Source organism: Pseudomonas sp. GW821-FHT07F05, assembly GCF_059418765.1.
The window spans coordinates 1-90,608 of record NZ_JBWKQL010000006.1; the positions used below are offsets into that span (position 1 = coordinate 1).

The following is a 90,608-nucleotide window of genomic DNA, read 5'->3' on the forward strand; positions in this document are numbered from 1 at the left end:
TATTCCGACGAAGGAGGAACCCAACCAGGAGCACGGCCTTTTTGGTTACTTTTTTCTGGGCCGGCAATCCGGGCTGTAGGAAAAAGTGAACCGCCGTAAGGGCGGAACCATAACAACAGCGCACACAAATATTGGATATGCACAGAGGACTCAATCACTAACCCTTCTTGCGATACGCCATCGAATCATCAATCCGCTTGAGTATGTAATCCCCCGCCGCCACCGCCGGATAAAGGCTGGCAGCCGCCTCGATTCCCAAATCGCACGGATCTACAACCGCCCCATAGGTCGGGTCATAAAACGTCGCGATCGAATACCGCTCATGCCCCGACTGATTGATCACCCGATGCAAGGTCGACCGAAACCGATCGTTCGACCAACGCGCCAGCAAATCCCCCACGTTCACCACCAGACTGCCCTCGATCGGCGTTGCGTCAATCCACGCCCCGCTGCCCAACTCACGCACCTGCAGACCGCCGCTGTTGTCCTGATGCAACAACGTGATGCAGCCATAATCCGTGTGCGGCGCCACGCCGAACTGATCGGCTTCGGCCCGGGGTGGATGGGGCGGGTAATAGACCATCTGCGTACGCTGCAAACGCTTGCCGTATTTCGGCGTGAAGAAATCGGGTTCGATGCCCAAGCCCACGGCCACAGCCCTCAACAGATCAGCGCCGGCCTTGCCCATCTCCTCGTAATACGCCTCCAGCGCCACCCGCAATGCCGGCATGAAATCCGGCCACTGGTTCGGCCCGCGCAACGCCTCCCCCGCCAGCACACTCGGGTCATCCTCTGGCAGCTCCAGGCCGATGCTGAAAAACTCCTTGAAATCCGGTTTGGTCGCCTCGTACATCAGCGCCCCACCCAATGCGTGCCAACCGCGGTGGCGCTTGTTCACCGCCACCTGGCGCTTTATTTCCGGCGCGAAGGCGAAGAAGGTTTTCGCGGCCGCCATGGTGCTGTCGATCACGTGTCGGGGCACACCGTGGTTGATGATGTAGAAGAAGCCGCTCTCGCTGCAGGCAATGCGGATGGCTTCGCCGGCGCGACGGATCGCGGCCTCGTCGCCTTCACGGACGCCGGCCATGTCGATGATAGGAAGGTTGGCGGTGACGGTCATGGCAGGCTCCGGGCGCAGGAAATGGACTGGGCGGTATAGACCGGATCAAGCATTTACTGTGCCGCGCCGCTTCTTTGAGTGGGACTGGCTTAAGCCGGGAATGCGCGAGTGCGTGCACCCTCAATTCTGCGGTGTGACATACGACGCCTTCCCGGCTAAAGCCAGTCCTACAGTCATCTCACGATCACTGGGTAGGACCGGCTTCAGCCGGGAAGCTTTTAGCGGCCCTGACCTACCGGCGTCGATCAACTGGCCTGCATCTTGCCTCAGCTGTCTATACAGCCTCCCCGCTTTCAGGCACGCCCCACCCCTGACGCGAATTGATCGAGTGGATTCCATGAGCGACCTGCAACAGACCATCAGCCAGTTGCGCCAGGCCCTGGGCGATGCTCAGGTGCTGACCGGCGAGGCCATCAGCCCGCGTCATTACAGCGACTGGACCCGCCACGCGCCGGCCTGCCCCGCTGCGCTTGTCCTGCCGACCAGTACCGAACAGGTTTCCCTCGCCCTGCGCATCTGTAACGCGGCGGGGCAAAGCGTGGTGCCTCAGGGCGGCATGACCGGCCTCGCGGGCGGCGCCGTTCCGCGCACCACCGACATCGCGCTGTCGCTGGATCGCCTGCGCGGCATCGAGGAGATCGACACGGCCGCCGCCACCGTCAGCGTGCGCGCGGGCACAACGCTGGAGGACATCCAGCACGCCGTGGCCGAGGCCGGTTTTTTGTTTCCGCTGGATCTGGGCGCCCGGGGCTCGTGCCAGATCGGCGGTAACATCGCTACCAATGCCGGCGGCAATGCGGTGATTCGTTACGGGATGACCCGCGACCTGGTGCTCGGTCTGGAGGTGGTGCTGGCGGACGGGCGTGTGCTCGACCTGATGAACAAGATGATCAAGAACAACTGCGGTTATGACCTAAAACAGTGCTTCATCGGCAGCGAAGGCACCCTTGGGGTGATTACCCGAGCAGTATTGAAAATGGCGCCGCCACCCGGTCCGACCACCACGCTGCTCTGCGCCCTGCCCGATTACCCCAGCGCGGTCGCCCTGCTGCGGCGGATTCAATCGAGCGTCGGCACGCCCCAGGCGTATGAACTGATGTGGCAGGATTTCTTCCGCCTCGGTGTGTCGTGGCTAGAGAAGCCCGTCGCGCCGATGCCCGATCATCATCCGCTGTACGTGCTGCTGGAGTCGTCCGGCCCAAGCGATGCGCTGGAGGAAACCCTTGAAGCGGCGATTGAGGCCGGTGAAGTGGTCGATGCCATCCTCGCGACCTCCCAGGCCCAGGCCCGCGGGCTGTGGAAGATTCGCGAGGCGACCGGCGAGTTTCCCCAGCGCATGGCGCCGCTGAATTTCGACATCAGCCTGCCCATCGGCCGCATCGGTGAGTTTGCCGAACGCTGCCGTGAGCGCATCGACGCGCGCTGGCCGGGTAACCGAAGCGTGTATTTCGGCCACATCGGTGACAGCAATCTGCACCTGACCGTGGACTGCAACTCGCTGCCGCAGCCCGCGCCGGTGCTGGAAATCGAGGAGCTGGTGTACAGCGCCGTCGGCGAGCTGGGCGGCGCGGTGTCGGCCGAACATGGCATCGGCCTGCTCAAGCGCGAGTTTCTCCATCACTCGGCGAGCGCAGAAGCGTTGCAAGTAATGGCCGAGCTCAAGCGCAGTTTCGACCCCAACGGCATTCTCAATCCGGGGAAGATCCTCAGCTGATAGCCCCATGCCGGTTGTCTATACCGGTATGGCACGCTAACTGCAGTTGCAGAATCATTCACCCGCTCACCCAACATCCCACAGCCTTCGACGAAACACACCGCATCCACCCAGGAGCCATCCCATGTCACTCGACTCTGTGTTCCGCAGGACGTTTCAAAGCTTGAGTATCGCTGCCACGTTGACGCTGCTGCCATTCGCGGTTCAGGCCGACCAACTGGCCGATGTGAAGAAGGCCGGTGAGCTGGTGGTCGGCACCGAAATGCAGTTTGCGCCCTTCGATTTCCTCGAAGCGGGCAAACAGAAAGGCTTGAACGCCGAGTTGTTCGAGGCGCTGGGTCAAGAACTGGGGGTCAAGATCAAGTTCCTCGACCTGCCGTGGCCGAGTGTGCTGCCCGGCCTTGAGGCGAAGAAATTCGACGTGGTAGCCGGTCCGATCATCGTGACCAAGGCGCGCAAGGAGCGTTACCACTTCGTGTCGCCGATTGCCGAAGCGACCGTGGCGCTGCTGGCCGGGGCCAAGGACGACAGCATCGGCAAGCCTGAAGACATCGCCGGTAAAACAGTCGGTGCCGGCAAGGGCTCGGCGCAGCTGGAAGAGCTGAAAGCCTTCGCCGCGACCCTGCCGCAGAAGGTCACCATTCGTGAATACGTCGACAACAACCAGGCCTACGCCGACCTGGCCGCCAAGCGCATCGTCGCCGTGGCCAACTCGCTGCCGAACATCTCCTTCGTCGCCGCGCAGAAAAGCAATCTGTACAAAGTGGTGCAGCCGCCGTTCGGCAAGAAATCCTACTTCGCCTACCTGGGCCGCAAGGACGCCGATGCCGACAGCCTGATCGCTGCGCTGGATGCCGCCCTGATCAAGATGCATGACGACGGCCGCCTGGCCGCCCTGCAGAAGAAATGGCTGGGGGCGGAAATGGACGTGCCGAAGGGTGATTTCGAGCCGACGTGGTAAGGCGCGTTTGATCCCTGTGTGTCGACTCGGGATTTCCGGGGCGACACCTAACGTGTAGGAGTGAGCTTGCTCGCGAATGCATGCTTGCAGCGAAAGAGGTGTCGCCTGACACACCGCTTTCGTGAGCAAGCTCACTCCCACATTATCCGCGCGCCGACTCCGGATTTGCGGGGCGACACCTATCGTGTAGGAGTGAGCTTGCTCGCGATTGCGGTATGCCAGACACCCCATACGTAGCAAGCAAACCGCATTCGTGAGCAAGCTCACTCCCACAAGGTCGGCGCCTGAAGATCTACCCAGTGATGACTCATACAGTGATCATCCACAGTGTGACGATTCACTCAGTGACAATTCACCGGCTGGAGTACCACCGTGTTCGATTGGCCCTTGCTGCAGCAAAACGCGCCGCTCTTGCTTGGCGCCCTGTGGGTGACGCTACAGGTGTCGATGGCCGCGCTGGTGTTCGGCTTTGTCATCGGCATCGTCGTCGGCAGCCTGCGCCTGTCGCCGATCCCCTTGCTGCGCCGCCTCGGTGGCGCCTACATTTTCGTGTTCCGCGGCATTCCGCTGCTGGTGCAATTGCTGTTCATCTACTACTTCCTGCCCCGGGTAGGCCTGCCCAATGTCTCGCCCACGGTGGCGGCGATCATAGGCCTGTCCCTGGCCGCCGGCGCCTATATCGCCGAGATCATGCGTGGCGGGTTTCTTGCGATTCCCGGCGGTCAGCTGGAGGCCGCAGGGCTGTTGGGCATGAGCGACGCGCAAATGCTCATGCGCATCCGCGTCCCCCAGGCCGTGCGCCTGACGCTGCCGGCGCTGGTCAACGAAATGATTCTGCTGATCAAAGCCTCGTCGCTGGTTTCGGTGGTCGGGCTGGCCGACCTCACCCGCACGGCGCAGAACCTCGCCGCCAGCGATTACATGTTCGTCCAGGACTACCTGATGCTGGCCGGCTTCTACTGCCTGATCAACGTGCCGCTGGCCTACGCGGCGAGCCTGCTCGAACGACGAATGAAGGAGCGCACGGCATGACCTTCGACCCGAGCATTTTCACCGACCACCTGGGCGACATCGGCTCGGGGTTTCTGGTCACCCTCGGCACCTGGAGCAGCGGCGTCGTGCTCGGCCTGGCGCTGGGCATGCTGATCGCGGTCGCCCAGGTGTTCGGCAACCACTTCGTCCGTGCGCCGCTCCGGGTGTTCATCGAGCTGATCCGCAGCACGCCGTTTCTGGTGCAGCTGTTTCTGGTGTATTACGGCGGGCCGTCGTTCGGCATCAGCCTCGACCCGATCCCCGCCGGCATTCTCGGCCTGGGGGTTTACGGCGGCGTGTACTTCGCCGAGATCTTCCGCACCGGCTTCGAGTCGGTCGCCCGGGGTCAGCTGGAAGCCGCCGATTGCCTGGGCATCACCCGCCTGCAATGCATCTGGCGCATCCAGTTGCCGCAGATGCTGGTGATGATTCTGCCGGCGCTGGTGAACATGGTCACGGTGATGTGCAAGGAAACCGCCGTGCTGTCGATCATCACTATCCCCGAGCTGACGATGGTCCTCACCGGCATCGGTTCGGAGACCTTTGCCTTCGTCGAAACCCTGCTGATGCTGTGTATCGGCTACCTGATTCTGGTGGAGCTGTGCTCGCGGCTGGGCATGCTGCTGGAAACCCGCGTCGGCCGCTTCATGAGCAGGCAAACCCGATGAACAGTCTTCTGATCCCCGGCGGCAACGTGCCCGCCCCGACCGGCGAAACGACCGGCCAATCCCTGGATGAATCTATGAAAACCAACGGCGAGCCCTCGACCGTCCTGGCCCTGAGCCAGGTGGGCAAAAGCTTCGGCACCCTGCGCGTGCTCAAGGGCATCGACTTGCAGGTGCGGCGCTCGGAAGTGGTGTGCCTGATCGGCCCGTCGGGCTCGGGCAAAAGCACCCTGCTGCGCAGCATGGCGTTTCTGGAGGAGTACGACGAAGGCGAGATCCGCATCGAAGGCCAGTTGCTCGGCTGGCAGGACACCGACAAGGGCCGTCGCCGCGCGCCGCAATCACAGATCAACCAGGTGCGGCGCAACGTCGGCATGGTCTTTCAGCAGTTCAACCTGTGGCCGCACATGACCGCCCTCGGCAACGTCTGCGAAGCCTTGCGGCGGGTGCGCAAACTCTCGGCCGACGACGCGAAGAAGCGCGGCATGGCGATGCTCGACAAGGTGGGCCTGGCGCACAAGGCCGAGGCGTACCCCGCGCAATTGTCCGGTGGTCAGCAGCAGCGGGTGGCGATTGCCCGGGCGCTGGCGATGGAACCGCACATCATGCTATTCGACGAGCCCACCTCGGCCCTCGACCCGGAGCTGGTGGGTGAAGTGCTGCAGGTGATGAAGACCCTTGCGAAGGAAGGCATGACAATGGTCGTGGTCACCCACGAGATGGGCTTTGCCGCCCAGGTCGCCGATTCGGTGATCTTTCTCGATCAGGGCGAAATCGTCGCACGCGGCACGCCGCAACAGATTTTCCACAACGCCGAACAACCCCGGCTGCAGCAGTTCTTGCAGAACTACCTGGACCGCAACGCGTTCTGGCAGGACGCCAAAGCGTGATGCGCTTTTTTTAGGGCCGTCGACGCACGCCTGTTCGGAAAGGGAGAGAAACGATGGACAAGCCGGCACCCCAGGCCCTTTATCGGCGGGCGAAATCCTTCGTTCACGGCAAGCTGTTGTCCGGCGAATGGAAACCCGGCGACCTGATTCCGTCGGAGAACCGCCTGGTGGTCGAGCTGGGCATGTCGAGGATGACCGTCAACCGGGCGCTGCGCGAGCTGACCGAAGAAGGCCGCTTGCTGCGGGTGTCCGGGGTCGGCACCTTCGTCGCCGCGAGCAAGCCGCAATCGAACCTGTTGCGCATCACCAACATCGCCGACGAAATCCTCGCCCGGGGCCATCGCTATCGTTGCCAGGTGCTGCATCTGGCACGGGAATCGGCGTCCATGCCCATCGCCTCGGCCCTCTCGCTGGCCACTGGCGCGTCGGTGTTTCACCTGTTGTGCGTGCATTACGAGGATGACGTGGCGGTGCAGTTGGAAGACCGTTACGTGAACCCGCACGCCGCGCCGGACTTTCTGAACCAGCCCTTTGGCGACGCATTGCAGTCGGCGCGCTATCTGTTGCAGATCATTCAACCCGATGAGATGGAGCACATCGTCGAGGCCAGCCACCCGAGCGCCGAGGAGCTCAAGCATCTGCAGATCGAGCCGGGCGAGCCGTGTCTGGTGCTGATGCGCCGCACCTGGAACAGCGGCAACGTGGTGACCTACGTGCGGTTGGTGCATCCGTCCTCGCGCTATCGACTGGGCAGTCGCATGCCGGTGACGGGTGCGTATCGCGACAGCTGAAGCCTGCCGGTCAGCACATGGATCGAACCCTTGCGCGCCGTTGCCCTCGATATCTGTACGTCCTGTGAACGGGACATGACAGAAGAGGTGCGTATGGCTACCCAGAACAACGATCAAACCGTCAACCGCAACGACCCGGCGATTAACCCTGCCGTTGAGAAAGTCAGGCCAGACAGCAGCCTGGCGCAGAACGATGCGCTGAAGAACCAAAGTGGATCACAGAGCCAGTCCGGTGGCGGCGCGCAGAGTCAGGAGAACAACGGCAACCTGACGGGTGAGAACAGCTTCACCCCTGATTTCAAGCCTGAAGAGCATGAGTCGCCGGATACCACCAAAGAGGAACGGCAGACGGGTGAGCTGGACAAGGACATTGATACAGCGGGGGGTTGAGGGCGGCCTTCTGGACCGGAGATTCAAAGCAGGTTAGTGAGCTTGCTCAGAAGGAGGACGGTACAGCCGCTGAATTTCTAGCGGCTGGGCCTGAGGCTTCGCGAGCAAGCTCACTCCTACAGGATCTTCATTGGCTGCGAAGCCTCAGCTCCGCACCTTTGTACGCCGCCATCTGCTTATCCCGCGTATCTTTAATTGCGTAGCACCCTAACAAAACGGCACCATCACGCTTTCGTCTGCGACTGCAGACCCGCCTGAAGTTCATCCCCCGGAGCGTTGTCGATAATGGTCCAGCCCGCCACTCAGGATGCCCCGCGCGTCGGTAATAAACTTACACCCCGCGAGTTTCGCGGCATGGCGGCGATTCTGATGTCTATCGCCCTCGCCACCCTCGACACCGCCATCGCCAACACCGCCCTCCCCGCCATCGCGGCTGATCTCAACGCCTCGCCGGCCGCATCGGTGTGGATCATCAACGCCTACCAGCTCGCCGCCGTCGCCACACTGTTGCCGTTCGCGGCGCTGGGCGGTGTGCTCGGTCATCGCAAGGTCTATCTGGGCGGGCTGATTCTGTTCGTGGTGTCGTCGGCGCTGTGTGCGCTGTCCTGGTCATTGCCGACGCTGACCATCGCCCGCGTTCTTCAGGGCATCGGCGCCAGCGCGATCATGAGCGTCAACGCCGCGCTGATCGGCTCGATTTTCCCCCACGAACGGCTGGGCCGCGGCCTGGGCATGAACGCGCTGGTGGTCGGCACTTCGTTTTCCATCGGCCCGACCGTGGCCTCGCTGGTGTTGTCGGTAGCAAGTTGGCCGTGGCTGTTCGCGATCAACCTGCCCATCGGCCTGTTCGCCCTGGCGTTCGCCTGGAATTCGCTGCCCGCCACACGGCTCGGCAGCCCGACCTTCGACCGCATGACGGCCGTGCTCAATGTCATCACCTTCGGCGCGCTGATCTTTGCCCTGAGTCAGGCGGCGCAACTGGGTTCCATGGCCAGCGTGCTCATCGCCCTGGCGATCTTTCTGGTGGGCGGCGCGCTGATGCTAAAACGCGAGGCCGGGCACCCTGCGCCGATGTTTCCCCTGGATTTGCTCAAGCGACCGCTGTTTGCGTTGTCGGCGCTGACAGCGTTCTGCTCGTTCGCCACCCAAGGGCTGGCCTTTGTCTCGCTGCCGTTCTTCTTTGAAAGCACCCTGGGCCGCGACCCGATCCAGACCGGGTTTCTGATGACGCCGTGGTCTGTGGTGGTGGCGATGATCGCGCCGTTCGCCGGGCGCCTGTCGGACCGTTATGCGCCGGGGCTGCTGGGCGGGATTGGCTTGGCGATGCTCTGCCTGGGAATGATTTCCCTGGCGATCATGCCCGCCGACGCCAGCGTGATGTCGATCATTGCGCGGATGATGCTGTGCGGCATCGGCTTCGGTTTCTTTCAGGCGCCGAATCAGAAAGCCCTGATGACCAGCGCGCCAAAGGAACGCTCCAGCGGCGCCAGCGGCACGATTGCGACGGCACGTTTGATCGGTCAGGCCACGGGCGCGGCGTTGGTGGCACTGAGCTTCGGGATTTCCAATACCCACGGCCCGGTGCTGGCGTTGAGCATCGGCGCGGGCTTTGCGGCGGTGGGCAGTGTGGCGAGCGGCTTGCGGTTGGTGACCAAGAACACGGCCAATCCGCGGGCTTGATACGCCCACGATCTTGTAGGAGTGAGCTTGCTCGCGATTGCGGCGTGTCAGTTGCAGGTGAGTTGACTGACACACCGTGATCGCGAGCAAGCTCACTCCTACAGGGATCGGCAGCAGCCATCGTGGCATCCAGCCAGAACAGGATCAGGCAATCATCGCGTAGAACTGGGTCATCGGTTTTGGGCGAAGGGTTCCTACCATGGGGGCCTGCCATCAACGGCTTAGGCCACATGAGGAAACGCACAATGAGCAAAACCAAAACCCTGTTCGTCACCGGTGTCAGCAGCGGCTTCGGCCAGGCATTGGCGCAACGGGCGCTGGCGGCGGGTCATACCGTGATCGGCACGCTGCGCAACGAAGACGCCGTGCAGGCATTCGAAGCCCAGGCACCCGGTCGCGCCCACGGCGTGTTGCTGGACGTCACCGACTTCGACGCCATCGACCGCGTGGTCGCCGAGGCCGACAACGCGTTCGGGCCCATCGACGTGCTGGTTAACAACGCCGGCTATGGCCACGAAGGCATTCTGGAAGAGTCACCGCTGGAAGATTTGCGTCGGCAGTTCGACGTCAACGTGTTCGGCGCGGTGGCGATCATCAAGGCCTTCGTGCCGCTGTTCCGTCAGCGCCGCAGCGGGCACATCCTCAACGTCACCTCCATGGGCGGCTTCATCACGATGCCGGGGATTTCCTACTACCACGGCAGCAAGTTCGCCCTGGAAGGCATTTCTGAATCCCTGGGCAAGGAGCTGAAGCCGTTCAATGTGTTCGTCACCGCGGTGGCACCGGGTTCGTTCCGCACGGATTGGGCCGGCCGTTCGATGCAGCGTACCGCGCGGCAGATTACCGACTACGACGCCAGCTTCGACCCGATCCGCAAGGCCCGCGAAGAACGCAGCGGCAAGCAGCCAGGGGATCCGGTCAAGGCTGCCGATGCGATGCTCAAGCTGATTGATAGCCCCAACCCGCCGGCGCATCTGCTGCTGGGCAGCGATGCGTTGAAGCTGGTGCGGGAAAAGCTGGCCCAGCTGGAAGCCGAGTTTGCGGAATGGGAAGAGGTGTCGCGTTCGACGGATGGGTGAGACGTCATGGAAAGGTGGGCCATGCCGAGGACCTGTGGGAGTGAGCTTGCTCACGAAAGCGCCGGTCCAGCCACTGCATATTTAGCGGCTGGAAGTCAGCATTCGCGAGCAAGCTCGCTCCCACAAGTTCTCCGTTAACAGCGACATCTGCTGTGTTCCCGCTTTACGAGCTAAACCCCGCCGCGGCTGAATATCCGGATGACTTCATCCAGATGCCCCGCCATCGCCTGCCTCGCAGCGTCTGCATCTCGATTTTGCAGGGCGTCGAGGATCAGGCGGTGTTCGTGTTCGGAGCGGAACGGCATGTCGTCGGAGGTGTAGTGCGCCTGCAAACGCTGGAACATGCTGCCGTACTGATGCCCGAGCAGGTGTTTGATCATCAGCCCATAAGCCGGATTGCCGGAGGCCTGGGCGATGCGAATGTGGAACAGGCGATCGCCGGGGTGGGTGTGGGAATGCTCGCGGTTGTCGCGGGCGTTACGTTCGAAGGCCTCGCGGATGGCTTCAAGCTCTTCATCGCTGGCGTTTTGTGCCGCCAGCGCCGCCGCTTCCGGTTCGATCAACCGCCGCGCCTGGAGCAAGGCAAACGGCGGGATCTCCGCACTGAAATCCACCTCGATGCCCAGCTCGGGGTCGACGTCTTTCCACTGATCGCGGGTGACCTGGGTCATCACCGGTTCATCGGACAGCTTCTGCACGGGCGGCTCACAGACCAGCACGCCATTGCCCACGCGCACATCCACCAGCCCGATCACCTCAAGGGCAATCATCGCTTCGCGCACCGACGCCCTGCTTACGCCCAACATCTTCGCCAATTCACGTTCGGCCGGCAGGCGGCTGCCCGGTGGAAATTCGCCGCTGTCGATCAGCGCGCGGAGCTGATCGGCGATCTGGCGATAAAGTCTCTGGTTATCAATTACTTGGATTGGCATCGGGAATCGGCTCGGAATTTTACAGCGCACTGGATCGAAAAATGGCCTTGTTGCAGTCCATGACTAGTGCTAAAAACAGGACCAATGGCCTGACCATTGGAGCGCTGCAGTGAGCGGAGCATAGCAAAACCCGTCGGGGTTCGGCGTGCTTCAAATCTCATGACGCGCTGCCCGGTTCGATCAGCAGACCTCCACGGCAGCATGGCCAGTCAGGTCGTCTCAACAATAAAAACAAGGGATCAACATGGACCTCACCGGTAAGCGAGTGCTCATCACGGCCGCCGCCCAGGGCATCGGTCAAGCCAGCGTCGAGGCTTATCTGAAGGCCGGCGCGGAAGTCTTCGCCGTGGATATCAACGGCGCAGCGCTGGATCACCTGCAGGGCGTGCACAAACGCGTGCTCGATGTCACCGATCACGCCGCCATCGAACGACTGGCCGCCGAAGTGGGCGCGCTGGACGTGCTGTTCAACTGCGCGGGCGTGGTGCACAGCGGCAACATCCTCGAATGCTCCGACGACGACTGGCGCTTCGCCTTCGACCTCAACGTCACCGCCATGTACAAGATGATCCGCGCATTCCTGCCGGCCATGCTGGCCAACGGTGGCGGCTCGATCATCAATATGTCGTCGGTGGCCTCGGCCATCAAGGGCGTGCCCAACCGCTTCGCCTACTGCGCCAGCAAGGCCGCCGTGATCGGCATCACCCGTTCGGTCGCTGCCGACTTCGTCGGGCAGAACATCCGCTGCAACTGCATATGCCCCGGCACCGTGGAATCCCCTTCCCTGCGTCAGCGGGTGGCCGATCAGGCGGCGCGCGAGGGCCGCGAAGAGGCCGAGGTGTACGCCGCGTTCGAAGCGCGCCAGCCCATGGGACGCCTGGGCACCCCCGAGGAAATCGCCCAACTGGCGCTGTACCTCGGCTCGTCCGCCAGCGGCTTTACCACCGGCACGGCGCAGATCATCGATGGCGGCTGGAGTAACTGAGCCTGTTCACGACCTTCACCAATACCCACACCGAATTCTGATCAATCACCATTAGAGGACACCCCATGAAATTGCTGCGTTACGGCGAACCCGGTCAAGAACGCCCTGGCCTGCTGGACAGCGACGGCCGCATTCGTGATCTGACCGATCTCATCGGTGACCTGTCGGGCACCGCCCTGAGCCCGGAAAGCATTGCCCATTTGCAGTCCCAGGACGTCAACAGCCTGCCGCTGGTTGAGGGCAATCCGCGCCTCGGCCCATGCGTGGGCAAGATCGGCAAATTCATCTGCATCGGCCTGAACTACGCCGACCACGCCGCTGAAACCGGCGCGGATATTCCGAAAGAGCCGATCATCTTCAACAAGTGGACCAGCGCCATCGTCGGCCCCAACGACAACGTGGAAATCCCGCGCAACTCGAAGAAGACCGACTGGGAAGTCGAGCTGGGCGTGGTCATCGGCAAGGGCGGTCGGTACATCGACGAAGCCGATGCCCTGGAGCACGTGGCGGGTTATTGCGTGATCAACGACGTCTCCGAGCGTGAATTCCAGATCGAGCGCGGCGGCACCTGGGACAAGGGCAAGGGCTGCGACACCTTCGGCCCGATCGGCCCGTGGCTGGTGACCCGCGATGAAATCGCCGACCCGCACCAGCTCAACCTGTGGCTGGAAGTCGACGGCAAGCGCTACCAGAACGGCAACACGCGCACGATGATTTTCCAGATCCCCAGGCTGGTGAGCTACCTGAGCCAGTTCATGAGCCTGCAACCGGGCGACGTGATTTCCACCGGTACACCGCCGGGTGTGGGCCTGGGCATCAAGCCGGAGCCAGTCTTCCTGCGCGCCGGCCAGACCATGCGTTTGGGTATTGAAGGGCTGGGTGAACAGCAGCAACTGACAGTCGACGCCTGAAGCAGCAAACACCGTCGCTGTGGGAGCGAGCTTGCTCGCGAAGAGGCCAGTGCATTCCCTGCATATTCATCAGGAGTAAAGGCTTCGCGAGCAAGCTCGCTCCCACAGTTTCTGCATGCACTTGAGATCAGTGTTTTCCTCAGTTTTTCCAATACGCCGCGCTGCCCATAACAATGCCAAAGGGACCCGCCATGACCACCATCACCGCCTTGCGCGTTGAAGACATCCGTTTCCCCACGTCGCAATTCCTCGACGGCTCGGACGCGATGAACCCGGACCCCGATTACTCGGCGGCCTACGTCATTCTCGAAACCGATCACCCCACCCTGCAGGGCCACGGCCTGACCTTCACCATCGGCCGCGGCAACGAGGTCTGTTGCGCCGCGATCAAGGCGCTGGCGGGCGTGATGGTCGGGCTGAAGCTGGAATGGATCGCCGAAGACATGGGCCGTTTCTGGCGTCACGTCACCAGTGACAGCCAGTTGCGCTGGATCGGCCCTGACAAGGGCGCGATTCACCTGGCGACTGGCGCCGTGGTCAATGCGACGTGGGATTTGTGGGCCAAGTCCGAGGGCAAGCCGGTGTGGCAACTGGTCGCGGAAATGACCCCGGCGCAACTGGTGCGCTGCATCGATTTTCGCTACATCACCGACTGCCTCACCCCGGACGAAGCCCTGACCCTGCTGACCGAGCGCGCCGAGGGCAAAGCACAACGGTTGCGGACGCTGCTTGCCGACGGTTACCCCTGCTACACCACCTCGGCGGGCTGGCTCGGCTACCCTGACGACAAGCTACGCCGGCTGTGTCAGGAAGCGGTCGACGGCGGTTTTTCCCACATCAAACTCAAGGTTGGCCGCGACCTGCAGGACGACATCCGCCGGGTGCGCATCGCCCGGGAAGTGCTGGGGCCGGATCGTCATCTGATGATCGACGCCAATCAGGTCTGGGAGGTCGGCGAGGCCATCGACTGGATCCGCGAGCTGGCGTTCGCCAAACCGTGGTTCATTGAAGAACCGACCAGCCCGGACGACGTCGAAGGCCATCGCACGATTCGTCTTGGCGTGCACCCGGTGAAGGTGGCGACGGGCGAGATGTGCCAGAACCGCATCGTCTTCAAGCAACTGATCATGCGTGGCGCCATCGACGTGGTGCAGATCGACGCCTGCCGCCTCGGCGGGGTCAACGAGGTGCTGGCGGTGATGCTCATGGCCGCCAAATACCGGCTGCCGGTCTGCCCCCATGCCGGCGGCGTCGGGTTGTGCGAGTACGTGCAGCACCTGTCGATGATCGACTTTCTGTGCATCGCCGGCACCCATGAAGGTCGGGTGGTGGAATACGTTGATCACCTGCATGAGCACTTTGAAGACCCGTGTGTGATTCGTGATGCGGCGTATTTGCCACCGGCCGCACCGGGGTTTTCGATTCAGATGAAAGCCGCCTCGCGGGCGCGGTATGCATACAAGGGCTGAGCACACTGCCGAACCCTTGTAGGAGCGCGCTTGGTCTGTGCGGCAACCGGACGAAATGGCCGGGACACCCGATGCAGGTGTGTCGTTTGTACCTAAGCCTTCGCGAGCAAGCTCACTCCTACAGTAATTGCGTGAGGCCATGAAACGGACGGAGTACAACAACAATGTCGTCCCGACACTCAAGCGTTCCGGCACCGCCCTTGCGGGTGGATGCCCATCAGCATTTCTGGACCTATGACGCCAGGGATTACCCCTGGATTGACCAGCGCCATGCTGCGTTGCAACGGGATTTTCTGCCGGGCGATTTCAAACCTCTGCTCGATCGGCATGGCATCGATGGCTGCGTCGCGGTGCAGGCGCGGCACAGTGTCGACGAGACGGACGCACTTCTAACCCATGCGGCCGAGCATCCGTGGATCTTCGGCGTCGTCGGCTGGGCGGACCTGCGGGCGGATGGTGTCGACGAGCAATTGGCACGCTGGGCGGACGCGGAAAAACTGGTCGGCCTGCGTCACCTGGTCCAGGACGAACCGGCGCCGTCGCTGTTCCTCCAGGACCCGGCCTTCGCCCGGGGTATGCGGCAGCTGCAAACCCTCGGGCTGACTTACGACGTGCTGATAAAAGACAAAGACCTCCACGCCGCCACCGACTTCTGCCAACGCCACGACCGGCATCACCTGATCCTTGATCACCTCGGCAAACCGGATCTGTCCCTGGAAGACCCCATCGCCTGGGCCGATCGCCTTGCCCCGCTGGCCGCCCTGCCCCACGTGGCGTGCAAACTGTCGGGGCTGATTACCGAAGCAGACTGGCAACGCTGGCGACCGGTGGAACTGCTGCCGTATTTCTATCTGGCGCTGGAATTGTTCGGGCCGCAGCGACTGATGTTCGGCTCCGACTGGCCGGTCTGTCTGGTGGCGGGCAATTACAGCGACGTCCACCAATTGTTCGAAACCGCCATCAGCTCGCTCTCCGTCGATGAGCAAAACGCGCTGCGCGGCGGCACCGCCATTCGCCTGTACGGCCTGCAAGGAAACTGCCCATGAATCTGCACCTGCAAGACAAGGTCATCATCGTCACCGGCGGCGGCTCGGGGATTGGCGCCGCGATCTCACTGGGGCTGGCCGAAGAAGGCGCGGTCCCGGTGATCTTCGCCAATCAGCCGCTGCCTGCTGAATTGGCCGCCGAGCTGGACAGACGCCAGCCGCAGACCCTGTTCGTCCAGGTCGAGCTGCGTGACGAGGCCGAATGTGCGGCGGCGGTGAGCAAGGTGCTGGAGCGCTTTGGCCGCATCGACGGGCTGGTCAACAACGCCGGGGTCAACGACAACGTCGGGCTGGAGGCCGGTCGCAGCGCGTTCATCGAGTCGCTGGAGAAGAACCTCATTCACTACTACGTCATGGCCCATCTGTGCGTCGACGCGCTGAAAGCCAGCAAGGGCGCCATCGTCAACATCGGTTCGAAGACTGCACTCACCGGCCAGGGCGGCACCAGCGGCTACACCGCCTCGAAAGGCGCGCAACTGTCGCTGACCCGGGAATGGGCGGCGTCGTTGCTGAGCGATGGCGTAAGGGTGAACGCGGTGATTCCGGCCGAAGTGATGACGCCGCTGTACGAGCGCTGGATTGCCAGCTTCGACGACCCTGACGCGAAGCTGGCGAAGATCGTCGAGAAAGTCCCCCTCGGCCAGCGCATGACCACGCCGACGGAGATTGCCGACAGCGTGCTGTTTCTGCTGTCCCCGCGGGCGTCCCACACCACCGGGCAGTGGCTGGTGGTGGACGGCGGCTATACGCATCTGGATCGGGCACTGACATGAGCGCGCAGCGTTTTTGTCTGGCCCTGGACATGGCTGATGACGAGGCGTTGATCGCCGAGTATGAGCAACTGCACCGGCGCATCTGGCCGGAGATTGCCGAACACCTGCGCAGTCAGGGCATCTTGGACATGCAGATCTGGCGACTGGGCACGCGGCTGTTCATGGTCATGGACACCGCCCAGGGCTTCAGCGCCGACGCGATGGACCAGGCGTCGGCGGCCAACCCCAAGGTGCTGGAATGGGAGGCGTTGATGTGGCGGTTTCAGAGACCGACGCCGTGGACGGATCCGGGGAATAAGTGGCAGCCCATGGCGCAGATTTTCAGCCTGTCGGATCAGCCGCCTTAAAGCCCTTCAATGGTGGGAGCGAGCTTGCTCGCGAAGGCGCCGAAACACCCCCTACATCTTTAGCGCCTGAAACGCCGTCTTCGTGAGCAAGCTCACTCCCACAGGTACGAGTGCAAGGCGTCGATCTCTGCTCAACCGAACATCCGCTTCGTCACGCTTCACGCTTGAACAACAACAAAAAAGGAGAGCGTTATGTTGACCAAACACAGCAAAGTCCAGACCCCGGTGTACCGGCACGCAGCGCCGTCGGTGCGGGTGGCGTTGATGCTGGTGACCAGCCTGTTTTTCCTCTGGGGCCTGTCGTACGGGCTGCTCGATGTGCTGAACAAGCACTTTCAGGAGACGCTGCACGTCAGCAAGGCCCAGTCGGGTTTGCTGCAGGCGGCGTACTTCGGCGCGTATTTCATCATCGCCCTGCCCGCCGGCTTTCTGATGGACCGCTTCGGCTACAAGGCCGGGATTCTGCTGGGCCTGTGCCTGTACGCCGCCGGCGCGTTGCTGTTCATGCCAGCGGCCAATGCGGCGAGCTTCCCGTTCTTCCTGTTTGCGCTGTTCGTCATCGCCCTGGGGCTGGGTTGTCTGGAGACGGCGGCGAATCCTTACGCCACCGTGCTGGGCGATCCGAACGGTGCGGAGCGTCGGCTCAACCTGGCGCAGTCGTTCAACGGCCTCGGCCAGTTCGTCGGGCCGCTGCTGGGAGGCGCGCTGTTCTTCGGCGGCAGCAACGCCGGCAGTGACAACAGCTCGCTGCAAACCACCTACGTGGTCATCGCGGTCATCGTCCTGCTGGTGGCGGCGCTGTTCGCCCGCACGCCGATGCCGGATCTGCGCGAGCAGGAGTCGAGCATCCAGCGCCATGACAACAAGACCCTCTGGCAGCACCGGGAATTCGTCGGCGGCGTGGTCACGCAGTTTTTCTACGTGGCGGCGCAGGTGGGCGTGGGCGCGTTCTTCATCAATTACGTGACCGAACACTGGGCGAGCATGACCAGCCAGAGCGCCGCGTACCTGCTGTCGGTGGCGATGATCTGCTTCATGTGCGGACGTTTCTTCAGCACCTGGTTGATGGGGCGTATCCCGGCGCAGCGGCTGCTGATGGTCTACGCGTGGATCAACGTCGCGCTGTGCGCGGTGGTGGTCAGCGGCGTGGAAAGCGTGTCGGTGGTGGCGCTGGTGGCGGTGTTCTTCTTCATGTCGATCATGTTCCCGACCATCTTCGCCATGGGCGTGAAAAACCTCGGCCCCCACACCAAACGCGGCAGCTCGTTCCTGATCATGGCCATCGTCGGCGGCGCGCTGATGCCGTATTTCATGGGGCTGGTGGCGGATCATTTCTCAACAGCGCTGGCATACCTGCTGCCGCTGGGTTGCTTTGTGGTGGTGGCGTTTTATGGGCGCAGCGGGTTGCGTGGGCGGGAGTTATGATCTCGTTTTTGCGCCGTGGCGAGTGACGCCTTCCCGGCTGAAGCCGGTCCCACAGTTTGTAGGCGGTCAGTCAGGACAGCGGGCAGTTGGCGCAGTAGTCGAGGCCGTTTACACGGTAACGGATGCAGCACACCCGGCGTTGGCGCTTGGGTTCGTCCTGGCCGTCGACCTTGATGTAGCGCACGGGCTGGTAGAGCGGATTGCGGCTTCCGTCGGGGAGAAGTTGCACGTTGAGCAACTGGTGACCATGGGTCAGATCGCCGTGGGGCATGGCATTTGCGAGCACACCCAACAGCCACTCGAAATAGTTGCCGGCGTTGCTCCACAGCACTTTTGGCGAAAGTCGAAAATGCCGCGCGAGGGCATCAATGAACGGTCTGAGGTGCTGCTCCAGCAAGTCATCGAAACGCTCGAAAGCATCGGCCGGGGTTGGCGTCCAGCGCTGTCCCGAGTGAGGCAGCTTGAACGCGGCAGGCAGGCCATCGTCGTTGAGGATCAGTTGTACTTGATCGAGGTGCAGCGGCAATTGCTGGTCGAGGATCAACGACGCCGCGACCACCGGCGGAATCAGTTTGATGAAGCAATACTTGCTCCAGATCGACGCCAGCCCGCGAGGGTCGCTGTCGGGGTAGGCGCTGGCGAATCGCGTGAGGACATCGTTCAGGTAGTCGCCGGTGAGAAAGGTGCGCATAGGCACGCCGACGCGGGGATCGTCCGGCAGCACGAGCGCGTCGCGGTAATGCTCGAAATCGGCGATGAACAGCGGCGCCAGCGCAGGAATCATGTGCTGACTCGCTGCGCTGACCGCCCGTTCAACGGAGCGCGGTCAATGAGACCGCTGCCGCGCCAGTACCCACAACCCCTGCTCCAGCGCGGGAAACAGGCTGTTGTTGAAGTTGTTCCAGCGCAGTTCGAGGATGGTGTCGTCCGGCGCGATGGGGGTGTCGAGCACGTCGAACACCACCTCACCGGAATCGATGCCGGTGTCGACGTAATGGAACGACGCGCCGGTCATGTTCACCACCGGCGTGTCGACCATCTCCCGCGTGGTCCAGTCGACCACTTTCTTGCCCCGGGCGCCGTACAGCGCGTCGAGGGTGGCGTAGGCGCCGCGCCGCTCGTAAGGCGATTCCAGACGCGTGATGCCCGGGTGCACGTTGAAGATGCGCCGATGGAAATCAGCCCCTTCGCGCACCAGTTCATCGAGGATCACCAGCAGCCCGTCGAGCACCACGACATCGGCTTGCAGTGCGTGCAGCCGCTCGCCCAGACGTCGCTCGAAATCCGACTTGCCGGCCGGCCGCGCGCTGTCGCCCAGGGGCAAGGCGCGGTAAGTTGACGGCACGTTTTCCAGCAGGTCATCGACCTTGCGCCCCTGCACCGTCAGGCCCGCCGGGTAGAACCAGTGAGCGCCCTGCCCCGGCTTGAAACCGTAGTCCTTGATGCTCTCGCGGTCCCGTGCGAACTCGGGGTTTTCGTCGTAAATGATCGCTTCCAGGGAGTAATGGTCGCCGAGGGCGGTGTCGTTGAGCGCCTTGACCAGGTACTCCAGCGGCGAGGTCATGTAGCGCTGCTCGCCGTGGTAATCGACGTATTGACCGGCCTTGTCCGCCGCGGCGTTACGCAGCGACCAGACGTAAACAAGCTTGGTTTTCTGCATGAATATCGGACTCAGGAAAGGGTGTGCAGGGTGTTGCCGCTGACGCCTTCAGCCATGGCGACCACGACTTTTCGTTCGCCGCTGAACGGCTTGCGCGAGTGCGCCGTGAGCATGTTGTCGAGCATCAGCACGTCGCCGGTCTGCCACGGGAAGACCACTTCGCACTCGCTCAGCACGCCGCGAATTTCCGCCAGCGCATCGGCCTCCAGCGGGCTGCCGTCGCCGTAGTAGACGTTGCGCGGCAGGCCTTCTTCGCCGACGGTGTCGAGGAGGATTTCCTGCATCTCCTCGTCCAGGTTCGACAGGTGAAACAGGTGCGCCTGATTGAACCAGACCCAATCCTTGGTGCGCGGATGCTGGGCGACGCCTTGCACCAGTTGTCGTGTGCGCAGGTCGCCGTCCTCGTTCCAGTCGCACTGGATGCCACGGGGGCGACAGTAATCTTCGACGTCGCTGTGGCGCTCGGTGTTGAAAACCTGTTGCCAGGTCAGGTCCAGGCCGTTGCCGTAGTTGCGCACGTACATAAGGCGCTTTTCTTCAAAGCGTTTGCGCAGCGCCGGACTGATGCGCTGGAACACCCGGCGGCTGTCGGCAATCGGCGTCTCGCCTCCGCTGACGGCGGCTTTGGCGCAGTAGAAAAAGATGCGCATGGGCCATTCGGTGGTGTAGGCCTGTTCGTTGTGCAGCGGAATCGAGCGGTGCGCCGGGTATTCGGTGGAGGTGTAGACGCCTTTGCCATCCACCTGGCTGCGCGGGGTGGAGCCGAATTCGTAGTTGAGCAGCGGGTGGCCGAAGGAGGCGGCAAACTGCTGGAAGCCTTCGACGCCTTCGCTGGAGAAGCCGCTGAAGAGGATGGCGCCGTCGCGCTCAAGCGAGTGGTCGACGACGCTGCGCAGGGCGTCGATTTCGGCGGCCAGGGAGACGCCGGTCTGGCCGGGCTGGACGCGCAGGGGGAAGCCGGCTTCAAGGCGCAGGCGTTCGGGGGTGAGCATGCGCATGTTCATGGGCGATACGCTCCTGATGCGGCGGAAGTTGGTGGGTCAGGCCATGGCCTTGCGCAGGCTGAGGGGGCGCATGTCGGTCCAGACGCTTTCGATGTGGTTGAGGCAGGTCTGTTTGTCGCCTTCGACGCCGACGCTTTTCCAGCCGTCCGGGATGGCTTTGTAGTCGGGCCAGATGGAGTACTGCTCTTCGTGGTTGATGACGACCCGGAACTGTGTGTTTTCGCTGTCGAAGCTCATGTGTAATCCCTCGTGGTGTTGGAACGGCGCAGGTAAGCGCGCCTTACCTGAAAGACGAACGAGGCGGCGAAGTGGTTAGTCTTTTTTGGTGAAAAATGTAAAAGCGGATCAAGGGCAGATCGAGGGCAGAGCAAATGCTGAGGACCTGTGGGAGTGAGCTTGCTCACGAAGGGGTCGATACATCCACCGACTATCCGGTGTTTGAAATACAGCATTCGCGAGCAAGCTCGCTCCCACAGGATGGGGTGCAATCAGCAAAAATTGCTGGCGCTTGGGCTGGCCTCTTCCCGGCTGAAGCCGGTCCTACCAAGGCATCGCATGCGTCCAGTGGGATCGGCAGTGACATCGACTGTAGGACCGGCTTCAGCCGGGAAGCCTTTCCATCAATACAGGGAGGGGGTGCGATCAGCAAAAATTGCTGGCGCCTGGGCTGGCCTCTTTCCGGCTGAAGCCGGTCCCACCAATCAGACCGCGCGCGCCTTTAGGACTGGCTTCAGCCGGGAAGCCGTTGCTATTGCCGTTGCCGTTGCCGTTGCCGTTGCCGTTGCCGTTGCCGTTGCCGTTGCTTTTGATCTTCGTACACAGGAAGTCCAGACGACACCCATCGCGACTTGGGTGCAGGCTGAATGGAGGTTTCGCGGAGTGGGCCGAGCGGCATGGATGCGGCGAGAGCTGCCCCCCCGCCATGGATGGCGGATGGCAGCGGGCCCACGGAGCGAGACCGGAGTGAAGGAACCCTGACGAAGGAAGGGCCAAACCAGGAGCAAGCACCCTTGGTTACTTGGGGTGCTTTTCCAAGTAACTCGCCGAAGGCGAAACGTCTGCCCCCAGGCAGACGCTCTTGATCTTCTCGAGCCTGGCGCGTTACCAGCGGAACGCCACAGTCCCGAGCACGGTCCGCTCTTCGCCCCAATAACACCGACCCGCGTTATTGCAACCGCTCACATACTCCTTGTCGAACAGATTCTTCGCATTCACATCCACCGACCAATGCTTATCGATGTCATACCCCACCAACGCATCCACCAGCGTCACATCACCCGTCTTCAACTTCCCGTACAGCGTCGGCGCGGTATACGCGAACGTATTATCGAAATAACGCACCCCGCCACCCACACGGAAACCGCTCATCGGACCGTCGAGGAAGCGATACGTCGCCCACGTACTCGCCTGATTACGCGGTATGCCGGTCAACTGATGATCCTCGTACAACGAACCCGGACTGTCCTTCGTCACCCGCGCATCGGTGTAGGTGTACGACGCCGTCAGGCTCAGGTTCTTCGTCACATCACTGTTGACCTCAAGCTCCACGCCCTTGGACTCGCTCTTGCCGATCTGACGGCTGAACCCATTCGAACCGGCAATCACGTCATGGGTCTTGGTCAGGTCAAACACCGCCGCGCTGAACGTCGTGTTCCAGCCAGCCGGCTCGTACTTAAGACCCATCTCGTACTGTTCGCTGAGAATCGGATCGAGCAACTCGCCGTTCGGTTGCGACGACTGCTGCACCGGCGTGAACGCCGTCGAGTAACTCACGTACGGCGAAATGCCGTTCTCGAACTGGTACATCAAACCCGTCTGCCAGCTGAAACGATGGTCCCAGCCGTCCAGGTCCGATACGCCACTGATGGTCCCGGCGCGGTTGCGGTACTGGCTGTTGACGAAGTCCTGACGCCCGCCCAACAGGTAGATCCAGTTGTCGTACTTGCTCTGCAACTGGCCGTAAACGCCGTACATCTGCTGATCCAGCTGCGAGTTCTGAACCGTCGCGAGCATGCGCGGCTTGGCCGACGGGAACACCGGATTGAAGGCGTTGTACGTGCCGCCGTTGCCGGCTGCCCAGTCCTGGTTATACGAAGTGCGGTCGTAACTGGCGCCCAGCAGCACGGTGTTGTCCAGGGCGCCTGAGGTGAAGTGGCCTTCGAACTGGTTGTCCAGCGAGTAGGTGATCGACTTGTTGTCGCGATCGTACGCGGTGCTGGTCAGGGTGCTGCCGAAACCGGCGTTGTTCAGGTTGTTCGGCCAGGTCTCGTGACGGTCCAGGCGCGATTCCATGAAGCGCGAGTTCTGGCGGAACTGCCAGGTGTCGTTGAGCTGGTGCTTGAACTCGTAACCCAGGGTCCAGGTTTCGCGCTCGAAGTCGTCCCAGTTCGGGTTGCCGTTGAACTGGTCCTTGCCGATCTTGCCGTTGACGTTGTTCAGCAAGGTGCCCGCAGCGGGGTAGCCGAGCAGCAGCTTGGTGCGGTCGCGCTGGTAGGACGACAGCAGGGTCAGCGCGGTGTCTTCGTCGAAGTTGAAGGTCATCGACGGCGCGATGTAAATGCGGTCATCCGGTACCGAATCGACCTGGGTGTCGGCGTTGCGACCGAGCATGACCACGCGGCCGAGGATGCGGTTGTCATCGGTCAGCGGGCCGGAGACGTCGAGGGACAGCTGGCGGCGGTTATTGCTGCCGTAGGTGAATTTGGCTTCGCCCTGAGCGGTTTCGGTCGGGCGCTTGCTGACCAGGTTGACCAGCCCGCCCGGCGCGTTTTCGCCGTAGAGGATCGAGCTCGGGCCACGGAACACTTCGGTGCGTTCCAGGCCATAGGGTTCGGTGGTGGTGTCGTAGCGGTTGCCTTGCAGACGCAGGCCGTCTTTGAGCAGGCCGTAACCGTAGTCGGTGGCGTTGTAGCCGCGAATGGAGAACAGGTCGCCCGCGAGGCCGTCGCCGACGGCAAAGGGCGGGGCGAAGATGCCGGGCACATAACCGAGAATGTCGGTCAGGCTTTGCGAGCCCTGATCCTGAATGCGCTGGCGTGTCACCACTGACACCGAGCGCGGGGTTTCCGACAGCGGTGTGCTGGTCTTGGTGCCCGCCGTGCTGTTTTTCACCTGATAGCCAACGGTTTCCTGCCCTTCGGGCGCTTCACCGGTGACCACCGAATTCTGCAGTTCGATAGTGGCGCCCTGCTCGGCCTTGGCCGGGGCATCCGCCGCCCATGCCGCGCCGTGACAGGCGACCGTTGCGACCAGCGCTGCCAAGGCATTGACCTTGAATTGACCCTTGTTATTGCTCGCCATCCGAACTCCCCCTCCCTTTAAAATCACACGGGGCAAAGCCCCAAAATTGACCACCAATGTCAAAAAAGCGTGAAAATGTAACAAAGAACGTTTCTCATTACCATTCTTATCATAAAAAAAGGGCGAAGGGCCATCGCTGGTCCTACGCCCTGTTTCAACGCTGTTACAACAAGGGTTTAACGCTGCTTGACGGCCGCTGAAACGGCGGCGGCAAAGATGTCGGCGATCTGGTCAATCTGCGCGGCAGTGACAATCAGCGGCGGCAGGAAGCGGATGACCGACGAGTGCCGCCCGCCCACTTCGATGATCAGGCCCCGCTGCAAACATTCACGCTGGATGGTCGAGGCCAGTGCGCCGCTGTGGGGGAAGTGGCCGAGGGCGTCGGGGCGGCCATCGAGGTCGACCATTTCCACCCCGAGCATCAGGCCCATGCCGCGCACATCGCCCATCTGCGGAAAGTCTTTCTGCAACGCGCGCAGGTGTCCGACCAGACGCTCGCCCATGGCGGCGGAGTGCAGGTCCAGTTGCTGTTCGCGGACAATGCGCAGCGTTGTCGACCCGGCCACCATCGCCAGTTGATTGCCGCGGAAAGTGCCGGCGTGGGAGCCCGGTTTCCACACGTCCAGGGACTTGTTGTAGACCACCACCGCCATGGGCTGGCTGCCACCGATGGCTTTGGACAGCACCAGCACGTCCGGCACGATGCCCGCATGTTCGAAGGCAAACGGCTTGCCGGTGCGGCCCACGCCACACTGGATTTCGTCGAGAATCAGCGGCACGCCGGCGTCGCGGGTGATGCGGCGGATTTCCCGCAGCCAGTTCGCCGAGGTCGGCACCACACCGCCCTCCCCCTGCAGGGTTTCCAGAATCATCCCGGCGGGGGGCAACACACCGCTTTCCGGGTCGGTCAGCTGGTTCTCGATGTAATGCAGGCCGATGCGCTCGCCGGCTTCGCCACCGACGCCGAACGGACAGCGGTAGTCATAGGGAAACGGCAGGAACTGCGCGCCACCGGCCATGCCGTCCAGATAGGTCTTTGGCCCGAGATTGCCCATCAGCGCCAGCGCGCCCTGGGTCATGCCGTGATAGGCGCCGTGGTAGGCCATCAGGTTGCTGCGGCCGGTGGCGGTGCGCACCAGTTTCAGCGCCGCTTCCACCGCATCGGTGCCGGCCGGGCCGCAGAACTGGATGCGCGCGTCCTTGGCGAATTCCTTTGGCAGCAACGCGAACAGCTCGTTGATGAAATCGTCCTTGGCTTCGGTCATCAGGTCCAGGGTGTGCAGCGGACGCTGGCCGTCGAGGGTGGCGCGCATGGCCTGGATCACCTCGGGGTGGTTGTGCCCCAGCGCCAGGGTGCCGGCGCCGGCCAGGCAATCGATGAACCAGCGCCCTTCGCTGTCCTGCACGTGAATGCCCTGGGCGCGCTTGAGTTCCAGGGGGATGCGCCGCGGGTAGCTGCGCGCGTTGGATTCCACGGCGGCCTGCCGCTCCAGTCGCGGGGTCGGCGCAAAGCGGTAGTCGGCGTTGGCGACGGCGGCGTCCGGGCTGCTCGACAGCGCCTCGCTGTGGCGGGCGGCAATCGGCGTCACGTTGTGTTGGCTATGCATGTTCGTGCTCCTGGAAATCGTGGGAATGGGGGCGTTCGTTGACCTGCGCGAGGGCCTCGGCAAGTTGAGTGATGAACAGCTGATCACGGACGATCGAAAGGTGGTCGGCGTCGATCCAGGCCGAAACCTGCAAGCGAACACCCATGCCCTGCTCCAGAAGAGCCGGTGCGTTATCGTTATTTTCCGGCGAGCGCTCGGCCCACCAGGCGTAGACCGGCACGCTGAGGGCGTGGATCTGGCGGCATTGATTGGCCAACTGGCGCATGTGCCGCTCGACGCCGAGCAGCTGTTGCCAGTGCGCGTCGGCTTCCAGACCCTCGTCATCGGCGTCGAGAACCGGGGTTTCCGGCACGGCAGGACGCGGCTGACCGGCGCCCGGCACGTAACCGTCGATCAGGCCGACGAACTCGACGCGCTTGCCGAGTCGGGTCAGCAGCCGCGCCATTTCCAGCACCATCGTCCCGCCCATGGACCAGCCGATCAGCCGGTAGGGGCGGGACGGCTGCTGTTCGAGCAGGGCCTTGACGTAGTCGCGGGCCATTTGCTCGATGGAACTGTCGCGCCACTGGCCGTCCAGCACCTGGCGGTTCTGAATGCCCCACACGTCCCACTGCGCGGACAAACGCCGGGCCAGCGCGTAGTAGCCGACCACCGTGCCGCTGACCGGGTGCACACAGAACACCGGAGGCTTGTCGCTGGCGCCGCTGCTCAGACGAATCAACGGATTTGGCGCACCGTCGCGGCTGACGACCACGCTTTGCGGCGCGGCAGGTGTTGATGAAGGCAGGCTCTCCAGCAACGCCACCAACCCGTCGCGATAGGCCGTTTGCAGGCGTTCAATGGTCTGACGCTGATAGCGCTGACCGCTGAAACGGAAGGTCAGCCCCAGTTGCCCGGCGAACACCTGACCATTGATTTCCAGCTCGCGATTGAGCGGCGTGGACGGGTCGACCAGCGCGCCGGCCGACACCTTCGACGGCGAGAAGCGGCCATCGCCCAGGTCCTGATCGAACTGGCCGAGGTAGTTGAACACCACCTTGGGTTCCGGCAGCGCGGCCAGTGACTGCCGCGCCGAATCGTCGCCCAGATAGCGCAGCAGACCGAAGCCGACGCCTTTGTCCGGCAAGCCCCGCAGGCTGTCGCGCACGCCAATGAGGGTCTGGCGGATGTCGTCAGCAGCACGCACCCGCAGCGGGAACAGACTGGTGAACCAACCCACCGTGCGCCCGACGTCCAGGCCATCGGCCAAGGCTTCTCGGCCATGGCCTTCCAGCGCAATGAGGGTGTCGGACTGGCCAGTCCAGCCCTTCAGCGCGTCGGCGAGCACCGCCAGCAGGATTTCATCGGTGCGCGCTGCCAGTGCCGCCGGGGCTTCGCGCAGCAAGCGACGGGTCAGACCCGCGTCCAGCAGCAGTTCGCACTGCACAAGGTCCTGTTGCGTGGCGCGGCCTTCAGGGTGGTCCACCGGCCAGACCGGCTCGGCGGTGCCGACCTGTTCCCGCCATTGCGCAACTTCGGTTTGACGCTCAGGCGCTTGTGCCGCGTCGACCAGATGCCGCGCCCAGCGCTGGAAGCTGCTGGATTTCGGTCCGAGATCGACCGCACCGCCCGAAGCGATCTGCGCGTACGCCCGCGCCAGATCCTCAAGCAGCACCCGCCACGACACGCCATCGACCACCAGGTGATGGGCGACCAGCAACAGCTTTTGCCCTTCCGGCATCTGCGCCAGCACCACGCGCAACAGCGGGCCGTCGTGCAGATCAAGGCTGCGCTGGGCCTGTTCGCACAGCGCAGTCATGGCCTGGTCGTCGGCCACGTCACGCAGCCAGAGATTGTCGGCAGCCGAAGCGACTCGATACTGCTGTTGCCAGCGCCCGTCGGCGTGCTGCTGGAAACTCAGGTTCAGGCCGTCGTGATGGCCCAGCAGCGCGACCAGCGCCTGGCTCAACAGCGCCGCCTCCACCGGACGCTGCACGTCCAGCAACAACGCCTGGTTGAAGTGAGCGCGGTTGGCCATCGGTTGCTCGAAGAAGTGCGCCTGAATCGGCGTCAACGGCAGCTCGCCCTTCGGCGCGTCTTCGATCAACAGCGCTGCGCTGGCTTCGATGACCGTGAGGCGCAGGGCCAGATCCTTGAGCCGGGGATGGCTGAACACGTCCTTCGGCAGAAGCTTGAAACCGACCTGACGCAGGCGAGTAATGACCGCCAGCGACTGAATCGAGTCGCCGCCCAGCTCGAAGAAGCTGTCCTGACGGCTGATGTTCTCGACGCCCAGCAACTGCTGCCAGACCCGCGCCAGCTCGACTTCGCGCTCACCTTCCGGCGCTTCGAAGGCCTGACTGCCGACCTGCGGATCAGGCAGCGCGTTGCGGTCCAGCTTGCCGTTGGGCAACTGCGGCAAGCGCGCCATGACCACGATGTGCGCCGGGACCATGTATTCCGGCAGGGTGTTTTTCAGCTGATCCTTCAGGCTGTCTTCAGACAAGTCGTTGCCGCCGACGTAGCCCAGCAACTGCTTGCCGTGGCCTTTGTCGCGGACGATCACCAGCGCCTCACGCACACCGTCGCAGGCCTTGAGTGCCGCTTCGATTTCACCGGCCTCGATGCGGAAGCCACGGATTTTGATCTGGTGGTCGATACGGCCGAGGTATTCCAGCAGCCCCTCGCTGTTCAGGCGCACGCGGTCGCCGCTGCGGTAAATGCGTTCGCCGGCACGGAACGGGTGCGGCAGGAAACGCTCGGCCGTTGCGCCGGGACGGTCCAGATAACCCCGCGCCACGGCGCCACCCAGATAGAGTTCGCCGGCAATCCCTTGGGGCAGCGGATTGAGGTCTGCGTCCATCACGTAACCCTGACGATCCCCCACCAGATCACCAATCGGCGCATAGGCGGTGGTGAAGTCAGCGGTCTCGGCGGAGGCCAGCCACAAGGTCGGCGTCACTACCGTTTCGGTCGGGCCGTAGCCGTTGATGATCCACAGCGGCTGCAAATTGCGGATCACGTCGTGGAGCATTTCCCGGCTGAAGGCTTCACCGGCAAAGCAGTAAGTCTTCACGCCAGGACCCTTGCCCTGCACCCCGGCCCAGTCCGACAGCTGACGCAGGTAGCTCGGCGGGAACGACGCCACGGTGATGCCTTCGCGAATCAGGGTGTCGTAGGTCTGCTCGACGCTCCACAGTTCCTGATCGCGCAGCACCACGCGGGCGCCGTAACACAGCGGCATCATCCAGCCTTCGTGGGCGCCGTCGAAGCTGATCGACAGGAAGTGGAACTTGCGGTCTTCCGGGGTAAAGCGGTACCGCTCGCCGATGGTCTGGATGTGCATGGAGATATCGGCGTGGGCGATGGCCGCACCCTTCGGCTTGCCTGTCGAACCCGAGGTGTAAATCAGGTAGGCCAGTTGCTGCGGATGGATCGTGACGTCCGGGGCCGTGAATGGCTCAGACGAGCAGTCCAGTTCGTCCAGATTGAGCAGCGGCACGTCACCGACCGGCACACGATTCAGCGCCGCATCGTGGCTGATCAGCAGCTTCACGCCGCCGTCTTCGAGCATGTAGCGCAGGCGTTCGGTCGGGTAATCCGGGTCGAGCGGAATGTAAGCACCGCCCGACTTCAACACGGCGTAGAACGCCAGCCACAAATCAATCCCGCGCTCCATGGCAATCGCCACGCGCACTTCGGTACCGATGCCCCGGGCGCGCAAGGCGTGGGCCAGTTGGTTGGCACGACGGTCAAACTCGGCAAAGGTCAGGCGCTGTTCGCCATGGACCACCGCGATGGCGTCGGGCCGAATGCGCGCGTGGTCGGCGATCAGCTCATGGATCGGGCGATCGACGTAAGGCGAGAACGGCGGCGTGTTCCATTGATCCAGCGCGGCCAGGTCGGTTTCGCCGAGCAACGGCAGGTCGCCGATGGCGGCATTGGGTTGCGCGCAGATCGCCCGCAACAGCGTGACCAGTTGCTCGAACAAACGCGACACGGTCGAGGCGTCGAACAGGTCGGTGGCGTAATCGAGGTAGCCGCTGATGTGGCCATCGCGGTGCTCGAAGGTGCCGAGGACCAGATCGAATTGCGCGCCCTTGATGTCCCACTGGCGGGCTTCGCAGCTCAGGCCGTCGAATTGCAGCAGCGACAGATCCGGCTGTTGCTGGTGGTTGTAGCTGACCTGGAACAGCGGGTTGACGCTCAGGCTGCGCGCCGGTTGCAGCGCTTCCACCAGTTGCTCAAACGGCAGGTCCTGATGGGCGTGGGCGCCGAGCAGGTTGTCCTTGACATGGGCCAGCAGCGCGGTGAACGGCTGGTCGCCGCTGACCTGGGCGCGCAGCACCAGGGTGTTGACGAAGAAGCCGATCAGGCCCTGGGTCTGCACCTCGGCGCGGCCTGCCACCGGCACACCGATGCGCAAATCGCGCTGGCCGCTGAGGCGATAGAGCAGCGTGTTGAACGAGGCCAGGAACAGCATGAACAGCGTGGCGTCGTGGGTTTTTGCGGTCTGGCGCAGCGTGTCGGCCAGGTCTTGCGGCAGCACAAAGGCATGGCGCCCGCCCTTGCCGTCGCGCTCGGCGGGACGCGAACGGTCCGCCGGCAACTCCAGCACCGGCTGTTCGTCACCCAAGGCTTCACGCCACCAGTTCAATTGGCGCTCGCGCTCGGCGCCGCTCAGGTGCTCGCGCTGCCAACTGGCGTAGTCGGCGTATTGCACGCTGAGCTCTGTAAGTTGCAGCTCAGCCAGTTGCACGTCGCTGCCCTGGGCGAACCGGCGATACAGCGCGGCGAAGTCTTCGAGCATGACCTGCACCGACCAGCCGTCGGAGATGATGTGGTGCATGCACAGCAGCAGGCGCCATTGATCGTCCGCCACCCGCGCCAGGGCCACCCGCCACGGCGCGCGCTCGGCGTCGAGGTCGAAGGGCTGATTCATGAACGCTTCGGCCAGCGCGTCGAATGCGGCTTCTGGCGCAGCGTTGTCGCGCAAGTCGTGGCGGGCTATATGCACGCTGCTGATCGGCAGAATCCGCTGCTGCGGCACCGCCTCCCCGTTTTGCATCGGCGAGGGGCGGAAGCAGGTGCGCAGGGTTTCGTGACGAGCCGCCAGCGCGTCGAAGGTTTGCTGCAGGGCGTCGAGTTTCAGCGTGCCGCTGAGGTTGAGCACGCACGGCAGGTTGTACGCGACGCTCTCGGGCTCCAGTTGCGCGAGGAACCACAGGCGTTGCTGGGCGAACGACTGCGGCGCGAACTCGCGGTCGGCACGGGGCTGCAGGGCCGGCATCGCCGTGGCGACCGCCTGGGTGTTCAGGTAGTGGGCCAGATCGGCGAGGACCGGCGACTCGAACAGCGCACGCAGGGGCAGCTCAAGCTTCAGGTCGCGGCGGATTTGCGCCACCAGTTGAATGCCCAACAGCGAATGCCCGCCCAGGGCGAAGAAGTTGTCCTGACGCCCGACCTGGGCGACGCCGAGCAGCTCTTGCCACAGTGCGGCCAGTTGGGTTTCGACGCCGGCCAGTGGCGCTTCGAAGCTGCGCTGCTGGATCTGTGGATCGGGCAGCGCCTTGCGATCGAGCTTGCCGTTGGCGGACAGCGGCAGAGTGTCCAGCGTGACGAAGTGGGCCGGGACCATGTAGTCCGGCAGGCGCTGTTTCAGCTGGGCGCGCAGGTGTTCTTCGTCGAAATCGTCAGCGACCAGATAGCCCACCAGCTGCATGCCGGTCGCCAGTTCACGGGCAACAACCACCGCTTCGCTGACCGCCGGGTAATCCAGCAGCGCCGCTTCGATCTCGCCGATTTCCACGCGCAGGCCGCGCAGTTTGATCTGGTGATCGAGACGACCGAGGTATTCCACCACGCCGTCGGCACGCCAGCGGGCCAGGTCGCCGGTGCGGTACAGCCGCTCGCCGGTGCCGAATGGGCTGGCAACGAAACGCTCGGCGGTCAGGCCGGGACGCAAGTGGTAACCGCGAGCGAGGCCGTCGCCGCCGATGTACAGCTCGCCCGGTACGCCGATGGGTTGCGGATTCAGGCGGCTGTCGAGGATGTGGATCTGCAGGTTGTTGATCGGGCGGCCGATAGGCACGGAAATGCCCGGCTCATCAACGCAGGTCCAGTGGGTGACATCGATGGCCGCTTCCGTCGGGCCATACAGGTTGAACAGGCCGGCATTCGGCAGGCGCTGCAGGGTTTCCCGGGCCAGATCGGCAGGCAAGGCTTCGCCGCTGCACACGATGCGTTTCAGCGAAGCGCAGCCGGTGAGATCGTCCTGGGCCATGAAGGCGCCGAGCATCGACGGGACGAAGTGCAGCGTGGTGATCTGCTGTTTTTCGATCAGCTTGGTGAGCGCAACAGGATCGCGGTGATCACCCGGCTGAGCGACCACCAGACGCGCACCGACCATCAACGGCCAGAAGAACTCCCAGACCGACACGTCGAAACTGAAGGGCGTTTTTTGCAGCACGGCGTCGGTTGCATCGAGCGCGTAGGCTTCTTGCATCCAGGCCAAACGGTTGAACAGCGCCGCGTGAGTGTTGCCCGCGCCTTTCGGTTTCCCCGTCGAACCGGAGGTGTAAATCATGTAGGCCAGTTGCTCGGGGTGCAGATCAACCATCGGGGCCGTAACGGGATAAGCCGCCAACGCCAGATGATCCAGATTCAGCACCCGCAGTTCTTCAACAATCGGCAGGTCATTGATGACCCCATCGTGGCTCAGCAACAAACCAATCGCGGCATCTTCCAGCATGTAACGCAGACGATCAGCGGGATACTCAGGATCCAGCGGCACGTACGCCGCGCCTGCCTTCAGCACCGCATACAGCGCAACCACCATCTCCACCGAGCGCAACGCCGCCACGCCCACCAGGGATTCGCGCCCGACGCCCTGCTCGCGAAGGTAATGGGCCAGTTGGTTCGCGCGCTGATCCAGGTCGCGATAACTCAACACCTCCTCGCCAAAGCGCAACGCTTCCCGCTCGGGATACAGCTGCGCCAGACGCTCAAACTGACGATGTACAAACGGCTCAGAATCCCAATCCCGCGCCGTGTCATTGACCAGCGCCAACTGCGCGCGGTCTTCAGCATCCAGCAACTCGAAGTCGCCAATCGCCGCATCCGGCCGCTCAATCAACTCGGCAAACAACTGCTCAAAGCGTCCATGCAAACGCTCAATACTGCCGTGATCAAACAGATCCGTGGCGTAATTCCACGACCCACCCAGCCCGCCGTCGGCGTCCTCAAAGGTGTTCAGCGCCAGGTCGAACTGGCTGCTGCCGTCGTCCAGCGGCAGCACCTCGGCGCGCAGGCCGGGCAATCCAGCGAGGGATTCAAAGTTCTGCTGCTGATGGTCGTAGGCCACCTGGAACAACGGGTTGTGGCTCAAACTGCGCGCAGGTTGCAGCGCCTCGACCAGTTGCTCGAACGGCAGGTCCTGATGGGCCTGGGCGCCGAGGGTTCGCGCCTTGGCCTGTTCCAGCACCTGGCGATAGGTCAGCTCGGCAGACACCTCGGCCCGCAGCACCTGGGTGCTGACGAAGAAGCCGATCAGCCCTTCGACTTCCAGCCGCGAACGGCCGGCAATCGGCACGCCGATGCGCAGGTCGTTCTGGCCGCTCAGGCGGTGCAGCAACACTTGATAGGCCGACAGGATCGCCATGAACGGCGTGATGCCCTGTTGTCTGGCGAACTCGCGCAGGCGCTGAGTAAACGCGCTATCGAAGGCGAACAGCACGCGATCACCGCGATAGCTTTGCTGGGGCGGACGCGGTCGGTCGGTCGGCAGTTCCAGCACGGGATGCTCGTCACCCAGTTGCTCGCGCCAGTAGTTCAACTGCCGCTCGCCCTCACCCGCCGCCAGCCACTCGCGCTGCCAGGCGGCAAAGTCGGCGTATTGCACCGGCAATGGCGCGAGTTGCGGCGCGCGGTTTTCCACGGCCGCGCGGTACAGCTCGCAGAATTCCTGCAGCAGCACGCGCACCGACCAACCGTCCGAGATCATGTGGTGCAGGCACAGCAGCAAACGCTGTTCATCGGCCGCAACCCGCACCAGCGCCAGTCGCCAGACGGGGCTGCGCGACAGGTCGAACGGACGCTTGACGAAGTCTTGAGCCAGGGCGTTGAAGGCGGTTTCGATGTCTGCTTCGGCGGTGATGTCTATCCGTTCAATCTGCACGGACCGGGCAGGCTCGATTTGTTGCATCGGCACGCCCTCGACCGCCAGGAACCGCGTGCGCAGCACTTCATGACGCGCGGTCAGGCCGTCGAATGCCGCTTGCAACGCAACCTCGTTCAGCTCGCCGCACAAGCGCACGGCGCCCGGCAGGTTGTAGGCGTGACCGCCGGGTTGCAGCTGATCGAGGAACCACAACCGCTGCTGGGAAAAGGACTGCACGGCGCGGTTCTGCTGGCGCGGGGTCAGCTCAAGCTGCTTGGCTTCGGTGGATGCCAATCCGGTGATGCGCTGGGCGAAATCACTGAGGCGCGGCGCGTCGAACAGCGCGCGCAACGGCACGCTCAATCGATGCACATGGCGCAGGCGGGAGATCAGCTGCATGGCCAGCAGCGAGTGGCCGCCGTGTTCGAAGAAGTGATCGTTGCGGCCGACGGCGTCGATGCCCAGCAGTGGCTGCCACAGCGCCGCCAATTGCTGTTCAAGGCGCGTTTGCGGCGCTTGGTAGTCGCTGGAGATCACCTGTGGATCGGGCAGCGCGTTGCGGTCGAGCTTGCCGTTGGGCAACTGCGGCAGGCGTTCCATGACCACGATGTGCGCCGGAACCATGTATTCCGGCAGGGTGTTTTTCAGCTGCTGCTTGAGGCTGTCCTCGGCCAGACCGTTGCCGCCGACATAACCGAGCAAGACTTTTCCGTTCGCGCCGTCACGGACAACGACCAAGGCCTCGCGAACGCCCTTGCAGGTTTTCAGCGCGGCTTCGATCTCACCGGCCTCGATGCGGAAGCCACGGATCTTGATCTGATGGTCGATACGGCCCAGATACTCCAGCAGCCCTTCACTGTTCAGACGCACGCGGTCGCCGCTGCGATAGAGGCGTTCACCGGCCTTGAAAGGATGCGGCAAGAAACGCTCGGCGGTTGCGCCGGGACGGTCCAGATAACCCCGCGCCACGGCACCGCCGAGGTACAGCTCACCGGCAATGCCTTGGGGCAGCGGGTTCAGATCCGCGTCCATCACGTAGCCTTGACGATCGCCGACCAGATCACCGATCGGCGCGTAGGCCGTGGTGAAGTCGGCAGTTTCAGCAGACGCCAGCCACAAAGTCGGCGTGACCACGGTTTCCGTCGGACCGTAGCCGTTGATGATCCACAGCGGCTGCAAATTGCGAATCACGTCGTGAAGCATCTCGCGGCTGAAGGCTTCACCGGCGAAGCAGTAGGTTTTCACCCCAGGACCCTTGCCCTGCGCGCCGGCCCAGTCGGACAGCTGACGCAGGTAGCTCGGCGGGAAAGAGGCGACGGTGATGCCTTCGCGAATCAGCGTGTCGTAGGTCTGCTCGACGCTCCACAGTTCCTGATCACGCAAGACCACACGGGCGCCGTAACACAGCGGCATCATCCAGCCTTCGTGGGCGCCGTCGAAGCTGATCGAGAGGAAGTGGAATTTGCGGTCTTCAGGGGTAAAGCGATAACGCTCGCCGATGGTCTGGATGTGCATCGAAATGTCGCGATGGGCAATGGCCGCACCCTTCGGCTTGCCTGTCGAACCCGAGGTGTAAATCAGGTAGGCCAGTTGCTGCGGATGGATCGTGACGTCCGGAGCCGTGAATGGCTCAGACGAGCAATCCAGTTCGTCCAGATTGAGCAGCGGCACATCACCGACCGGCACACGATCCAGCGCGGCATCGTGGCTGATCAACAGCTTCACGCCGCCGTCTTCGAGCATGTAGCGCAGGCGCTCGGTCGGGTAATCCGGGTCCAGCGGAATGTACGCCCCACCCGCCTTGAGTACGGCATAAAACGCCAGCCACAGATCAATCCCGCGCTCCATGGCAATCGCCACGCGCACTTCGGTGCCAATGCCTCGGGCGCGCAAGGCATGGGCCAGTTGATTGGCGCGACGGTCGAACTCGGCGAAGGTCAGGCGCTGCTCGCCGTGGACCAGCGCGATGGCGTCGGGACGGATGCGCGCGTGATCGGCGATCAGCTCATGAATCGGACGATCGACGTACGGCGAAAACGGCGGCGTGTTCCAGGCGTGCATGGCGTCGATGTCGCCTTCGGTGAGCATCGACAGCTCGCCGATGCGCGCCTCGGGGAAGCGGCAGAGGCCGTCCAGCAACGCCTGAAAATGCCCGCACAGACGGGAAATCTGTTCGGCGCTGAACACGTTGCTGTGGTAGTTGACGTGAACGTGGGCCTGCTCGCCCGCCACCACCGCCAGGCTCAGCGGGTAGTGGGTCTTGTCGCTGAGTTCGACGGAACCCAGGTTGACACCGTTGGACTGCTTGTCCCGCAGCACCGCGTCCACCGGGTAGTTTTCGAACACCAGCAGGCTGTCGAACAGGTCACGGCCGGCGTGACCCGCGTAACGCTGGGCCTCGAACAGCGGCGTGTGTTCGTGCTCGCGCAGTTCCAGGTTGTGGGCTTGCAGGTCATTGAGCCAGTCGCCGACCTTCTGCTGCGCTTGCGGCGCCTGCACCAGCGGCAGGGTGTTGATGAACAGCCCGAGCATGCGCTCGATGCCCGGCACCTGCGCGGAACGACCCGACACGGTGGCGCCGAACGCGACCCGCTGCTGCCCGGTGTAGCGCTGCAACAGCAGGACCCAGACCGCCTGAATCAGCGTGTTGACGGTCACGCGCTGACGGCGGGCGGCGCTGTTCAGCAGCTCGCTGTTGAGGTCCATGGAAGTGACCCGCACCTGATTCGGCAACGGTTCGCCAGTGGCGGACGTCGGCGCGGTCAGGGCTGCAGCCATCATGGTCGGTTGGTCGAAACCGGCCAGGTGGGTCTGCCAGAAGGTCTTGCTGCCCTCGGCATCGCGGCTCAGCAGCCAATCGACGTAATCCGCGTAATGCCCGGCGGGCTGCGGCGTGGTGTCGGACATCGCCGCCTGAATCACCTCGCCCAGCACCGCCGCGCTGCTCCAGCCATCCAGCAGAATGTGGTGGAAGGTCCAGACCAGTTTCCACAGCGTCTCGCTCTGGCGAACCAGCAACACGCGCATGAGCGGCGCCGCGTGCAGGTCGAAAGGGGTTTCGCGCTCGGCCACCAGCACGTCCGCGAGGGATTGATCGCCAGCGCGCAGGTCAAGTTCGCGCACGACCAGCGCCGCATCGCGACGAATCAGCTGCACTGGCTGTTCGCTGCCAGGCACGCGCAGGAACGCCGCACGCAGGATCGGATGGCGCTGAACCGCCGCCGCCCATGCCGATTTGAAGCGGGCCACCGGCAAGTGTTCGATGTCCAGCGCCACCTGATTGATGTACAGGTCGCGAGCGCTGGCGGGATCGGCGAACTCGCTGCCGCTCAGCTCGGTGTGGAACAGCAGGCCTTGCTGCATCGGGGTCAGTGGGTACAGCTGTTCGATGTCCCAAGCCGCAACCGGGAGTGCATCGAGTTGTGCCTGAGTCAAAGCGAGTGCCGGGAAGTCCGACGGCGTGACCGCAGAGTGCCGACGGCAGTGTTCGATCACCTCGTCCAGCGCTTCGGCATAGGCGTCGAGCAGGCGCTGAACCGACGCGGACTCGTGGCGCTCGTCGCTGAAGCTGCAGGTCAGGCTGAATTGGCCGTCACGGATCTGCGCGTCGATGGACAGCTCGCCATTGAGCGGCGCATCGGCGGCGCGCTGGGCACCACTGCCCTCCTCGGCCAGGCTGAAAAGCCCGCTGCTGTGTTGCAGCCGGCCCATGTAATTGAACAGCACGCAGCCGTCCAGCGCCGGCAAGGCTTCGCCGCGCAGATGGCGCAGCAGGCCGTAACCGAGGCCGCCATTGGGCACGGCGCGCAGGGTTTCCTTGGTGTGTTTGAGTGCCGCGTCGAGGTCGTCGTCGGCATGCAGGCTGACCGGGTACAGGCTGGTGAACCAGCCGACGGTGCGCGCCGGATCAACGCCGTCGAACAGGTCTTCGCGGCCGTGGCCTTCCAGGGCAATCATCGCCTGGGCTTCGCCGCTCCAGCGCTTCATTGCACGGACCAGCGCGGTCAGCAGCAGGTCGTTGATCTGCGTGCGATACGCCGCCGGGGCCTCGCTGATCAGCCGGTCAGTGCGCGCGGCGTCCAGTTGCAGGTGGTTTTGTTGCGCTTCGCCCTGGGGATTGGCGCAAGGCAATGCGGGGGCTGACGGCAGGTTGCGCCAGTAATCGGCTTCGGCCAGCACGGCGTCGCTGTAGGCGAAATCCAGCAGGCGGTTGGCCCAGCGCTGGAAGGACGCGGTTTTGTCGCCGAGGTCGATAGCGAGGCCCGCTTGCGCCTGGGTGTAGGCGCTTTGCAGGTCCTCGAGCAGGATGCGCCACGACACGCCGTCGACGACCAGGTGGTGAACCACCAGCAACAGACGCTCGCCGCCTTCGGCCAGGGTGAAATGCACGGCGCGAAGCAGCGGGCCGTCTCTCAGATCGAGACTGGCCTGGGCTTCGTCGCAGGCCGTGGTCAGCTCGTTCAGGGGGATTTCACGCTGCCAGATCAGGCCGTTTCGGGACTGCTCGTCAGTAGAAAGCTCTGCACGATAGCGTTGCTGCCACTGGCCGTTGTCCTGCTGCACAAACCTCATGCGGAGGGCATCGTGATGGTTAAGTATGGCGTGAAGGGCCTGAGTCAGCGCCGGCAGGTCCAGCGCTTCGCTCGGGTTCAACAGCAGCGACTGGTTCCAGTGGCTGCTGTTCTTCATCGGTTGCTGGAAGAACCAATGCTGAATCGGGGTCAGCGGGATGTCGCGGTTCAGCTCGATGCGCTCAACTGCGGGCGCGTCCTGAGTGACCACCTGCGCGACCTGGGCCAGCTCGGCGATGGTCTGGCGTTCAAACATCTGCCGGGGCGACAGCACGATGCCGGCCTTGCGGGCGCGAGAGATGATTTGCAGGCTGAGGATCGAGTCGCCGCCGAGGGCAAAGAAGTTGTCCTGACGACCGACCTGGGCGACGCCGAGCAGGTCTTGCCACAACGCCGCCAGTTGGGTTTCGACCCCGGCCAGCGGTGCTTCGAAGGCGCGCTGCTGGATCTGCGGGTCTGGCAGTGCTTTGCGGTCGAGCTTGCCGTTGGCCGACAGCGGCAGGCTCTCCAGGGTGACGAAGTGCGCCGGGACCATGTAATCCGGCAGGCGCTGTTTCAGCTGGGTGCGCAGGTGTTCTTCGTCGAAATCGTCGGCCACCAGATAGCCCACCAGTTGCATGCCATTCGCCAATTCACGGGCGATGACCACGGCTTCGTTGACCGCTGGGTGATCCAGCAGCGCCGCTTCGATTTCGCCGATTTCAACCCGCAGACCGCGCAGTTTGATCTGGTGATCGAGACGGCCGAGGTATTCCACCACGCCTTCGGCACGCCAGCGGGCCAGGTCACCGGTGCGATACAGCCGCTCGCCGGTGCCAAACGGGCTGGCAACGAAACGCTCGGCAGTCAGTCCCGGACGCAGGTGATAGCCGCGAGCCAGACCGTCGCCGCCGATGTACAGTTCGCCGGGAACGCCGATGGGCTGCGGATTGAGGCGGCTGTCGAGAATGTGGATCTGCAGGTTGGCGATGGGGGCGCCGATCGGGACGGAAACGCCCGGTTCATCAACGCAGGTCCAGTGGGTGACGTCGATGGCCGCTTCCGTCGGGCCATACAGATTGAACAGGCCAGCGTTGGGCAGGCGCTGCAGGGTTTCCCGGGCCAGATCGGCAGGCAAGGCCTCGCCACTGCACACGATGCGTTTCAGGGAGGCGCAGCCGCTCAGATCGTCCTGAGCCATGAAGGCGCCGAGCATTGAGGGGACGAAATGCAGCGTGGTGATCTGCTGTTTTTCGATCAGCTTGGTGAGCGCAACAGGATCGCGGTGATCCCCCGGCTGAGCGACCACCAGACGCGCACCGACCATCAACGGCCAGAAGAACTCCCACACCGATACGTCGAAACTGAACGGCGTTTTTTGCAGTACCGCGTCGGTGGTGTCGAGGGAATAAGCGTCCTGCATCCAGGCCAGACGGTTGAACAGCGCGGCGTGGGTGTTGCCCGCCCCTTTCGGTTTCCCCGTCGAACCCGAGGTGTAAATCATGTAGGCCAGTTGCTCAGGGTGCAGCTCTACTACCGGCGCCGTGACGGGATAATCCGACACTGAAAGCTGATCCAGATTGAGCACCCGCAGCCCTTCGACAATCGGCAGGTCATTGATGACCCCATCGTGGCTCAGCAGCAGACCAATTCCGGCATCTTCCAGCATGTAGCGCAGACGATCAGCGGGATATTCAGGGTCCAGCGGCACATACGCGGCACCGGCTTTCAGCACTGCGTACAGCGCAACCACCATCTCCACCGAACGCAACGCCGCGACGCCCACCAGCGACTCCCGCCCTACGCCCTGCTCGCGGAGGCAATGGGCCAGTTGATTCGCCCGCTGATCCAGCTCCCGATAACTCAACACCGCATCGCCAAAGCGCACCGCCTCCCGCTCGGGATGCACCTGCGCCAGACGCTCAAAGTGGCGATGAACAAACGGCTCGGCACCCCAGTCCCGCGCTGTGTCATTGACCAACGCCAGTTGCGCGCGGTCTTCAGCATCCAGCAATTCGAAATCGCCAATCGCAATGTCCGGACGCTCCAGCAACTCGGCAAACAGCTGTTCAAAACGCCCATGCAGCCGCTCGATGCAGCCGTGATCGAACAGATCCGTGGCGTAATTCCAGTTGCCCGCGAGTTCCCCCGCCGCGTTTTCCCAGGTGTGCAGCGCCAGGTCGAACTGCGCGCTGCCGTTGTCCAGGGGCATCAGCGTCGCGTTGAGGCCGGGCATCAATTGCAGCGCTTCGTCCTGGCGTTGCTGATGGTTGTAGAGCACCTGAAACAGCGGGTTGTGGCTGAGGCTGCGTTCCGGCGCCAGGGCGTCGACCAGTTGCTCGAACGGCAGGTCCTGGTGGGCTTGGCCGCCTTGGGACGCCAGGCGAACGCCGTCGATGATCTGCTTGAAACTGGCGTCGGACTGGACATCGCCGCGCAGAATCTGGGTGTTGACGAAGAAGCCGATCAGGCCTTCGGTTTCGGCGCGCTGACGCCCGGCAATGGGTACGCCAATGCGCAGATCGGTCTGGCCGCTCAGCCGTTGCAACAGCACTTGATAGGCCGCGAGCAGGACGGTGAACAGTGTCACGCCGCGCTGCCGGGCCAGTTCACGCATGCGGCCGGACAGCGCCGCGTCGAAGCTGAACGGCAGGCGCGCGCCACGGAAACTCTGGCGTGCCGGACGCGGACGGTCCGCCGGCAATTCCAGCACCGGCGGCTCGTCACCCAGTTGTTGCTGCCAGTAGGCCAGTTGCCGGTCACCCTCGCCCGCGTCCAGGCAGGCGCGCTGCCAGAGGGCGACATCGGCGTAAGTTAGGGGCAGCGGTGGCAGTGAGTCAGTGTCGTTTTGAATGGCAGCGCGATAGGCTTCGACGAAATCCAGCAACAGCACTTGAATCGACCAACCGTCGGCGATGATGTGGTGCAGGCACACCAGCAGAACGTGCTCATCTGCCGCGCGTTCGATCAACGCCACGCGCCATAGCGGGCCCTGGGCCAGGTCGAACGGGCGGCGGGCGAAAGCGTCGGCCAGCGCCTGCACCTCGCCCTCGTCAGCTGCGTGCAGACGTTCGAATGGCAACGACTGATCGCCGAGAATCACCTGCTCCGGCGTGCCGTCTTCAGCGGTAGCGAACACCGTGCGCAGGCTGGCATGACGCTCGGCCACGCGCTCGAACGCCGTTCGTACGGCTGCAACATTCAGCTCGCCCTTCAGGCGCAAGGCACCCGGCAGATGATAGGTGCTGTTGCCCGGTTCCAGTTGTTCCAGGAACCACAGCCGCTGCTGGGAAGACGACGCCGGGCTGCGCTCGCCCGCCACGCCCGGTGGCACCGGCAACGACGACGCGTCCAGGCCCTGCTCGCGCAGCTTGTTCAGAAACACCCGACGCTGAGCGCTGCCAAGGCTGAGGAAACGCGTGGCCAGGGCCAGCAGCTTGCTCCGGGAAGTCATGCTCGGTTGCGACATCAGTTGCTTTCCTCCAGCTCATTCATTAACTCGTCCAGGGCATCGAGCCGGTCGAGTGTCAGGGTCTGCCCCTGCAAGGTGTCGATCAGCGCCGCCTGAGCGGCGACGGTGGTGGCCTCGAAGGCCTGGGCCAGCGGGATGCTCACCCCGAGACGCTCGCGAATCCGCGACAGCAGCCGCGTCGCCAGCAACGAATGGCCACCGAGTTCAAAAAAGTTGTCGTGACGACCCACCTGCTCAACCTTCAGCAGGCTCTGCCACAGCTCAGCAAGGACTTCCTCGCGCTCGCCCTGTGGCGCTTCGAACTCGCGTTCTTCCAGGCTCGGCGCCGGCAGCGCCTTGCGGTCGAGCTTGCCGTTGACGTTGCGCGGCATCTGCGCCAGCACGACGATGTGCGCCGGCACCATGAACGCCGGCAGGGTTTGCGCCAGCGCGGTTTTCAGCACGTCGCTGGACAGCGCCTGCCGGGCCTCGGCGACCACATAGGCCACCAATTGCGGGCCGTGGGCCGTCGGTTGCGCGCTGACCACCGCGTCGTGCACCGAGGGTTGCGCCAACAGCAGGTTTTCGATTTCGCCCAGCTCGATGCGCTGGCCGCGGATCTTCACCTGGAAGTCCGCACGGCCAACGTATTCCAGCGCGCCGTCGGCGTTCCAGCGGGCCAGGTCGCCGCTGCGATACAGCCGCGCACCCGCCTCGCCAAACGGATCCGGCAGGAAGCGCTCGGCGGTCAGCCCTGGCCGCGCGGCATAGCCACGGCCCACGCCGACGCCGCCGATGTACAGCTCGCCCACCACACCGGGCGCCGCCAGTTGTAGATGGGAATCCAGCACGTAAAGGCAGTTGTTGTCGGTGGGTCGGCCGATCGGCATGTTGGCGTTGAGCGCCGGCGCGGCGATCAGGGTGTGCAGCGCGACATCGTCGGCGCACTCGGCGGGGCCATAGGCGTTGACCAGCGGCACCTCGGGGTAGCGCGCGAACCAGCGCGCGGCGAGGTCCGTGGTCAATGCTTCACCCGTCGGCAGCAGCCAGCGCAAGGCATCGAGGCGCTGGGGCGCGACCGCGAGCATGGCGTCGATCACCGCCGGCACGCACTCTAGGACGCTGACCTGATTGGCCGCCACTTCTTCCAGCAGGCGTTGCGGGTCCTGCACCACGGCGTCCGGCAGGATTTCCACGCGCCCGCCGAACAGCGGCGCGGTCAGGAATTGCCATACGGAAATGTCGAACCCGGTGGCGGCGGTCTGGGCAATGACATCGCCCTCGCCCAGGCGCAGATACGGCAGCTTGGACATCTGGTTGTTGAGCATGCCGCGCTGGTTGACCATCACCCCTTTCGGCTCGCCGGTGGAGCCGGAGGTGTAGATGACGTAGGCCAGTTGCTCGGCGGTGGCGTAGCGGCCGGGGTTCTGGTCAGCGAGGGAATCGCTTCCGGCCAGCACGTCCTCAAGCACCCGCACACGGGGCTTGCGTTCAGCCAGCGCAACGATCGCCTCGACCTGGGGCAGACATTCGCGGGGCGTCAGCAATACCGGCGCAGCGCTGCTCACCAGCATGCGCGCGCTGCGCCCGGCCGGATGGCGATCATCCAGGGCCAGATAGGCCGCACCGGCCTTGAATGCGCCGACGATCATGCTCAACAACGGCAGGCCGCGCGGAGCAAACAGCGCCACTACGTCATCGCCCTGCACGCCCGCTGCGATCAGGCCGTGACCGATGCGGTTGGCCTGACGATTCAGCTCGCGGTAGGTCAGGCTGTGACCCTGACAGCGCGCCACTTCCTGGGCAGGATGGGCCAGCACCCGCGCCTCGAAACGCTCCAGGTAGCTGATGTCGTACCAGTGCTTTTGCACCGGGCCGAGCCCTTGGGCCAGCAACTGCTCGCGCTCCGTTTGCTCAAGGATCTGCAACTGGTTCAGCGTTTGCTGCGGATTGTCGATCAACTGCGTGAGCAGACGACGGAAGTGGCTGACCAGCGTGCCCATGTCGGCGTCGTCGAAGTGCCGGGTGTCGTAGGTCAGCTGCAATTGCAGGGATTCGCCCGGCAGCAACACCACGGTCAGCGGATAGTTGGTGTGGGTGCGGTTGGCCAGCGGATTAATGCGGTATTCGTTCACGGCCTGCTGCACCTCGGCGCCCAACGGAACGTTCTCAAAACAAACAGGCTGTCGAACAGCGGCTGACCGCGCGGGGTGTCGGCGAGCAGCTGAATGTCGGCCAGGGACAAATGTTCGTGCTGGCGCATGTCGGCGTTCTGTCCCTGCAAGGCGTTGAGCAGGTCCAGCGCCGAGGCGCCGATGCCGGGCCGACGGATGCGCAGCGGCAAGGTGTTGATGAACAGCCCCAGTGCGCCTTCGATGCCTTCCAGCTCGGTCGGACGACCGGCCACGGTGACGCCGAACAGCACTTCGTCGCGGTCGGCATGGCGCATCAGCAACAAAGCCCAGGCGGCCTGCACGAAGGTGTTGGCGGTCAGGCGATGCTGACGCGCTTGTTCGGCGAGTTTTGCGGTCTGCTCGACGCCCAGCGCCAGGGTGACGTCGCGCATCTGCGTTTCACCCTGCTGGTTACGCTGCACACTGTGGCGATACGGCAGCGGCGTGACGTCGGTGAAGCCCGCCAGCGCGTTGCGCCAGTAATCGCGGCTGACCGCTTCGTCCTGCTCGGCGAGCCAGGCGAGGAAGTCGCGGTACGGCCGGGCCGGCGGCAGGCTGACCTGACGACCCTCCAGGAGCGCGCGGTAATGGGCGAAGAATTCGGTGAGCATCAGGCCCCGGCACCAGGCGTCGATCAGCGCGTGGTGGTGGCTCTGGACGATGCGAAAATCCGCTTCGCCGAACATGATCAGGCGCAGGCGCAGCAAGGGCGCGCGGGCGAAATCGAAGCCCTGTTCGCGCTCGCTTTTCAGCAGCTCATCAAGCTCGGCTTCAGCGGCTTCGCGAGACAGATGGCTGAGGTCGATCAGTTGCACCGGCGACGGCACGCGACGCATGACAATCTGACGCTGCACGCCGCTTTCCAGCCCATGAAACGCCGTGCGCAACGCAGGGTGACGCTGCACCACGTGCTGCCAGGCGAATTTGAACGCGTCGAAATCCACGTGGGCGCCGACGTCGTACTGGTCCTGCATCAGGTAGATGCCGTTGCCCTGCTCCAGCAGGCTGTGCAGCAAAATGCCCTGCTGCATCGGCGCCAGCGGCAGGATGTCTTCGATCTCCCGCGCAGGAATGCCCAGCCCGTCGAGATGTTCCTGATTCAAGCCCGCCAACGGGAAATCCGAAGGCGTGAGGCCGGCGTTGGTTTCGTCGCTGCAATGGGCGATCAGCTGCAGCAACTGCGCTTCATACAGCGCCACCAGTTGCTCGATGCTGTCGCGGCTGAAGCGTTCGCGGCTGAAGGTCCAGCCCAGTTGCAACTCGCCGTCGCGCACCTGACCATCCACCGCCAGGGCATTGGCCAGCGGCCCTTGGGGGTCACGCAGAGTGTTCGGCGTGCGGCTCGACAATGCGAACAGCGCGCCCTCGCTGTCGTCGAAGCGACCGAGGTAGTTGAACGTCACGCCCTGCCCGATCAGCTCCGGCAACTTTGCGCCAGCCAGGTACTTCAAGACGCCGTAGCCGAGGCCTTTTTCCGGTACCGCACGCACGGTTTCCTTCACCGACTTGAGGGTGGCGATTGCGTCATCCTCGGCGTCCAGCGCCAGCGGGTACAGGCTGGTGAACCAGCCGACGCTGCGGCTCAGGTCTAACTCGCAGGTGACGTCCTCGCGGCCATGACCTTCGAGGCTGATGACGTGGCGACGGCGGCCGCTCCACTGCCACAGCGCCTGGGACAGCGCCGCCAGCAGCAGATCATCGATGCGTGTGCGGTAGGCGGCCGGGGCTTCGCTGAGCAGGCGGCGGGTGGCGGTCGCATTGAGGGTCAGGTGCAGGGTTTCGCTGTCGCCGACAAGGCTTTCCACCGACGCATCACCGGGCAGGACGGCATCGGCGGCGTGCAGCCCTTGCCAGTACGGCAGCTGTTTTTGCAGTTCAGGGCTGTGCGCCAGGGTGGTCAACGACTGCGACCAGGTCTGGAAGCTGGCGGTTTTATCGGCCAATGCCACGCGCTTTCCAGCCGCCAGTTGGCTGTAAGCCAGTTGCAGATCTTCCAGCAGCACCCGCCACGAGACGCCGTCCACGGCCAGGTGATGGATCGCCAGCAGCAAACGCGCTTCGCCCGACGGCAGGCGCGCATGGACCACCCGCAGCAGCGGACCGGTGTCGATGTTCAGGCTGCGCTGGGCTTCGTCGTTCAGTGAATCGAGGTCTTCTTCGCGGCTAAGTTCACAGGTCCACAGCACGCGCTCGGCACTTTCGCTGTCGCGGTAGCGCTGCTGCCACTGCCCTCCATCGTTCTGATGGAAGCTCAGACGCAGGCTGTCGTGATGGGCCAGCACGGCCGCGAGGGCCTGTTGCAGACGCGCGGTGTCCAGCGCCTCGGGCACGTCGAGCAGCAACGACTGGTTCCAGTGTTGACGCTGGGCGATGGGCAGGCTGAAGAAGCGCGCCTGAATCGGCGTCAGGGCAAACTCGCGGGGTGCAACGGCTGCCGTAACAGGCGCGGCTACAGGTTTGGCTTCGGCCACCGTGGCGACCTGGGCGAGTTCGGCGATCGTCTGTTTTTCGAACAGCTGCTTGGGCGTCAGGCGAATGCCCTGACGCCGGGCACGGGCGATGATTTGCAAGCTGAGAATCGAGTCGCCGCCGAGGGTGAAAAAGTTGTCGTGACGGCCCACCGCCTCGACGTTCAGCGCCGCTTGCCACAGCGCGGCGAGTGCGGCTTCGACCCCTTCACGGGGCGCTTCGAAATCGTCGGACGCCAGGGCCGGCGTCGGCAGCGCGTTGGCGTCGAGCTTGCCGTTGGCGGTCAGCGGGAAGGCATCGAGGGTCAGGATGTGGTTCGGCACCATGTAGTCCGGCAGGCTCTGGGCCAGCTGTGTGCGCAGCGCCTCGCCGTCCACCGTTGCACCACTCGCCACCAGCGCATAAGCGATCAATTGGCCGCGATCATCGACGCGCACGTGGGCGTCACGCAGGCCGTCCAGCTGGCGCAGGCGCTGGGCGATTTCACCCAGGGCCACGCGGTAGCCGCGCACCTTGACCTGATCGTCGGCACGGCCGAGGAATTGAATCTGCCCGTTGGCCAGCAAGCGCGCGCGGTCACCGCTGCGGTACAACCGCGTGCCGTTGCCGCTCGGATCAGGAATAAACGCCGCAGCGGTCATCGCCGGACGCTGGTGATACCCGCGCGCCAGACCCGGCCCGCCGATGTACAGCTCACCGACGTCGCCCTGCACCACCGGCTGCAGTTGGTCGTTGAGAATCAGCGCCACGGCATTCGGCAGCGGCCGGCCGACGGGCACGCTGTCGCCCATCGACTCTTCAAACGCCTGATTGCTCAGCACGCCGACGGTGGTTTCGGTCGGGCCGTAGTGATTGATGACCCGGCAGCCGGGTTTCAGGCGTTTGACCTGGGCCACCAGCTCCCACGGCAGCGTATCGCCGCCAAGGATCAGCGCGTGTTCCGGCAGCACATCGGCCGCATTCGTCGCCTGCAACAGACCGTTCAAATGGGTCGGCACGATCTTCAGCACACCCACCTTGTGCTCGGCCATGTACGCGGCGAAACGGTCGGCGTCGTTGGTGCGGTCGGGGCTGATCAGGTGCAGCGAACGCGCCGAGCACAGCGCGCCGAACAGCACGGTGTGGCCCAGGTCGGCGCCGACGGTGGAGACCATCGCCATGCTCGCCTCGGGCGCCAGATCAAGACGGGCAAACAAGCCCTGGACGTAATTGGCCAGGGCGCCGTGGCTGATGACCACCCCTTTCGGCGTGCCGCTGGTGCCGGAGGTGTAGATCAGGTACGCGGCTTGATCGGCGTTTACGGGCACATCTAGTGCTGTCGCCTTCAACGAACGCCACGCGGCATCGGCAGCCACATTGATAACGTCGCCAATGAAGTCGTCCGGCGCCGCCACATCGCTGATCAACCCGCTTGCGCCACTGTCGGCCAGGACAAACGCCTGACGTTCGGCCGGCCATTTCGGGTCCATCGGCACAAACGCGGCGCCGCTCTTGAGCACCGCCAGCAGGCCGACGACGAACTCCTGCGAGCGCTCCAGCAGAATGCCCACACGACTTTCCACGCCCACACCGGCCTGACGCAGATGCTGCGCCAGTTGGTTGGCCTGGGCATCGACCTCGGCAAACGTGGCGCTGCGCTGTTCGTCTTGCAGGGCCAGACGATTCGGTTGTGCGCTGACACTGGCATTCCACAGGCTCAGGACATCGGTGGCCGGGAACGTCACGGATTCGGCAGCGATGGAGGAAGGTTCGGCGCCGATCTGCAGATCAGCCAGCCGAACCTGAGGTTGCGCCACCACTTGCGCGCAGATCCACAGCAGATCACCCGCAAGACCGGCGATGCGCGGCTCGTCAAACAGGTCGCAGGCATAGGTGAACACCGCCTGAATACCGTCGGCGTCGTCGGTGATGTCCAGGCCTAAATCGAAATGCGCCGAGTAGTCGTCGAGCTGGCTGACGTCCATGCGCACGCCGGCCATTTCAACGTTCTGCGGCAGCGGGAACTGTTGGGTGAATTTCACCTGGCACAGCGGGTTGTGGCTGAGGTTACGGGACACGCCGAGGGCTTCGACCAGTTGCTCGAACGGCAGGTCCTGATGGTGTTGCGCGCCCAGCGCGGTGTGGCGCACGGCCTCAATCAGCGTGCTGAACGACTGCTGCGGCGACACCTCGCTGCGCAGCACCAGGGTGTTGACGAACAGGCCGATCAGGCCTTCGGACTCGGTGCAGGTCCGCCCCGCCACCGGGACGCCGACGCGCAAATCGGTCTGGCTGCTGTAACGCTGCAACAGGGTTTTGTAGGCGGCGAGCATGACCATGAACAGGGTCGCGCCGTGTCGGCTGGCGAGGTCGCGCAGGCTTTGGCTCAAGTCGCGGTCGAGGGCGATGGCGTAGCGGGCGCCGCGGTGGCTTTGTTGCGCCGGACGCGGGCGATCGGCAGGCAGATTCAAGACGGTCTGGGCATCACCCAATTGCTCACGCCAGTACGCCAGTTGGCGCTGCCCTTCCCCACCGGCCAGACGCGCGCGCTGCCAGGCGGCGAAGTCGGCGTATTGAATCGGCAGTGGCGGCAGCGCCGGATCTGCGCCCTGTACATGGGCGCTGTACAGCGCGGCGAACTCCTTGAGCATCACTTGCACCGACCAGCCGTCGGCGATGATGTGATGCAGCACCAGCACCAGTTGCTGCCGATCCGCCGCCAACCGCACATTAAGCACACGCCACAGCGGACCGTTCTGCAAATCCATCGGTTGCTCGACGGCTGCTCTGGCCAATTCGCTCAACGCGTCCTGCGGGTTAGTGTCCTCACTCAGGTAATGCCGTTCAATCAGCACCGGGCCCGGCGCGTGAATGCGCTGCACCAGCTTTTCGTTGGCGTCGATGGCGAAGGTGGTGCGCAGGCTTTCGTGGCGGGCGGCCAGATCGTCGAAGCTGCGTTGCAGCGCGGCGTCATCCAGTGCGCCGCTGAGGCTCAACTGGCCGCACAGGTGATAGGCGCTGCTGTCCGGCTCCAGCTGCGCGAGGAACCACAGGCGCTGCTGGGCAAAAGACTGCTCGGGGTCACTGTCACGGGACATCAGCGGTACGCCAGCAGGGCGTTCGGCGCTGCGGGGCTGGGTGGAGACGTGGACAGCGACGTGGGCGTTGAAGGCGCCGAGGGTCGGGTGCTCGAACAGGTGCGCGGGCTCAAGTGTCAGGCCCAGCTCACTGTTCAGGCGCGACAGCACTTGCACCACGCCGACCGAATCACCGCCACGGGCGAAGAAGTGGTCGGCGGCATTCAGGTCGCTTTTGCCGAGGACTTCCTGCCACGCGGCCAGGACTTCTGGCAGCAACGGCGATGCATCAGCGGGAACGTCTGCGCTGTCCGTATCGAGCAAGCGGCCGTCCTGCCAGATCGCGAAGCTGTCGAGGCTGCCGTTCTGCCAGCCGCTGCGGCAGGCGGAACGTTGCAGCTTGCCGCTGGTGGTGCGCGGCAGTGCGCCCGGCTCCAGCAGCACAATGACTTTCGGCGCCACCAGAAACAGCTCGGACACCGCGTCGCGCACCGCTTCACAAATCATCGGCGGCTTCATCAGACGGCGCACGTTCCGGCTGATTTCCAGGGCCAGGCCAACGCCTTCGACGCCCTGCTCGTCCGTCACCGGGAAGGCGGCGATGCGCCCGCGACGCAGCAGCTCGACGCTTTTCTCCAGCGCCTGTTCGATGTCCTGGGGGTACAGGTTCTGGCCGTTGAGGATGATCAGATCCTTCAAGCGACCGGTGATGAACAACTCGTTGTCGCTGGCAATGCCCAGATCGCCGCTGCGCAACCAGCGCTGGCCGTCTTCCTCGACGAAGGTCTGCGCGGTCGCTTCGGCGTTCTGCCAATAGCCCTGGGCGACGCTTGGCCCGGCTATCCAGATTTCGCCGACGTGGCCGGACGCGAGGGGTTGCAGCGTGGCCGGATCGACAATCCGCAGGTCATGATCGGGCCGGCACCAGCCGCACCCCGGCAGACGACTCTTCGCATTCTGATTGGCGAACACCGCCTCGGCTGCATCCCCGGCGGCGAGCTGGCTGCCGTCGAAATGCTTGATGCCGAACGGCCTGTCGCGCTCGGCGGCGCTCACGTACAGCGTCGCTTCGGCCAGACCATAGCTCGGGGTCAGGGCGCGGCGGTTGAAACCGGCCGGCGCAAAATGCTCGCTGAAGGCATCCAGGGTGGCGATGCGGATCGGCTCGGAGCCGGAAAACGCCAGGCTCCAGTTGTCCAGTGTCAGGTTTTTCACCGCACTGGGTTTGATGCGCTCGACGCACAGGCGATAGGCGAAATCCGGGCCGCCGGAGAAGGTCCCGCCGTACTGACTCATCGCTTCCAGCCAGCGCGCCGGGCGGCCGAGGAAGTAGTTCGGCGACATCAGCGTCAGCGTGCCGCCGTAGTACAGCGGCAACAGCAGACCGCACATCAGGCCCATGTCGTGGTACAGCGGCAGCCAGCTGACCCAGCTCTCCAACCCCGAATCGGAGACGAAGTGCCGGGCCATGGCGACTTCGTTGGCCATGAGATTGTCGTGGGAGACCATCACGCCTTTTGGCGCGCTGGTGGAGCCCGAGGTGTATTGCAGAAACGCCAGCGACGCGGTGTCGATCAGCGGCGCCTGAAAGCCTGCGTGGCTGTCGCTGATCTCCTCGACTGCCGCGAAACGTCCGCCAGCGGGCATGAACGGCTGCAACAGGTGTTGGAATTTATCCAGGTCTTCCCGGCGCCCGAGGACCATCTGCGGCGCCGCGTCGTGGAGGATGCCGGTCAACCGGTCGAGATGGGTCTGCCGGTTGTACTCGGGGGCGAAGGCCGGCACCGCGATGACCCTGGCGTACAAACAGCCGAGGAACGCCGCCGCGTAATCGGCGCCGGTCGGCAGGATCAGCACGCAGCGCTCGCCGCCCTGCACACCGAGGTGCTGCTGCAGGCAAGCGGCAATCGAACGCGCCTTGGCATCCAGTTGGGCGTAGGTGGTCAGCAGCGGCGGCTGGTCCTCGTGGACGATGTGTCGAAGGGCAATCCGGTCCGGCTGGGTCTGCGCATAAAAGCCCACCAGTTCGGGAAAATGCGCGGCCTGATCTCGTATGGATTTCATTCTTTCACCTGTTTGTATCGGCAAGGCTCAACCCGCAGGCCGCGCAAAGGCGGCCCACAACGTTGTGAGAAAAGAGTGGGTGGCCGTTTACGACCACCGCAGTGACGGGCTTTTTTGAAGGCCCGGGCTTAGCGCGCGAGCTTCAGCGCTACGCGAGGCTCAGCCTGCAACGACCCATGCCCAGAGCGCGCCGAACACGGTTGCGCCTGATCGCCGAAGATCGATTCGACGACTTCCTGAGAACGGATCGCCAGCACCGACAACAGCGTGTCGCTCAAGCCGTGGCTGTCTTCGCAGCAACCCTGCAGGAAAATCCCCGCTTCGCTGCCGGGGGTCAGGGGCAAGCGGTAGTGACGGTCGACGTTGGCGCCCTGGATGTATTGCTGAATGCCCGAGAGCAGCTCCAGGTGATAGTCGCGGCGATAACCGGTGGCAAGCACGACGACGTCGAAGGTCTCGCTGTGCATCTGGTCATGGGGCGCATCGCGCAGGAACAGTTCGATGCCGTCAGCGGCGACTTCGGCGTGCACCACTTCGCGGTTGGTGAGCATGCGGTGACGCTCTTCGCCGCGCACCTTCTGCTGGTACATGCGCTGGAAGATGGTCTCGATCAGGTCGGTGTCGACCACCGAATAGTTGGTGTTGCGGAACTCGTCGAACAGCGCGACGCGGCGCTCCTGACTGTGGTTGAAGATGGTGTCGGTGAACGACGGGTTGAAGATCTGATTGACGAAGGGGCTGTCATCGGACGGTTTCAGCGCACTGCCACGAATCACCAGGGTGGCCTCGACATTGTCGAAGCGCGAGGCCAGGTCTTCGAAGATTTCCGCCGCGCTCTGGCCGCCGCCGACCACCGCCACGCGCACCGGGCCAGGGCGATTGGCGAGGAGTTTTTCGATGCCGCCGCGATAGCCGGCAGAGTGCAGCACGCGCGCGTCTTCAAGTCCGTCGAAGGCCGCCGGCGACTGGGGAATGCCGCCGATGCCGAACACCAGATTGCGCGCGCGACGACGGGAGATTTCGCCATGCTCATCCCGGGACAACACGTCCATGGCGACAAAGCGGCCGTCTTCGAAATGCGGCTCCACCGACATCACTTCGGCGCCGTAATGGGCCTGTTCGTTAAAGTGGGAAGCGGCCCAGGTCAGGTAATCGGTGTATTCCTCGCGGGTCGGAAAGAAGGTCTTCAGGTTGATGAAGTCCTGCAGGCGGCCGCGCTCGTTGAGGTAGTTGACGAAGGTGAAACGGCTGGCCGGATTGCGCAGGGTCACCAAGTCCTTGAGAAAGGAAATCTGCATGGTGGAACCGTCGATCAGCATGCCTTCGTGCCAGTTGAACGCCGGCTTTTTCTCGAGGAAACAAACGTGGGGCGCCAGACCGCTGCGCTGGGCATGCTCCTGGGTGGCGATGGCCAAAGCCAGGTTCGACGGGCCGAAACCGATGCCGATGAAGTCGTAGACGAGTTCCATGCTTCCCTCTCGTAAGGCGCGATGCGCGATCGACTCCGGCAGCCGGACGACAAGGTCGCTGGCGCCGGATGGCAGTTCACGCGCATCAAAAATGTTTAAGACTGATTCTCATTAACATGACGACTGAGGCTGACGGCTGTTTAGTCCCGGTCGCCGAAAATTCTTACAACGCCTCGGCTGTGTTCATCTGGTAGGCGGCACCGATCTCCTCCACCGCGTCGCGGCTGGCGTTTTCGCGGCGATCACCCTGCAGCTCGCTGAGCTGCCCGGACTCCATCTTCACCAGACGGTCGGCGAGGTCGAAGTACTGGTCGTCGTGGCTGATGGCAAACACCGTGACGCCAGCCTTTTTGAACATCGGCAGCAGCTCGCGGTAGAAAAAGCGGCGGAACAACGGGTCCTGATCGGCGGCCCATTCGTCCAGCAGCAGAACGTCGCGCTTCTCCAGCAGCGCCAGCATCAGCGCCAGGCGCTTGCGCTGCCCCTGGGAAAAACGCGTGTCGAGCAAGTGCCCGTCGGCGAGCTGCACCTTGTGCTTCATGTGCAGCTTTTCCAGCCAGTGCTCGACATCCGCCACGTCAGCGTTCTGCCCGTCGGGACCGAGCAATTGCGCAAACAGGTGGAAGTCGGTGAACACGCTGGCGAACAGCTGACGATAAGCCAGCCAGTCGTCCGAACCGATGACCTGGCCGTCGATCAGGATCGCCCCCGCCGACGGTCGATACAGCCCACTGAGCAAGCGTGCCAGGCTGGATTTGCCGCTGCCGTTGCCGCCCATGAGGAAGACCGTTTCGCCCCGGCGCAGGATCAGGTTCACGGGACCGACATCAAAACCGGGCTCGTCGCCTTGGGGCGCGTAGTGGTATTCGACGTCGCGCAGTTCGAGGGTCTGCCAGTGACCGGCGATGTGGCTCGGGGCGACGTCGAAGCTTTCGTGGTGCTCGGCCAGGGCCAGGGACTCGACTTTATCCAGCGCCACGCGCCCGGAGATCTGCGCCGGAATCGCTGCCACCGCCAGCACCAGCGGCGTGCGCATGAACAGCACGGTCAGCGCATAGGTCGCCGCCACTTCCGTCGGCGCCCAGCCCAGGCCGTTGGCCAGGTAAAACGCCAGGCCGATGGTGCCGAGGACCATGATGTTGGCCCAGTTGCTGGCCAGGCCGTGATACCGGTCCGCCAGGGTGAAATGCTCGCGGTAGCGCTGGGCGGCGACGTCGAAGGTTTCTTCGTACAGCCGCCGGGCGCGGTCGCGATTAAGGGTCAGCTCCTTGCGCCCGTCGATCACGCCCTGGTAGCTCTGATAGAGCTTGTCTTCGGACTCACGCAGCGCGCGGATGTGGGCGTTGAGCTTGCCCACCAGCAACCAGCCCACGCCCAGGGTGAACGCCATCCAGCACAGGGTGGTGATGAACAGCGACGGCGACAGCCAGGCCAGGTAACTGAACGACGCGACGCTGAGCACCGAGCCGTAGATCAGGTCCGGCAGCTGCACGAAAGCCATGGTCACGGCGCGAATGTCGCTGGACAGGCTGGCGAAGATCTTCGCCCCGCCGATGGATTCGATGCGCTCGATGTTGGTGTCCAGCAGGCGTTTGACCATCACCCGGCGCAGGCCATAAACAAATCGATGACCCAACGCCGTCAGCGACAACGACGCACCGGACGCCAGCGCCAGCAGCACGGCGAGCATCAGGCCAAATTGCCACAGCGCCGTGCCGAGGCCTTCGTGGCTGCTGATCATGCGTTGGTTGACGAAGGCAATCACGCCGACGCTCAACAGCCCGCTGCTGACGCTCAGCAACAGCACCATCGCAAGCGGCCAGCGGTATTGCTGGAAGACCAGACGAACTAATTTCATGAATGACTCCGGGCAGTGAAAACGAAAGACATGACGCGGCGATGCCTAGAGCTCGCCGAGCCGCGCGCGGCAGTGAGACAGGGTGTCGCGCAGGAGGAAATTGACCATGGTCGGCGAGGTGCCGATGACCTTGGCCACGTCGCGCTGGGTGTAGCCCTGGATCTGGCTGAGGTCGAAGACGATGCGCATGCGCTTGGGCAGTTCGTTGAGCGCGCCGACCAATTGACCGAGGGACTCGCGACCGGCCAGCACGCGCTCCGGGGACACCTCGAAACGGATCTGCTCTTGCTGCTCGGCTTCGGCGCCGTGGTTGCGTTCGAGACGCTGGCGGCGAAGACGGTCAATCGACAGATTGCGCACGACGCGAAACATGTAGCGCGCAGGTTCCGTGGACGCGAGGTCGCTTTCGAGCATCTTCACGAAAGCGTCCTGGACCACATCTTCGGCGCGGGCACGACAGCCGAGGAATTTCGCCGCGAGGCGCAACAGTGCCTCGCGGTGGGTGTTGTAGGTGCCCATCAGCGCCTCGAGGCGCGGGTCTCTCGCGCCACGGGTGGCGCCAACACAAGGTGAGCCAAGCCGGGTGGGCTGGCTCATTGCAGGGCGAAAATCCATCTTGTTCGACATCCCTGGTAACAAAGGAACGCGAAGGATAACGCAAACGATTCTCATTGCAACGTAAGAAAGTTTACCGATGGGTGAAACTTTTTCGTCGCGCTCCGAGTCGTTCTGGCCCTGCCGTCTTCACTTCATCAGGCGCAGCTCCAGGTATTGCAAGAGCATGATGGTCTTGCCGTCGTTGATTTCGCCGCTTTCCACCATGGCGATGGCCCGCTCGAAATCCAGCTCCAGGACTTCGATGTCTTCGCCCTCCTCTTCCAGCCCGCCGCCATCGCTGACCCGATCATCGGGCTGATATTCGCCGATGAAAAAGTGAATGCGCTCGGTCACCGAACCCGGACTCATGAAGGCGTCGAAGATCTTCTTCACCGAACGCACGACGTAGCCGGTTTCTTCTTCGGCTTCCATGCGGATGCGCTCTTCGGGGCTGGCGTTGTCCAGCAAGCCTGCTGCCGCTTCGATCAAATAACCATCGTGGCCGTTGACGAAGGCCGGCATGCGGAACTGGCGGGTCAGCACCACGGTGCGGCGTTCGAGGTTGTACAACAGAATCGTCGCGCCATTGCCCCGGTCGTAGACCTCGCGGGTCTGCGATTGCCAACTGCCGTCACGGCGTTGCAGCTCGAAGCTGTATTTCTTGAGCACGTACCAGTTGTCGGAGAGGAGTTGTTCATCGGTGATGCGAATGGGGGTGGAAGGCATGGTGGTCCTTATGGGTAGGGGGTGGTTGGATTGGGCTCGGGCGGCTACCGAGGATTAGGCAATGACGCAAACCTTGTGGGAGCGAGCTTGCTCGCGAAGGCTTGGGTACATCCGCCGACTAACTCAGCGGACAAGACACCGTCTTCGTGAGCAAGCTCACTCCCACAAGGGCAGCGTTTGCCTTGCGAAAGCAGCGCGTCAGAAAGATGGGCTCTGCTCAATCATGACCACACCAGAGATGTATCAGTTGCCGCAAATCCTGTGGGAGCGAGCTTGCTCGCGAAAAGTGGCGCAGCTGCAAGGGCATCTCTCTGAAAAACCCCGAACTATTATTTCCATCGATTGCCAACATAGGCACGAACGCCGTTCTGTTTGCCCGTGCAAATCCGGATGATGGCGGCACTGATTAACCAGACAAGGATTTGCCCGCAATGTCCATCAACATGACCATTCTGTTGACCCTGATCGTTTCGTTCTCAATCGCTCTGGCCGGCGTGGTGCATATCTGATCTGACACTGGCCGCACAAGCGCAGTCAGCGCCGAAGCCCGATCCAGCACACAAGACCGGGCCATCGATCGTCTTTTTTTATTCGTAAAAAGCCGCCACCGTCTCCTTGCCGCCAACAAAAAAGCTGTCGGCGACGATGCGCAGCGGCTGCAAATCCAGATCGCTCTTGCCCGCGTCGATCAGCCGCGCGAAGTGCCCGTACATGGCCGGGTACTCGCCCTCCTCCGACACGGTCTGCGCCACGCCGTCGATGCTGACCTGCGCGCCGCCGGCGTCCAGGCGCATGACGCCGTCGTTGCAGTGCAGCTCAATGCTCCACTGCTCGTTGACGCTGTGATCGAAATCCAGTTCGGCGATCACCCGCACCTCCTCGCCGGAACGCATCTGCAGCGACGCCGCAATCGGCGACTGGCAGTTGCTCGGCACGCTCAGGTTCGCCGACTCGACGAACAGCGCATGGGGAAGCAATTCGGTGACGATCGACAGCGCGTTGATCCCCGGATCGAACACCCCCAGCCCGCCCGCCTGCCAGATCCACGCCTGACCCGGGTGCCATTTGCGCACCTGCTCTTTCCAGTCAATTCGTACCTGCTTGAGGGTCTTGCCCTCCAGCCATTGCGCCGCATTGCTCACGCCCGGGGCGAAGCGTGAATGCCAGGCAAATAGGCCACTGACGCCCGCTGTATTGACCTCGTCGATCAGGGCAAGGGCTTCGCCCAAGGTCGAGCACGGCGGTTTTTCCACCAGCACGTGTTTGCCGGCCTTCAGCGCTTCTTCAACCAGCGCAAAACGCCCCTGAGGCGGCGTGCAAAAGGCGATGGCGTCCACTGCCGGACCTTCTGCCAGCAGCTCAGCCAGCGAGCTGAAATTGGGCACGCCCGGACAGTGCTGACCCAGCGTCGCCACGGCCACCAGCTCAAAGCGGTCACTGGCGTGGATCGCCGGCACGTGCTGGTCCTGGGCGATCTTGCCGTAACCCACCAGCCCTAAACGAATCGGATGCATCGATGACTCCTGTGATGTTGTCGTTGTTATGACAGACGCGCCCCAAACGGGACGCCCTAAAGCAAATCAAAGAATCGGTACTGCCTCGCCCTGCTGATATTGGCGGGGGGTGCAGCCGAACTCCCGGCGGAACACCGTGTGCAGGTATTGCGCGGATTTGAAGCCACAGCTTTGCGCGATGTCGGCGATGGCCGTATCACCGTGTTTCAGCCCTGACGCGGCGGCGGTGAGTTTGAAGCTCAAAATCTCGTCATGCACGCTGCAGCCGCGCTCCTTGCGAAAGTGCGATTCCAGGGAAGAGCGGGAAATACCGACGTAGCCCGCGACCTGGGCGGTCTTGATGCCCTGACACGCGTACTGGCGAATGAAGTGCAGCGCCTGCATGACGTGCGGATTGCCCAGCGGCTGATGCAGGCTGGAGGCCTGAACGTTGATGGCCTCGGGCGGCACCAGAATCTGGCTCGCGGTCGAGGGCATGCCGTGGAGCATTTGGTGCAGCAACTGCGCCGCCGTGCGCCCCATCAGTTGAGTCCCCTGAGTGACCGAACTGAGCGGCACCCGCGTCAGGGTGCGGGTCAGCGGGTCGTTGTCGATGCCGATCAGCGCCACCTGCTCGGGCACCGCAATGCCCGCTGTCAGGCACGCCTGCAGCAACTGCCGCGCGCGGGCGTCGCTGACGGCGATGATGCCGATGGGTTTGGGCAGGCTTTGCAGCCAGGTGATTTGCTGTTCGACGGCGCTGTCCCACAATGGCGCGCTGGTGCTCAGGCCGCGATAGACCTCGCCGTACAAACCGTCGCGCTGCAACAGCCGGCGGAAGGCTTTTTCACGCTCCTGGGCCCAGCGATTGCTTTGCGCTTCCGGCAGGCTGAAACAGGCGAAGCGCGTCAGGCCAGCCTCGATCAGGTGCTCGTAGGCCAGCTTGATCAGGGCGAAGTTGTCGGTGGCGACGTAGGGAATGTGCTTCGGATAGGCCCGCTTGTCCTCGTAGGAACCGCCCACGGCCACCACCGGCACCGTGCTTCCGGCCAGGGCCTCGCCGATCAGCGGATCGTCGAAGTCGGCAATGATGCCATCGCCCTGCCAGCGCTCGATGCCCTTCAGGCGGCAGAGAAAGTCCTCTTCCAGAAACAGATCCCAGGTCGCGCGGGTGCTGCTCAGGTAATTGCCGATGCCGGTGATGATGCCGCGGTCGTAGATCTTGCCGCCGTTGAACAACAGGGCGATGCGGTGAGCGGGCGGGACGGTTTTCATTATTGTTCCCCGGGCCTGTGAAGCGAGTCGGCACAGACTAGGCCTGCGCCGGGGGAATCTCAATACTCAAAATCGAACACCGGGTTGGTGATTTTCGCAATCGGCGCGGACGGGGCCGTTGCTAGTATCGGGATCAGCCAAGAACAAAACCATGAAGACCGCCGTCAACAAAAACAATAAGGAAACCCCGATGCCCTGCTTCCCCGATGTCGACACCATTCGCTACGAAGGTCCCGGCAGCGAGTCGCCCCTCGCCTTCCGCCATTACGACGCCAACAACATCATCCTCGGCAAGCCCATGCGCGAACACCTGCGCATGGCCGCCTGCTATTGGCACACCTTCGTCTGGCCGGGCGCTGACATGTTCGGCGTCGGCACCTTCAAGCGTCCGTGGGTCAAGCCGGCGGACGCCATGGACCTGGCGCGTTTGAAGGCCGATGCGGCGTTCGAATTCTTCTCAAAACTGGGCATCGACTACTACAGCTTCCACGACACCGACGTAGCACCCGAAGGCGCGAGTCTGAAAGAGTACAGCCACAACTTCGCGCAGATGGTCGACGAGCTCGAACGCCATCAGGAACAGAGCGGCATTCAACTGCTGTGGGGCACCGCCAACTGCTTCAGCAACCCGCGCTTCGCCGCCGGTGCCGCGAGTAATCCGGACCCGGAGGTGTTCGCCTTCGCCGCCGCTCAAGTGTTCAGCGCGATGAACGCCACCCATCGGCTCAAGGGTTCGAACTACGTGCTGTGGGGCGGTCGCGAGGGTTACGAGACACTGCTCAACACCGACCTCAAGCGCGAGCGGGAGCAACTGGGCCGCTTCATGGCCATGGTGGTCGAGCACAAACACAAGATCGGCTTTACCGGCGACCTGTTGATCGAGCCCAAACCCCAGGAGCCGACCAAGCACCAATACGATTACGACACGGCCACGGTGTTCGGCTTTCTGCAACAGTTCGGTCTGGAGAAAGAGATCAAGGTCAATATCGAGGCCAACCACGCCACCCTCGCCGGGCACAGCTTTCACCATGAAATCGCCACGGCGGCGTCCCTTGGCATCTTCGGCAGCATCGACGCCAACCGTGGCGATCCGCAGAACGGCTGGGACACCGACCAGTTTCCCAACAGCGTCGAAGAGCTGACCCTGGCCACCTACGAGATCCTCAAGGCGGGCGGTTTCAAGAACGGCGGCTATAACTTCGATTCCAAAGTGCGCCGGCAGAGCCTGGACGAGATCGACCTGTTCTACGGCCACGTCGCGGCCATGGACGTGCTCGCGCTGTCGCTGGAACGGGCGGCGGCGATGATTCAGGACGATAAGCTGCAGGCGTTCAAGGACCAGCGCTACGCCGGCTGGGACCAACCGTTCGGGCGCGCCGTGCTGTCGGGGGATTTCAGTCTGGATGCCCTGGCGCAACATGCCATGGACAACGAACTCAACCCGCAGGCCGTGAGCGGTCGCCAGGAAATGCTCGAAGGCGTGGTGAACCGGTTTATCTATCCCTGACAACAGGCGCCCGCGATCTGCTGGATGGATGCTATGTCTTTCGTAGGACCGGCTTCAGCCGGGAAGAGGCCAGTGGTGGCACCCTCACATTTGCAGTGTGACGACTGACGCATTCCCGGCTAAAGCCGGTCCTACAGTCGAGGTCATCGCCAATGCCGTTGGATGGACGCGATGGGTGAGCAGGACCGGCATCAGAGGGGAATTACGTTGGTTACATTCTCACGACAATTCCCCGCTCGCGGCGCACAACCAGTATCTACAGTTTCACCGGAAAACCCGTACACGCTCGGACAGTGTCTCTAAACAAAAATAACAGGACGCACCCCCATGAAGAGTTTCAAGACCACCCTGCTCGCCAGTGCCCTGGCCCTGCTCAGCCTGCCCGTCATGGCCGATTCGGCCCATCCGAAAATCGGCTTTTCCATCGATGACCTGCGCCTCGAACGCTGGGCCCGGGACCGCGACTACTTCGTCGCAGCGGCAGAAAAAATGGACGCCAAGGTGTACGTCCAGTCCGCCGATGCCAACGAAGGCAAACAGATCTCCCAGATCGAAAACCTGATTTCCCGCGGCGTCGATGTCATCGTCATCGTGCCGTTCAACGCCACCGTGCTGACCAACGCCGTCGCCGAAGCCAAGAAGGCCGGCATCAAGGTGGTGTCCTACGACCGGCTGATCCTCAATGCCGACATCGACGCCTACATCTCCTTCGATAACGAAAAAGTCGGCGAAATGCAGGCGGCTGGTGTGCTCAAGGCGGCCCCGAAAGGCAATTACTTCCTGCTCGGCGGCGCGCCCACCGACAACAACGCCAAGGTCCTGCGCGAAGGCCAGATGAAAGTGCTGCAGCCGGCCATCGACAAGGGCGACATCAAGATTGTCGGTCAGCAGTGGGTCAAGGAGTGGAACCCGACCGAAGCCCTGAGCATCGTCGAAAACGCCCTGACCAAAAACAGCAACAAGATCGACGGCATCGTCGCTTCCAACGACGCCACCGCCGGCGGCGCCATTCAGGCCCTCGCCGCGCAGAAACTGGCCGGCAAAGTGCCGATCTCCGGCCAGGACGCCGACCTGGCAGCGGTCAAGCGCGTGATCGACGGCACCCAGACCATGACCGTCTACAAACCGCTGAAACTGATCGCCTCGGAAGCGGCGAAACTGTCGGTGCAACTGGCACGCAACGAGAAGCCTACGTACAGCTCGCAGTACGACAACGGCGCGAAGAAGGTCGACACCATCCTCCTGACCCCGACGCCGCTGACCAAAGACAACATCGATCTGCTGGAGAAGGACGGGTTCTACACCAAGGATCAGATCGCGGGTAAGTAGCCTTCTTGTCATTTCGCCCGCTTTCTCAGCAAGTACGGGGGCCATGTGGGAGCGAGCTTGCTCGCGAATGCGGTGTTACAGCCAAAAAGTTTGTCAGGGCTGTCTGACCTCTTCGCGAGCAAGCTCGCTCCCACCAACGCTCATCTGCCGTGAGAGCTGCTGTGTGAAAACCAGTGCGGGCGGAGCTCGATCCCTTACTGGCTGCTTCTGCACGAGATCCCGCAATGTCCGATTACCTGCTGCAAATGAATGGCATCGTCAAATCCTTCGACGGCGTCAAGGCGCTCAACGGCATCGACATCAAGGTGCGGGCCGGCGAATGCGTCGGCCTGTGCGGCGAGAACGGCGCCGGCAAATCGACGCTGATGAAGGTCCTCTCGGCGGTCTATCCCCACGGCACCTGGGAGGGTGAAATCCTCTGGGACGGCCAGCCGCTGAAGGCGCAATCCATCAGCGAAACCGAGGCTGCCGGGATCGTCATCATTCATCAGGAACTCACCCTCGTCCCCGACCTGTCGGTGGCGGAAAACATCTTCATGGGCCACGAACTGACCCTGCCGGGCGGGCGCATGAATTACCCGGCGATGATCCACCGCGCCGAAGCCTTGATGCGCGAACTGAAAGTGCCGGACATAAACGTCGCCTTGCCGGTCTCGCAATACGGCGGCGGTTATCAGCAACTGGTCGAGATCGCCAAGGCGCTGAACAAACAGGCGCGCCTGCTGATCCTCGACGAACCCTCGTCGGCCCTGACCCGCTCGGAAATCGAGGTCCTGCTCGACATCATTCGCGAGCTCAAAGCCAAGGGCGTCGCCTGCGTTTACATCTCCCACAAGCTCGATGAAGTCGCCGCCGTCTGTGACACCATCTCGGTGATCCGCGACGGCAAGCACATCGCGACCACCGCCATGGCCGACATGGACATCCCGAAGATCATCACGCAGATGGTCGGCCGCGAGATGAGTAACCTCTACCCCACCGAACCCCACAGCGTCGGCGAGGTGATTTTCGAGGCGCGCCACGTCACTTGCTACGACGTCGACAACCCCAAACGCAAGCGCGTGGACGACATCTCGTTCGTGCTCAAGCGCGGGGAAATCCTCGGCATCGCCGGGCTGGTCGGCGCCGGGCGCACCGAGCTGGTGTCGGCGCTGTTCGGCGCCTACCCGGGCCGCTACACCGGCGAAGTGTGGCTGGACGGCAAACCCATCGACACCCGCACGCCGCTCAAATCAATCCGCGCAGGCCTGTGCATGGTGCCGGAGGACCGCAAGCGTCAGGGCATCATTCCGGACCTGGGCGTGGGCCAGAACATCACCCTGGCCGTACTCGACAGCTTCGCCCACCTGACCCGCATCGATGCCGAGGCCGAATTGGGCAGCATCGGCAAGGAGATCGCGCGCATGCACCTGAAGACCGCGAGCCCGTTCCTGCCGATCACCAGCCTGTCCGGCGGCAATCAGCAAAAAGCCGTGCTGGCGAAGATGCTGCTGACGAAGCCGCGGGTGCTGATTCTCGACGAGCCCACCCGCGGCGTGGACGTTGGCGCCAAGTACGAGATCTACAAACTGATGGGCGCGCTGGCGGCCAGCGGCGTGTCGATCATCATGGTGTCGTCGGAGCTGGCCGAAGTGCTCGGCGTCTCAGACCGGGTGCTGGTGATCGGCGACGGCCAGTTGCGCGGGGACTTCATCAACCAAGGCCTGACCCAGGAACAGGTGCTCGGGGCCGCGCTCAGCCAATCCGGCGACACTGCGTACAACAAAAACAATAACGACCGGCCAGGTGCTGTGGGAGACGCGCGTCAATGAATCAACTCAAGCAACTGTTCACCCGCTACAAAATGCTCGCGCTGGTGATCGCCATCGCGGTGATCTGGCTGTTCTTTAGTTGGCAAACCGACGGGGGGTTTCTGACGCCGCGCAACCTGTCCAACCTGCTGCGGCAGATGTCGATCACCGGGATTCTCGCCTGCGGCATGGTGCTGGTGATCATCAGCGGCGAGATCGATCTGTCGGTGGGTTCGCTGCTCGGCTTGCTCGGCGGCGTGGCGGCCATTCTCGACGTGGTCTACCACGTCCCGCTGCCGCTGAACCTGTGCATCGTCGCCGGATGCGGACTGTTGATCGGCCTCGCCAACGGCTGCATGACCGCGTACCTGCGCATCCCTTCATTCATCGTCGGCCTGGGCGGCATGCTGGCGTTTCGCGGGATTCTGCTGGGGATCACCGGCGGCACCACCATCGCGCCGGTGTCGCCGGAACTGGTCTACATCGGCCAGGGTTATCTGCCGCCGCTGGTGGGGATCGTGCTCGGCGTGCTGCTCTTCGCGCTGACGCTGTTCCTGACCTGGCGCCAGCGCAGCAACCGCGCGTTGCACGGGCTGGCCGCCCATTCGCTGGCACGGGATGTGGTGCGGGTCGTGGCGATCGGTGCCGTGCTGGCAGGCTTCGTCTACACGCTGAACAGCTATGACGGGATTCCAGTGCCGGTTCTGCTGCTGTTGGTCCTGCTTGGGGTGTTCAGCTACATCACCAGCCAGACCGTGTTCGGCCGGCGGATCTATTCGGTGGGCAGCAACATGGAAGCCACGCGCCTCTCCGGGATCAACGTGCAGGCGGTGAAGTTGTGGATCTTCGGGATCATGGGCGTCATGTGCGCCCTCGCCGGCCTGGTCAACACCGCCCGTCTGGCCGCCGGTTCACCGTCGGCGGGCAACATGGGTGAACTCGACGCCATCGCCGCCTGCTTCATCGGCGGCACCTCCATGCGCGGCGGCTCGGGCACCGTCTACGGCGCCCTGCTCGGCGCCCTCGTCATCACCAGCCTCGACAACGGCATGTCCATGCTCGACGTCGACAGTTACTGGCAGATGATCGTCAAGGGCAGCATTCTGGTGCTGGCGGTGTGGGTGGATGTGAGTACGCGGGCGGGACGGCGGTGAGGGGTGGATCAGGTCAAGCCGCTGCATTTTCGGCGCTTGGCAAACCGCCTTCGCGAGCAAGGTGAAGCGCCACCCCGGTCGCTCCCACAGGATGGTGGTCTGGCTAGGGATTTCCGGTTGGCACAAAACCTGTAGGAGTGAGCTTGCTCGCGAAGAGGCCGGTACAGCCGCCGCATTTTCAGCGCCTGAAATACAGCCTTCGCGAGCAAGGTGGAGCGCCACCCCGGTCGCTCCCACAGGATGGTGATTCGGCTAGGGATTTTTCGGTTGTTGCAAAACCTGTGGGAGTGAGCTTGCTCGCGAAGAGGCCGGTACAGCCGCCGCATTTTCAGCGCCTGAAATACAGCCTTCGCGAGCAAGCTCGCACATGTTGGCTATCGTCTGCCCCGACGCGGCAGACCGCGTAACATTCGGCCAACTACTCAAACAGGAGGTTTCCATGACCGGACCATCGCCGAACCATCCGCAAGACCTACTTCACTCCCCCACCCATCTTGCCAAGCCTCAGGAACAAGACAGTGCACTGACCGCCGAGATCGAACAGGCCGTCAGAGCGGCCGACGCAGGTAAATTCGCGACCGATCAGCACGTCGCAGAAATGCGCGCACGGCGCTGGACGCGATAATCTGCTCACCGCCCCTCCAGCAACTCCCCCGCCCGGTCCAGCAACCCCAGCGGGTCGTCCGTCTTGTGAATGTCCACCGAGAGCATCTGCCGAAACTTGCGCGCCCCGGGGAAGCCGGTGCCCAGGCCCAGCACGTGGCGGGTGATGTGGTGCATCGAGCCGCCGTCGCGAAGGTGCGCTTCCACATAGGGCCTCATCAGCGCCAAAGCTTCGGCGCGAGTGATCTGCGGGGCATCGCTGCCAAACAGTTCGCGGTCCACGCCTGCCAGCAGGTACGGGTTGTGATACGCCTCGCGACCGAGCATCACGCCGTCGAAGGTGTTCAGGTGTTCCTGGCACTGCTCCAGGGTTTTGATGCCGCCGTTGAGGATGATCTCCAGCTCGGGAAAGTCCTGCTTAAGCTGCGCGGCGATGTCATAGCGCAGAGGCGGGATGTCACGGTTTTCCTTCGGCGACAGGCCTTCAAGAATGGCGATGCGGGCATGCACGGTGAAGCTGGTGCAGCCGGCATCGCGCACGGTGCCGACGAACTCACACAGCTGCTCGTAGCTGTCGCGTCCGTTGATGCCGATGCGGTGCTTGACCGTCACCGGAATCGTCACCGCGTCGCGCATTGCTTTGACGCAATCGGCGACCAACTGCGGATGCCCCATCAACACTGCGCCGATCATGTTGTTCTGCACGCGATCGCTCGGGCAGCCGACGTTGAGATTGACTTCGTTGTAGCCCGCCGCCTGTGCCAGCCGCGCACTGGCGGCGAGGTTGGCCGGGTTGCTGCCGCCCAGCTGCAGGGCCAGCGGATGCTCCGCCTCGTCGTGGCGCAAGAAGCGCTCGGTGTCGCCGTGCAGCAATGCGCCGGTGGTGACCATCTCGGTATAAAGCAGCGCATGCTTCGACAGCAGACGCAGGAAGAAACGGCAGTGACGATCCGTCCAGTCCATCATCGGGGCCACGGAAAAACGCCGTGAAGGCTCGGACGGCAGGCGGTCGGTGCGGGGTTCTGTGATAGGCAGCATGGGAGCAATAAGCAGGTCGGTCGAAGAGGACGCGCATTCTAACAGCTTGCACGCCCGGCTGAAGGGGACGCTGCTGAAACACGCCCCCCCTTGCAGGACCGACTTCACCCGGGACTTGAATAAGCCGGTGGTGAAAAAAACGTTTAACAACTAACTCGACAACACGCAGTCATAACCTGAACTCACTTTCCAAACATTAGCAAGCTAACAACCTCCCGTTTAAGCACCCCCCCATTAATTCTCAATAGACGCTATTTTAATAAGTCCGCTTCCTGGCAGATAATTTGACGCCATTGATTCGCACCCCTCTTGCGCCACCGCCTTTTAAACAAACTTATTTAAATAAGTACGTAAGTTGACGCCAACAAAATAAATGAACTTTATTTTAATTAACCACTGGCAAAGTATTTTTATTGAGATATAACAAGTAACAACCTGCACACACGAACGTACAAACATGACAACCCGTAAAGTCATCGGCTTATGGCTGCTGCCCCTGTGCGCCGCCACCACGGTGTTTGCCCAGCCCAGCGTGAACACTTCCACGACGGTTGAACAGCACCGGACTCTTAACCACCGTGATGTCGGCGGCATTGTGATCGGGCAGACCATGACCCTGGCAGGCCGGACGTTTTATGACAGTTTTGCAAACACCTGGCGGGAAAAAGATGAAGCGGAAACATTCACTGTGACCATCACCGAACGCCCTACTGCGCGTTTAGGCAGTCAGGTATTCGTGGATTATGGCAATCGCCGCTTGTTTCAAATGTTCCTGCCGCCCAACCGCACGCTTATTCCGGCCATTGCAGCCGACGCGGCCGGCCAGGTGTACCAGGCCATTCTTGATTATCAATTGGCACAATTCTTTGGCGACCCGGACATGGGACGAGACGAGCTATGAAAGCACTCACTATTAATCGCAGTTTGGTGGTTGTCGCCAGCCTCGCCTTGTTGGCCGGCATCTGTTCAGGCGTTCAGGCAAGCGAACTGGCGTATGTGCCGAACAACCCGTCATTTGGCGGCAATCCGCTGAACGGCCCGGTGCTGCTCAATCAGGCCCAGGCGCAAAACCATTACGTCGAGAAGTCTTCATCGTCGGGCGCTTCCGGGCAGACCGCGCTGACCCAGTTCAACAGCATGTTGCAGAGCGCGATTCTGAGCCGGGTGTCGTCGGCAGTGACGTCCAGCATCGTCGGTGCCAACGGCCAACTGGTGCCAGGCACCGTCGAAACCACCGACTTCCGCATCGCAATCACCAATCTGCAAGGCGGCCTGTTGCAAATCGTCACGACCGACAAGAACACCGGCCAGACCACCCAGTTTCAAGTGAATCAACCGTAACACCCGTCGCATCCGCTACCCCGCAACAACCCACTACAACATTGAATAAGGAAGATCATCATGCAAGCACGCAAGTCTTTACTGTCTCTGGCCATCCTGTTTGCTGTCTCCGGTGCGGCCATGGCCGACTCAAGCACCGTCAACACCACCCAGGCAGGTTCTGACAACGGACTGAACGTCGAGCAGCGCGGCGCCACCCAGTCCACTGTCACCGTCAATCAGAACGGCGGCCGTAACACCGCAGGCGCTATCAATCAGACGGCCACTTACAGCAACCTGACGATCAATCAGACCGGCTACTACAACCTCACCAGCGCCAAACAGGCCGGGAACAACAATACGGGCTCGATCACCCAGAACGGTGGTGGCCCTCAACCGCAGATCGCGAGCCTGGATCAGTCCGGTGGTTACAGCAAAGCGACCATCGATCAACAGTCCAACTACAGCACCAGCGCCTCCATCACCCAAGGCGGCGGCAACAACAACACCGCCAGCACTTCGCAAATCGGCAATAGCACTCGCGTCGGCACGACTGTCTCCCAAGCCGGCAGCTACAACCTGGCGAGCGTCTCGCAGCAGAGCAACAACAACACCGTCACCAGCAGTCTCACCCAGGCGGGCAACGGCAATACCGGAATTGTTTCGCAACAGCATAACTCCCAGCAGGTGTCCGCCACCCTGCAACAGAACGGCAACAACAACCTCGGCTCGATCCAGCAGAACGACACCCTCGTCACCACCGCCAACGCTCAACAGCGCGGCGACTTCAACACGCTTTCCGTTTCGCAGAACGGCGCTTTGCTGAAAGCCGACGTCCAGCAGAACGGCAACAACAACTACGCGTCCAGCACCCAGACCGGCCTCAACAACGAAGAAGCCCTGCTGCAGACCGGCAACAACAACCGCGCTGTCGTGAGCCAGACCGGCACGGGCACTTATCAGTCCGTCAACCTCGTCGGCCTGACCCAAACAGGCAACAACATGGTCGCCAACGTCAGCCAGACCGGCGGCAGCGGCAACAGGGCAACTATCTACCAACACTAAGATGATGTACCCCGCCAGGGTCTGGCGGGGTTTTCTTGCGGGAAGAAAAAGAATGCGCGTCCGCCCCCTCATGTTGATGTTCACTGCCGTCATACTGCTTGCCGGCTGCACCACGTCCCGGCCTGCTGCGACCATTTCCCCGGCCACGCTGTCGCCTGCGACCCAGAGCCTGCGTGACCTGACTCATCTGCCGGCACCCGCAGGACCGATCAGCGTCGCGGTCTACGGCCTGCGCGACCAGACCGGGCAATACAAACCGTCCCCCGACAGCTCGTTTTCCACCTCGGTGACCCAGGGCGCCGCGTCGTTGCTGATCAGCGCCCTGCGCGACTCACGCTGGTTCAAGCCGGTGGAGCGCGAGAATCTTCAGGACCTGCTCACCGAGCGCAAGATCATCCGCGCGCTGGAACAGCCCCAGGATCAGGCCCAGGTGCAACTGCCTGCCCTGCGACCGGCGAACATGATCATCGAAGGCGCCATCGTCGCCTACGAAAGCAACGTGCGCACCGGCGGCATCGGTGTTCGCTATCTGGGTGTCGGGCCGTCGGAGCTTTACCGCCAGGATCAGGTGACCGTCAACCTGAGGGCGGTGGACATCCGCACCGGCGACATCATCCAGAGCATCACCACCACCAAGACCATCTTCTCGATTCAGGTCGATTTCGGCATCTTCCGCTTCGTCTCCCTCAAGCACCTGCTGGAGGTCGAGACCGGGGTGTCGCGCAACGAACCGGTGCAACAATGCGTGCGCGAAGCCATCGAAACGGCGCTGATCCACATGATTGCCCAGGGTGCGCGTGACGGCAGCTGGAACCTGAAAAACCCCGCTGACCTGAACAAGCCGCTGCTGCAGGGCTATCTGCAGAGCTACGACGAACAGATGACCACCTTGCCGCTGGCTGATGCGGACAAGGACATCGTTGCCACAGGAGATAAGAATGGAACGCAACGCTAAAGGATTCGGCCGGTTCGCAGCGGCACTGCTGCTCACCGGCTCGCTCGCCCAGGCGCAGGATCTGGTGCGCGAAGCACGCTACGCGGACATCACCGTCGGCAACAGCGTCGCCACCATTCTGCAGATCGGCGCCCATAACAATGCCCGCGTCGATCAAAGCGGGGCCCGACAGAATCAGGCCGTGAGTCAGACCGGCAGTCGCAATCAGGCGGTGGTCAATCAGAGTGGCGTGAACAACGCAATCACTGCACAGCAGAACGGCACGGCGAACACCGCGCAGGTCAGTCAGTCGGGCAACAACAACCAGACCGGCGCGGCCCAGCACGGCACCGACAACGCCGCGAGCGTGGTGCAGACCGGCGCCTACAATCAGGCCTTCATCGGGCAGTATGGTCAGGCGAATCAGGCCAGCGTCACCCAGGCCGGATTCGGCGGCGCCATCTCCATCAAGCAGTTCGGCGACAACATGAACGCCAGCGCGACCCAACGGTGACCTCGATGATGGACTTCACGCAGTTGGTGGTGACGGTTGACGCCCAGCGCAGCGGTTCGACGGTGGTGATCCGCCCGCACCTGGAAAATCCTGCGCCGCTGACGCTGCAGTACCGAATGACCGTCAGGCAGACCAGCGCGCAAGGCACGTCGGCCATCAACCAGCAGGGAGATCTGCAGAACGGCGTGGCGGCAAACAGCGTGAGCCTCACCCTGCCGGCCGAGGCGACGTGTCAGGTTCATCTGGAAGTCTTCGACCGGACCACGCTGATCAAAGCGGTGGACAGCGATTGCGGCGAGACACCCGCTCGCTGATTCAGACCGCGGCAGGTTTGCGAAGATCAGCCGGTCAGAGCACCCTGCCCGGGCCAGTCCCTGACCGTCGGCGGATTAGATGCCAGGCGCCGGGAACATCCCGGGCGGTCCGGGCTCCAACCAGTCTGGATCGAGTATCCGCCCTCCTCGGGAACCGACAGACCATGACCCCGCGCCGCTCTTTGTAAAAAGCTCGCATCGCCCGGATCAAGGCTGACGCGCAGGCAGGCCGTTTGCGCAAACGCAGGCGTCTAAACCGGCGTGTCTGTCGCGGTTTACGCCCTTGAGTGACCGGCGGCGCTCGGGTAATGTCAGCACAACCACAGGACAGAGCACGCTCATGACTTCCAAGCTGGAACAACTCAAGCAATTCACCACCGTCGTGGCCGACACCGGCGATTTCGCTGCCATCGAAAAACTCAAGCCCGTCGATGCCACCACCAACCCTTCCCTCTTGCTCAAGGCCGCTTCCAGCGACAGCAACAGCGACCGGTTGAAAGAAGCGTTCACCGGCAGCAACAACGACATCAACGTCGCCAGCGACCGTTTCGCCGTCGCCATTGGCCGCGAGATTCTGAAAGTGGTCCCCGGCCGCGTCTCCACCGAAGTGGACGCACGCCTGTCATTCGACACCCAGGCCTGCATCGAACGCGCCGACCGCATCGTCGGTTTGTACGAAGATTTCGGTATCGGTCGCGACCGTATCCTGATCAAGCTGGCGTCGACCTGGGAAGGCATCAAGGCCGCCGAGGCGCTGGAAAAGAAAGGCATCCAGTGCAACCTGACCCTGCTGTTCTCTTTCGCTCAGGCCCAGGCCTGTGCCGACGCCGGCGTGTTCCTGATCTCGCCATTCGTGGGTCGCATCTACGACTGGTACAAGAAAGCCGAAGGCAAAGACTACGTCGGTGCGGAAGATCCGGGCGTGCAGTCGGTGACCCGCATCTACAACTACTACAAGGCCAACGACTACAAGACCGTGGTCATGGGCGCCAGCTTCCGTAACCTCAGCCAGATCGAAGAACTGGCCGGCTGCGACCGTCTGACCATCAGCCCTGACCTGCTGCAGAAGCTGGCAGAAGACAACGGCACGCTGGTGCAGAAACTCAAGCCAGGCAATGGCGGCGAGCCACGCGTGACCCTCAACGAAAGCCAGTTCCGCTGGGCTTCCAACGAAGACGCCATGGCCACCGAGAAACTGGCCGAAGGCATTCGTCAGTTCGCCCGTGACCAGGTGGCACTGGAAAAGATGCTGTCGGCCAAAGCCTAACGCGTCAGGCATGTAAAAAGGGCGGCACCTGTGAGGGTGCCGCCCTTTTTTATTGCCTCGGTTCAGGACCGGGGCGTGTTACTGATCTTGCTGATGGCGTTGCTACTGGTGTTCGAGGGCGTTGACCAGATCACGGAAGGCTTCGCGGTTCGAATCGTTCAAGCCCATGAGGATCTTGTGGGCCTCCAGCACCTTGGCCTTGACCACGTCTTCGCACTGATCCTGGCTCGGCAGGTCGCTCAGGGCCTCAGGGCGGGGAATCGGCCGACCGACGATGTTGAACACCTGATCGAAGCCCATGGACTGCAACAGGCGCGTGATGTCTTCGTGGGTGGTCACGACTGTCGGCAACAACCCGGCCTTCTGCCGCGAGAGGATCGACAGCTTGGCCAGCAGACCGAGGGTCGTGCTGTCGATGCTGCGGGTTTCGGTCAGATCGATGACCACCGTCGAAAAGTTCATCGAGGTGAAGATCCGCTCAATTGTCGCATCCAACGCCGAGCACAGTGTCAGACGCACTTCACCCACAAACTTGAGGACGAATGTGCCATCTTGCTCGGCGAACTGGATTCTACCGGTACTCATTAAAGGTTCCTGCTCAACACTAACAAGGCGATATCATCCGGCATCTCCCCTAGCGTGGCCAATCCAAACGTCTGGCGCAGACCATCCAGGCTGCCCCCCGCCGCCTTGACCAGTTCGGGCAAGTTGGCTTCTTTCTCTTTGAGTGTATCACCTGGCAGAAGGTCCAGAATGCCATCGGACAGTAGCGTCAGACTAAAGGACTCGGGCAGATCGATGACGTGATCCGTGTAAGTCGCTTCGTTGAACAGCCCGACGGGCAGACCGCGGCCCTCAAGGTAATGCGTGTCGCCCGGGGTGTAAAACACCGGCAGCGGCAGATGACCGCCGACGCTGTAGGTCAATTGCCCGGTTTCTTCGTCGATCACGCCGCCCACCATCGTCACGTGCTTGCCCAGCTTGCAGCTGATCAGCCCGCGATTGATGTGGCCCAGCACGTCGGACGGCTTGAACTCCGGCAGGCTGCCGCCGCGCTTGGACTCGAACAGCAGACGCGTGGTCATGAACTTCAGCAGCACGGTGATGAACGCTGACGATGCGCCATGGCCGGACACGTCCGCCAGATAGAACGCAACACGTCGCTCATCGACCCGAAAATAATCCACGAAATCGCCCGACAGGTACAGCGACGGAATGATCTCATGTTCGAATTCGAACGCGTCGATGGCCCAGGGGCTGGTGGGCAGCATGTTCATCTGCACCTGACGGCCTGCGTCCTGGTCTTCCTGCAGCAAATGCAGACTGGCCTCGAGCTCGCGGTTGGCGGTCTCCAGCTTCTGTCGGTATTCCTGGTTTTCGTGAAGCAGGCGCGCCCGATCCAGCGCGCGTCGGACCGAGTGCTCCAGCACGGCGAGGTCTTCGAGGGGTTTGATCAGGTAATCGGCAGCGCCAAGGCGCAGTGCTTCGACGGCATCGCTCATGACGCCCGCGCCAGACACCACGATGACCGGCGTTTCCGGCGCGAGGCTGGTGACCTGACGAATCAGTTCGAGACCGCCCACCTGCGGCATGCGCAGATCGCAGATCAGCAGATCGGGCTTTTCCTGCTCGAAAGTCTGTAGACCCTGCAGGCCATTACCGGCTTGCAGAACGCTGAACCCGCTGTCTTCCAAATAGGCTGCGAGACTCGCGCGCACTACTTCGTCGTCATCGATGATCAGCAGCGTGGCACTGGTTTTTTGCATGTGGGCAAACGGCGCCAGATTAGGTTGGCGTAGGCGGCTGGTTGCAGTCAGCCCGCGTACTGGATTCGCTTCTAGCCTCTCTGGCTCAGGTAGCGGACTTTTGGTCAAACGCTTCACATGACAGAGCTGCCCTTCAAGGCGCAGACGGTACTCCCATCCGCCTGGCGTTTCAAGCGGGCCCCGCTGCCGAGCGGTGTCTTTACATCGCAAATCGCCCGGAGTTATAAGAACCCTTAAATCAGCAATCAAAACAAAGGATGTGCCATGGGCCAGCTCGATCGCGATTACGAAGAAAAACGGGATTACATTCGCATGCGGGTCGATGCGGACATCAACCTGATCTACGCCGGCCAGATTATCCCGGCGGTCTGCGTGGATCTCTCCAGCTCCGGCATGCAAATACAGGCGCCCCGCTCATTCCAGGTGGGCGACAAGATCAGCGTGAGCATCGATTCCGAGCACGCTGCGCTCAAGGGCCTGGAGGCTGATACCGAGGTGGTGTGGATCGCCGACATCGACGGCGGCGAGCAGAAACTGGGGCTGACGATTCTGGCGATGAAGTGACGACAGCCCGGAACTCCGTCACATTTCCGAAAAATAGCGAAAATAAAAAGGCGACCCTCGGGTCGCCTTTTTAGCATCGTTTTGCTGACCGCTGGATCAGAAGTCGTCGACGACCTTGCCGTCTTTGACCTTGAACTCGCGGTTCTGCAGGTAAGCGTTGCGGATGAAGATGTACTTGTCGCCATTGATCAGCTTTTCAGCCGACAGCAGGCTGGCGCGGGTATCGACCAGGCTTACGCCCAGCGCGGTGTTGCGCGTCGGCACGTGATCGATGTAGCGCCATGGCTGGGTGTAGGTATCCGGGTATTTGGCGAACGCGTCACGCACGGTACTTGGACCGAACAGCGGCAGCATCACGAACGGGCCGCTGGCAACGCCCCAATGACCGAGGGTCTGGCCGAAGTCTTCGTCGTTGCGCTGCAGGCCCATCTTGGTGCCCACGTCGAAGAAGCCGAGCAGACCAAAGGTGGTGTTGAAGATCAGGCGGGCGGTGTCGACGCCGGCGGCTTCAGGTTTGGCCTGGAGCACATCGTTGGCAAAGTTGGTCACTTCGCCGACGTTTTTGAACATGTTGTGGATGCCGTCTTCGAGGAACTGCGGCGTGATGAACTCATAGCCTTGGGCAATGGGTTTCAGCGCGTAGGTGTCGACGGTGTCGTTGAAACGGAAAATCGCACGGTTGACGCCTTCCCACGGATCTTCGTCTGCCGCGTTTGCAGCCATCGGCGCCACGGCCAGGCTGGCCCACACGCACGTTCGAATCAGACGATTGATAAAGCCAGCACCGTTCTCGGGCATAGCTGAGACTCCCAGTCAAAGTAATCAAGCGGGCGCTACGCCCCAAACCAAAGGCGAGAGTATAAAGCGTTCTGTGACTATTTACGTCGCTGAAATGGTCGCGGTTTTGTAGGGCAATAAACATCTGCCGCCACTGTCATCGTTCGGTCATCGGTTTGTCATGGCAATCCCTTAGCGTCATCGGCTTTGAGAGGGAATGCCATGCTCGCCCCGGTCGCCATCGCTGCTCCGTCGTTCACCGCTGTATTGTTCGGATTGAGCGGTTGCCTCGTCGACTTCGGCGCACAGGCGCGCACGCTGCTCGGCAGTGATGGCAAGTCTCTTGCCTCGCAGGACGCCCAGCCATTCGCAACGCTCGCGCCCGGTGCGATCAACGCGTTGAAGCATCTGAAGCAGCTCGGCATTCCCTGCGCCTGGATCGATGAATACCCCTCCTCTATCACCGACCAACTGGCTGCGCCACTCGGCACTCTGGTTCTCCCCACCCCCACTCCCACCAGCCGCTGGCCCGCGCCTGATGCGTGCTGGCAGGCGCTGATGACCCTCGGCGTCAGGCAACTGGACGGTTGCGTGCTGGTCAGCGGCGATCCGCGTCTGCTCATGGCCGGGATCAACGCAGGATTGTGGACGGTCGGGCTGGCGTCCTGCGGGCCGCTGTGCGGTTTGTCACCCGAGCAATGGGAGGCGCTGAGTGATCTGGATCGCGAGCGCCGTCGCGGCCCCGCCACCCTTGAGCTGTACGCCGCCGGCGCGCATTCGGTCATCGATCACCTGGGCGAACTGGAGTCGTGTCTGGCGGATATCACGCTGCGCCGGCAGAAATCAGAGAAGCCCTGAGATGACCGGGGCCATGCACAGCGGCCGGGAGTGGATTAGTCTAAAGCGGTAAGGACCTTTGCCTGCGCATTGCGGTCCATCGTGAGACTAATCAGATTAAGGAAGACCCCATGTCCGTCAGTGACTTGCAACTACAACTCAACACCTTGCGCGAGCAACTTGAGCAGAATCCGCAGCTGACCCTGGAGGAGCGCGGGAATCTGACCGAGGTCATGGAGCAGATCCAGGCGCAGATCGAACTCGAAACAGTCTCTCAAGACCCGAGTATCTCCGATGGCGTCAACCTGGCGGTCGAGCGGTTTGAAGTCGATCACCCCACCATTGCCGGCACCCTGCGCAATGTATTGGTCACCCTTGGCAGCATGGGTATCTGAATCATCCCTTCCCATTCATGTGGGAGCGCCACGCCGGTCGCTCCCACAGTGCGTTCACTTGCAGAACGTGAGTGAGATATTACTGCCGCGCGAGACGTCCGTTCTCCAGCGTCAGCGTTTCAGTGCTGCGGTAAGGGTTGATGTCCAGCCCGCCGCGGCGCACGTAACGCGCGTACACGGTCAGTTTCTCCGGCTTCAGCAGGCGCTGCAGGTCCATGAAGATGCGCTCCACGCACTGCTCGTGGAAATCCGAATGCTGGCGGAAGCTGACGATGTAGGCCAGGAAACTTGCGTGATCAAGCGCGGCGCCACGGTATTCAACCGCAACGCTGCCCCAGTCCGGCTGACTCGTCACCGGGCAGTTGGATTTGAGCAGATGGCTGTGCAGCGCATCGTCCACCACACGCGATTCATCGCAGCGCAGCAGCTCGGGTTGAGGGCGGTCGTAGCTTGAAATGCTCACGTCCAGGTCATCAACACACACGCCCGGCACCGCGACAATCCCCTCGGCCTCAATGTCCTTCAGGCTTCGAATGCGCACCCCCACCGGCTTGCCAGCGGCAGCCGACAGATCCTTCTCCAGCGTGGCGATCAGCTCGGCTTCAGACGCAAACGCGGTCTGATTGAGCGAATTGAGGTAGAGCTTGAACGACTTGGATTCGATGATATTGGCCGAGTCCGCCGGAATGCTGAACTCACCGATAGCCACCACCGGCTTGCCCGACGGCAGCAGCCAGGACAGCTCGTAGCAATTCCAGAAATCGACACCCTGATAAGGCAGCGTCTCGGCGGTCAGCCCCAGCTCTGCCCATTTGGCAGCGCGCGGTATCGGGAACAGTAGAGACGGCGTGTAGGTGGCGATGTACTCGCTGGACTTGCCCAGCGGCGAGTGTTCGGCTGCGGGATGCATGGCGGGACCTGAACCTTAAAAAGCGGCTGTTAAAAACCAAGGCCGCGAAGTTTATCGGGTTCGGACCGGGTTTTCAGCGTTTACTGACTGATCGCCACCTTGCCGACCATGCCCGCCTGGTAATGCCCGGGGATATTGCAGGCGAACTCCAGGCCCGTGGCGTCGGTGAACGTCCAGGTCAGCTCGGCGGTTTTGCCCGGTTCCACCAGCACGCTGTTGAGATCGTCATGTTTCATGCTCCAGGCGCCCTGCTCCGAGCCATGCGCCATGCCGTGATCCATGCCGGCCATGTCGTGCTTCATGCCGGTCGGGGTGAGCATGCCGCTGGCCGTCATTTTCAGCATTTCCTGCTGATGCGCCGCGTGCATTGCCGCGTCACCCAGGTTGAACTCATGCAGCAGCCGGCCCTTGTTGACCAGCACAAACCGCACGGTCTCGCCCTTTTTCACGTCCAGCGACTTAGGCTCAAAGTAGATATCGCCCAGGGTCACTTCAACCGTACGCGTTGCCTGAGCCGCGTCGGCGGGATGACCGAAGGCGAAATGCTCGCCGGGTGACGCCTGCGCCGAGAGGCTTGCTCCCAGCACCAGGGCGATGGCGAAAAGACGGGGCATCCTCATTTCCTATTCGTAGCGCAAGGCGTGGGCCGGCTGGATCTGAGCGGCGCGGTAGGCCGGGTAGATCGTTGCCAGGAAGCTGAGGATAAACCCGGCACTGCAGATCAGCGCCACGTCACTGCCTTCCAGCTTCGACGGCAGATTGCTGATGAAGTAAACGTCCGAGGTGAAGATGTGCTGGCCCGTCACGCGCTCGACCCAGCCGACGATCTGGCTGACGTTAATCGCGGCAATCACGCCCAGCACGCCGCCGATCACGGTACCGACGATGCCGATGACGGTGCCCTGCACCATGAAGATCGCCATAATCTGGCCCGGTGTCGCGCCGATGGTGCGCAGGATCGCGATGTCAGCGCCCTTGTCGTTTACCACCATGATCAGCGTGGCGATGATGTTGAACGCCGCCACGGCAACGATCATCAGCAACAGCAGACCGATCATGGTCTTTTCCATCTTCATTGCGCTGAACAGGCTGCCCTGGCTGTGGGTCCAGTCATCCGCCTTGTAGTCCGCACCGAGTCCGCCGGCGATGGCCGTCGACACCTGCGGCGCGGCGTACAGATCGGTCAGCGCCAGGCGCACACCCTGCACCTGATTGGGCTGCCAGCGCTGGATTACGGCGGCATCGGCCACGTTGACCAGCGCCATGGAGCCGTCCAGTTCAGCGCCGACCTTGAACACGCCGACCACCGTTAAACGCTGCAGCCGCGGAGTGATGCCACCCGGGGCATTGCTGATTTCCGGCACGATCAGGGTCAGTTTGTCGCCAACGTTCAGACGAAAGCGCCGGGCGGTGATTTCGCCGATCACCACCCCAAACTCACCGGCCTTCAAGTCCTGCAGCCGGCCCTGCACGATGTGCTGGGTCACGATAGAGACTTTGGATTCCAGGGCCGGGTCAACGCCGTTGATCTGAATCGGCTGCATCGAGCCCTTGTACGACAGCATGCCGTCCATTTCAGTGAAGGGCACGGCGGCAGTGACTTGCGGGTCCTTGAGCGACGCCTTCGCAGCGGGCTGCCAGTCGTCCAGCGGCTTCACCCCGGAGATCACCGCGTGCGGCACCATGCCGAGGATCCGCGAACTCATTTCCTGCTGAAAACCGTTCATCACGGACAGCACCACGATCATCGCCAGCACGCCCAGCGCCAGCCCGATCATCGAGGTCATGGAAATGAACGAGATGAAGTGGTTGCGACGCTTGGCCCGCGTGTAGCGCGTTCCGATAAAGATGGATAACGGTCTGAACATTCGTGGAGCACCGTAACTAAGCAGCTAAAAGTAAAAGCCGATGCCCGAGAGACACCGGTTGCACGGGTCAGGCTTCGACCAGACGGCCTTCTTCGAGACGCCATACGCGGTCCATTTGCCGGGCCAGCGTCATGTCGTGGGTCACCACCAGAAACGCGGTGCGCGACGACGTGCTGAGTTCCAGCATGAGGTCTTGAATCCCCTGGGCCGTGTGCGAATCGAGGTTGCCGGTAGGCTCGTCGAGCATCACCAGACCCGGCTGGTTGACCAGCGCGCGGGCAATCGCCACCCGTTGACGTTCGCCGCCGGACAACTCCGACGGCTTGTGCGCCAGGCGATGCTTGAGCCCTACCCGCTCCAGCAGCGCGGTTGCACGCTGACGGGCTTCCGGAATCGGCGTCTTGCCAATCAACAATGGCATGCAGACGTTTTCCAGCGCCGTGAACTCGGCCAGCAAGTGGTGGAACTGATAGACGAAGCCAAGGGCGCGATTGCGCAGCAGGCCGCGAGCCTTTTCGTTCAGCGCCGAGAGCTCTTCACCGGCCAGCCAGACGCTGCCTTCGGTGGGCGTGTCGAGGCCGCCGAGCAGGTTGAGCAAGGTACTTTTGCCCGACCCCGAACTGCCGACGATCGCCACGCGTTCGCCCGGGTGCAATTCCAGTTGCAGCCCGGAAAGCACGACCACGGATTCCGGACCTTCCTCGTAGGATTTGCCCAGGTTGCGGCAGCTCAGTACAGCTTTATCACTCATGCCCGACTCACTCATAACGTAGCGCCTCCGCCGGCTGGGTGCGCGCAGCACGCCAGGCTGGATACAGGGTGGCGAGGAAACTCAGGACCAGCGCCGCGCCGCATACCAGCAGCACGTCCTGGGCCATCAATTGCGAAGGCAGATAGTCGATGAAGTAGACATCCGCATTGAGGAACTTGTGACCGATCAAACCTTCCAGCGCGGAAATCGCCGAACTGACGTTGAGCGCCGCGAGAATGCCGACACCTGCGCCGATCAGCGTGCCGACCACACCGATGACCGTGCCCTGGACCATGAAGATCGCCATGATCTGGCCCGGGGTCGCGCCCAGCGTGCGAAGGATGGCGATGTCACCGCGCTTGTCGTTGACCACCATGACCAGCGTGGAAATGATGTTGAACGCCGCGACCGCCACGATCAGCAACAGCAGCAGGCCGATGATGGATTTCTCCATGCCGATCGCCTGATAGAGGTTGCCGTGGGTGCGCGTCCAGTCGCGGGAGTAATACTGGTGCTCGCCGAGATTCTGGGCGATTTCGTACGCGGTGCGCGGCGCCTTGAACAGATCGGTGAATTTCAGGCGCAAGCCCTGCACCTGGTCCGGCTTCCAGCGGTGCAGCCGCGCCAGGTCCTGCAGATTAGTGACGCCCAGGTAGCCGTCCAGCTCGCCGGCGCCGACATGAAAGATGCCGACTACGGTGAAGCGCTTCATGCGCGGGAACATGCCGGCCGGCGTCACGGTGACTTCCGGGGACACGAAAGTGACTTTGTCGCCCATGCCGACACCGAGCTTGGTCGCGGCCTTGTCGCCGATCACCACGCCGAAGCCGCCCGCGACCAGATCATCGAGGCTGCCCTGCTTCATGAATCCGTCGATGATCGACACCTTGCGCTCCTGCGCCGGGTCGATGGCGTTGAGCAGGATCTTCTGCACGTTGCCGTTGTTGGTCAGCAGGCCTTGCATCTGGGTGAACGGCGCAACGGCTTCGACCTGTTTGTTCTGTTTGACCCGAGCGGCCAGGGCCTGCCAGTCATTGATCGGTTCGCCGGACTCGATGGTGGCGTGGGGCACCATGCCCAGCACGCGGGTGCGCATCTCATGGTCGAAGCCGTTCATGACAGACAGCACGACGATCATCACGACCACGCCCAGGGCGAGGCCGATCATCGACGTCAGGGAAATGAAGGAGACAAAGTGATTACGGCGCTTTGCACGGGTGTAACGCGTGCCGATGAATACAAAAAGAGGTCTGAACATTTAGGCGCTTGTTCGGAGGAATGGGAACGTGCTTGTGGCGGGCCTGGGGCAAGCGGCTTTACACTCGAATCACCGCCGAATCATGCTCGGAAAGCTGAGCTATGATCTTGAGCAATCACTCTGACAACCGCCGCTACCATGGGTTCGCCATGCCGACACTAGATGAAGAAGAACGCCGCGAATACTACCGTATCGAGGACAGCGTCGCACTGGAAATTAACCGGATTGCCGGCCCCGGCACGGGAGACGAACCTGGCCATCACGACACTTCGACGCTCTTCGATCTGCTGAGCGAATTGCACGTCGCTGAGTTCGAATCCCAGCATCTGCTGCGTCAGCTGGATGATCGCGACCGCACCACCAACAGCTTCCTTAGAGCGATGAGCAAACGCATCGACCTGCTCGGCCAAGTGGTTGCGCACACCGCACTGGGCAAGCTCGGCGCCCCGCAGCGCGTGATCATGTCCGAGGGCGGCCTGCAATTCGAAACCCCTCAGCCCTTCCAGCCCGGCACCCTGCTGTCGGTGAAAATGGTGCTGATGCCGCAGGCATCCGGGATGATGCTGCGCGCGCGGGTGACGCAGTGCCATGCCTTGACCATCGGCGATTTTGACGTTGGCACGGAGTGGATCGACCTCACCGATGCCCAGCGCCAGCTGCTGGCCCGACACATCCTGCAACGACAAGCCGCTCAGAGGCGACTGGCCCGTGAGCAAAGTGACCCCGACGTAAAGCCCAACTGATTCCAGCTCGACTTATTCCAGAGCGATTTATTCCCGCGCCATGCGTACCAAGGAGTGATTGTGACCCTTATTTACGGCCACCGCGGCGCCAAGGGCGAAGCACCGGAAAACACCCTGACCAGCTTTCAGGAATGCCTCAAACACGGCGTAAAACGCTGCGAACTGGATCTGCACCTGTCCCGCGATGGCGAGCTTATGGTGATCCATGACCCTACCCTCAAGCGCACCACCGACCGGCGCGGCAAAGTCGTCGAACACGACGCCGCCGATCTGGTGACCTACGACGCGCGCAAGGGCGGCCCGGGCTGGGTGCAGCCCTGCCCCATTCCGCGCCTGGAAGAACTGTTCGAGAAATGCCCCTTCGATCACTGGCAGCTGGAAGTCAAAAGCGCGTCACGCACCCGTGCCGCAACGACCGTGCTGGCCATCCGCGAAATGGCTCAGCGCCACGGACTGCTGGAGAAAGTAACGATCACGTCGAGTTCCCGGGAAGTGCTGCGCGCGGCTTTGGAACTGACGCCAGACATTTCGCGCGGCCTGGTGGCGGAATACGCCTGGCTCGACCCGCTGAAAGTGGCTCAGGGTTACGGCTGCGAGATACTCGCGCTGAACTGGACGCTGTGCACGCCCGAGCGCTTGAAGAAAGCCCAGAACCAGGGCCTGCATGTGTCGGTGTGGACAGTCAACGAGCCCGCGCTTATGCGCAGACTCGCCGACTTCGGCGTTGACAGCCTGATTACAGACTTTCCCGGTTTGGCCAGCGCCACCCTTGGGAAGTACTGAAATCGGTCTCCCCGGCCGGCTCAGGCCACCGGCCGGAGCCGCTCAAAAAAGCCGGTTGAGGCCGTCGTACGCCGCTACCCGATAGGCCTCGGCCATGGTCGGGTAGTTGAACGTGGTGTTGACGAAATACTTGATGGTGTTCGCCTCGCCCGGCTGATTCATGATCGCCTGACCGATGTGCACGATCTCCGATGCCTGGTCGCCGAAGCAGTGCACGCCGAGGATCTGCAGGGTTTCCCGGTGAAACAGGATCTTCAGCATGCCGACCGGCTCGTTGGAAATCTGCGCACGGGCCATGCTCTTGAAAAACGCCTTGCCCACTTCGTACGGCACTTTGGCCACGGTAAGGTCATGCTCGTTCTGACCGATCGAGCTGATCTCGGGGATGGTGTAGATCCCGGTCGGCACGTCGTTGACGAAGCGCCACGCGCCGTTGTCCACCGCGCTGCCCGAGGCCGACCGACCCTGGTCATAGGCCGCACTGGCCAGACTCGGCCAGCCGATCACGTCGCCTGCACCATAAATGTTCGGCTGGCTGGTGCGGTAGGCTTCGTCGACATCGATCTGACCGCGACCGTTGGCCTTGATGCCGACGTTTTCCAGACCCAGCTTGTCGGTGTTGCCGGTACGGCCGTTACACCACAGCAAGGCATCGGCCTTGACCTTCTTGCCGGACTTGAGGTGCAGGATCACACCGTTGTCCAGCCCTTCAACGCGCTCGTATTCCTCGTTGTGGCGAACCATCACGTTGTTGTTGCTGAAGTGATAGCTCAGGCCCTGAGAGATTTCCGAGTCGAGGAAGCTCAGCAGCTGGTCACGGTTGTCGATCAGTTCGATCTCGACGCCGAGGCCACTGAAGATGGACGCGTATTCGCAGCCGATGACACCTGCACCGTAGATGATCAGTTTGCGCGGGGTGTGACCCAGGCTGAGGATGGTGTCGCTGTCGTAGATACGCTTATGGGAAAAGTCGATATCGGCGGGCCGATAAGGCCGCGAGCCGGTGGCGATGATGATCTGGTTGGCAACCAGTTTTTCCACGACGCCGGTGTTGCACACGACATCAATGCTGCGCTCGTCGGCGAAGCTGCCGGTGCCGAAAAACACGTCGACACGGTTGCGCGCGTAGTAACCGGTGCGCGACGCCACTTGCTTGTTGATGACCTTCTCGGCGTTCTTCAGAACGTCCGGGAACGAGAACCAGCGTGGCTCGCCGATGGCGCGGAACATCGGGTTGGTGTTGAACTGGATGATCTGTTTGACCGAGTGACGCAGGGCCTTCGACGGGATCGTGCCCAGGTGCGTGCAGTTGCCGCCGACCTGCCGACGGCTGTCGACCATTGCCACCTTACGCCCGGCCTTGGCAGCGTTCATTGCCGCGCCTTCACCCGCCGGGCCCGAACCCAGCACTACCACGTCGTAGTTGTAGACAGCCATGCGTACTCCTCAGAACTGGCCGAGCCACCACTCTGGTGCCTCTGGCTGAATCATGCCGCTCCGGGCGGCATGAAGGATCGAAACTCGCGGCGCAGTCTAGTCGCACCGAGGGCAAACGACCATTAACCCTTGGTCGCGTCCCTCGGCAGACGTCACTGCGCTTTTGCAGGTCGAGGGGCGGAAACCTTACTCGACTGCAGAATTGCTGCGGATGATAAATCCCTTGCGTGACGAATCCTAAAAAAATCGCACGTCCAGGCAACTGCCTCTGCAGCGGCCCTGGAATTTACTCGGCCAGATGCAGAAACAACCGCTGCGCGAGTTCCTTGCCGATGGCACTGCGATAAATGCTCACGACTTCCTTATTGTCCTTGGCCGCCTTGAGCATCGCCCTGTAACCCATCAGTCGCTGTTCAGGCAGTTTCAGGTGCGCGGCGGTAAAGGCGTCGGCTGCGGCATCTTCACTGGCGTAATGAAAATGCGCCCACCACAGCAGATGGTTTTCCTTGTCGCGAATGGCGTATTCCTGCACGAAGTCGTTGCGGCGGGCGCCCGACATATTTTTTCGGCCGTCAACCCGGGCGATGTGCACCTCGTGCTGGCGATCCAGATAACTGATCCGGCTGGCTGTCGGCGGCTGTCGCTTGATCATGTCGATGCGCAATTGCCGGCCCTGCTCGCGAAGTCGCTGCCCGGCCTCGCGCAACTCGTCCAGCAGCGTCTGCACGGCCTGGGCCCTGTTTTCCCCCGCGTCGGAATCGTCCAGATGAATCTGCAGCTTCTCCGCCAGCTCACCAAGCTTGTCGGCCTTTTGCACCAGAATGTCTTCCATGTCCTCGGGCTCACTGGCGCGAAGGGATTGGCGCACCGCACTGGCGATGTCAGTTTCTATCTGCTCCAGCAGGGCGCGTCCGCGGCGCATGAGTTCTGCGGGCGGGACGATGCTGTCACGATTGGCCGGCTGGCGGCGCTGGTCCTCGAGTTCAACCCACTCCCCTTCCGCATGCTGGTGGTATGTGCCGACGACGCGATCACCGGTGGCTTCCTTGACCTCCACGACTTCACCCAGTGAAGGCTCTTCACCTTCGCGCAGACGGCCAATCAACGTGCGTTGGCCTCGGGTCTTGATCACCCGCTTGCGCGTCTGGGCCGCGCGCGGAACATATTCGGCAAGGGTATCGGCGGGCTCCTCGCTCTCGCGAATGAGGTCCGAAAGCCGGTGCTCGGCGCGGTCGGAGATCAACGAAAGATCCTCGAGGAAACGATTGAAATGCCCGGTATTGACCGCTTCGGGCTCACTTTCAAAGGCGGCGAGCGCGACTATCGAGGCCCGGTCATATTCCCTGAGGGAGCTTTCCAGCACAGCGATCTGTTCGGCGATCGTGTAATCATGTGGCCTTTCCAGCTCGGCCTGAGAGCTCAGCGCCGAGTGCAGCGAGTCGTCGTTGAGCATGCGCTTGAGCGTCACCGCCCTGTGGGTGTCCAGGATGGTCTCGGCGCTGAAACACAGTTCGAGGGACGACCACATACGACTGGCGCGCCAATCGACGAGGGAGAACATCCGGTTGTTGTAAAACTCCAGCGCTTCCGTGCGCCAGTATGCCTCGCCGACTTTCGGCACCTCGCGAAGCCTTTGCCACAGCCCTTCCCTGACCATCGCCCAGTGCACACCGCTCTCCTGCAGCACAAGGGATCTCTGGAACAGCCCAAGATAGATGGCGACATTCTCGGAGGAAACCGCTGGCGCCACCGCGCGCATCCGCGCCAGCTCTTCCTTGGCCACGATAAGCATGTCGCTCAGCAGCACGCCTTCGAGCAGACAGATCCGCCGGGCGATGCCTTGCAGATCCTTGGCATAGGTTTTGTCAGGGGTGCGATCGGCAGGACGCAATGACTGGTCGATAGCATTTTTGCGGTCGATGATCTCCATCACGGCGCGGATGTCTGTTTCCAGCAACGAAGTGATCTCATGGTGCCTTTCGAGCGGCTGGGCATCGATACGGTTGTCGTTCTCCACAATCCTGATGTACAGCTCGTTCTGGCGCTTGAGCAGCTCGGACTTTTCCGCGATGGCCAGCTTGAGTCGGGCGGCGTTTTCCAGCGCGAGTTGCCGTGCGCTGCGCTTGGGGCCGCCGCCGCGAAGGCGCAGACCCAGGTCGAGACGCCAGCCCTCACCCTCACGCGCAAGCCAGGGCCCGGTGAGTTCATCGTTTCGCGGGTCGACAATCTGCACGTCGTCGCCCACCTGAACCCTGTACACCGCGCCATCGATGCGCGCGTACCACGCGCCATTCAGCTCATACAGCCCTTGGGTGCCAGCGGCGGCTGACGGCTCCGTCAGCAAAGGCGCTGGCCGGACTTCAAACGCCTGCAGCGCAACCTGCTGGGCAGCCGTCAGGCTCAGATCGGCGCGCGACCAGGAAAAATCCAGCTGTGTTCTCACTGTGCCGGGCAGCGGGTCGGGCTCTACTACAGGCGTTGGCTCCGGGGCAAGGGTCGGACTGGGTGCAGCCAGCAGGTCTGCCAGATTCGGCCGAGCTACCCCTGCTGATCGCCCGCGCGCCGGGAGGACACGATTAGCCTGGGTGCTATGCAACAGCAACATCGCCACGGTGAGCAGCAAATTGCCCATGGATTCTTCACGATCACGGTCAGTGGCATTGCGCTCAGACGCCAGGGCTCCTTGCGCCTCGTTCATCATCTGCACCAGCCACAGCGCATTGCCGACGGGGCCGGAGACAAACGGCATGAGGGTTTCCAGCGCCAGCCAGCCACCGCGCTTGAGCAAGGCCCAGCGACTTTCGGCGTTGGACGTGGACTGCCGGTCCGCCAGCTCGACCAGCGCGGCTGCATTGGCCTTGAACAGCGCAACCAGCGGGTCACCGACGACCTCGTCGACAGCCAACTGTGCAGGCGCCGGGATTTCCAGGGGTGCGAACTCCGAGCCCTGGCCGAAGCGCACGATGTGCGGCTGATCGAAGCCGCCATTGCCGTACACCTGCCGCGCGTGATCGTCCATCCACGTCAGCACGTCATCCTGAAGCTCACCGGGTTCGACGATGGCGGCGCGCAGGGTTGCCCAGGACTCGAATTCGATCAGCGACTGTCGGGAAAACGGCCGATACAGCACCACCGGATCCCTGGACGTATCGCGGTCACTGATCACGAACATGTTGGCGACCGCATCAGCCTTCCTGCCAACCATGGCGCGGAAGGCCAGTGGACGCAACGTCGTGTTGCGCAGCGCTGAAGGGCGCTGTTCCGGCGGCTGCACGAGGGCGGCAACACGCTGACAGGCGCTGGCACAAAAGTGCCCCTCGCTCCGCATTTTCAGCTCCAGCGCCCGCAGTGGCAGCTGCGCCCGAAGCTGATCGATGTACGCCGCCTGACGCTTGGCGGATTCACCGGGGTCAGTCACCAGCAGCCGTTTCAGCAGCGCAGGATAATGGCGTCCGATGTCCACCTGACACACCAGCAGCCGCAGATAATCGGCGCTGAACCAGTCCGGCGCCGGGGTGCCGTCCCTGTGCACGACGTGCAGCGCACCGGCCGGCTCGCCGGAAAGGTTTTCCAGAGCAAACTCGGCGAGGCTCATGCGCACTGGCTCGACCACGCCCGAGGTGACCACCTGACCACCGCCGGGAATCGCGGCAGCGACCACTTTGCGGATAACGACGTCCAGATCGGCGATCAGCAGATCTGCGGCCTCCGGGTGATCGGCGAGCATTTCGCGCTGCAGTTGCTGACTGGCGTAATCGAGCAACGGCGGAATGTCTTCGTTGAACGTGCTTCCTGCGCCCGCTGGAGCGCTCGCCAACGCAATCATTCGACGGCTGAAATCCATGCGGTCGGCAACGCTGGCGTTGCGCAACCAGTCAGGAAGGGTTTCGGGGGTTTCCATCCCGAGGATGGCGGGGATCAGAAAAGGCGTGATGTCTGTGGCGATGGCCATCCGGCGATCTAGATCGGCAAAATCTTCTGCGTCGGCGTGATCGAGCCGGGTGATCTGCTGCAACTGGCAAGCAAGGATTGACTGGGCCAATGCGTCGAACAGGTCTCCCTCAACCTCGCGCAGTGCCCAGGTTTCGGGGTGGGTGGCTGCCGGCGAAGTATCGAGGCTGGCCAGCAGATCAGCCAGCGAGCCATGCCTGACGATCAGACCCGGCGACTGCCAGGTGAAAAACATCTCCGTGCCGCCCCACACGCCGGTCGCTGCCAGCAAGGGCAGGACTGACACCGGTGAGGAAGCGTCCACTGCCTGGGGGATGCAGGCACGAACGACATCGTCCGCATGGACCTTGTCGATACTCAGCATGAAATTGCGTTGGGTCTGGTCGGGAAAATAAGCGATGGGACGAAGGAAATCGCCCTCGTTTTTGTGCAGCGCCGGGGTGTCGTTCAACGCTCGCAGATAGCCCTTCTTCAGCGCATCGGACAGCCGCGCCCAAGGGCTCTGCCCATCGGCAGTCGGCGCTTCCCAGAAATCCATCAGCGCCTGCTGGAACTGTTCGTTCAGCGCCAGAGCAACCGTATCGACCAGAATATTCAGCTGATCGAAATCGATGGGCGTCGGGGTCGCGTCCTGTACGGCGGGATCGATGACAAGTGTGTTGGCCTCGGAGCGCCAGAGGGGAGTCTTGCCCGTCAGGAATGCCTGCTGCAGATTTCTCAACAGTGTTTCCGCACGCTGGGTGCCGTCGGAGGCGGTTCGGGTGATGACGCAAATCTCGGGATCGATTTCGAGGTCCGGGAATTGTTGTTGCAGTGCGGATTGCAGCTGTTTGATCGCGACGTTATGCAAGGTCGGTCGCCGGGAAACTCCAGCGATCAGATGAAGGGTTGAGCTCATTGGCCAGTTAACTCGTGCAATGGATTGAGGATCGCTCAGGGCCCCGTGAGGCACTGAGAGAATGTGCGGGGAGTTAAACCGGGAACGAGTCCATCGATGGGATACATAAATATTGTTTTCACGCGGGCGCAGCGGGAGGTCCGTGGTCGATGGCCGGGGCGTTCTGATTGCCAACCGCCAGCTTTACACATATCGTTACAAATCTGGGGCGCCCGAGGCCAAGCGCGGGCGCCGCAGCAGAGGACGCATAAATATAACGGATCCCCCCAGCTAGACAGCTTAAGTGAGTAATTCCAGATGGCCTCGAACACGGGCAAAGGCAAGGCGATATTTCGCGTTGTGAGCGGCAACTTCCTTGAAATGTTTGACTTCATGGTCTATGGCTTCTACGCCACAGCCATCGCCAAAACCTTCTTCCCCGCCGACAGTGAATTCGCATCGCTGATGCTGTCGCTGGCGACCTTCGGCGCCGGTTTCCTCATGCGCCCGCTGGGTGCGATTTTCCTTGGCGCCTACATCGACCACCACGGCCGGAAAAAGGGCCTGGTCATTACGCTGGCGATGATGGCCATGGGTACGGTGCTGATTGCCTGCGTGCCGGGCTACGCGACCCTCGGCGTCGCCGCGCCGCTGCTGGTGCTGATCGGGCGTCTGCTGCAAGGCTTCTCCGCAGGCGTTGAACTGGGCGGTGTCTCGGTTTATCTGGCGGAAATTTCCACGCCGGGCCGCAAGGGCTTTTTCGTCAGCTGGCAATCGGCAAGCCAACAGGCGGCGGTGGTTTTCGCCGGTCTGCTGGGTGTTGGCCTTAACCACTGGCTGAGCCCGGAAGACATGGGTCAATGGGGCTGGCGCGTGCCGTTCCTGATCGGCTGCCTGATCGTTCCGGCGATCTTCGTGATCCGTCGCTCGCTGGAAGAAACCCCTGAGTTCGAAGCCCGCGCGCAACACCACCGCCCAAGCCTGGGCGAAGTGGTCAAGTCGATCGGCCAGAACTTCGGACTGGTCATCGCCGGCATGGCGCTGGTGGTCATGACCACGGTGTCGTTCTACCTGATCACCGCCTACACCCCGACGTTCGGCAAAAACGAGCTGCACCTCTCCGATCTGGACAGCTTGCTGGTGACCGTCTGCGTCGGGATTTCGAACTTCATCTGGCTGCCTGTGATGGGCGCGCTGTCGGACCGGATCGGCCGCAAGCCCCTGCTGCTGGCGGCGACCATTCTGGCGATCATCACGGCGTACCCTGCCCTGTCCTGGCTGACCGCCAACCCGAGCTTCGGCAACCTGCTGATGGTCGAGCTGTGGCTGTCCTTCCTGTACGGCTCGTACAACGGCGCGATGGTGGTTTCCCTGACCGAGATCATGCCGGTCGAAGTGCGCACCACCGGCTTCTCCCTGGCCTACAGCCTGGCGACCGCGACGTTCGGCGGTTTCACGCCGGCGGCCTGTACTTACCTGATTCACGTGCTGGATAACAAAGCGGCTCCGGGCATCTGGCTGAGCGGCGCTGCGGTACTGGGCCTGATCGCCACGCTGGTGCTGTTCCGCAAGGGTCAGACACGGATTCAGGGTGTGACGGCGGTGAGCTGATCGCTGAGAGCTTCAAGCTTCAAGCCATAAGCTCAAGCAAAAAAACGCCCCGATTGATTCGGGGCGTTTTTGTTTCCTGATGACACGGCCACCTTCTCTGGTAATTGACAGTCAGCCTTCGCGAGCAAGCTCGCCCCCACAGGAT

At 62.7% G+C, this 90,608-nt stretch carries 61 protein-coding genes and 2 pseudogenes; 34 read left to right on the plus strand and 29 right to left on the minus strand.

The features are described from left to right. Positions 1-157 precede the first annotated feature (157 nt). Positions 158-1,120 (minus strand): isopenicillin N synthase family dioxygenase, encoded by a 963-nt coding sequence (locus AC07RO_RS14475; protein ID WP_495086346.1) that lies wholly within the window; start codon positions 1,118-1,120, stop codon positions 158-160. Between the two features lie 337 nt (positions 1,121-1,457). Between AC07RO_RS14475 and AC07RO_RS14480 the strand changes: the two genes are divergently transcribed. From AC07RO_RS14480 to AC07RO_RS14520, 9 genes are all read left to right on the plus strand, one after another. Next, the gene (locus AC07RO_RS14480; protein ID WP_346629697.1) at positions 1,458-2,834 is read left to right on the plus strand and encodes an FAD-binding oxidoreductase; all 1,377 of its coding nucleotides are present in this window, start codon (positions 1,458-1,460) and stop codon (positions 2,832-2,834) included. 124 nt (positions 2,835-2,958) lie between these two features. After that, positions 2,959-3,795, plus strand: coding sequence for a transporter substrate-binding domain-containing protein (locus tag AC07RO_RS14485; RefSeq protein WP_346629696.1), 837 nt, complete (start codon positions 2,959-2,961; stop codon positions 3,793-3,795). A 372-nt stretch (positions 3,796-4,167) separates the two neighbouring features. Continuing rightward, positions 4,168-4,827, plus strand: coding sequence for an amino acid ABC transporter permease (locus AC07RO_RS14490; protein ID WP_346629695.1), 660 nt, complete (start codon positions 4,168-4,170; stop codon positions 4,825-4,827). After that, positions 4,824-5,495: an amino acid ABC transporter permease gene (locus AC07RO_RS14495; RefSeq protein ID WP_495086347.1), complete on the plus strand. Its 672-nt coding sequence runs from the start codon at positions 4,824-4,826 to the stop codon at positions 5,493-5,495. Before AC07RO_RS14490 ends, AC07RO_RS14495 begins: the two co-directional genes overlap by 4 nt. Positions 5,496-5,569: 74 nt before the next feature. Next, a complete protein-coding gene (locus tag AC07RO_RS14500; protein ID WP_495086476.1) occupies positions 5,570-6,382 on the plus strand; it encodes an amino acid ABC transporter ATP-binding protein in 813 nt (270 codons plus the stop codon). A 53-nt stretch (positions 6,383-6,435) separates the two neighbouring features. Next, positions 6,436-7,173 carry a histidine utilization transcriptional repressor HutC gene (gene hutC, locus AC07RO_RS14505; protein ID WP_495086348.1) on the plus strand — a complete coding sequence of 246 codons (738 nt, stop codon included), beginning with the start codon at positions 6,436-6,438 and terminating at the stop codon, positions 7,171-7,173. A 93-nt stretch (positions 7,174-7,266) separates the two neighbouring features. Further along, positions 7,267-7,563 carry a hypothetical protein gene (locus AC07RO_RS14510; protein ID WP_495086349.1) on the plus strand — a complete coding sequence of 99 codons (297 nt, stop codon included), beginning with the start codon at positions 7,267-7,269 and terminating at the stop codon, positions 7,561-7,563. A gap of 354 nt (positions 7,564-7,917) precedes the next feature. Further along, positions 7,918-9,243, plus strand: a complete 1,326-nt coding sequence (locus tag AC07RO_RS14515; RefSeq protein WP_495086477.1) for an MFS transporter — start codon at positions 7,918-7,920, stop codon at positions 9,241-9,243. A 245-nt stretch (positions 9,244-9,488) separates the two neighbouring features. Continuing rightward, positions 9,489-10,322: an oxidoreductase gene (locus tag AC07RO_RS14520; protein WP_495086350.1), complete on the plus strand. Its 834-nt coding sequence runs from the start codon at positions 9,489-9,491 to the stop codon at positions 10,320-10,322. 170 nt (positions 10,323-10,492) lie between these two features. Here the strand turns inward: AC07RO_RS14520 and AC07RO_RS14525 are convergent, their stop codons facing one another. Further along, positions 10,493-11,254 (minus strand): FadR/GntR family transcriptional regulator, encoded by a 762-nt coding sequence (locus tag AC07RO_RS14525; protein WP_282373675.1) that lies wholly within the window; start codon positions 11,252-11,254, stop codon positions 10,493-10,495. A gap of 244 nt (positions 11,255-11,498) precedes the next feature. On the opposite strand from AC07RO_RS14525, the gene AC07RO_RS14530 reads away from it, so the two are divergent. The 7 genes from AC07RO_RS14530 to AC07RO_RS14560 all read left to right on the plus strand — a co-directional run bounded on the left by AC07RO_RS14530 (position 11,499) and on the right by AC07RO_RS14560 (position 18,210). Continuing rightward, entirely contained in the window at positions 11,499-12,239 is a 741-nt protein-coding gene (locus AC07RO_RS14530; protein ID WP_133771737.1) for an SDR family oxidoreductase, read from the plus strand. A gap of 65 nt (positions 12,240-12,304) precedes the next feature. Continuing rightward, positions 12,305-13,150: a fumarylacetoacetate hydrolase family protein gene (locus tag AC07RO_RS14535; RefSeq protein WP_495086351.1), complete on the plus strand. Its 846-nt coding sequence runs from the start codon at positions 12,305-12,307 to the stop codon at positions 13,148-13,150. 191 nt (positions 13,151-13,341) lie between these two features. Further along, on the plus strand, positions 13,342-14,619 hold the full coding sequence (locus AC07RO_RS14540) for an L-fuconate dehydratase (RefSeq protein WP_495086352.1): 1,278 nt from the start codon (positions 13,342-13,344) through the stop codon (positions 14,617-14,619). 164 nt (positions 14,620-14,783) lie between these two features. Next, a complete protein-coding gene (locus tag AC07RO_RS14545) occupies positions 14,784-15,665 on the plus strand; it encodes an amidohydrolase family protein (RefSeq protein ID WP_495086353.1) in 882 nt (293 codons plus the stop codon). Then, on the plus strand, positions 15,662-16,438 hold the full coding sequence (locus AC07RO_RS14550; RefSeq protein ID WP_495086354.1) for an L-fucose dehydrogenase: 777 nt from the start codon (positions 15,662-15,664) through the stop codon (positions 16,436-16,438). Before AC07RO_RS14545 ends, AC07RO_RS14550 begins: the two co-directional genes overlap by 4 nt. Then, complete coding sequence (locus tag AC07RO_RS14555; RefSeq protein WP_495086355.1) at positions 16,435-16,785, plus strand: L-rhamnose mutarotase; 351 nt, start codon at positions 16,435-16,437, stop codon at positions 16,783-16,785. The genes AC07RO_RS14550 and AC07RO_RS14555 overlap by 4 nt, the downstream gene beginning before the upstream one ends. Positions 16,786-16,977: 192 nt before the next feature. Next, entirely contained in the window at positions 16,978-18,210 is a 1,233-nt protein-coding gene (locus AC07RO_RS14560; RefSeq protein ID WP_495086356.1) for a sugar MFS transporter, read from the plus strand. 70 nt (positions 18,211-18,280) lie between these two features. Here the strand turns inward: AC07RO_RS14560 and fhuF are convergent, their stop codons facing one another. The 16 genes and pseudogenes from fhuF to AC07RO_RS14640 form a co-directional block, all read right to left on the minus strand. Further along, positions 18,281-18,994 carry a siderophore-iron reductase FhuF gene (gene fhuF, locus AC07RO_RS14565; RefSeq protein ID WP_495086357.1) on the minus strand — a complete coding sequence of 238 codons (714 nt, stop codon included), beginning with the start codon at positions 18,992-18,994 and terminating at the stop codon, positions 18,281-18,283. Between the two features lie 42 nt (positions 18,995-19,036). Then, positions 19,037-19,870, minus strand: coding sequence for a formyltransferase family protein (locus AC07RO_RS14570; protein ID WP_495086358.1), 834 nt, complete (start codon positions 19,868-19,870; stop codon positions 19,037-19,039). A gap of 11 nt (positions 19,871-19,881) precedes the next feature. Continuing rightward, positions 19,882-20,874, minus strand: a complete 993-nt coding sequence (locus AC07RO_RS14575; RefSeq protein WP_423574411.1) for a TauD/TfdA family dioxygenase — start codon at positions 20,872-20,874, stop codon at positions 19,882-19,884. Positions 20,875-20,910: 36 nt separating this feature from the next. Beyond that, positions 20,911-21,111, minus strand: a complete 201-nt coding sequence (locus AC07RO_RS14580; protein WP_065986085.1) for an MbtH family protein — start codon at positions 21,109-21,111, stop codon at positions 20,911-20,913. 864 nt (positions 21,112-21,975) lie between these two features. Next, positions 21,976-24,174 carry a TonB-dependent siderophore receptor gene (locus tag AC07RO_RS14585; protein WP_495086359.1) on the minus strand — a complete coding sequence of 733 codons (2,199 nt, stop codon included), beginning with the start codon at positions 24,172-24,174 and terminating at the stop codon, positions 21,976-21,978. A 176-nt stretch (positions 24,175-24,350) separates the two neighbouring features. Next, on the minus strand, positions 24,351-25,781 hold the full coding sequence (locus AC07RO_RS14590) for an aspartate aminotransferase family protein (RefSeq protein WP_495086360.1): 1,431 nt from the start codon (positions 25,779-25,781) through the stop codon (positions 24,351-24,353). Then, positions 25,774-41,937 carry a non-ribosomal peptide synthase/polyketide synthase gene (locus tag AC07RO_RS14595; RefSeq protein WP_495086361.1) on the minus strand — a complete coding sequence of 5,388 codons (16,164 nt, stop codon included), beginning with the start codon at positions 41,935-41,937 and terminating at the stop codon, positions 25,774-25,776. Before AC07RO_RS14595 ends, AC07RO_RS14590 begins: the two co-directional genes overlap by 8 nt. After that, a complete protein-coding gene (locus AC07RO_RS14600; protein ID WP_495086478.1) occupies positions 41,937-42,479 on the minus strand; it encodes a phosphopantetheine-binding protein in 543 nt (180 codons plus the stop codon). Before AC07RO_RS14600 ends, AC07RO_RS14595 begins: the two co-directional genes overlap by 1 nt. A 27-nt stretch (positions 42,480-42,506) precedes the next feature. Then, a pseudogene (locus AC07RO_RS14605) lies at positions 42,507-43,790 on the minus strand (amino acid adenylation domain-containing protein); the annotation flags it as partial. Positions 43,791-43,868: 78 nt separating this feature from the next. Beyond that, positions 43,869-51,682, minus strand: a pseudogene (locus AC07RO_RS14610) (amino acid adenylation domain-containing protein); the annotation flags it as partial. Positions 51,683-51,810: 128 nt separating this feature from the next. Continuing rightward, positions 51,811-53,151 (minus strand): lysine N(6)-hydroxylase/L-ornithine N(5)-oxygenase family protein, encoded by a 1,341-nt coding sequence (locus AC07RO_RS14615; RefSeq protein ID WP_495086362.1) that lies wholly within the window; start codon positions 53,149-53,151, stop codon positions 51,811-51,813. A 163-nt stretch (positions 53,152-53,314) separates the two neighbouring features. Further along, complete coding sequence (locus AC07RO_RS14620) at positions 53,315-55,009, minus strand: multidrug ABC transporter permease/ATP-binding protein (protein ID WP_495086363.1); 1,695 nt, start codon at positions 55,007-55,009, stop codon at positions 53,315-53,317. 45 nt (positions 55,010-55,054) lie between these two features. Beyond that, on the minus strand, positions 55,055-55,606 hold the full coding sequence (locus AC07RO_RS14625) for a sigma-70 family RNA polymerase sigma factor (protein ID WP_427686577.1): 552 nt from the start codon (positions 55,604-55,606) through the stop codon (positions 55,055-55,057). 147 nt (positions 55,607-55,753) lie between these two features. Beyond that, complete coding sequence (gene nudK / locus AC07RO_RS14630; RefSeq protein ID WP_346626431.1) at positions 55,754-56,332, minus strand: GDP-mannose pyrophosphatase NudK; 579 nt, start codon at positions 56,330-56,332, stop codon at positions 55,754-55,756. A 587-nt stretch (positions 56,333-56,919) separates the two neighbouring features. After that, the gene (locus AC07RO_RS14635; protein WP_495086364.1) at positions 56,920-57,846 is read right to left on the minus strand and encodes a Gfo/Idh/MocA family protein; all 927 of its coding nucleotides are present in this window, start codon (positions 57,844-57,846) and stop codon (positions 56,920-56,922) included. Between the two features lie 66 nt (positions 57,847-57,912). After that, positions 57,913-59,100 (minus strand): XylR family transcriptional regulator, encoded by a 1,188-nt coding sequence (locus AC07RO_RS14640; protein WP_495086365.1) that lies wholly within the window; start codon positions 59,098-59,100, stop codon positions 57,913-57,915. Between the two features lie 190 nt (positions 59,101-59,290). Between AC07RO_RS14640 and xylA the strand changes: the two genes are divergently transcribed. The 5 genes from xylA to AC07RO_RS14665 all read left to right on the plus strand — a co-directional run bounded on the left by xylA (position 59,291) and on the right by AC07RO_RS14665 (position 65,505). Continuing rightward, complete coding sequence (gene xylA, locus AC07RO_RS14645; RefSeq protein ID WP_495086479.1) at positions 59,291-60,607, plus strand: xylose isomerase; 1,317 nt, start codon at positions 59,291-59,293, stop codon at positions 60,605-60,607. A gap of 327 nt (positions 60,608-60,934) precedes the next feature. Continuing rightward, positions 60,935-61,936 (plus strand): D-xylose ABC transporter substrate-binding protein, encoded by a 1,002-nt coding sequence (xylF, locus tag AC07RO_RS14650; RefSeq protein WP_346629674.1) that lies wholly within the window; start codon positions 60,935-60,937, stop codon positions 61,934-61,936. A 224-nt stretch (positions 61,937-62,160) separates the two neighbouring features. Further along, a complete protein-coding gene (gene xylG / locus AC07RO_RS14655; RefSeq protein WP_495086366.1) occupies positions 62,161-63,747 on the plus strand; it encodes a D-xylose ABC transporter ATP-binding protein in 1,587 nt (528 codons plus the stop codon). After that, on the plus strand, positions 63,744-64,880 hold the full coding sequence (locus AC07RO_RS14660) for a sugar ABC transporter permease (RefSeq protein ID WP_192174285.1): 1,137 nt from the start codon (positions 63,744-63,746) through the stop codon (positions 64,878-64,880). The genes xylG and AC07RO_RS14660 overlap by 4 nt, the downstream gene beginning before the upstream one ends. Positions 64,881-65,319: 439 nt before the next feature. Beyond that, complete coding sequence (locus tag AC07RO_RS14665) at positions 65,320-65,505, plus strand: CopG family transcriptional regulator (protein ID WP_495086367.1); 186 nt, start codon at positions 65,320-65,322, stop codon at positions 65,503-65,505. 5 nt (positions 65,506-65,510) lie between these two features. On the opposite strand, the gene dusA is transcribed toward AC07RO_RS14665, so the two are convergent. Continuing rightward, complete coding sequence (dusA, locus tag AC07RO_RS14670) at positions 65,511-66,521, minus strand: tRNA dihydrouridine(20/20a) synthase DusA (protein ID WP_495086368.1); 1,011 nt, start codon at positions 66,519-66,521, stop codon at positions 65,511-65,513. 457 nt (positions 66,522-66,978) lie between these two features. Between dusA and AC07RO_RS14675 the strand changes: the two genes are divergently transcribed. The 7 genes from AC07RO_RS14675 (at position 66,979) to tal (ending at position 71,935) form a co-directional block, all read left to right on the plus strand. Beyond that, a complete protein-coding gene (locus AC07RO_RS14675; protein ID WP_346629671.1) occupies positions 66,979-67,422 on the plus strand; it encodes a CsgE family curli-type amyloid fiber assembly protein in 444 nt (147 codons plus the stop codon). Further along, a complete protein-coding gene (locus AC07RO_RS14680; protein WP_282373398.1) occupies positions 67,419-67,862 on the plus strand; it encodes a curli assembly protein CsgF in 444 nt (147 codons plus the stop codon). Before AC07RO_RS14675 ends, AC07RO_RS14680 begins: the two co-directional genes overlap by 4 nt. 60 nt (positions 67,863-67,922) lie before the next feature. Beyond that, positions 67,923-68,906 carry a hypothetical protein gene (locus AC07RO_RS14685; RefSeq protein ID WP_495086369.1) on the plus strand — a complete coding sequence of 328 codons (984 nt, stop codon included), beginning with the start codon at positions 67,923-67,925 and terminating at the stop codon, positions 68,904-68,906. 52 nt (positions 68,907-68,958) lie between these two features. After that, positions 68,959-69,861, plus strand: coding sequence for a CsgG/HfaB family protein (locus AC07RO_RS14690; protein ID WP_192174289.1), 903 nt, complete (start codon positions 68,959-68,961; stop codon positions 69,859-69,861). Further along, positions 69,845-70,354, plus strand: a complete 510-nt coding sequence (locus AC07RO_RS14695) for a curlin-associated protein (protein WP_495086370.1) — start codon at positions 69,845-69,847, stop codon at positions 70,352-70,354. Before AC07RO_RS14690 ends, AC07RO_RS14695 begins: the two co-directional genes overlap by 17 nt. Before the next feature lie 5 nt (positions 70,355-70,359). Further along, complete coding sequence (gene csgH / locus AC07RO_RS14700) at positions 70,360-70,668, plus strand: curli-like amyloid fiber formation chaperone CsgH (protein ID WP_346626439.1); 309 nt, start codon at positions 70,360-70,362, stop codon at positions 70,666-70,668. Between the two features lie 340 nt (positions 70,669-71,008). Next, positions 71,009-71,935 (plus strand): transaldolase, encoded by a 927-nt coding sequence (gene tal / locus AC07RO_RS14705; RefSeq protein WP_346626440.1) that lies wholly within the window; start codon positions 71,009-71,011, stop codon positions 71,933-71,935. 102 nt (positions 71,936-72,037) lie between these two features. Here tal and rssC read toward each other — a convergent pair whose 3' ends face one another. After that, positions 72,038-72,520, minus strand: coding sequence for an anti-sigma factor antagonist RssC (rssC, locus tag AC07RO_RS14710; protein ID WP_037009276.1), 483 nt, complete (start codon positions 72,518-72,520; stop codon positions 72,038-72,040). Beyond that, positions 72,520-73,701: a two-component system response regulator RssB gene (gene rssB, locus AC07RO_RS14715; protein ID WP_282372705.1), complete on the minus strand. Its 1,182-nt coding sequence runs from the start codon at positions 73,699-73,701 to the stop codon at positions 72,520-72,522. The genes rssC and rssB overlap by 1 nt, the downstream gene beginning before the upstream one ends. A 264-nt stretch (positions 73,702-73,965) precedes the next feature. Between rssB and AC07RO_RS14720 the strand changes: the two genes are divergently transcribed. Next, the gene (locus AC07RO_RS14720; protein ID WP_192174294.1) at positions 73,966-74,265 is read left to right on the plus strand and encodes a PilZ domain-containing protein; all 300 of its coding nucleotides are present in this window, start codon (positions 73,966-73,968) and stop codon (positions 74,263-74,265) included. Between the two features lie 96 nt (positions 74,266-74,361). Here AC07RO_RS14720 and AC07RO_RS14725 read toward each other — a convergent pair whose 3' ends face one another. Then, positions 74,362-75,063, minus strand: coding sequence for an MlaA family lipoprotein (locus AC07RO_RS14725; RefSeq protein WP_346629665.1), 702 nt, complete (start codon positions 75,061-75,063; stop codon positions 74,362-74,364). Between the two features lie 201 nt (positions 75,064-75,264). Here AC07RO_RS14725 and pcrP point away from each other — a divergent pair, with 201 nt between their 5' ends. Further along, entirely contained in the window at positions 75,265-75,900 is a 636-nt protein-coding gene (gene pcrP, locus AC07RO_RS14730) for an HAD superfamily inactivated hydrolase PcrP (RefSeq protein WP_495086371.1), read from the plus strand. 110 nt (positions 75,901-76,010) lie between these two features. Beyond that, positions 76,011-76,274: a DUF4404 family protein gene (locus AC07RO_RS14735; RefSeq protein WP_074885178.1), complete on the plus strand. Its 264-nt coding sequence runs from the start codon at positions 76,011-76,013 to the stop codon at positions 76,272-76,274. A gap of 79 nt (positions 76,275-76,353) precedes the next feature. Here AC07RO_RS14735 and queF read toward each other — a convergent pair whose 3' ends face one another. The 5 genes from queF to AC07RO_RS14760 all read right to left on the minus strand — a co-directional run bounded on the left by queF (position 76,354) and on the right by AC07RO_RS14760 (position 81,061). After that, positions 76,354-77,184, minus strand: a complete 831-nt coding sequence (queF, locus tag AC07RO_RS14740; protein ID WP_423574396.1) for an NADPH-dependent 7-cyano-7-deazaguanine reductase QueF — start codon at positions 77,182-77,184, stop codon at positions 76,354-76,356. Between the two features lie 80 nt (positions 77,185-77,264). Further along, positions 77,265-77,804, minus strand: coding sequence for a copper-resistant cuproprotein CopI (gene copI, locus AC07RO_RS14745; protein ID WP_495086372.1), 540 nt, complete (start codon positions 77,802-77,804; stop codon positions 77,265-77,267). 3 nt (positions 77,805-77,807) lie between these two features. Continuing rightward, positions 77,808-79,052 (minus strand): lipoprotein-releasing ABC transporter permease subunit, encoded by a 1,245-nt coding sequence (locus AC07RO_RS14750; protein ID WP_346626444.1) that lies wholly within the window; start codon positions 79,050-79,052, stop codon positions 77,808-77,810. Positions 79,053-79,119: 67 nt separating this feature from the next. Continuing rightward, a complete protein-coding gene (gene lolD, locus AC07RO_RS14755; protein ID WP_167355799.1) occupies positions 79,120-79,803 on the minus strand; it encodes a lipoprotein-releasing ABC transporter ATP-binding protein LolD in 684 nt (227 codons plus the stop codon). A 7-nt stretch (positions 79,804-79,810) separates the two neighbouring features. Continuing rightward, on the minus strand, positions 79,811-81,061 hold the full coding sequence (locus tag AC07RO_RS14760) for a lipoprotein-releasing ABC transporter permease subunit (protein ID WP_108119677.1): 1,251 nt from the start codon (positions 81,059-81,061) through the stop codon (positions 79,811-79,813). A gap of 149 nt (positions 81,062-81,210) precedes the next feature. Here AC07RO_RS14760 and AC07RO_RS14765 point away from each other — a divergent pair, with 149 nt between their 5' ends. Then, complete coding sequence (locus AC07RO_RS14765) at positions 81,211-81,804, plus strand: PilZ domain-containing protein (protein ID WP_282372715.1); 594 nt, start codon at positions 81,211-81,213, stop codon at positions 81,802-81,804. Between the two features lie 60 nt (positions 81,805-81,864). After that, positions 81,865-82,587 (plus strand): glycerophosphodiester phosphodiesterase, encoded by a 723-nt coding sequence (locus tag AC07RO_RS14770; protein ID WP_282372716.1) that lies wholly within the window; start codon positions 81,865-81,867, stop codon positions 82,585-82,587. Between the two features lie 42 nt (positions 82,588-82,629). Here AC07RO_RS14770 and sthA read toward each other — a convergent pair whose 3' ends face one another. Together sthA and AC07RO_RS14780 are read right to left on the minus strand one after the other, a co-directional pair. Next, entirely contained in the window at positions 82,630-84,024 is a 1,395-nt protein-coding gene (gene sthA / locus AC07RO_RS14775; RefSeq protein WP_122538030.1) for a Si-specific NAD(P)(+) transhydrogenase, read from the minus strand. A 286-nt stretch (positions 84,025-84,310) separates the two neighbouring features. Beyond that, complete coding sequence (locus AC07RO_RS14780; RefSeq protein ID WP_495086373.1) at positions 84,311-88,873, minus strand: dermonecrotic toxin domain-containing protein; 4,563 nt, start codon at positions 88,871-88,873, stop codon at positions 84,311-84,313. 297 nt (positions 88,874-89,170) lie between these two features. Between AC07RO_RS14780 and AC07RO_RS14785 the strand changes: the two genes are divergently transcribed. Beyond that, on the plus strand, positions 89,171-90,463 hold the full coding sequence (locus tag AC07RO_RS14785) for an MFS transporter (protein ID WP_192174302.1): 1,293 nt from the start codon (positions 89,171-89,173) through the stop codon (positions 90,461-90,463). Positions 90,464-90,608: the final 145 nt, after the last annotated feature.

What these genes read in the sequence shown, in the direction of transcription:
- AC07RO_RS14720 (WP_192174294.1), top strand. Translation starts at nt 73,966, where the DNA reads ATGGGCCAGCTCGATCGCGATTACGAAGAAAAACGGGATTACATTCGC.
- AC07RO_RS14480 (WP_346629697.1), top strand. Translation starts at nt 1,458, where the DNA reads ATGAGCGACCTGCAACAGACCATCAGCCAGTTGCGCCAGGCCCTGGGC.
- AC07RO_RS14680 (WP_282373398.1), top strand. Translation starts at nt 67,419, where the DNA reads ATGAAAGCACTCACTATTAATCGCAGTTTGGTGGTTGTCGCCAGCCTC.
- AC07RO_RS14515 (WP_495086477.1), top strand. Translation starts at nt 7,918, where the DNA reads ATGGCGGCGATTCTGATGTCTATCGCCCTCGCCACCCTCGACACCGCC.
- csgH (WP_346626439.1), top strand. Translation starts at nt 70,360, where the DNA reads ATGATGGACTTCACGCAGTTGGTGGTGACGGTTGACGCCCAGCGCAGC.
- AC07RO_RS14620 (WP_495086363.1), bottom strand. Translation starts at nt 55,009, where the DNA reads ATGAAATTAGTTCGTCTGGTCTTCCAGCAATACCGCTGGCCGCTTGCG.
- hutC (WP_495086348.1), top strand. Translation starts at nt 6,436, where the DNA reads ATGGACAAGCCGGCACCCCAGGCCCTTTATCGGCGGGCGAAATCCTTC.
- AC07RO_RS14570 (WP_495086358.1), bottom strand. Translation starts at nt 19,870, where the DNA reads ATGCAGAAAACCAAGCTTGTTTACGTCTGGTCGCTGCGTAACGCCGCG.
- AC07RO_RS14530 (WP_133771737.1), top strand. Translation starts at nt 11,499, where the DNA reads ATGGACCTCACCGGTAAGCGAGTGCTCATCACGGCCGCCGCCCAGGGC.
- rssB (WP_282372705.1), bottom strand. Translation starts at nt 73,701, where the DNA reads ATGCAAAAAACCAGTGCCACGCTGCTGATCATCGATGACGACGAAGTA.
- AC07RO_RS14725 (WP_346629665.1), bottom strand. Translation starts at nt 75,063, where the DNA reads ATGCCCGAGAACGGTGCTGGCTTTATCAATCGTCTGATTCGAACGTGC.
- AC07RO_RS14580 (WP_065986085.1), bottom strand. Translation starts at nt 21,111, where the DNA reads ATGAGCTTCGACAGCGAAAACACACAGTTCCGGGTCGTCATCAACCAC.
- AC07RO_RS14585 (WP_495086359.1), bottom strand. Translation starts at nt 24,174, where the DNA reads ATGGCGAGCAATAACAAGGGTCAATTCAAGGTCAATGCCTTGGCAGCG.
- AC07RO_RS14485 (WP_346629696.1), top strand. Translation starts at nt 2,959, where the DNA reads ATGTCACTCGACTCTGTGTTCCGCAGGACGTTTCAAAGCTTGAGTATC.
- AC07RO_RS14750 (WP_346626444.1), bottom strand. Translation starts at nt 79,052, where the DNA reads ATGTTCAGACCGTTATCCATCTTTATCGGAACGCGCTACACGCGGGCC.
- rssC (WP_037009276.1), bottom strand. Translation starts at nt 72,520, where the DNA reads ATGAGTACCGGTAGAATCCAGTTCGCCGAGCAAGATGGCACATTCGTC.
- AC07RO_RS14535 (WP_495086351.1), top strand. Translation starts at nt 12,305, where the DNA reads ATGAAATTGCTGCGTTACGGCGAACCCGGTCAAGAACGCCCTGGCCTG.
- AC07RO_RS14540 (WP_495086352.1), top strand. Translation starts at nt 13,342, where the DNA reads ATGACCACCATCACCGCCTTGCGCGTTGAAGACATCCGTTTCCCCACG.
- AC07RO_RS14510 (WP_495086349.1), top strand. Translation starts at nt 7,267, where the DNA reads ATGGCTACCCAGAACAACGATCAAACCGTCAACCGCAACGACCCGGCG.
- lolD (WP_167355799.1), bottom strand. Translation starts at nt 79,803, where the DNA reads ATGAGTGATAAAGCTGTACTGAGCTGCCGCAACCTGGGCAAATCCTAC.
- AC07RO_RS14685 (WP_495086369.1), top strand. Translation starts at nt 67,923, where the DNA reads ATGCAAGCACGCAAGTCTTTACTGTCTCTGGCCATCCTGTTTGCTGTC.
- nudK (WP_346626431.1), bottom strand. Translation starts at nt 56,332, where the DNA reads ATGCCTTCCACCCCCATTCGCATCACCGATGAACAACTCCTCTCCGAC.
- AC07RO_RS14575 (WP_423574411.1), bottom strand. Translation starts at nt 20,874, where the DNA reads ATGAACATGCGCATGCTCACCCCCGAACGCCTGCGCCTTGAAGCCGGC.
- AC07RO_RS14735 (WP_074885178.1), top strand. Translation starts at nt 76,011, where the DNA reads ATGTCCGTCAGTGACTTGCAACTACAACTCAACACCTTGCGCGAGCAA.
- pcrP (WP_495086371.1), top strand. Translation starts at nt 75,265, where the DNA reads ATGCTCGCCCCGGTCGCCATCGCTGCTCCGTCGTTCACCGCTGTATTG.
- AC07RO_RS14550 (WP_495086354.1), top strand. Translation starts at nt 15,662, where the DNA reads ATGAATCTGCACCTGCAAGACAAGGTCATCATCGTCACCGGCGGCGGC.
- AC07RO_RS14520 (WP_495086350.1), top strand. Translation starts at nt 9,489, where the DNA reads ATGAGCAAAACCAAAACCCTGTTCGTCACCGGTGTCAGCAGCGGCTTC.
- AC07RO_RS14545 (WP_495086353.1), top strand. Translation starts at nt 14,784, where the DNA reads ATGTCGTCCCGACACTCAAGCGTTCCGGCACCGCCCTTGCGGGTGGAT.
- AC07RO_RS14635 (WP_495086364.1), bottom strand. Translation starts at nt 57,846, where the DNA reads ATGCATCCGATTCGTTTAGGGCTGGTGGGTTACGGCAAGATCGCCCAG.
- AC07RO_RS14675 (WP_346629671.1), top strand. Translation starts at nt 66,979, where the DNA reads ATGACAACCCGTAAAGTCATCGGCTTATGGCTGCTGCCCCTGTGCGCC.
- AC07RO_RS14765 (WP_282372715.1), top strand. Translation starts at nt 81,211, where the DNA reads ATGCCGACACTAGATGAAGAAGAACGCCGCGAATACTACCGTATCGAG.
- xylA (WP_495086479.1), top strand. Translation starts at nt 59,291, where the DNA reads ATGCCCTGCTTCCCCGATGTCGACACCATTCGCTACGAAGGTCCCGGC.
- AC07RO_RS14555 (WP_495086355.1), top strand. Translation starts at nt 16,435, where the DNA reads ATGAGCGCGCAGCGTTTTTGTCTGGCCCTGGACATGGCTGATGACGAG.
- AC07RO_RS14590 (WP_495086360.1), bottom strand. Translation starts at nt 25,781, where the DNA reads ATGCATAGCCAACACAACGTGACGCCGATTGCCGCCCGCCACAGCGAG.
- tal (WP_346626440.1), top strand. Translation starts at nt 71,009, where the DNA reads ATGACTTCCAAGCTGGAACAACTCAAGCAATTCACCACCGTCGTGGCC.
- AC07RO_RS14785 (WP_192174302.1), top strand. Translation starts at nt 89,171, where the DNA reads ATGGCCTCGAACACGGGCAAAGGCAAGGCGATATTTCGCGTTGTGAGC.
- xylF (WP_346629674.1), top strand. Translation starts at nt 60,935, where the DNA reads ATGAAGAGTTTCAAGACCACCCTGCTCGCCAGTGCCCTGGCCCTGCTC.
- AC07RO_RS14495 (WP_495086347.1), top strand. Translation starts at nt 4,824, where the DNA reads ATGACCTTCGACCCGAGCATTTTCACCGACCACCTGGGCGACATCGGC.
- AC07RO_RS14660 (WP_192174285.1), top strand. Translation starts at nt 63,744, where the DNA reads ATGAATCAACTCAAGCAACTGTTCACCCGCTACAAAATGCTCGCGCTG.
- copI (WP_495086372.1), bottom strand. Translation starts at nt 77,804, where the DNA reads ATGAGGATGCCCCGTCTTTTCGCCATCGCCCTGGTGCTGGGAGCAAGC.
- AC07RO_RS14640 (WP_495086365.1), bottom strand. Translation starts at nt 59,100, where the DNA reads ATGAAAACCGTCCCGCCCGCTCACCGCATCGCCCTGTTGTTCAACGGC.
- AC07RO_RS14475 (WP_495086346.1), bottom strand. Translation starts at nt 1,120, where the DNA reads ATGACCGTCACCGCCAACCTTCCTATCATCGACATGGCCGGCGTCCGT.
- AC07RO_RS14665 (WP_495086367.1), top strand. Translation starts at nt 65,320, where the DNA reads ATGACCGGACCATCGCCGAACCATCCGCAAGACCTACTTCACTCCCCC.
- AC07RO_RS14595 (WP_495086361.1), bottom strand. Translation starts at nt 41,937, where the DNA reads ATGTCGCAACCGAGCATGACTTCCCGGAGCAAGCTGCTGGCCCTGGCC.
- AC07RO_RS14760 (WP_108119677.1), bottom strand. Translation starts at nt 81,061, where the DNA reads ATGTTCAGACCTCTTTTTGTATTCATCGGCACGCGTTACACCCGTGCA.
- AC07RO_RS14500 (WP_495086476.1), top strand. Translation starts at nt 5,570, where the DNA reads ATGAAAACCAACGGCGAGCCCTCGACCGTCCTGGCCCTGAGCCAGGTG.
- AC07RO_RS14695 (WP_495086370.1), top strand. Translation starts at nt 69,845, where the DNA reads ATGGAACGCAACGCTAAAGGATTCGGCCGGTTCGCAGCGGCACTGCTG.
- queF (WP_423574396.1), bottom strand. Translation starts at nt 77,184, where the DNA reads ATGCATCCCGCAGCCGAACACTCGCCGCTGGGCAAGTCCAGCGAGTAC.
- AC07RO_RS14625 (WP_427686577.1), bottom strand. Translation starts at nt 55,606, where the DNA reads ATGAGCCAGCCCACCCGGCTTGGCTCACCTTGTGTTGGCGCCACCCGT.
- sthA (WP_122538030.1), bottom strand. Translation starts at nt 84,024, where the DNA reads ATGGCTGTCTACAACTACGACGTGGTAGTGCTGGGTTCGGGCCCGGCG.
- xylG (WP_495086366.1), top strand. Translation starts at nt 62,161, where the DNA reads ATGTCCGATTACCTGCTGCAAATGAATGGCATCGTCAAATCCTTCGAC.
- AC07RO_RS14780 (WP_495086373.1), bottom strand. Translation starts at nt 88,873, where the DNA reads ATGAGCTCAACCCTTCATCTGATCGCTGGAGTTTCCCGGCGACCGACC.
- AC07RO_RS14560 (WP_495086356.1), top strand. Translation starts at nt 16,978, where the DNA reads ATGTTGACCAAACACAGCAAAGTCCAGACCCCGGTGTACCGGCACGCA.
- AC07RO_RS14690 (WP_192174289.1), top strand. Translation starts at nt 68,959, where the DNA reads ATGCGCGTCCGCCCCCTCATGTTGATGTTCACTGCCGTCATACTGCTT.
- dusA (WP_495086368.1), bottom strand. Translation starts at nt 66,521, where the DNA reads ATGCTGCCTATCACAGAACCCCGCACCGACCGCCTGCCGTCCGAGCCT.
- fhuF (WP_495086357.1), bottom strand. Translation starts at nt 18,994, where the DNA reads ATGATTCCTGCGCTGGCGCCGCTGTTCATCGCCGATTTCGAGCATTAC.
- AC07RO_RS14615 (WP_495086362.1), bottom strand. Translation starts at nt 53,151, where the DNA reads ATGGAACTCGTCTACGACTTCATCGGCATCGGTTTCGGCCCGTCGAAC.
- AC07RO_RS14525 (WP_282373675.1), bottom strand. Translation starts at nt 11,254, where the DNA reads ATGCCAATCCAAGTAATTGATAACCAGAGACTTTATCGCCAGATCGCC.